Annotated in this window: 98 protein-coding genes, 1 tRNA gene and 1 riboswitch (2 of these 100 only partly in view); of the genes, 70 read left to right on the plus strand and 29 right to left on the minus strand. The window is 39.2% G+C overall.

Annotation, left to right across the window (positions count from 1 at the left end):
- From ybbA to P2E05_RS05700, 3 genes are all read left to right on the plus strand, one after another.
- A protein-coding gene (gene ybbA, locus P2E05_RS05690; protein ID WP_154623273.1) for a putative ABC transporter ATP-binding protein YbbA crosses the window boundary here: on the plus strand, positions 1-213 show its 3' portion. 474 nt of this gene lie to the left of the window's left edge; the window shows 213 of its 687 coding nt (coding positions 475-687); its start codon lies beyond the left edge, outside the window; the stop codon is at positions 211-213.
- Positions 210-2657, plus strand: coding sequence for a putative ABC transporter permease subunit YbbP (ybbP, locus tag P2E05_RS05695; protein WP_276123047.1), 2448 nt, complete (start codon positions 210-212; stop codon positions 2655-2657). Before ybbA ends, ybbP begins: the two co-directional genes overlap by 4 nt.
- A gap of 151 nt (positions 2658-2808) precedes the next feature.
- Positions 2809-4173 (plus strand): esterase-like activity of phytase family protein, encoded by a 1365-nt coding sequence (locus P2E05_RS05700; RefSeq protein WP_196713415.1) that lies wholly within the window; start codon positions 2809-2811, stop codon positions 4171-4173.
- An 87-nt stretch (positions 4174-4260) separates the two neighbouring features.
- Here the strand turns inward: P2E05_RS05700 and P2E05_RS05705 are convergent, their stop codons facing one another.
- From P2E05_RS05705 to ppiB, 5 genes are all read right to left on the minus strand, one after another.
- Entirely contained in the window at positions 4261-5514 is a 1254-nt protein-coding gene (locus P2E05_RS05705; RefSeq protein WP_154623276.1) for a CynX/NimT family MFS transporter, read from the minus strand.
- Between the two features lie 98 nt (positions 5515-5612).
- Positions 5613-6695: a 5-(carboxyamino)imidazole ribonucleotide synthase gene (gene purK / locus P2E05_RS05710; protein ID WP_163860846.1), complete on the minus strand. Its 1083-nt coding sequence runs from the start codon at positions 6693-6695 to the stop codon at positions 5613-5615.
- Entirely contained in the window at positions 6692-7198 is a 507-nt protein-coding gene (purE, locus tag P2E05_RS05715) for a 5-(carboxyamino)imidazole ribonucleotide mutase (protein ID WP_154623278.1), read from the minus strand. Before purE ends, purK begins: the two co-directional genes overlap by 4 nt.
- Positions 7199-7357: 159 nt before the next feature.
- Positions 7358-8080, minus strand: a complete 723-nt coding sequence (locus P2E05_RS05720; protein WP_154623279.1) for a UDP-2,3-diacylglucosamine diphosphatase — start codon at positions 8078-8080, stop codon at positions 7358-7360.
- A gap of 13 nt (positions 8081-8093) precedes the next feature.
- Positions 8094-8588, minus strand: a complete 495-nt coding sequence (gene ppiB, locus P2E05_RS05725; protein ID WP_154623280.1) for a peptidylprolyl isomerase B — start codon at positions 8586-8588, stop codon at positions 8094-8096.
- A 411-nt stretch (positions 8589-8999) separates the two neighbouring features.
- Between ppiB and cysS the strand changes: the two genes are divergently transcribed.
- The 9 genes from cysS (at position 9000) to P2E05_RS05770 (ending at position 18861) form a co-directional block, all read left to right on the plus strand.
- A complete protein-coding gene (gene cysS / locus P2E05_RS05730; RefSeq protein WP_154623281.1) occupies positions 9000-10388 on the plus strand; it encodes a cysteine--tRNA ligase in 1389 nt (462 codons plus the stop codon).
- A 670-nt stretch (positions 10389-11058) separates the two neighbouring features.
- Entirely contained in the window at positions 11059-11574 is a 516-nt protein-coding gene (locus P2E05_RS05735; RefSeq protein ID WP_230085842.1) for a fimbrial protein, read from the plus strand.
- Positions 11575-11643: 69 nt separating this feature from the next.
- Positions 11644-12369: a fimbrial biogenesis chaperone gene (locus tag P2E05_RS05740; RefSeq protein WP_163860850.1), complete on the plus strand. Its 726-nt coding sequence runs from the start codon at positions 11644-11646 to the stop codon at positions 12367-12369.
- Positions 12353-12904, plus strand: coding sequence for a fimbrial protein (locus tag P2E05_RS05745; RefSeq protein WP_272687360.1), 552 nt, complete (start codon positions 12353-12355; stop codon positions 12902-12904). The genes P2E05_RS05740 and P2E05_RS05745 overlap by 17 nt, the downstream gene beginning before the upstream one ends.
- A gap of 34 nt (positions 12905-12938) precedes the next feature.
- Positions 12939-13526, plus strand: a complete 588-nt coding sequence (locus tag P2E05_RS05750) for a fimbrial protein (RefSeq protein ID WP_269723771.1) — start codon at positions 12939-12941, stop codon at positions 13524-13526.
- A gap of 5 nt (positions 13527-13531) precedes the next feature.
- A complete protein-coding gene (locus P2E05_RS05755) occupies positions 13532-14260 on the plus strand; it encodes a fimbrial biogenesis chaperone (RefSeq protein ID WP_154623456.1) in 729 nt (242 codons plus the stop codon).
- Positions 14260-15012 (plus strand): fimbrial biogenesis chaperone, encoded by a 753-nt coding sequence (locus P2E05_RS05760; RefSeq protein WP_163860852.1) that lies wholly within the window; start codon positions 14260-14262, stop codon positions 15010-15012. Before P2E05_RS05755 ends, P2E05_RS05760 begins: the two co-directional genes overlap by 1 nt.
- A gap of 74 nt (positions 15013-15086) precedes the next feature.
- On the plus strand, positions 15087-17684 hold the full coding sequence (locus P2E05_RS05765; RefSeq protein ID WP_167520912.1) for a fimbria/pilus outer membrane usher protein: 2598 nt from the start codon (positions 15087-15089) through the stop codon (positions 17682-17684).
- Positions 17685-17712: 28 nt separating this feature from the next.
- Positions 17713-18861 carry a hypothetical protein gene (locus tag P2E05_RS05770; protein WP_154623453.1) on the plus strand — a complete coding sequence of 383 codons (1149 nt, stop codon included), beginning with the start codon at positions 17713-17715 and terminating at the stop codon, positions 18859-18861.
- Positions 18862-19124: 263 nt separating this feature from the next.
- Here P2E05_RS05770 and ybcJ read toward each other — a convergent pair whose 3' ends face one another.
- Both ybcJ and folD read right to left on the minus strand, forming a co-directional pair.
- Entirely contained in the window at positions 19125-19337 is a 213-nt protein-coding gene (ybcJ, locus tag P2E05_RS05775) for a ribosome-associated protein YbcJ (protein WP_154623452.1), read from the minus strand.
- 18 nt (positions 19338-19355) lie between these two features.
- Positions 19356-20213: a bifunctional methylenetetrahydrofolate dehydrogenase/methenyltetrahydrofolate cyclohydrolase FolD gene (gene folD / locus P2E05_RS05780; RefSeq protein ID WP_154623451.1), complete on the minus strand. Its 858-nt coding sequence runs from the start codon at positions 20211-20213 to the stop codon at positions 19356-19358.
- 187 nt (positions 20214-20400) lie between these two features.
- On the opposite strand from folD, the gene P2E05_RS05785 reads away from it, so the two are divergent.
- The 5 genes from P2E05_RS05785 (at position 20401) to P2E05_RS05805 (ending at position 26214) form a co-directional block, all read left to right on the plus strand.
- Positions 20401-20477, plus strand: a tRNA-Arg gene (locus tag P2E05_RS05785).
- Positions 20478-21009: 532 nt separating this feature from the next.
- Positions 21010-21765, plus strand: a complete 756-nt coding sequence (locus P2E05_RS05790) for a YnfC family lipoprotein (protein WP_154635574.1) — start codon at positions 21010-21012, stop codon at positions 21763-21765.
- Positions 21766-22179: 414 nt separating this feature from the next.
- Complete coding sequence (locus P2E05_RS05795; RefSeq protein WP_247047827.1) at positions 22180-22368, plus strand: hypothetical protein; 189 nt, start codon at positions 22180-22182, stop codon at positions 22366-22368.
- Positions 22369-23101: 733 nt separating this feature from the next.
- The gene (locus P2E05_RS05800) at positions 23102-23674 is read left to right on the plus strand and encodes a hypothetical protein (RefSeq protein WP_154622038.1); all 573 of its coding nucleotides are present in this window, start codon (positions 23102-23104) and stop codon (positions 23672-23674) included.
- Positions 23675-24798: 1124 nt separating this feature from the next.
- Positions 24799-26214 (plus strand): NAD(P)/FAD-dependent oxidoreductase, encoded by a 1416-nt coding sequence (locus P2E05_RS05805; protein WP_276123048.1) that lies wholly within the window; start codon positions 24799-24801, stop codon positions 26212-26214.
- Between the two features lie 196 nt (positions 26215-26410).
- Here the strand turns inward: P2E05_RS05805 and uidB are convergent, their stop codons facing one another.
- Together uidB and uidA are read right to left on the minus strand one after the other, a co-directional pair.
- Entirely contained in the window at positions 26411-27811 is a 1401-nt protein-coding gene (gene uidB / locus P2E05_RS05810; RefSeq protein ID WP_154622916.1) for a glucuronide transporter, read from the minus strand.
- Positions 27808-29619, minus strand: a complete 1812-nt coding sequence (gene uidA / locus P2E05_RS05815; RefSeq protein WP_272657932.1) for a beta-glucuronidase — start codon at positions 29617-29619, stop codon at positions 27808-27810. Before uidA ends, uidB begins: the two co-directional genes overlap by 4 nt.
- Positions 29620-31329: 1710 nt before the next feature.
- Between uidA and P2E05_RS05820 the strand changes: the two genes are divergently transcribed.
- A complete protein-coding gene (locus tag P2E05_RS05820) occupies positions 31330-31473 on the plus strand; it encodes a hypothetical protein (RefSeq protein WP_154635554.1) in 144 nt (47 codons plus the stop codon).
- A gap of 492 nt (positions 31474-31965) precedes the next feature.
- On the plus strand, positions 31966-33396 hold the full coding sequence (ascB, locus tag P2E05_RS05825) for a 6-phospho-beta-glucosidase (protein WP_251463798.1): 1431 nt from the start codon (positions 31966-31968) through the stop codon (positions 33394-33396).
- Between the two features lie 691 nt (positions 33397-34087).
- Here ascB and P2E05_RS05830 read toward each other — a convergent pair.
- From P2E05_RS05830 to nrfA, 7 genes are all read right to left on the minus strand, one after another.
- Complete coding sequence (locus tag P2E05_RS05830; RefSeq protein WP_163860855.1) at positions 34088-34516, minus strand: hypothetical protein; 429 nt, start codon at positions 34514-34516, stop codon at positions 34088-34090.
- A gap of 238 nt (positions 34517-34754) precedes the next feature.
- The gene (gene nrfF / locus P2E05_RS21915; protein ID WP_163860856.1) at positions 34755-35852 is read right to left on the minus strand and encodes a heme lyase NrfEFG subunit NrfF; all 1098 of its coding nucleotides are present in this window, start codon (positions 35850-35852) and stop codon (positions 34755-34757) included.
- Positions 35845-37722, minus strand: coding sequence for a heme lyase CcmF/NrfE family subunit (locus P2E05_RS05840; RefSeq protein ID WP_276123049.1), 1878 nt, complete (start codon positions 37720-37722; stop codon positions 35845-35847). The genes nrfF and P2E05_RS05840 overlap by 8 nt, the downstream gene beginning before the upstream one ends.
- Before the next feature lie 31 nt (positions 37723-37753).
- A complete protein-coding gene (gene nrfD / locus P2E05_RS05845) occupies positions 37754-38710 on the minus strand; it encodes a cytochrome c nitrite reductase subunit NrfD (RefSeq protein ID WP_154622024.1) in 957 nt (318 codons plus the stop codon).
- Complete coding sequence (gene nrfC, locus P2E05_RS05850; protein ID WP_154622025.1) at positions 38707-39378, minus strand: cytochrome c nitrite reductase Fe-S protein; 672 nt, start codon at positions 39376-39378, stop codon at positions 38707-38709. Before nrfC ends, nrfD begins: the two co-directional genes overlap by 4 nt.
- Positions 39375-39941, minus strand: a complete 567-nt coding sequence (gene nrfB / locus P2E05_RS05855; protein ID WP_154622026.1) for a cytochrome c nitrite reductase pentaheme subunit — start codon at positions 39939-39941, stop codon at positions 39375-39377. Before nrfB ends, nrfC begins: the two co-directional genes overlap by 4 nt.
- A 45-nt stretch (positions 39942-39986) precedes the next feature.
- Positions 39987-41423: an ammonia-forming nitrite reductase cytochrome c552 subunit gene (nrfA, locus tag P2E05_RS05860; protein WP_163860859.1), complete on the minus strand. Its 1437-nt coding sequence runs from the start codon at positions 41421-41423 to the stop codon at positions 39987-39989.
- Positions 41424-42175: 752 nt separating this feature from the next.
- On the opposite strand from nrfA, the gene napF reads away from it, so the two are divergent.
- The 20 genes from napF (at position 42176) to P2E05_RS05960 (ending at position 61935) form a co-directional block, all read left to right on the plus strand.
- Positions 42176-42667 (plus strand): ferredoxin-type protein NapF, encoded by a 492-nt coding sequence (napF, locus tag P2E05_RS05865; RefSeq protein WP_154623884.1) that lies wholly within the window; start codon positions 42176-42178, stop codon positions 42665-42667.
- The gene (gene napD, locus P2E05_RS05870) at positions 42657-42935 is read left to right on the plus strand and encodes a chaperone NapD (protein ID WP_195848175.1); all 279 of its coding nucleotides are present in this window, start codon (positions 42657-42659) and stop codon (positions 42933-42935) included. Before napF ends, napD begins: the two co-directional genes overlap by 11 nt.
- Positions 42916-45402, plus strand: a complete 2487-nt coding sequence (gene napA, locus P2E05_RS05875; RefSeq protein ID WP_247047581.1) for a nitrate reductase catalytic subunit NapA — start codon at positions 42916-42918, stop codon at positions 45400-45402. The genes napD and napA overlap by 20 nt, the downstream gene beginning before the upstream one ends.
- Before the next feature lie 6 nt (positions 45403-45408).
- Positions 45409-46104 (plus strand): ferredoxin-type protein NapG, encoded by a 696-nt coding sequence (gene napG / locus P2E05_RS05880; RefSeq protein WP_276123050.1) that lies wholly within the window; start codon positions 45409-45411, stop codon positions 46102-46104.
- Positions 46091-46954, plus strand: a complete 864-nt coding sequence (gene napH, locus P2E05_RS05885; RefSeq protein WP_247047579.1) for a quinol dehydrogenase ferredoxin subunit NapH — start codon at positions 46091-46093, stop codon at positions 46952-46954. The genes napG and napH overlap by 14 nt, the downstream gene beginning before the upstream one ends.
- Positions 46951-47400, plus strand: a complete 450-nt coding sequence (gene napB / locus P2E05_RS05890) for a nitrate reductase cytochrome c-type subunit (protein WP_154623888.1) — start codon at positions 46951-46953, stop codon at positions 47398-47400. Before napH ends, napB begins: the two co-directional genes overlap by 4 nt.
- A gap of 9 nt (positions 47401-47409) precedes the next feature.
- Complete coding sequence (gene napC / locus P2E05_RS05895; protein ID WP_154623889.1) at positions 47410-48012, plus strand: cytochrome c-type protein NapC; 603 nt, start codon at positions 47410-47412, stop codon at positions 48010-48012.
- A 192-nt stretch (positions 48013-48204) separates the two neighbouring features.
- Entirely contained in the window at positions 48205-48945 is a 741-nt protein-coding gene (locus P2E05_RS05900; protein ID WP_247047578.1) for a heme ABC transporter permease, read from the plus strand.
- Positions 48942-49154 (plus strand): heme exporter protein CcmD, encoded by a 213-nt coding sequence (gene ccmD, locus P2E05_RS05905; protein WP_154623891.1) that lies wholly within the window; start codon positions 48942-48944, stop codon positions 49152-49154. Before P2E05_RS05900 ends, ccmD begins: the two co-directional genes overlap by 4 nt.
- The gene (ccmE, locus tag P2E05_RS05910) at positions 49151-49630 is read left to right on the plus strand and encodes a cytochrome c maturation protein CcmE (RefSeq protein WP_163860862.1); all 480 of its coding nucleotides are present in this window, start codon (positions 49151-49153) and stop codon (positions 49628-49630) included. Before ccmD ends, ccmE begins: the two co-directional genes overlap by 4 nt.
- On the plus strand, positions 49627-51558 hold the full coding sequence (locus P2E05_RS05915; RefSeq protein ID WP_276123051.1) for a heme lyase CcmF/NrfE family subunit: 1932 nt from the start codon (positions 49627-49629) through the stop codon (positions 51556-51558). Before ccmE ends, P2E05_RS05915 begins: the two co-directional genes overlap by 4 nt.
- Positions 51555-52112 (plus strand): thiol:disulfide interchange protein DsbE, encoded by a 558-nt coding sequence (gene dsbE, locus P2E05_RS05920; protein WP_163860864.1) that lies wholly within the window; start codon positions 51555-51557, stop codon positions 52110-52112. The genes P2E05_RS05915 and dsbE overlap by 4 nt, the downstream gene beginning before the upstream one ends.
- Positions 52109-53179, plus strand: a complete 1071-nt coding sequence (locus P2E05_RS05925) for a cytochrome c-type biogenesis protein CcmH (protein WP_250000200.1) — start codon at positions 52109-52111, stop codon at positions 53177-53179. The genes dsbE and P2E05_RS05925 overlap by 4 nt, the downstream gene beginning before the upstream one ends.
- A 627-nt stretch (positions 53180-53806) precedes the next feature.
- Positions 53807-55027: a PfkB family carbohydrate kinase gene (locus tag P2E05_RS05930; protein WP_154635595.1), complete on the plus strand. Its 1221-nt coding sequence runs from the start codon at positions 53807-53809 to the stop codon at positions 55025-55027.
- 25 nt (positions 55028-55052) lie between these two features.
- Entirely contained in the window at positions 55053-55790 is a 738-nt protein-coding gene (locus P2E05_RS05935; protein ID WP_154623976.1) for a glutamine amidotransferase, read from the plus strand.
- A gap of 124 nt (positions 55791-55914) precedes the next feature.
- Positions 55915-56880, plus strand: a complete 966-nt coding sequence (locus tag P2E05_RS05940) for a DMT family transporter (protein ID WP_154622002.1) — start codon at positions 55915-55917, stop codon at positions 56878-56880.
- A 1-nt stretch (position 56881) separates the two neighbouring features.
- Complete coding sequence (locus tag P2E05_RS05945; RefSeq protein ID WP_154622001.1) at positions 56882-57913, plus strand: phosphotriesterase family protein; 1032 nt, start codon at positions 56882-56884, stop codon at positions 57911-57913.
- Positions 57914-58178: 265 nt separating this feature from the next.
- A complete protein-coding gene (locus P2E05_RS05950) occupies positions 58179-58553 on the plus strand; it encodes a DUF2946 domain-containing protein (protein ID WP_420794209.1) in 375 nt (124 codons plus the stop codon).
- Positions 58554-58684: 131 nt separating this feature from the next.
- Entirely contained in the window at positions 58685-60727 is a 2043-nt protein-coding gene (locus tag P2E05_RS05955) for a TonB-dependent copper receptor (RefSeq protein ID WP_154621999.1), read from the plus strand.
- A 461-nt stretch (positions 60728-61188) separates the two neighbouring features.
- The gene (locus P2E05_RS05960) at positions 61189-61935 is read left to right on the plus strand and encodes an SDR family oxidoreductase (protein ID WP_154621997.1); all 747 of its coding nucleotides are present in this window, start codon (positions 61189-61191) and stop codon (positions 61933-61935) included.
- A 217-nt stretch (positions 61936-62152) separates the two neighbouring features.
- On the opposite strand, the gene P2E05_RS05965 is transcribed toward P2E05_RS05960, so the two are convergent.
- The 4 genes from P2E05_RS05965 to glgC all read right to left on the minus strand — a co-directional run bounded on the left by P2E05_RS05965 (position 62153) and on the right by glgC (position 68993).
- Positions 62153-63532, minus strand: coding sequence for a sugar porter family MFS transporter (locus P2E05_RS05965; RefSeq protein ID WP_154621996.1), 1380 nt, complete (start codon positions 63530-63532; stop codon positions 62153-62155).
- A 612-nt stretch (positions 63533-64144) separates the two neighbouring features.
- Positions 64145-65032: a helix-turn-helix domain-containing protein gene (locus P2E05_RS05970; protein ID WP_154621995.1), complete on the minus strand. Its 888-nt coding sequence runs from the start codon at positions 65030-65032 to the stop codon at positions 64145-64147.
- Positions 65033-65241: 209 nt separating this feature from the next.
- Complete coding sequence (gene glgP, locus P2E05_RS05975; RefSeq protein WP_250000202.1) at positions 65242-67695, minus strand: glycogen/starch/alpha-glucan family phosphorylase; 2454 nt, start codon at positions 67693-67695, stop codon at positions 65242-65244.
- Between the two features lie 11 nt (positions 67696-67706).
- Positions 67707-68993 carry a glucose-1-phosphate adenylyltransferase gene (gene glgC, locus P2E05_RS05980; RefSeq protein ID WP_196713394.1) on the minus strand — a complete coding sequence of 429 codons (1287 nt, stop codon included), beginning with the start codon at positions 68991-68993 and terminating at the stop codon, positions 67707-67709.
- Between the two features lie 721 nt (positions 68994-69714).
- Here glgC and P2E05_RS05985 point away from each other — a divergent pair.
- Complete coding sequence (locus P2E05_RS05985; protein ID WP_154635594.1) at positions 69715-69969, plus strand: helix-turn-helix domain-containing protein; 255 nt, start codon at positions 69715-69717, stop codon at positions 69967-69969.
- A 262-nt stretch (positions 69970-70231) separates the two neighbouring features.
- On the opposite strand, the gene P2E05_RS05990 is transcribed toward P2E05_RS05985, so the two are convergent.
- Entirely contained in the window at positions 70232-71224 is a 993-nt protein-coding gene (locus P2E05_RS05990) for a hypothetical protein (protein WP_272578136.1), read from the minus strand.
- 400 nt (positions 71225-71624) lie between these two features.
- Complete coding sequence (locus P2E05_RS05995) at positions 71625-72461, minus strand: MurR/RpiR family transcriptional regulator (protein WP_196713392.1); 837 nt, start codon at positions 72459-72461, stop codon at positions 71625-71627.
- A 287-nt stretch (positions 72462-72748) separates the two neighbouring features.
- Here P2E05_RS05995 and P2E05_RS06000 point away from each other — a divergent pair, with 287 nt between their 5' ends.
- The 11 genes from P2E05_RS06000 to P2E05_RS06050 all read left to right on the plus strand — a co-directional run bounded on the left by P2E05_RS06000 (position 72749) and on the right by P2E05_RS06050 (position 88976).
- The gene (locus P2E05_RS06000; RefSeq protein ID WP_276123053.1) at positions 72749-74260 is read left to right on the plus strand and encodes a CoA-acylating methylmalonate-semialdehyde dehydrogenase; all 1512 of its coding nucleotides are present in this window, start codon (positions 72749-72751) and stop codon (positions 74258-74260) included.
- A 12-nt stretch (positions 74261-74272) separates the two neighbouring features.
- Entirely contained in the window at positions 74273-76210 is a 1938-nt protein-coding gene (iolD, locus tag P2E05_RS06005; protein ID WP_195848148.1) for a 3D-(3,5/4)-trihydroxycyclohexane-1,2-dione acylhydrolase (decyclizing), read from the plus strand.
- Positions 76211-76884: 674 nt separating this feature from the next.
- Positions 76885-77871, plus strand: coding sequence for an inositol 2-dehydrogenase (iolG, locus tag P2E05_RS06010; protein ID WP_154622711.1), 987 nt, complete (start codon positions 76885-76887; stop codon positions 77869-77871).
- A gap of 123 nt (positions 77872-77994) precedes the next feature.
- A complete protein-coding gene (locus tag P2E05_RS06015; protein WP_154622712.1) occupies positions 77995-79683 on the plus strand; it encodes a solute:sodium symporter family transporter in 1689 nt (562 codons plus the stop codon).
- Positions 79684-79699: 16 nt separating this feature from the next.
- A complete protein-coding gene (locus P2E05_RS06020) occupies positions 79700-81571 on the plus strand; it encodes a DUF294 nucleotidyltransferase-like domain-containing protein (protein ID WP_154622713.1) in 1872 nt (623 codons plus the stop codon).
- Positions 81568-82272 (plus strand): 3'-5' exonuclease, encoded by a 705-nt coding sequence (locus tag P2E05_RS06025; protein ID WP_272657590.1) that lies wholly within the window; start codon positions 81568-81570, stop codon positions 82270-82272. The genes P2E05_RS06020 and P2E05_RS06025 overlap by 4 nt, the downstream gene beginning before the upstream one ends.
- Positions 82273-82547: 275 nt before the next feature.
- Positions 82548-83681, plus strand: coding sequence for a Gfo/Idh/MocA family protein (locus tag P2E05_RS06030; protein ID WP_154622768.1), 1134 nt, complete (start codon positions 82548-82550; stop codon positions 83679-83681).
- Between the two features lie 20 nt (positions 83682-83701).
- Positions 83702-85606, plus strand: coding sequence for a bifunctional 5-dehydro-2-deoxygluconokinase/5-dehydro-2-deoxyphosphogluconate aldolase (locus P2E05_RS06035; protein ID WP_272657589.1), 1905 nt, complete (start codon positions 83702-83704; stop codon positions 85604-85606).
- Between the two features lie 32 nt (positions 85607-85638).
- Positions 85639-86532 carry a myo-inosose-2 dehydratase gene (gene iolE, locus P2E05_RS06040; RefSeq protein WP_154622770.1) on the plus strand — a complete coding sequence of 298 codons (894 nt, stop codon included), beginning with the start codon at positions 85639-85641 and terminating at the stop codon, positions 86530-86532.
- Positions 86533-86674: 142 nt separating this feature from the next.
- Positions 86675-87514 carry a 5-deoxy-glucuronate isomerase gene (iolB, locus tag P2E05_RS06045; RefSeq protein WP_154622771.1) on the plus strand — a complete coding sequence of 280 codons (840 nt, stop codon included), beginning with the start codon at positions 86675-86677 and terminating at the stop codon, positions 87512-87514.
- Positions 87515-87863: 349 nt separating this feature from the next.
- Positions 87864-88976, plus strand: a complete 1113-nt coding sequence (locus P2E05_RS06050) for a class II histone deacetylase (protein WP_154623866.1) — start codon at positions 87864-87866, stop codon at positions 88974-88976.
- Positions 88977-89025: 49 nt separating this feature from the next.
- Here P2E05_RS06050 and P2E05_RS06055 read toward each other — a convergent pair whose 3' ends face one another.
- Complete coding sequence (locus tag P2E05_RS06055; protein ID WP_269723778.1) at positions 89026-89667, minus strand: NAD(P)-dependent oxidoreductase; 642 nt, start codon at positions 89665-89667, stop codon at positions 89026-89028.
- 193 nt (positions 89668-89860) lie between these two features.
- Positions 89861-90829, minus strand: a complete 969-nt coding sequence (locus tag P2E05_RS06060) for an FUSC family protein (RefSeq protein ID WP_154623864.1) — start codon at positions 90827-90829, stop codon at positions 89861-89863.
- Positions 90830-91045: 216 nt separating this feature from the next.
- On the opposite strand from P2E05_RS06060, the gene P2E05_RS06065 reads away from it, so the two are divergent.
- The gene (locus P2E05_RS06065; RefSeq protein WP_163860874.1) at positions 91046-91663 is read left to right on the plus strand and encodes a malonate decarboxylase holo-ACP synthase; all 618 of its coding nucleotides are present in this window, start codon (positions 91046-91048) and stop codon (positions 91661-91663) included.
- 136 nt (positions 91664-91799) lie between these two features.
- Here P2E05_RS06065 and P2E05_RS06070 read toward each other — a convergent pair whose 3' ends face one another.
- A complete protein-coding gene (locus P2E05_RS06070; RefSeq protein ID WP_154635592.1) occupies positions 91800-92438 on the minus strand; it encodes a glutathione S-transferase family protein in 639 nt (212 codons plus the stop codon).
- A 396-nt stretch (positions 92439-92834) separates the two neighbouring features.
- Here P2E05_RS06070 and P2E05_RS06075 point away from each other — a divergent pair, with 396 nt between their 5' ends.
- From P2E05_RS06075 to tehB, 5 genes are all read left to right on the plus strand, one after another.
- A complete protein-coding gene (locus P2E05_RS06075; protein ID WP_154622051.1) occupies positions 92835-93392 on the plus strand; it encodes a cytochrome b in 558 nt (185 codons plus the stop codon).
- A gap of 14 nt (positions 93393-93406) precedes the next feature.
- The gene (locus P2E05_RS06080; RefSeq protein WP_154622050.1) at positions 93407-93985 is read left to right on the plus strand and encodes a YceI family protein; all 579 of its coding nucleotides are present in this window, start codon (positions 93407-93409) and stop codon (positions 93983-93985) included.
- A 202-nt stretch (positions 93986-94187) separates the two neighbouring features.
- A complete protein-coding gene (locus P2E05_RS06085; RefSeq protein ID WP_154624030.1) occupies positions 94188-94994 on the plus strand; it encodes a topoisomerase IV in 807 nt (268 codons plus the stop codon).
- Between the two features lie 354 nt (positions 94995-95348).
- On the plus strand, positions 95349-96428 hold the full coding sequence (locus tag P2E05_RS06090) for a linear amide C-N hydrolase (RefSeq protein ID WP_276123054.1): 1080 nt from the start codon (positions 95349-95351) through the stop codon (positions 96426-96428).
- A 114-nt stretch (positions 96429-96542) separates the two neighbouring features.
- Entirely contained in the window at positions 96543-97430 is an 888-nt protein-coding gene (tehB, locus tag P2E05_RS06095; RefSeq protein WP_154624032.1) for an SAM-dependent methyltransferase TehB, read from the plus strand.
- A 48-nt stretch (positions 97431-97478) separates the two neighbouring features.
- Here the strand turns inward: tehB and clcA are convergent, their stop codons facing one another.
- Positions 97479-98885 carry a H(+)/Cl(-) exchange transporter ClcA gene (clcA, locus tag P2E05_RS06100; RefSeq protein ID WP_272657588.1) on the minus strand — a complete coding sequence of 469 codons (1407 nt, stop codon included), beginning with the start codon at positions 98883-98885 and terminating at the stop codon, positions 97479-97481.
- A gap of 342 nt (positions 98886-99227) precedes the next feature.
- Here clcA and P2E05_RS06105 point away from each other — a divergent pair, with 342 nt between their 5' ends.
- Genes P2E05_RS06105 through P2E05_RS06125 form a run of 5 tightly spaced genes read left to right on the plus strand, consistent with a single transcriptional unit; the run spans position 99228 to position 103496 of the window.
- A complete protein-coding gene (locus tag P2E05_RS06105; protein ID WP_154624034.1) occupies positions 99228-100013 on the plus strand; it encodes a HisA/HisF-related TIM barrel protein in 786 nt (261 codons plus the stop codon).
- A gap of 11 nt (positions 100014-100024) precedes the next feature.
- The gene (locus tag P2E05_RS06110) at positions 100025-101119 is read left to right on the plus strand and encodes a phosphoribosyltransferase family protein (RefSeq protein ID WP_272657587.1); all 1095 of its coding nucleotides are present in this window, start codon (positions 100025-100027) and stop codon (positions 101117-101119) included.
- Between the two features lie 9 nt (positions 101120-101128).
- Positions 101129-101782, plus strand: coding sequence for an HAD family hydrolase (locus P2E05_RS06115; protein WP_154624036.1), 654 nt, complete (start codon positions 101129-101131; stop codon positions 101780-101782).
- 28 nt (positions 101783-101810) lie between these two features.
- Positions 101811-103058, plus strand: coding sequence for an adenylosuccinate synthetase (locus P2E05_RS06120; RefSeq protein WP_276123055.1), 1248 nt, complete (start codon positions 101811-101813; stop codon positions 103056-103058).
- Positions 103059-103073: 15 nt separating this feature from the next.
- The gene (locus P2E05_RS06125; RefSeq protein ID WP_250000220.1) at positions 103074-103496 is read left to right on the plus strand and encodes an NUDIX domain-containing protein; all 423 of its coding nucleotides are present in this window, start codon (positions 103074-103076) and stop codon (positions 103494-103496) included.
- A 65-nt stretch (positions 103497-103561) separates the two neighbouring features.
- Here P2E05_RS06125 and P2E05_RS06130 read toward each other — a convergent pair whose 3' ends face one another.
- Positions 103562-104659, minus strand: a complete 1098-nt coding sequence (locus tag P2E05_RS06130; RefSeq protein WP_154624038.1) for a porin — start codon at positions 104657-104659, stop codon at positions 103562-103564.
- Positions 104660-104977: 318 nt separating this feature from the next.
- Here P2E05_RS06130 and hcp point away from each other — a divergent pair, with 318 nt between their 5' ends.
- Positions 104978-106630, plus strand: coding sequence for a hydroxylamine reductase (gene hcp, locus P2E05_RS06135; protein ID WP_154624039.1), 1653 nt, complete (start codon positions 104978-104980; stop codon positions 106628-106630).
- A gap of 48 nt (positions 106631-106678) precedes the next feature.
- Positions 106679-107683, plus strand: a complete 1005-nt coding sequence (gene hcr, locus P2E05_RS06140) for an NADH oxidoreductase (RefSeq protein WP_154624040.1) — start codon at positions 106679-106681, stop codon at positions 107681-107683.
- A 147-nt stretch (positions 107684-107830) separates the two neighbouring features.
- Here the strand turns inward: hcr and P2E05_RS06145 are convergent, their stop codons facing one another.
- Positions 107831-108067, minus strand: a complete 237-nt coding sequence (locus P2E05_RS06145; protein WP_154635590.1) for a HEAT repeat domain-containing protein — start codon at positions 108065-108067, stop codon at positions 107831-107833.
- A gap of 613 nt (positions 108068-108680) precedes the next feature.
- Positions 108681-108854: riboswitch (M-box (ykoK) riboswitch) on the plus strand.
- Positions 108855-108928: 74 nt separating this feature from the next.
- Between P2E05_RS06145 and P2E05_RS06150 the strand changes: the two genes are divergently transcribed.
- Complete coding sequence (locus tag P2E05_RS06150) at positions 108929-109999, plus strand: magnesium transporter (protein WP_276123056.1); 1071 nt, start codon at positions 108929-108931, stop codon at positions 109997-109999.
- 29 nt (positions 110000-110028) lie between these two features.
- Here the strand turns inward: P2E05_RS06150 and P2E05_RS06155 are convergent, their stop codons facing one another.
- A complete protein-coding gene (locus P2E05_RS06155; RefSeq protein ID WP_154622146.1) occupies positions 110029-110562 on the minus strand; it encodes a SprT family zinc-dependent metalloprotease in 534 nt (177 codons plus the stop codon).
- A gap of 102 nt (positions 110563-110664) precedes the next feature.
- On the opposite strand from P2E05_RS06155, the gene P2E05_RS06160 reads away from it, so the two are divergent.
- The 5 genes from P2E05_RS06160 to P2E05_RS06180 form a co-directional block, all read left to right on the plus strand.
- On the plus strand, positions 110665-110991 hold the full coding sequence (locus P2E05_RS06160) for an ArsR/SmtB family transcription factor (protein WP_154623687.1): 327 nt from the start codon (positions 110665-110667) through the stop codon (positions 110989-110991).
- 2 nt (positions 110992-110993) lie between these two features.
- Entirely contained in the window at positions 110994-111431 is a 438-nt protein-coding gene (locus tag P2E05_RS06165; protein WP_154623688.1) for a YeeE/YedE family protein, read from the plus strand.
- Positions 111432-111435: 4 nt separating this feature from the next.
- The gene (locus P2E05_RS06170; protein WP_154623689.1) at positions 111436-111843 is read left to right on the plus strand and encodes a DUF6691 family protein; all 408 of its coding nucleotides are present in this window, start codon (positions 111436-111438) and stop codon (positions 111841-111843) included.
- Between the two features lie 610 nt (positions 111844-112453).
- The gene (locus P2E05_RS06175; protein ID WP_154635544.1) at positions 112454-114133 is read left to right on the plus strand and encodes a glycosyl hydrolase family 18 protein; all 1680 of its coding nucleotides are present in this window, start codon (positions 112454-112456) and stop codon (positions 114131-114133) included.
- A 311-nt stretch (positions 114134-114444) separates the two neighbouring features.
- Positions 114445-115343: the 5' portion of a LysR family transcriptional regulator gene (locus P2E05_RS06180; protein WP_154622999.1), read on the plus strand. Its footprint extends 16 nt past the window's final position; the window shows 899 of its 915 coding nt (coding positions 1-899); it begins with the start codon at positions 114445-114447; the stop codon falls past the right edge of the window.

The following is a 115343-nucleotide window of genomic DNA, read 5'->3' on the forward strand; positions in this document are numbered from 1 at the left end:
AGAGCATTTAATGGTCGCCCTAAAATTCTGTTTGCAGATGAACCGACTGGCAACCTTGATCGTCATACCGGCGATAAAATTGCAGACTTATTATTCTCAATGAACAAAGAATATGGCACGACGTTGATTTTAGTGACCCATGACAATGAATTGGCAGCTCGTTGCCAACGTCGTTTACGATTAGTGGATGGTGTATTGAGGGAAGAGGCATGATTTGGCGTTGGTTTTGGCGAGAATGGAAAACGCCATCACTTTTGATTGTCTGGCTTGCGCTAACATTGGCAGTGGCATGTGTTTTAGCGTTAGGACGCATTAGCGATCGTATTGAAAACAGCATGAGCTATCAAAGCCGTGAACTGTTGGCAGGCGATTTGGTGCTACGTTCATCTCATCCTAGTGATCCCTCTTGGTTACAACAAGCCAAAGATAACGGCTTAACGCTAAGCCAGCAAATGTCGTTTTCTACCATGGCATACTCAACGGTAGATGAAGCGTTACGCCCTCAACTAGTCCTAGTGAAAGCGGCGGATCAGGCATATCCATTGTATGGTGAGCTCATTACTGAGCCAGCAGGGCTGCGCCCAACGAAAGGGGAAATTTTAGTCACCCCTCGTTTATTGGAGTTACTGAATTTAAAGATTGGCGATGATATTGATATTGGCGATGCCACGTTAAAAATTTCAGGTAAATTAATTCAAGAGCCTGATAGTGGTTTTAACCCATTTCAAATTGCCCCTAGAGTGTTAATTGCATTGGACGATGCAGAATCGACAGGAGCAGTTCAGGTAGGGAGCCGCTTAACTTATCGCGATATGTTTGCGGGCGATAGTGCCGCTATTGATGCATTTGAGGCTCAGTTTGATAAGCAACTCAGAACTGACCAACGTTGGTATACCTTAAAAGAAAATAGCGGGGCAGTAGGGAAAACGTTCCAACGCGCTCAGCAATTTTTACTGCTGTCGGTATTGTTGACCTTGTTGTTAGCAATCGCGGCAGTGGTTGTCTCGATGACCCATTATTGTCGTAGTCGTCACCAACTAATTGCGGTATTGAAAACGTTGGGGGCTGGGTGTTCAGCATTACAAAAATGGGTTATTGGTCAGTGGTTAGTGATATTAATGGCGGCGGCGCTATTAGGGTCGCTGTTAGGATTAGCGTTCGAAGGTATTTTGATGCAAATACTGGGCGCAATGTTACCTAAAGCACTTCCTTCAGCGAGTTTATGGCCATGGGTTTGGGCTATTGGTACGCTATTTTTAATCGCCATAATTGTCGGGATCCGTCCTTATCGCCAATTGATGGCTACGCAACCATCACGAGTTTTACGGGAAGATGCTCCTTCACCTGTTTGGCCGCTGTATTATTATTTGCCAATCGTCAGCTTGATCGTTGTTGGGGGACTCTTTCTGTTTGCCGGAGTTAACCCTCTTTTATGGTCAATTTTGATTGGTATTGTGATCGTCGCGGTTTTATTGGCATTAATTGGGTGGCTTGGTTTGTGGCTATTGCGGCAATTGAAGTTTAAGCAATTGAGTTTACGTCTTTCAGTTAGCCGTTTATTGCGTCAACCGCTACAAACAATTACGCAAATGAGCGCATTTTCGCTCTCATTCATGTTACTGGCACTATTGATCTTAGTGAGGGGGGATTTATTGGATAAATGGCAGCAGCAACTGCCAGCAGACAGCCCCAATTATTTTCTAATTAATATGAATGAGTCACAGATAAAACCGGTGACAGAGCTGTTAGCGAAGCACCAAGTGAAGCCGACAGAGTTTTATCCGGTAGTATTAGCTCGTTTGTCTGAAATAAATAATACCTCTGCAATAGAGTGGGCTGATGAGAGAGACCCTAACAATAATACGGTGCGACGTGAATTAAGCCTCACATGGCAATCCTCTCTACCTGACGCCAATGTGGTGAATGAAGGAACGTGGCCGCCTAAAGAGGGAGAAGTTTCCATTGAACAAACTGTGGTGAAACAGCTAGGAATCAAAATAGGGGATAAACTGACGTTTAATGCGGGAGCTCAAGTCTTTAGTGCAACAGTCAGTAGCATTCGTACTGTTGACTGGGAAAGTTTGCGACCGAACTTTTTCTTTATCTTCTCAGAGGAGACTTTAAACGATATCCCCGCGACATGGATGAGCAGTTTTTACTATGATGGCAATGGCAAATTGTTAACGGATTTGAGCCGTAACTATCCTACTATCAATGTATTAGATACTGGTGCCTTGATCGCACAAATCCAGCAAATTTTACAACAAGTAAGTCAAGCGCTTGAAGTCATGGTAGTACTCGTGATTTTCTGTGGTTTACTACTTTTATTAGCGCAAATTCAAGTCGGAATGAGCCAAAGAGAACGCGAGTTAGTGGTCTATCGCACGTTAGGGGCAAGTAAAAAATTGATGCGTCGTACCTTATGGAGTGAATTTGCCTTACTTGGCTTAATGGCGGGACTTGCGGCGGCATTTGGTGCAGAGGTTGCTTTATGGTTATTACAAACCAAAGTGTTTGATTTTCCTTGGCAGCCAGAGTGGTCAATGTGGTTATTATTGCCATTATGTGCAGCGCTACTGCTATCGATTTGTGGTAGCTGGCTTGGCATTCGTTTGTTAGGCACTGGCAATCAACATCGTCGCATGCCAAATAGCTAATTTATTTTATGAATACGGCTTCTTATTTTTGACTAGTGCAGGAGTAAGAAGCCGTTCAAATAACTGTCTTAATTCCATCACTAAATTGTCATTTATCCTGCTTATGATTCCCGAGTCAATAAATGATTAACTATTTGATGGGAACATAATAATGCAGCCTCGCCGCACCATAAAATTACGTACATTATCGTTACTTGCAACATTGATTGCATTTTCCAACACAGGGTATGCTCAACAAGAAGTCTCTGCAACACTAGCAGGACACGCTATTTTATCGGTCAATTCTACAGTACCAGCGCCCACTGATGCACCACTAGATTTACAGGTTAGCGGAAAATATACGACAGGAAATCGTATTGACGAACTCGGTAAGGTTGAAGGGAAGTCTGCTGATCGTCCAACTGGGATGCATGTACCGATTAAAGGTCAACCTCGACAGGGACATTCCGGTATTAAACGTATGGCCGATGGCACCTATTGGGTACTGACCGACAATGGTTATGGCAATAAGGTTAATTCACCAGACTCGATGCTGTATTTAACTCAATACGACATTGATTTTAAAACCGGCCAAGCCAATCCACTCAATACTGTTTTCTTCCACGACCCGGATAAAATCATTCCATTTCATATCATGAATGAAAGTACAGATAAGCGTTATCTAACAGGGAGTGATTTTGATCCTGAAAGCTTTCAATTTGCGGATGGCGCATTATGGGTAGGGGATGAGTTTGGTCCTTATTTAATTAAGATGGACCTCAATGGCAAAGTTCTCGCATTATTTGAAACTCACGTTGATGGCAAAAAAGTGATTTCACCTGATCACTATCAAGTTACCACGCCTGCTAAACCTACGGATAAAATTCATTTTCAAGTCAACCGTTCAAAAGGTTTTGAAGGCATGGCCTCATCACCAGATGGCACTAAGCTATACCCCATGCTTGAAGGGGCTATTTGGGATGAAGAGAAACAAGATTATGAAAATGTCGATGGCAAGCGTGCCGCTCGTATCCTTGAATTTGATGTGAAAAAACAGCAATGGAGTGGACGTAGTTGGTTATATGTCTTTGAAGATAATCAAAATGCCATCGGCGATTTCAATATGATTGATGATACACACGGTTTGATTATTGAGCGTGATAATGGAGAAGGCACAGCCGATAAAGCCTGTCCTGAAAGTGCCACAGAGACGCAAAATTGTTTTAGTCAACTAGCGAAGTTTAAGCGTGTTTATCGTATTGAGTTTTCGGATACCAATCAAGGCAAACCGGTTGATAAACAAGCCTATATCGATTTAATGAATATAAAAGACCCGCAAGGAATGGCAAAGAAACCGTTGAATAATGGCGTATTCACTTTCCCATTCTTTACGATTGAAAATGTTGATGTTGTCGATAGTGAACATATTATTGTCGGTAATGATAATAACTATCCATTTTCATCGAGCCGTGACCCTAATCAAGCGGATGATAATGAATTTATCTTATTAAAGGTACCTGCGTTGTTAAATCCTTAATTTTCCTTGTCTATTTTGATTTTTTTGCTCGGGGTGTAGCCCGAGCTTTTTTATTTTATCACTCACGACATACAGTGATAAATGGCATCATTTTTTAGCGGATAAAACAGGCGGTTTCATCATTAACGTTAGCATGAGGATCACGACAACAGGGGCGGCGATAATAAGAAATGCAGGTGTAAAACTACTTGTATAATCCTTAATCGCACCCGCAATAAATGGCGCTAAACACGCCACAGTAGAAATTAAATTCACCACGGAAAATAACTCTAAATAGGGGCCACGACCAAAATAATTGGATAATAAAACGCTGGAGGCTAAGAAAGTCATGCCATAGCCGATACCGACACAGAGCACAAATAATATCAACCATAACCATGAGGTTGCGATACTTAATGAAATAACCCCAAATACCATAATGATCAGGCTAACAATTAACAGTTTTTTGGGCTCCAACCATTCTCCAACGGCACCACCAATAAATCTTGAAAATGCGTTAACAAAAGCCATTGTACTGAGTAATGAAACGGCAATAGTGATACCAAAGCCGCGCTCTTCAATATGGGCAACCGCGAAACTGTTAACCGTAATACCGCACCATAAAAATGAAGTATAGGTTGCTGCTATTAAATAAAACTGCCAAGTGCGCAAAGCACGACGTACTGTCCATACCTCTGTAGTGCGATAAATCGGTTTACTGCCGTCGCTAACCTGTTTTTGCATCACATGTTTAGCATGTTCTCGTTCTCGATTACCTTCACGCAATGCTAACAGGGTAATGAATGTCACAATACCAAGGTAAACAGCGCAGAGTACCCAATGCATACGCCACGAACCTAACTGATTTGATGCATAAAAATAGATCCAAGGCCCAGCGACACCACCCAATCCACCAATCGTAAAATATAAACCAAAGGCTAATGACTGCTTTTCAAATAGGCGAGAAAGCACATAGGTTCCAGGAACGGTCGCCAGTAAAGTGAAACCCACACCAATGAGTGCTGTGCCAAGAAAATAGCGGTTAATGGTTTCTGTTGAATATAAACTATAAAAACCGGCAATAAAGATCAGCGTACCGAGAAGGAGTGTCAGGCGAACGCCGATTTTTCGGATAAGCAAGGAGGGCAGGAAACTTGCAAGACCACAGGTTAACCCTAATAAGGTGAAACCAAACCCTGCTTCTGTCCAGCTCCATTTCAGCTCTTCGATCATACTGGGGAGGACAACACCCAATGACGTAAAGGTGGTTGCAGTGGCTAAAAAATAAACCATCCCTAAAAGAATGAGGATACTCCACTGATAGAGTGGGCTAAATAAGGATGGGGAATCTGTCGCGGCCATGTCAACTCCAGTAACTCTGCCTTTTCGTAAAAAAAAGCAGCCATATAAATGCAAAATGCCCGAAAATATCGGGCATCGTATGGCGCTATTTTCCCTATTTATTGGCTGTAGTACCAGTTTAATTTTTCTTTCGCCCAGTCAATGCCACTTTTGTACTCATTTGGTAACAGCTCTACTAGCGAATTTAGGCTGTCAGCAAGCTCAGTTGGGCAGCTGTGAGTCAGGTTTAAATGACCAACTTTACGAACAGGACGAACGTCTTTTTCATACCAGTGCAGATGAACTAACGGTAAACTTAACCATTGTTGATTGAGCTCAGTGCCAATTAAATTCACCATAACAGAAGGATTAAATACTGTCGGCGATGGCATTGGTAAATCTAAAATAGCGCGTAAATGCAATTCAAATTGGCTGATAGAGGCACCGTTCTGGGTCCAGTGACCACTGTTATGCACACGTGGAGCTAATTCATTGATAAGTAATTTATCACCAACGACAAAACACTCCATTGCCATAACACCAACATAATCTAGCTCATTCATGACAGCACTTAACATAGCCTGAGCTTGTTGCTGCTGTGAATGGTTCGCGTTGGGGAAAGCGACACTGGTGCGTAAGATACCTTCTTGATGTAGGTTATGGGTGATAGGATAAAATACACACTCCCCCGCACGATTACGCGCGCCAATAACGGATACTTCTGCATCAAAAGGGATACCTTGCTCGACAATACAGTTCCCATAGATTTCATCAGGTAGACTCGCTTCGTTGCCGGGTGAAACACGCCATTGACCACGGCCATCATAGCCACCCGTTCTACGTTTGACGATCAAGAAATCACCGAGGGTTGCAAAGAGTTCAGGCCATTGCGCTTTAGCGTCAAGAGAAGCCCAAGGTGCGGTGGCTAAACCCAGCGAATCAAAGAGGCTTTTTTGTGGGAATCTATCTGCTAAACGAGGAAAAATATCTCGGTTAATAAAGGCATTATGAAGTGCTAGCTCTTTAGTCAGTGGTGTTTCAGGCCAGCGCTCAATTTCTGCGGTGATAACACTTTGTTGATAGGGAACGGCTTCAGGTTCCGCATCTAACCCAACAGGAAATACTGCAATACCAAGCGGTTCACCTGCTTGACGCAACATGCGGCCTAATTGACCATTACCAAGGACACAGACGGGTTTCATTGTGCCTCCCGAGGATCAGGGTTGTTAAGCACATCATTCGTTTGCGCCTCACGCCAAGCGGCTAAGCGAGCAAATAGCGCCTTATCAGTATTCGCAAGAATTTGTGCGGCCAGTAGTGCCGCATTTGCAGCACCGGCCTTACCGATTGCCAGTGTACCTACAGGGATACCTTTAGGCATTTGTACAATAGAGTAGAGACTATCGACACCACTCAACGCAGCGCTTTGTACTGGAACACCTAACACAGGAACTAAGGTTTTTGCTGCAAGCATACCCGGTAAATGAGCGGCTCCGCCGGCTCCTGCAATAATCACCTCAAAGCCATTTTCTTTTGCTTGTTCCGCAAAGGAAAATAGTTTGTCGGGGGTACGATGTGCTGAGACAATTTCAACGTGGAAAGGCAGTTGCAGCTCGGTTAAGACATCGGCAGCGTGTTGCATGGTTGTCCAATCACTTTTAGAACCCATAACAATAGCGATTTTTGCCGCAGATTGAGCAGTCATTTTGTGTAATCCCTGTGGTTAATAAATTTTCACCGTGAGGTGGGAAAAATGAATTGCCCCGATCATATCATGGTAACTCGCTAAGGAAAACGTTTGCGTGGTTAAAATATCAGCAAACGAATGCGGGTTGAGCAATTTACTGAGTTACCGTATCAGAGATTAAAAAGGGAAAAAAATGAGCTCAATACCTTGTTCATTTATCACAAATGCTGAGCCTTCATGATGCCATGCACCTAAAACGCCGCGATAATAACGTTTATCAGCGACATCAATTTCATGAATAGCGGGGCGATGGGTATGACCATGTATCATCCAGTCCGCTTGATAGTGTTCTAACGCTGCAATAACGGCCTGCTGATTGACATCCATAATTGATTCGGCTTTCATACTGCTAGCATATTGACTATTTTTACGCATTTTTTCAGCAATACGTCGGCGGATAAATAGAGGTAAAGTTAAAAATACACGTTGGATCCATGGTGTGTGGACCTTTTGACGATAACGTTGATAAGCTTGGTCATCGGTACACAGTGTATCGCCATGCAAAATCAACACGCGTTGACCATAAAGTTCAAGCAATGTTTCTTGGTTAAGTATCGTCATGCCACATTGCTTGGCATAACGTTTGCCTAGTAAGAAGTCACGGTTTCCATGAATAAAGTAACAAGGGATACCACGGTCAGTAAGGCTTTTTAAGGCTTCAGCCACTTGTTGATGGAGCTGAGTCTTATCGTCATCACCAATCCAATAATTAAAAAAGTCGCCGAGGATATACAGGCTGTCGGCATCAATAGCTTGTTGGTGAATAAAATTCATAAAACCGGCGGTAATCGCCGGTTCATCTTCACTCAAATGCAGGTCTGCAATGATATAAGTGGACATATTATGCGTCGAATTATTCGCTAACAGTCACTTTTTCAATCACAACATCTTCGCGTGGAACGTCTTGGTGGAAACCACTACGACCTGTTGAAACCCCTTTGATTTTGTCAACAACGTCCATACCTTCAACAACTTCTGCAAATACACAGTAGCCCCAACCATCAGGGTGTTCTGAACGGAAGTTAAGGAAGTCGTTATCAACAACGTTAATGAAAAACTGTGCTGTAGCTGAGTGTGGATCGTTAGTACGAGCCATGGCTAAAGTACCACGATTATTTTTTAAGCCGTTATTAGCTTCGTTTTTGATCTGTGCTTTTGTTGCTTTTTGTTTCATGCCAGGTTCAAAACCGCCGCCTTGGATCATGAAACCATTAATGACACGGTGGAAAATGGTATTATTGTAGAAACCTTCACGGCAGTAATTCAAAAAGTTTTCGACGGTTACTGGAGCTTTATCGTCAAAAGTGTTAATAACAATGTCACCGTGATTGGTATGAAAAGTCACCATAATAGCTATCCTGAATAATTGTATTTATTGCGCCTTCTGTTGAAGGCGTGGTTGTCAGGAAGTTTATATCACAGATAAAACCCGACTTGAAGTCACTGTCTAGGTTATCAATGCGTTGAACGATAGCGATAGTATGACAAAGATCATGTGTATTTCTTGCATTCTGATAGTGTTCAGGGTTCAATATCATTCTATTTTGTAGGTAGATACCTTATATTTATTGAAATATCCCTTAATAGCTTGAACCAGCGATACTCCAAAGAGTTTGAGATGCGAATTCACGATAGGTCTATCGCGAGCAGCTTCCGAAATACTAGCATAGGATGAGCGAATGCTATCCGTCGCGCGGTAACTGGGAGTGAGTCGAGTATATGGGTGATAAACACGTACACATTTAACGGAATAGTCCAGATGCTACAGATTTTTAATACACTGAGTCGCCAAAAAGAAGAGTTTAAACCCATTCACCCAGGGAAAATAGGGATGTACGTGTGTGGTATCACCATTTACGATTTGTGTCATATTGGTCATGGTCGTACATTTGTGGCTTTTGATGCCATTAGCCGTTATTTACGCTATCTGGGTTATGACCTCACTTATGTACGTAACGTGACGGATATTGACGATAAAATTATCAAACGTGCTGCTGAAAATAATGAAACAGTTGATGCGTTAACGACTCGCATGCTGGCTGAAATGCACAAGGATTTTGATGCTCTCAATATCCTAAGACCTGATAGTGAACCTCGCGCAACACAGCATATTAAAGAAATTATCGAGCTCACTGACTTACTGATCAAACGTGGCCATGCATATGTGGCAGAAAACGGTGATGTGATGTTTGAGGTGAAAACAGATAAAGATTATGGGCAATTATCTCGTCAAGATCTAGAACAACTACAAGCAGGGGCGCGTGTTGAAGTTGCTGATGTTAAACGTAACCCAATGGATTTTGTACTATGGAAAATGTCAAAAGAAGGTGAGCCTAGCTGGGAATCACCATGGGGCTTAGGTCGCCCAGGCTGGCATATTGAGTGTTCCGCGATGAACAGCAAAGCATTGGGTAATCACTTTGATATCCATGGTGGGGGTTCTGATTTGATGTTCCCACATCATGAAAATGAAATCGCGCAATCTACCTGTGCTCATGATGGTCCTTATGTGAATTACTGGATGCATTCAGGGATGGTGATGGTTGATCGTGAAAAAATGTCTAAATCACTGAATAATTTCTTTACTATTCGTGATGTACTAGGATATTACGATCCTGAAACCGTGCGTTATTTCTTATTATCTGGCCATTATCGTAGCCAATTAAATTATACTGAAGAGAATCTAAAGCAAGCTCGTACGGCTTTAGAGCGTTTATACACCGCGCTTCGTGGTACAGATAAATCAGTGGCTCCTGCGGGTGGTGAAGTATTTAAGCACCGTTTTGAAGAAGCGATGAACGATGATTTTAATACACCAGAGGCTTATTCCGTCCTGTTTGACATGGCTCGCGAAATTAACCGCTTAAAAGCAGAAAACATGGTTGCTGCGAATGAATTGGCAGCGGAATTACGTCAATTAGCCAGTGTATTAGGATTACTTGAACAAGAGCCGGAAGCCTTTTTGCAAGGTAATGCACAAAGTGAAGGCGATGAAGAAGTTGCTAAAATTGAAGCACTGATTAAACAGCGTAATGACGCCCGTAAAAATAAGGAATGGGCTTTAGCCGATGCAGCCCGTGATGAATTAACGGCAATGGGAATTGTGCTAGAAGATGGTGCACAAGGAACAACTTGGCGCCGTAAATAACCTCTCATACGATTAGATTAACCCGTTAAAATATTTTTAACGGGTTTTTTTATTCCCTTTTTCTGCATTTAACATCCTACTTTATTTATGGATTAATAAATAAAGCTGGTATCGATTCAGCTAAAAAATTCCAATTAAGTCACTTAAAAGATATCGGCTTTTAAAATATTAATAGTATAAAAATTCAAATGTTATTAATAGTAACGCAACGGGCTTAATTAATTTTTTGAGCTATTTTGATAAATAATATTTCAAAAGTAGCAACATTATTTAATTATCTTGAGTGACTATAAACTCACAAAATTAAGTGTTAATACTTAATTAACACAAAAAACTACCAAGTTAATTAAATATAATTTTATATTTCAACTTTATAGTCTAAAACTGACTATTATGGATTTAGATTTCTTTATTTTTGCTTTGGTTGGCTCACTGATAGTATTTTAAATGAAAATTTAGATTTAAATAAATGTTAAAATAATATAATGAGGTTTAGTTTTATCATTATTAAAAAAGCAGGTGTTTACATAAATGTATTTTTATTTATTATTTTAATAGGTAGGGGTAAATATTATTTCTACTTACACTGATCTTTTATTTCTTATTTATTTTGAATTTATTATGAGGCTACTTAAGCTCTATTAATCACTACTTGTTCATGAGGAATATCATGGCTTTTAAAACTAAGTTAATTACAGCGATGTTATTTACTGGCGTCAGCTTTGGTGCTGCTGCTGGTGATAATAGCGATAATATTACACTGAATGGTGTAATTACCGCGGTAACTTGTAATGTCACTGCAAATGGTGGCAACTCAGTATTTAATGTTGGTACTTTTGCTCAAAATAGCTTTACACCCAATGTACAAAATGGTGATACGGCGCTTGTTGTATCATTAGAAAATTGTAGTGCGGATTCAGATAAAGGTGCTTTATATGTACAAGGCACAACCACGACGGCTAACACAGCAAAAAATATCTTTATCGGTAGCGACCCTACAGTTGGCTTTATGTTGCAAGAAGATGGCAAAACAGACCAAGTCGTTGCTAATAAAGCCATTCCTGTAACGGTATCTGCAACACAACCAACTAATTATTCTTTCAAGGTTGGTATGGGTTCGACTGATGCTGTGCCTGCTGTTGGTTCATATTCAGCGCCAATTATTATTGCTTATGCATCTGAGTAACTCGTAATACTTGAAGCGCAGATTTCTGCGCTTCATTTTAATGTGAAATAAATTATTAGGTGTAGGGATATGATAGTAAAAGTATTTGGCATGATTGGAACAATGTTATTATTACTGAGTTCAACCTCAGCAATAGCGGGGATCATATTGCATGGAACTCGCATTATTTATAATGAGAGTAGGGACAATGTAGGTGCGAACATTACTATCAAAAGCGAAGACAATTCGAATACGCCATATTTAATTCGTACACAAATTTATCGTGATGTACAAGGACAAGTCGCTCAAGATAAGTTTGTGACAACACCGTCTATGTTTCGCTTGGAACCTAATAATTTAAATCAGGTTAAAATTCTCAGAATTAAAAATGATTTACCAAAAGATCGTGAATCTATTTTTTATTTTAGAGCAATAGCATTACCAGCAACAGATAAGCTTGATGATAAAGCAAACCCTAACTTGGCAGGGACATTGCAAATTGCAACGGGAAATACGATCAAACTATTTTATCGACCTGTTAAGTTTTCTATTAGCCAAAAAGAGGCTATGGGGTTATTGAAATTCTCTCTGCACTCTAATGGATTAAAAGTGGCCAACCCGACACCTTATTACATCACGCTCAGTGAAATTAAAGTGGCTAATAAATTGGTTAAGCTTAATCCCAAATTAGGTAATACCATGATCGCCCCTTTTAGTGATGTGGTGTATCAAGATATTCACCAAAAAGGCAAGGTGCAGTGGAGCGCAATCAATGACTTTGGCGGAAGGGATCAATTCAATGGCTCGGTTCAATAAACTGTCATCGATATTTCTGGCATTGATGTTGGTAAATATCAGTCATGCTCATGCAGAGAGTACTGCAAAAGTCGATTTATCAGCGTCTTTAGTTGATGGTAGCTGCGCTATTGAGTTATCAGAAAAGTCACTGGATTTTAAGCCTTACAGTGTTACCGATTTTCCAACGGCAAAAACAACGGTTGAAATACAACCGATTACAGCAAAAGTTTCATGTGAAGGTGGGAATACAACACCGTTATTAAGTTTAAAAGGCATAACGCCGTATAGCGGTAATAATAAAGTTTTTTTAGACGGCGCTCCTAATGGAACAGGATTTATGATCCAGCGGAAGATAAAAACACGTGGATTAAATGATTTTTATAGTGATGACGCATTAGAAAATCAAGGTAAGCAGGTTGCCTTAACACCATTAAATTCATCGAATCAATTCTCAAGTACGGAGTATTTTGAAATTGGGCTTGTCAGCGTAGAGAACACGGTTACTCCTGATTTTTTAAAAGCCAATATTACATTTACCGTTCTTTTTCAGTGAGAAGTAAGGGGCAACTGTGCAGAATTTTTTCATCTTGCATAAACAATTACAGCGGATTATGAAATTTGCTTTGTTGGTCATTACATTAAACTATCTGGGGCATATAGCCTTAGTAAAAGCAGAGCCAATTCGCATTCATTTTTCAGCGGAGTATCTTCAAGGCACATGCGAAATTAGTGTCAGCCAGCCGATTATTGAATTTAATAACGGCGCAAGTATTTTGACCTCGAATGTGAAGAATGGAACAGCGGTACAAGAAAAATTTACCTTAGATTTTATTAATTGTGATAGTAAAAGCTTAACTCACTATACACCTAAAATTAAAGTATCAGGTGAAAGCTTAACACTTGGTGGTAGCCCTTTATATGTAAATTCAGCCAGCTCAACAGCGAAAGGATATGGTTTTTTACTCACTACAGAGGGAAACAGCTATTTCAAAGCAAATAATAATTTAGCTGAAACAGGGTGGATTAATGCGACTTGGACGGCTAATAGCCCATTATCGATATTAAATAAAACGAAAATACCGTTTACGACAACAATTTCATGTGGGAATTGTAGCGGTGAATTACAAGGTGGAAAACTCCATAGCACAGTAACATTTCAATTTTTTTATGACTGAAAATAATGATGAAACTTTTTTTAGTGTTATTAACTTTATTATTTAGTTGCATATTTAATATCGCTATTGCGGATGGCGGCGTATTGCTGAACCAAACACGTGTTATTTTTTTAGGGACGGCGAAGAGCACAAAGGCAACAATAGAAAATCGTAGCAATAATACCTATTTAGTTAAGGTTAATGCATTGATTTCACCTGACAGTCAAGAAAAAGCACCTTTTTTAGTGAATCCACCTTTATTTAGAATGGAATCACAAAGCCAAAATACAGTAGTGATTATGCCTAATCAAATAAAGCATCTACCTACTGATAGAGAATCTGTTTTTTATTTAAGTTTTTTAGCGATACCAAGCGTACCAAAGAATGAATTAACAGAAAGTAGCGAAAGTTATTCGCAAGTCTCTTTTGGCTTACAAATGGTTATTAAATTATTTTACCGACCCGAAAATATTATTAGTGGCGTAAATCAGGCACCATCACAGCTGACTTATCAGCAAAAAGGAAATGTCTTGATTGTGAATAATCCAACGGCTTATTTTCAGACATTCTCTTCACTAAAGGTAAATGGAAAGCAAATAGATAATCAAAGTGCAGGAATGATGGTTGCTCCTTTTTCAGACATAAAATACCAAATTAACCAAGAGGCTAAAGATATAACTTGGAGAGTGATGAATGATTTTGGTGGAGAAAGTCGAGAATACCATCAAGCCTTGAAAGGTGGAGAGAAAAAATAATGAAATTTTCATCATGGCGTGCTTTGTTATTTTTTCATTTTATATGGCTATTGCCTATCACATCAAACAGCCAAAACGCGCTTAAATATGATGGAATTGCAATGCAATCCACGAGAGTCATTTATCCTGAGTCTGCTCAAAAGGGCGTCGCGTTTAAAGTGACTAATTACAGCAATATGGCTTATTTATTGCAGTCTCAGGTAACAGAACCAAATGCCAGCGGGCAAAAGAAACCTGATTTTATTGTACTGCCACCATTAGAAAAAGTTAATGAAAAAGACTCAGTAGTCTTAATGATTAAAGCGATTAACCATAAAATGCCCAAAGATCGTGAGTCATTATTTACTCTTAATATAAGAGCAATACCGAATCAGAAAAAAGAAGAGGGTAATGCAGCAAGATCGCAAATTATTATTGCAACGCAAAACCATCTAAAACTGTTTTATCGACCAGATGGATTACCAAAATATAGTGATGATGAAATATCAAAGAAACTCGTTTTTTATCGAGATAAAGGTCGTTTAGTCGTAAAAAACCCAACACCTTATTATGTGACTTTCGATTCAATTAAGGTGGGAAATAACATTATAGACCCCTCATCTTTATTTGAAATGGTTCCACCAATGGGGCAACAACAATATCCATTACCTGAAAATACTACAGGTGAACTGATATGGACGTTAATTGATCGGGACGGTGGGGTAACACAGCAATATACGAGCGAATTGTCATTATTCAGTTCTCTTTATTGAAATGAAAACAAGTAAAAAAGAGCACTTACTGCTTTAGGCCTCATTTTGCTATTGATAAGTCAATGGATATAAATATGAATAGAAATAAGCACATATCACCTGTTTGCGTAAGTCCTACTAAATTTGTATGGCATCCTATTGCGTTGTGCTTGATGTTAAGCATTCACTCTGCGGTAGCAGAGGATTATTTTGATCCGGCATTTTTACAAGCGATGGGCGAAACGGATCAAGTTGACTTATCTGCCTATGCTAAAAAAGGCAGTATTGCACCGGGTGAATATCTCGTTTCTGTTTATATAAACCAAGTTGGGATTGGGCAACTGCCCGTTACATTCAAGGAAAATAATCAGGGAGTTGTATCACCTGTATTAACCCCCGCATTTTTAGAGAAATATGGGGTGAACATTAAACAATTACCAAAAACAAAAGACTTACCAGAAAATTATTCTATTGATAACTTATCGGCATTAATTCCAGATGCATCGACGCATTTTAATATCGCTATTTTGGAATTAGAAATTAGCATCCCTCAAGTCGCCATGAAAGCAAGTCATAACGAATCATTAGATCCTGATTTGCTGGATTATGGCGTACCTGCACTGATGGCTAATTATAGTTTCAGCTATGGACATACTGAAAATAAATCAAAACTGAGTTCAAATAGAAAAAGCGATAATTTTTTTGCAACGGTGAGAGCCGGTCTTAATGCCGGGGCATGGCGTTTACGTAGCACCATTACTCATAGCCAACAGAATACGGATGGTCAAGCGCAAAAGAAGGAACATCAACGTTATACGCGTTTTACCAATACTTATCTGTATCGTGAATTATTTGCATTACGTTCAGTTTTATTAGTGGGTGAAAATAACACTGGGGGGGATGTTTTTGATAGCGTTCCTTTTCGCGGTTTAAAATTAAGCTCCAGTGAAGAGATGCTACCCAGTCAATTACGTGGCTATGCACCTCCTATTGAAGGTGTTGCGAACAGTAATGCAAGGGTTACTGTACGTCAAAATGGTAATGTTATTTATGAAACCTATGTCGCGCCTGGCGCCTTTTATATTAATGATATTCAAGAAGCTGGGCTTTCAGGGGACTATGATGTCACCATCACTGAAGCGAATGGCACAGAGAGAAAATTTATTGTGCCTTATTCATCATTACCAGTGATGTTAAGGCCTGGTGGTTGGAAATATGAAATTACTGCTGGCCGCTACGATGGAAATGTGACTAATAGTTCTCGTGAGGCAGAGTTTTTATTAGGCACGGCGGTTTACGGATTACCGAATGATACAACGGTTTATGGTGGTGTATTAGCGGCTGAAGACTATCAAGCGGCCAACATAGGGGCGGGAATTTCATTAGGCAGTATAGGTGCTGTTTCACTTGATGTTACATCATCTATTGCAAAACTAAACGGTGATTCACGAAAAACGGGGCAATCTTATCGTCTTCGTTACTCGAAAAGTATGATGAGCACTGGGACTTCCATTGACCTTACTGCACTACGTTATTCAACACGCAATTATTATAATTTCAGTGAATTTAACTCTGAAGGCTATCAGCTTGAAGAGGGCGTTTACCCATGGGCAATGCAAAGACGGCGTAGTAGTTTTCAAACTCAAGTCAGTCAACGCATGGGAGATTGGGGAACCCTTTATGTGCGAGCAACTCGCGATGATTATTGGGGGAGTTCTAGAACGCAAACGGGTGGCTCGATTGGCTACAGTAATAATTATAAGGGGATAAGTTACGGTGCTAACTATAGTATCGATAGAATTAAAGATGATAATGGCAGTTGGCCTGAAAACAGGCAAATTTCCTTTAATATAAGTATCCCATTTAGCATATTTGGCCACTCGGAGTCTTTACAGTCTATTTATTCAACTAGCTACTATACTCGCGATAATAATGGACGATCGCAAATCCAAACAGGGATTAATGGCAGTTTAATGAGTGGTGATTTAACCTATAGCGCTTCCCAAAGTTGGGAAAACAAAGACGGTGTTAATAACAGCAATATTAACGTTGGTTACCAAGGAAGTAAGGGCAGCGTTACTGCTGGCTATAGTCATAGCAGTGAGACTCAAACATTTAATATGAACGCAAATGGCGGCTTATTACTCCATTCTGGTGGGCTGACATTAGCAAAAAATATGGGGGAATCGGTAGCTCTGGTTTACTTACCTGATGCACCGGATGTCAGCATTAATAATGGGTCTGCTCGTTCTGACTGGAGAGGTTATGGTATAGCGCCTTACCTTTCCGATTATAGAAGAAATAGCATTAGTATCGATCCAACGACATTGCCTGATGATGTCGATGTGGCGCAAACGAATATCAATATCTATCCAAGTAAAGGGGCTGTTGTCCCCGTTAATTTCACGACCAAAAAAGGCTACCAAGTATTAATGACGATTATTAAAAATAATAGTCCAGTTCCGTTTGGTGCCATAGCCAGTCTCCAACATACAACGGATAACTACAGCAGCATTGTGGGTGATGCAGGATTAGTTTATTTAACTGGATTACCGGAAAAAGGGAAACTTCTCGTTAAATGGGGGGAATCCGCAGAAAAACAATGCACGGTTAGCTTTGATTTAACGAATGTGACGTTAGACGTCGATCAACCAATACGCCAAGTAACTTACACATGTGCTCCGGTAAAATAACAAAACGCATTAAGGTATTTGACTGATTATGAAATATCATTATTTAAAATATAAAGCCGTTATGAGCTTAGTACTTCATAAATATGTTACTAGCGCAGTGATAGCATTTAGTTTTATGCCTTCTTCTGCATTGGCAGTCAATATTAACGCGACACCGGGTGAAAGTGTTATATCGCTTGGTAATGTAAATGCAGAAGTTACATTAACATCAATTAGTAGTGCATTCTCAGCTGCGGCAAATAGGGCCGATGGTTTTGCGGTGCATACATCCTCAACAGCATACAACTGTTTATCAAATTCGAATGAAGCTGTTGTCGGTAATATGAAAGGTTATAAAGTCGCGGAAGATATCATTATTGGTCTCCAAAGTACCAATGCAACAGGGGTAGCGTCAGTTGGCGCTGGAGCGCAACCCGCATCTGCAAATTATAAAGATATTACTGTAAAAGGCACATGGAGTAGTAACGGTAGTTATACTGTCACTCCAACACAAGTGCCATCTGCAATGTGGTGTGGCTCTGCTTGGCCAGAGCCAACGGATCACGTATGGAATCCACAGAAAAAAAATAATAAGGCTTCAATACAAGGTAAACTCTTTTTATATGTAGGGCCTAATGCAAAGCCTGGGTCTTATACATTACCGAATCTTTATCTCATAAAAGCGGCTACAAGTAACGGTGATTTAGTCAACCAACAAATTTTTGAAGGTGGAACACTAACCGTTAGTTATCCCCCTTGCTCTATATCTACGCCGACAGAAGTGACATTCGATACGACAAAAGGGCTGCCTGTTATTAATCCGACATCTTCAATCACGGTTAACTGTGGCATTAATAATGGCCGAGCTTTTCAAATTGGTATTTCTGGAACACCTGTCGCGCCATCAATGTTAGTGGGAACTCATGCAATTAGTTTGCATTATGGTGATGGCACAATAGGAGGATTAGTCCGCGGTTATATAGGTAGTAATGCAGCAACTGACGCTGTTGGTTGTTTGGATAGAGCGTCAAGCATTCCTTTTTCAGAAAAGAACCAAGGTTTAAATTTTATGCTATTGGGGGCGAATACGTCCGGAGCTTCACAGACGCAACCTCTCGTTTGGTCGTTATGCCCTAATGGCACTGAAAAACCAGGTAAAGCAACGGGAACCGCGGAGCTTGATGTTGTCTATAAATAAGTGTTTTAAAGCAATACGATAATCAGAGAAGTGCATAAAACTATTTTTACAAATATGATTTAAGTAAAGGGAAGGGGTGATCGAAACATACTCATTTTATGTAGGGGTTGGTTCTTCAGTGATTTGATTCATTATATGATAAATCGCTATTTTTATAATTGTATTACTTGGTTGTATCATTATGTATGATCGTGCTTAAAAATAGCACGTGAAATATAAAAGTAAGCCGAAATGGAAGATCAGCTTACTTTATTATTTTTTAACTAGTCTTGAATTTTGATTTTTTGATCGTCCATAGAGACGATTTTCCCAGCGGTGATTTTGCAACGTTTACGCGTTTCTACCACGCCATCAACTTGAACTAAACCTTCAGCGATCATCGCTTTAGCCATTGCGCCACTTTCCGCCCAGCCTTCTATTTTCAGCAAATCACACAATTCAATGTGTGGGTGACCTTCAAGTTTAAAAATATCCATGACAGCTCCCTGATTAAATTAAATATCGTGATACTCTTCGCACGCTTGTAACGTATTTTGGATTAATGTTGCGACTGTCATCGGCCCTACGCCGCCAGGAACGGGGGTGATCCAAGATGCATGTTTTGAAGCTTCATCAAAGTCAACATCTCCTGTCACTTTACCGCTTTCAAGGCGGTTAATACCGACATCAATCACGATGGCGCCAGGTTTGACCCATTCACCGGGAATAAAGTTAGGTTTACCGACAGCAACAACTAATAAATCCGCATTGCGGACGTGTTGTTCGAGATCTTTCGTAAAACGATGGGTTACTGTGGTTGTACAGCCAGCAAGCAGAAGTTCTAAGCTCATTGGGCGACCAACAATATTTGAAGCACCAATAATAACGGCATTTAGACCATAGGTATTAATACCACAACGATCTAATAGGGTAACAATCCCCCTTGGTGTGCAAGGACGCAGACGAGGTGCGCGCTGGCATAGACGACCAACATTATACGGATGGAACCCATCAACATCTTTATCTGGATGAATGCGCTCAATGACTTTTACGTTATCAATACCTGCTGGAAGCGGTAATTGAACTAAAATACCATCAATTTCAGGGTCTTGGTTTAAATCATCTATCAGTTTCAGGAGTTCTGCTTCTGTGGTTGTATCTGGTAAATCATAAGAACGAGATAGGAAACCAACTTCTTCACAAGCGCGACGTTTGCTACCAACATAAATTTGTGAAGCAGGGTTTGCACCGACTAAGATAACTGCAAGACCAGGGGCGCGTTTTCCTTGTTCTATGCGTTGTTGTACTTTTTGGGCAACTTCCTGCCGAATTGTCTGCGCAATCGTTTTCCCATCAATAATTTTTGCTAACATCTGTGACTTAATCCATAAATGAGACTTGGGGATACCTCTATTTTGTCAGAAGTTCGCGTTAATGTCAGTTCTATCTGTAACATAAAATGAGCAGATAGTTATTTTAGTAGAGAAAACTCATTGACTCAGCGCGTAGCAACCGTATAATCCCACGCTATCAGCCAGATAGGTTGAAGCATTTTTCGATGCGCCCTTAGCTCAGCTGGATAGAGCAACGGCCTTCTAAGCCGTAGGTCACAGGTTCGAACCCTGTAGGGCGTACCATTTCGATGTTCCCCGATTTTACTAACTCCCTTAAAAACTTAAAATAAATCAATGAATTAGTTTTATTACCCTATATTTAGGGTGACTTAGCCTATTGAAATCTACGTATGTGTGGGCATAATTAGAAAGAATGATTGATTAGCCACTGCGGTTTTTGCTCAAAAGAGTCTAATCGCTAAGACAGATAAAGTGTTCAAATTAAAGGGCAGCTGGCAATCTTTTCCTTCACAAGGGGAATTTTACCAATAAATAACTGCTTTTCTATTGAATTCTAAGCTTTTTATATACCGCAAGAATAACCTTCAAAGCTCTTATCGTTAATGATCTTTTTACAATAATTTGTTAAATTTATGAGTATAATAGCGTAATAAAAATACGTACTTTTAAATATATACATTGAAATCTTTTGCTCTAAGTAAATTTACCTATGTTATTTTCAGCCTATAAAAATCGACAATATTAACAATAAATCAACATGATTATAATTAAGAATGACTCACAGCATATTAGTAGATTAAAGGTGTAAAATTAAATGAATAATAAATATATAGCGTTAGTTGTACCGTTAACTTTTTTTATATCTTTTGAATCCTCAGCATTTGACAAACAAGAGTACAATCCTGTTGTGTTCAACATGGCAGAGTTATATGACTTCAATCCAGTCAAAGGTAATGTTAAAGAAATAAAATCAACGGTTTATAATGAAGATAAGACTATCAACTATGAATCAAAATTAAAAATTGGCCGTGATGGTTGTGTAGAGAGTTTTAGCTTAAATCAGAAAAAAGATGAGTACCTGAGTGGTCTTCATAATTACCTTTTTGTAGAAAGAGTAAAAAATAAGTTAATAGGTATGGATGCTAATGGGCCAGTAGAAATGACCATAGGTAATAACTGTGAGATAATATCAAGGAAGGACACTAATGGTGAATTGATATATCAATACAATAAAGATGGTTTTATTACCGGTTCAATACTGGCTGACACCAAAGAAAAATTTGGTGAAAATATTTACAATGAGTTTAAATTACCTATCGCAATAAAATATTACAAAGGTGATGATGTCATTTCTGAAACTAGAATCACCTATGGTAAAGATATGAGCAAAGCTTTTGACCATTTAATGGAAATCCGGGCTTTAGGTCAGACTATATTGCAAGTCGATTCTAAGTGTCATTATGATCATCAAAATATTCCATCTCAATGTAATTTTGTTCTAACGCTCGACTCGAATGGTAAGAAGATCCATCTGAAAAAAAACAGTACCACAAAGGTGACGTTCTATTGAGCTGCGGGTGATGACAAAGCCTATAAAATCTGGCGATATAATTAGCGGAGTGTTGATTAGATAGGCTTGTCAGCGATGTTAAAATATTAACCGCCTTTAAATGCGTGATGCGTGTTTGAAGTTCACAGCTCGTTTAGGCCGCTTTCTTGAATAATCGCTATTTTTCGTCAAAGACGTAGTCTAGTACTCTCGGAGATAGGGCTAGATTTTCATATCGGTACGCACAGTATGTTGCTGCAATTAGCTATTGGCATTCCCCGCTTAGATCAATACCAAAAATCAAATTAATTCGATGAATTGGCGTAATGGAAGTATGCGTGGTGGCGAAAATGTAGGACAAACACTGGTAGTTTAAATTTTTCAGATCCCAGTTTGTTATTCGATGCTGTTATTCAGTGGCTTGGTGTGGGCCTTATGAGTCAATTACCCGCCTACAAGGCATGTGCAATAGGACCGTTATTCCCTTTAACTGAACAGCGTATTATGGGAGCTAACTGGGCATGGTTAATTCATCAAGAAAGTGAAAATCATCTCCTAACAAAAGTATTTTTCCAGTGGATAACAACTCAATTGGCACTATGCGATAATGAATCTAATACTTGATGTCATCACTTGGAATAAGCAATAAGAGAATATACAGCAATGGAATAGCTGTTTATGAGCCGATTGCTCGAATCAATTTTATCAATAATAGTGTTAACTCAAATTCAGTTTGAGGGCTATTACTATTTGCTGTAAAAATAAGATATACTTCCTGATTATCAATGGTTTACCCAAAAAAGATAAAGTTATTTACCTTTTAGACATCTTTCTCTCTCTTAGCAAATAAAACAAAATGATGATTAAGATCGATGACAAGAATTATTGAAGTAGTACGCTATGTTAAAAATGATAGATAGTGACGGTTAGATTAAATCTAAGTTAATTAAGATATATCCGATAAATTTGTTTTCCTATGGTAATTAATAGATATAAATAAAGCCATCATTATATGTTTTATTCATCTTGCTCCTATGTCAAATTTTTATCAAATTTTTGTCTGGGTTTAATCTGTGAAATAAGAGCTAAGTCACTATAATGCTAGCTTTCTGTGAGAATCAATATCTAAATTAAAATTGATGACACTCGTTTTTTTTATACTGCGAATTAAATTGGAATTATTGGTTTTTATTCTAAATTTATTTCGTTATATAGCGCTTTGTTTTAGTTTAATCTTGGACAATGATAATCAGTATGTTTGCAGATTATATATTTACTATATACAATAAAAAATCTTTAAAGATATCATTAAGTACAATTTATTTGTGCAGTATTAATTATAACTTTTAGGATCAAAATGAAAAAACATATTCTACCAATTACTCTACTTAGCGCTGCTACACTGCTAGTTACAGGCTGTAGTTCAAATAAAGATATGTGGGGCGAATTCGCCAATATCTTGACTGATTCTAGCTCTATTGTTAAAGAATCAGAAGACTGGGAAGCGTATAGCATAAAAACAACCCAGCAAGGTGTTGTTTACAGTAAGGCGAATTCAGCGGATCAGCAATTTGTCAGTCATAAAATGGATGCTGAATATGCGGATGCGGTGAATCGTTTATCTTCGCCTTTTGCCAGAAGTGATAAAGCCAAAGATAAATTGGCTAAAGAAAACCAAGGCTATCGTTTTAAATATAATGAAATCATGGTGGTTAAGGATAAGAAATCATCAAACACACTTGGTTATTGTGTGAATTATGATTCTGATCGTATGGAGAATGGCCAAGTAAAAGCGGTCAAAGAAGAAGATAAGATCAGAAAGCAATTTATCTATGTTGCTAAAGATAAGCCTCTATCTGTCACGACAGTGAGTGGTGACTTTATTAAAGTCATGTGCGGTGAAAATTTTTATAAAAAATACCAGTCATAATTTTGCTGACAGGTTAAGGGTATTTAGAAAAATAATCTAAATATCCTTGTTCGTATCTAAAATGCGTTAGGCGGAAAAATTTCCCCTAACTCATAGAAATCGTTTTAAGTGATAAAAACCATATTCAGTATATGGTTTTTTTGATGTAGAGAACAATCAACGTAGGAGTAATAAGCGGCTTGTCGAGAATAGTCCGGTGGGCGTTCTGACAGGAATGTTATAGTGAAACAATATCGGTATTGAAATTACTATTGATATACGCCACTTGTGCTGGAAATCGAGTAATATCCCTTTAATAATTACGGTTATTTTAGTATCAATATTATTCTTAACATAAGGCATGGTACAAAGGATTTATTTTAAATAAGCAAATAGTTGATGATGGCCTGCCTTTATCTAAAGATTGATATTCCCTCTCTGTTTCAAACAATACCTTAAAACAATGCCTCAAAAAAACGCAAAAAGCTCAATAAATAAACGGTAGGCAAAAAGAGAATTGCTACCGTTTATTCGTGTATTTACTTAATGATGACTCTTATTCAACTTCCTCATGAACAATTTCATGAGAATATCCATGGTTATTCATTAAACAATCAGCATAAAATTAAAGCGTCCCAATAAAGGATTTAAGTATTTACCCCTATAGAAGGGAGGCGGATTGTATTTATGTGTTCAGTGATAGATATCGTCAATTTAATCAGCAAGAATGAGTGAACGCTTATTTCAAATCTACATAGCAGTGATCGTTTTATAAACATTATGCTATTAAAAATAATACCTATGTTATTTTTAAGGTTTATTTTGTTTGCTTATTTTTACATGTTTATGTGAATAAATATTTAATCATAGTGATTTATAATTTATTTGTTGTATCTCGTTAAGGTTATATTCCTCATAAACTCTTAATGCCTAATTTATCAGGCTTTAGTTTGGATAATTGCTCGGATTTTATTCGGAAATATCCTGTCGTTATATCAATTTCATTATTTGAATAAACATTCAATAAAATATTTTTTAACAAATAAATTTAATTTTATTTAAATTTGGAATACAATTGCATTACAAATATTATTAAGTGATGACTATATTTCGATATATAGTTTGTCTGTGGAAAGGATATTTAAATGGCAATAACGAGAAGAAAGTTTCTTATCGGCGGGGCTGTTGTCGCTGTAGCTGGCGGTGCAGGAATTTTAACGCCAATGTTAACGCGTGAAGGTCGATTTGTTCCAGGTACACCGAGACATGGTTTTGTTGAAGGAACTCCCGGAGCACTACCTAAGCAGGCAGATGTTGTCGTTATTGGTGCCGGTATTTTAGGCATTATGACGGCAATTAACCTTGTTGAAAGGGGATTGTCTGTTGTGATTGTAGAAAAAGGAAATATCGCGGGAGAACAATCTTCTAGGTTCTATGGCCAAGTTATCACTTATAAAATGCCTGACGAAACATTCCTCCTTCACCATATTGGTAAACAGCGCTGGAGAGAAATGAATGCAAAAGTCGGCGTTGATACCAGTTATCGTAGACAAGGAAGAGTGGAAGTACCTCTTGATGAAGAGGATTTAGAAAATGTTAAAAAATGGATTGATGCAAGAAGCAAAAATGTTGGTTCCGATATTCCTTTTAAAACCAGAATGATTGAAGGTGCTGAACTAAATCAACGTCTTCGCGGAGCTACATCGAATTGGACTATTGCTGGTTTTGAAGAGGATTCCGGTAGTTTAGACGCTGAAATTGCAACCTTTGTGATGGCTGATTACGCTAAAAAGATAGGCGTTAAAATCTACACAAATTGTGCGGCGAGAGGTTTAGAGACCCAAGCAGGCGTTATCTCTGATGTTGTGACAGAGAAAGGGGCAATAAAAACCTCACGAGTCGTTGTAGCAGGGGGGGTATGGTCTAGACTCTTTATGCAAAATCTTAATGTTGATGTTCCAACATTACCTGCTTACCAGTCTCAACAATTAATCAGTGGTTCACCTACTGCGCCAGGTGGAAATGTCGCTTTACCGGGCAATATTTTCTTCCGCGAGCAAGCAGATGGCACTTATGCCACTTCTCCGCGTGTTATTGTGGCTCCGGTTGTCAAAGAATCCTTTATTTATGGATATAAATATTTGCCATTACTGTCAATGCCTGACTTCCCTGTGCATATTTCACTAAACGAACAGTTAATTAACTCGTTTATGCAGTCAACACATTGGAATTTAGACGAGGTTTCGCCGTTCGAACAGTATCGAAATATGACTGCACTGCCAGATATCCCTGAGCTAAATGCTTCACTCGAGAAGCTGAAAACTGAATTCCCTGCATTTAAAGATTCTAAGCTTATTGATCAGTGGAGTGGTGCTATGGCGATAGCGCCGGATGAAAACCCAATCATTTCACAAGTTAATGAGTATCCAGGCCTCGTTATCAATACGGCGACAGGTTGGGGAATGACAGAAAGTCCAGTCTCTTCAGAAATTACCGCAGATCTTCTGCTTGGTAAAGAACCTGCATTAGATGTGAAACCATTCAGTCTTTATCGATTTTAGATAAAACTTATTTGATGATGGCCCTCTTTATGAGGGCTTTTCTACTCATACTCAATGATAATTTTATCTCTAGATGTTACTTTGGGCACCAATGCGTTTATTGATGTTTGATTGTGACAAGATGGATTTGCTATTTTAAGAATCGGATCAGTTAAATCGGGCGATATTTCAACCGATCCGTGAAATATAATAGTGACTATGTCGTTAATGACTCGCTTTTTACCGTCTCGACCTGCTCAAGTTTTTCTTTTTTTCGCAATTCAATTTTGGCAACAATTTCTGCATGCTTTTTATCCGTCAGCGGATAAAAGCAGATGATCACAAATGCGAGTAACATGAAAATACATGGTACAAGTGCAATTGACATACGTATGCCAAAAATAACATCTGGTGTTTGTATTTGATTGGCAATATAACCGCTGTATTCGAGAATAAAGGCAGGAATTGACCCTCCAATGGCTTGGCCACATTTGCGAGTGAAAGAGAATAAAGAATATGTTAGGCCCTCAATGCGAATACCTGTTTTATATTCTCCGTATTCGACAGTATCAGCCTCTATTGCCCATAATACGGTAACGACGATCCCCATCCCAATGGATGCTATTGTATATGAGGTAAGGGCAATCATTGGTGGATATATCGAGAGATAATAGAAGGTCAAATAACCGAGGATGGCTATCATCCCACCGATTAGAAATGTATTTTTTTTGCCAAAACGAGCAACGAGTATAGGCATGATTAAGGCTGAAGTGATTGCACCAAATATCCCTTGAACTAATGAAATAATAGGGAATAAGGTTACGTCATTGAGGACATATCGAACATAGAATAGAGATGAAGCACTGACGGTAAAACCTGAAATGAGCACACATATTGTGGCTGAACATAAGATCATTAATGCTTTATTTTGTTTTATCGTATTTAAGCTATTTTTTAGTGATGGTTGAACGTCAGTTCTAACAATAATTTCTTTGGTAGATTTAAAACAGACAAAATAGAGCCCTACACCAAAGAAAGCTAAGCCTAATGTCACGTAAAAATAGACCTTTTCCATCTCAATTGACGCTATATTAGCGCCAGCACTTGATACAAAAGGAGTAATTAAAAGTGTCAGGAAGATACCCGTAACGGCTCCCCCAATACTTCGGGCTGCACCTAATCTGGCACGGGATAATGGTTGTAGTGTCATCGCCGTAGCAAGGGAACCATAGGGAATATTGATTAGACTATAGCAAACACCTAAGGCCATATAAGTGACATAGGCATAAATGACCTTATCGCTATGAGCCCATTCGGTTGGAACACTAAAAACCAGCACGCTGAAGAACATTAATGGGGCAGAACCAAATAAGATGAAAGGCCTAAATTTCCCCCATCGTGTATGCGTTTTATCAATAATACGGCCAGCGGCAACGTCAGCAAAAGCATCAAAAACTCGAACAACCAGTAACATGGTACCTGCTGTTGCGGCACCAATACCGGCGACATCGGTATAATAACTGAGTAAAAACATTGCCCCCATAGCAAAGGCAAAGTTATTGGCAACATCTCCTAGGCCATAACCAATAATTGAACGCCAAGAGAGTTGTTGATTCATTGTTTTTCTCCTTGAAAAGGTTTTTGCCCATAATTCATTTCACTCCACCGTTTTTTTAATAAATAAGCTGCGCCTTTAGGTTTTCTGTCTCGAGTAAAAATCCCTTTTCGATTACCTCCGGCACGCCAAACACCTTGTGCGGTATGAAAGTCAGCAAAGTTCCATACCTGTTCGCCAGTAACCGCTTTAACGCGATCAAAAACGCGGTGGTACATTGCCAACCAAGCAGATTGGAACTCTTCGCTCCACATATCGGTATACATGGAATGCAGTCCGGGCAGGGTATCGACCCCATACTCCGTGATAATGATGGGGCGATGAAACTTCTCTTGCCATTGTAATAATTCAGTTTCTAGTGCTTTTTCGGCGCGTTCTAAATCGCCACTTTTTAGGTACCACCCGTAGTAACGGTTTAGGCAAATAACATCAAAAAGATCCATAATCATGTCGTTTTCAATGTCTCCAGACATGGCATTGACATAAGTAATGGGTCTAGTGGGATCAAGTTTGCGTGTGGCTTGCACTAATGGTTCAAAGTATGCTCTAGCGCCTTTGGCTTGGCAGTCTGGTTCGTTTGCTATACTCCACATGACGACGCTAGGATGGTTTTTATCGCGGTTGATGAGCTCTTGTATCGCTTGTAAATGGGCTTGCTGGGTTTCGCTATTGACGGTTTCATCACTGAATAATACGGGGGGTTTCTGACAAACATCGGAGCTAACACCAAGAGTTAAATTAAGTCCGACTGCTGCCACTTCATTGATGATGATAATGCCGTGTTCATCTGCCCAATCAAGCATTTCTTCGGCATAGGGGTAGTGGGAGGTACGATAAGAATTGGCGCCAATCCAATTCATCAATGCATGGTCATGTACCATAAACGTATAATCAAAGCCTTTTCCGCGAATATCCGCATCTTCATGTCGCCCAAACCCAGTAAAATAAAAAGGTTGATGATTAATTAAAAACTGCTCATCTTTTATGTTTAATGAGCGAATACCGATTTTTAGAGGGTATTCATCATAGTGATTTGCATCATTAACGAATATTTTCAAGGTATAGAGGTAGCCATAACCCGGCTGCCACAGATGAGGTGAGCTGAGTTGCAATACACCGTGTTTGCCATTCCCAAAAGCAACGCATTTTTTATCTTGATCGTATAACTCAATGGCGACTTCACCATTAGCGATGATTTCCCAATGAATTGAGGCTTGGCTTTTATCATCGGATAGCTCAGTGACGATAATGGCATCGTCGACAAATACTCTTGGCGTGCTATAGAGCATGACGCTACGATGGATTCCGGCATAGTTAAAAAAATCATGGAAATAAACTTGTGTTTTTTTGCCATTTTCGTCACGAGTCACTATGCCAGGAGGAATGGTTTGCCATGTAAGTTCATTACTGACACAAACGGTAATTCGTACTTTTTCATTTGTTGAAACTAAGTGGCTAATATCAGTTTCAAAGGGGGTATAACCTCCTTGATGTTGGATTAGGAAATGGTCATTTAGCCATACCATGGCATTATGTGTTACGGCATCAAATCGTAAGATGATTCTTTGATGTTCCCAACCTTTTGGAATGTAGACTTCGCGCTGATACCAAACATTTCCGACATAATTACGAATAGTGTTATCCGCAAATTGGTCGTTAAAACTCCCCGGTACGGCAATGGTTCGGTGGTCAGGCAGAGGAAATTTCCACCACTGTGCGGTAATACCGAGATCTGCTGTATCTAAACAAAATGACCAAAGGCCATCCAGTTTTTTGATCTCTCGGGTTGATGTTTCAATAGGGCGTAGCATTTTATTATTTCCTTTCGAATAGGATGGAATAAATTTGGTTTATCAATTTTGTTATTTGGTTTACCAATTTTTAGGTGTGCGCTATGAGGAATACAACTATGAAAAATGAAAAGAGGTAAAATTTGATGAGTGGATCATGTATTAAAAAAAAATCATTAATATTATGTGGAATAAATCACAAATAATTAAACTTTTATTTAAAGATGAAGTTTATTAATAAGTGGTTTTATTATTTAATTTCTCTATAAATTATCGTGATTTTAATAAATTTGATTGAATTCATTAAAGAGGTTTTTGTCTGTATCCATTTGATATTTAAATGTATTATTTTTTTGTTTTTGAAGCGGAAGATCATAAGAGTATGATGTTATGAGTTCTTTTTTAGTATTATGGTTTATTTGAGTGTTCACTTATAAAATATGACTAAATAGCTATGATTAAATTTAAATAGGCTGCTATTCTGATAGGGTTTATCGCTAAGTGTTTAATGTATAATTGGTTAACCAATTATATTCAGGGACTAGGTCAGGCATGATTCGTTGAGTGGGACAGTGCGCCCATGTCAATTTTTTAAGGAAACTTAAAGTAGGCGTGGTTTTAGTCTGTCACCGAGACTAGAGTGAACATCTATCCTTCTTATTCCTGTTAGTGCTATTAGTGACGGCTTATATTGGCTGTTTTTACTGATTACGTATTGTATTTTGTATTAGGATAAAGTGAATTAGGTGTTAATACGTAATAAGTTGCTAACTAATAACAAAAAATAAGTGCATGTGTGTTATCTGGCTAATCTTTAGTTTATCTTGTTCATTATAAACTTATATATTTCAGGTAGATATAAGGAAAAGCTAATGAATAAGAATGCAGCAATAAAATAGATATTAATGGCCTCCACTGTAACTGTAGTAAAGAGTGTTGCAACCGCGAGAATGGTGACAATAATACGCCGGCTATTTGCCGTCATTGCATTAGACAATTCACTAAAAAATGATTCAATAACTTTAAACATAACAATTCCTTTTTATAGTTCCGCGATGAGTGTATATGATTTAAATAAAATATTGAAGCTTTTATTAGCTATTCGTGCTATTTAATATTAAAATCACTTATCAGAATTGTTGTTTTTTAGCACATTTAACTCAAATGATGGGTAAAATGATTTATAATATTGATAATTACATTAAGGTATGGAACTTTAATTACACATTCTGTTTTATTACCTGATGCATAATTTATTTTAATCGATTGATTTGAAAAGAAATTGTTATTTGATGTAATTTTTTAGTGTGTTGCTGTGGCCTATTTTCATGAAAAAATACAAATCAAACAATTAAGTGTTACTACCTAGTGTGTTTTAACTATTTAGAAAGTGATTAATATCACAATTATTTTATTATGTTTAAATACTTTGTCTATTTAATATAAGTATTCTATTAATGACTGTTTAGAGAGGGGATTTTAAAACAGCATCGTTAATACATAGCTGCTTTATTTAAGATAAGTTATAATTTTATGCGGTTATTGGTGAGTCCACATTGAAAAGAAAAGATAATAGCTAAAAGTAAGCGTAAACGAAAAGGGTATTCACTTCGTTATAGCGAGTGATTTTTATGTGGTTTTAAAAGTACAGCACGGCATTTTAACACTATTCTGATTGATTATTACAATCAATGTTATTATTGTAATGTTTTCGATAACAAGGAACAGATTATGCCATCTATTGATATGACAGAACTATTAGGCTACTCCATTGCTTCTAGCATAAAAATGGTTTGTACGCCATTTGAGTTCTTTTATCAAACCAATATTATTGGTGATGTCAGTGCGTTGTTAACACTATTCTTCGTCTATTAATTTTGATGTTAGCTTAAGTATTATCATTGATGGTGAAATTTATTTATAAATTTTACCCAATCAATGACTATATTATGGTTTTTTGTGGTTTGTTTCTAATAAAATCAATTGTTTGTGTTTTTTCTTTCCTCTTTTCTCCGCCTTGTCAGCGTTGTAAGACTGTCATTTATTTTTAATATAAATTGATCTCTTGGCTATCTTATTAAATAAAGCATTTTGATATAGATTATTTTTGTGTGGAAAATCACAAAAAATAATTATTTCTCATTGTTGAGTTGTTTTCAATGACGATATATTGTTAGTTTTCTTGTAAGTGATTGTGGGCTTATAAATATATTAATATAAAATATTAATTATATTATCTTGGTTTATATTTTGATAATAATTTACTTTTGTGCTCCTATTAAAATCATTATTCCACAATTAGATGGAATAAATAGAATCTGCTATTTTTGAAAAAGATAGTTAACTTATTTAAATATGAGGGTAACCATGTCTGAAACGATATTTCCTCAAGGTTTTTTGTGGGGAGGAGCAATGGCAGCGAATCAAGCTGAAGGTGCTTATAGTGAAGGAGGGAAAGGCTTAAGTACCGCAGATGTTATTCCTTATGGAGAAAAAAGGTATCCCATAAAAATCGGTAGAGAAAAACGGTTTCAGTTACAAAGAGATGAATATTATCCTAGTCATGATGCCATTGATTTTTATCATCAATATAAAAGTGATATTGCTTTAATGGCAGAAATGGGGTTCTCGGTTTTTAGAACTTCAATTGCATGGAGTCGGTTATTTCCACGAGGTGATGAAACTACGCCAAACCCAGAAGGTATTGCTTATTATCAAGCCGTATTTAATGAATGCAAAAAATATCATATCGAGCCACTGGTTACCCTGTGTCATTTTGATGTGCCGATGCACTTGGTGATTGAATATGGCTCATGGCGTGAACGTAAGATGATTGATTTTTTCACAACTTATGCCAAGGCCTGCTTTGAAGCTTTTGATGGTTTAGTTAAATATTGGCTCACTTTTAATGAAATTAATTTATTACTTCATACCCCCTTTTCGTCTTCTGGATTATGGTTTGAAGCAGATGAAAATATTGAGCAAGTGAAATATCAGGCTGCCCATCATCAATTAATTGCAAGTGCATTAGCGACTAAGATTGCTCATGAAGTTAACGCCAAAAATCAAGTTGGCTGCATGTTAGCGGGCGGAGGTTATTATCCTTGGTCTCCTAAACCGGCTGATGTGTGGGCGGCAATGGAAAAGGATCGTGAAAACTTGTTTTTTATTGATGTACAGGTACGTGGTATTTATCCTGCTTATGCCCAACGTATTTTTCGTGAAAAGGGGGTTTCGCTGGAAATAGTGGAAGGAGATGAGCAGCTTCTTAAAAATACAGTGGACTTTGTGTCTTTCAGCTATTATGCCTCTCGTTGCGCTGCATCGGATATGGAAAGAGATGAAAATCAGTCAGTTAACGCTGAAAAATCATTGACCTCTCCCTATATTCAACATAGTGATTGGGGGTGGGGGATAGACCCTTTGGGATTACGGCTAACAGCGAATATGCTTTACGATCGCTATCAAAAACCGTTGTTTTTAGTTGAAAATGGTTTAGGGGCTTACGATAAGCTTGATGAAAACGGTGAAATTATTGATGACTACCGAATTGACTATCATCGAGCACATATCCAAGCATTAGCGGAAGCGATTGCGGATGGTATACCGGTTATGGGCTATATTTCATGGGGGTGTATTGATCTGGTTTCTGCCTCTACGGGGGAGATGAGTAAACGATATGGATTTGTGTATGTTGATAAAGATGATCATGGAAATGGCTCATTAGCCCGAATACGTAAAAAATCCTTTTGGTGGTACCAGAAAGTAATACAGACGCATGGTCGAGAGTTAGAGTAAATTACACTTTCTTATATTTTGTAGATAAAAAAAAGAGTCCCTTTAGGGACTCTAACTAAATGAAATCACTACTACATGATTTAATTTACAGCGGTATTATGGTTATTTTCTTCACTACTATATCATACATGATGTCAGATTTACTTATACTTGTAGCAACTTTAAAGTGCCAAGTGAGTGAATTCGATGTCTAGAGCGCTCATTTATCATGCGTTATCTTTTTCACTCTTTAATATACGCTTCTTGGTGAGAGGCTCGTGATTAACTTCATTGAATTATTGTTTGGCAATAATTTCGCTATTTTTTTACTTAGGCATTATTTTGCATAGCGTGTTTGTAAATTGGTTGTATCTTTATCTGCTATGATATAAGCATGCCATGTTATCAATATCATAATATTTCTGTGATTGAATGATCAGCTGTCATCACTCATCCCTTATCTGGATACTAATGTACAATATAATTTGGATGATAAAAATGTGATCTATGTATCAAAATACATTTCAAGTGTTAATATTATTAAGTTAACTTACACTGACTTATGCTAAATTTTCTTTTAAATTCAATTTGTTGATTTTTTATCTCTGTAATAAATCGACATGAATTGAAAGAAATCAACAATAACCAAGAGAATTCGAAGATAAGGGTAATGGTGTATAAACACAGAAAAAATTAAATATTGTTAATAATTTTATCTGTTATTGCTCCCTTCTTTATTAGGTCTTTCGTGACAGAATTGATTCCAGATAAAATTGAAATTTTCACTAGGAAAAATTTTATCTGAGCGATCAATTAAAGGGATAGAAACGACGTTTCTTCCATCTTTATGCATATACGTTTTGACAAGAAACCTTTTATAACTAAAAGAATTTTCACTTTTAAAGATAAGAACTTCACCACATACATACCCAAGGATACCATGATCAAGAGTTTCACGAATTTCATAGTAATTCACATTTTTATACTCAGCCGTTTCTGGAAAAGGGAGGAAGTCCTCTACAGCCTTTTGCGATTTTTTAACGATATCAAGATCTGGGGTATAATTAGCCATCATACCTCCAACAAATGATCCTCCAGCAATAAGAGCAATAATTAAATATGAAAATATATTCTTTTTCATGGCGTTACTCTTTCTATATTATTATAAATAATAGTTACTTATGAATTAGGCTATTTTAAGATAGCATAAGTAGAAGGGTATTTATATGAAGATGTAATAACAATGCTCAAATAAAGACAAAGAGTTACAATTTATAATAAATTGTTATGGTTAATTTAATTAAAATAATTAATTTTATTTACTGGTTTCTTATTTTAAAGTTAATGGGAATGCGAATAATAAATTAAAAGTAGGAAAATTAGCGATTGTTTTTCATTGTGTTAGCCATATTAATAGCTTCTATTAATTGTGAGCGATTAACTCTATCATTATTACTATCTAGTAATTGTTGCCATAAGCTAATTGCTTTTTCATAATTCGCATTCATAAATGCATCTGAAGCTAATAACATTAAGGCGGTAACTTCATTTTTATCAATTGATAATGACTTATCTATCATTTTTACGGTCATCTCCGTCATTTGTTGCCCTGATTGATAATAAAGGACTGTCGCAATAGCTGAATAAAGTTGTGCATTTTCTCCTGTATATTTCAGTGCTTGCCCATAGGCTATTAATGCATCTTCATAATTATTTTGATAGAGGTAGTATTCACCGAGAATGGCCCAAAGCTCCCCATTTTTAGGTGACTTACGGATATTATCTTGTAGACGTGCAAGATCACTTTGCTGTTGTTGTATTGGTGTCAATAAATACAATGGGTCAGCAGTGCGTTGATATTCTTTATAATTTTCACTAAAACGCGGCAATAAAAAATAACCCGAAACGGTGAAAAATAAGAGTAATAAGAGGGTGAAATTCAGCGAAATAGGCGATAACAACCATGAACCGCTATTTTGCGATACTTTGAATGGAAGTTCAGATGTCAGCTGTTTTGATAACTGACATTGCGGTGAGGCGGGTTGAGTAATGACGTCTTGATAATGTCTTTTAATCTTAGGGAGGCTGCTTTTATATCGATAATAAATTAGGATTATTATCAATATAAAAGCGATAAATGGCGATAGCCACAATACTAGCGTCCCTATGCGCAGGGGCGGATTGTAGAGAACGAAATCACCGTAGCGCTCAGTCATAAAAGCGAGAATTTCTGCTTCTGTTTTGCCTTCAGCAACCATTTTGTAAACTTGATGGCGCATGCTAACAGCGGTAGGGGCATTGGATTCGAGCAGATTTTGGTTTTGGCATTGTGGGCAACGTAATTGTGACGCTATTTGTAATGAAACAGATTGTTGCTCTTGGTGAGTAAATTGCCAAGTATCTACGATATCAGCTTTTGCAATATAGGTGACCATGAACAGTAGAATGAATAAAGGGGTGTAGTGTAATTTAAACATGCTTAGCTCTTCCTTTTATCCAACCCCAAAAAAGTCCAATGCACATGATCAAAGCGCCACCCCAAATCCATTGAACACCATCTTGCACATAAAAGCGTAGTGCATAACGGTTATTTCCTGTTTTTTCGCCTAAAACGGCATACCAGTTTCGTATCCATCCCCAATGCATACTTGGCTCAATCATGAGTTGTTTTCGGGCGGTATAAAATCGACGTTCAGGCATAAGCGTACTGATTAATTTATCTTTTTGAACAACAGTGATTAAGGCCTTTTCTGTTGTGTAATGAGATTGCGCCTCAAGTTGTAGCTGTTGAAACGTAAACTGATACCCTGATAGTGAAATAGAGTGCCCTAATGTCATATTTGCACTAACTTCTTGTTTACTCACTGTTGAGAAAGCAATACCTATAGCGAAGATAATGACACCTGAGTGTGAAATTAAGGAGGATAATTGGCGCTGTATATCTCGAAATGGTCGCAACCACAAAAGAAGCAGTAATGCAGCCATGATAGCCATCATACTGGAGAACAGCTTTCCTTCACGCCAAAAATACAGCGTAATGCCAATCGTACAGATAATAAGGAGAGATAAACGCCAGTAAAAAAATCGAGGAGATATTTTTGGGTAATGTAGCGCCCAAGCGCCAATAACTGCGAGCATTAATAGCCCAAAAGGAAATAAAGCGTGATTAAAGTAAGGTGAGCCAACAGATATTTTCCCCCAGCCAAACATGCTGTAGAGCATTGGATATAGGGTACCAAGGAGTACGATACATAAGACCACCACAAATAAAATCAAAGATAATTGTAAATAGATTTCTCTTGTCGTGAGTGTAGTTTTGGCCCGTGATGGTAAGGTTTGAGCTTTGCTACTGTAAATAAATAAGGCCACCATACTCATGATTATAAATAGCAAAAATAGCGGTAACGCACGAACATTATCAAGGGCAAAGGCATGTACTGAAACGAGTATGCCTGAACGGACGATCAGTGTACCAAGTAGTGATAAAATAAACGCCATAATTGCCAACATCATTGACCAGTGGCGGAAATTTCCTTGTTTTCGTGATGCAGATAAGCTGTGTAGTAGGGCGGTTGCTGCTAGCCATGGTAATAATGAGGCATTCTCGACAGGATCCCAAAACCACCAGCCACCCCATCCCAATTCACTGTAAGCCCACCATGAACCGAGTGTGATACCTAAAGTTAATATGCACCAGCTTGGTACGGCCCAGCGCCAGCAAAGCCATGCAATGGTTTGACTAAAATTACCCGCAACAAGAGCCGCTAAGACTAATGAGGTAACGACCATGAGACCACTATAACCAAGATAAAGTAGAGGAGGATGTAAGATCAGCCCCCAATGCTGCAACATGGGGTTGAGATCACGCCCCTCAATCGCAGGTGGAAAAATCCGCACAAAAGGATCGGAGTAAAAGACGATAAACCACAGCAATGCCGCGGTCATGGCTGACAGGAATATTAAGGCTAGCGCAAAAAATGGATGTTTTTGTTTACGATATCGCCAGGCAACAAGTAAGTTCCAAGCAGATAAGAATAACGCCCATAATAACAATGAACCCTCATGTCCGCCCCAAACCGCGGCTATTTTGATAGCCATTGGCGATAGACGATGGCTATGTTGAGCGACATAGACCACAGAAAAATGGCTTTCAATAAAGCTGATGGTAAGACAAAGAAAGGCGATAGCTAAAAAAATAAATTGTAAAGTGGACCAAAAGACGCCTAATTTTACGGAATTAGGCGTCTTTTTATCGTAACCAACCAACCCAAACAAGGTATGGAAACTGGCTATACACAGTGTTAGCAGTAAGCTAATAAAGCCAATTTCAGGGAGTATCAGTTCCAATGAAGCACCTTGTTTATGTTGATTGTAGTGATTAAGCGACCGTCAATTGTCCTGCATACAGTACGAAGAATCGCAGTAAAAAGACACCAATGAGACTAGCACTGCTGATTAAAATAACCCGAGATGCTGTTTGGCTTTTATTCACCCATTTTTTCAAACTCAAAGGGATAATAAAACCTATTCCTACGACACCAATCCAAAACCACCATGTCCAAAAACCACCACCCAATGCGGCAATTAGGGCGCGCATTTTGCCATCATCCCCAAGTGCTAAACCGATAAAAAATGCTGCCAGCAAAAAGATTTCTAACCAAACGACAAAGCTTTCAACGCGATGTAGAAAATGAGCTTCTTGGTTGTGGATATTTTTACGGTAGCGTAACGCTAAGGCTATCAGTGCAACAGCAATGCCGGATGAAATCCCTGAAAAGAGAAATAATGCAGGCAAAATAGGATTGTTTAAGAAAGGGTATGATTTTAAAGCTGAAAGTAAGAATCCCGTGTAGGCTCCTAACAATACTGCTAAGACGAGCATGGTGACTTCAATCACGCGCATGGCGGGTGTAAATAGGGGGAATAGCCGTTGGATAAAACCCAAACGGGGTAGCCATTTTTGTTGCAATTCAACTAGCTCAGATTGAAAAACGTTGGCTAACCACACGATGAGCACAACCATATACACTTGGAATAACATAACCCCCATCGACATCACAGAGGTTGGGCTATAGTGGAACATCAATTTCCAGAAAGTCCAAGGTCGGGTTAAGTGGAAAATCAAAATCAGTAAACCAAGAATGATGGTCGTTGGTGCAAGTAATAAAGTGGCTCGCATTAGCGTGCTGTTACTCGTCGCTTCGGAAGGGTAAAAGTGACGTAATAAAATGGCGAGTACCACTAACCCCGCTGAAATCCCAATTAAAAAGAGATAAACAGCGATTGGCCAATCCCAGACCAGCGATTCAAAATGGAAAGCAGAAGCGGTTGTCATTGGCTCACCTCCCCATACTTAAATGGAACTCGATAGACTTTGGGTCGAGTACCAAGTGCAATTTTATAGCGATAGGTTGTTTTTTGGCGGAGCATGATTGCAATATCACTGTTTGGGTCATCCAAATTACCAAAAATGAGCGCTTTTGTTGGACATGCTTCAACACAAGCCGGTTGTTGACCTTTTTTCAAATTGGTTTTACGGCAAAAGTCACATTTATCGGCAGTTTTATTAACAGGATGAATAAAACGTACTCGATAAGGGCATGCCGCAATGCAGTATTGGCAACCGACACACAAGTCTGGATTAACATCGACAATACCGGTTGTCTTATCGATAAATGAGGCCCCTGTCGGGCAGACATCGACGCAAGGGGCATGCTCACAATGTTGGCATGAATGCCTAAAGAAACGATATTTGATATCAGGAAAGTGGCCAATTGGTTCACTACGGATAATCGTTAATCTTGAAACACCTTCAGGCACGTGATTGACTTCTCGGCAAGCGTCCATACAAGCTGTACAGCCAATACATAAGGCTTCATCATGAATCATGCCATAGCGTAGCCCATTAATTTTCATTGTATTTGCTAGAGTATGGACCGTCGTCCCTCCAGACGCAGCTAACACTCCTGCATAGATAATAAATTGACGACGCGAACAACTCATGGCTGCTCCTTACGCAATTTTACCGCCGCTGGATTGAAATCAGGGTTGTTGCGTTGCTCTGAGTGGCAATCAACACAAATTGTTATGCGTCCTTTGTCATTGAGAACCTTCATCGTATCTTGTTTTGGATGAAGATCATGGCAACTTGCGCAGGCGACTTTGGTCACATGCACATCATGTGGCCAGAACGCTTTTTGTAGCTGTTCGGGTAAATGACATGATAGGCAAACACTATTTTGTTGCTCCACGCTATACATAGGGTGGTTGAAACGCATGACATCTTTCGCCCCTTCACGATGGTGAGGACCTGGATTGCCATGGCAGTTAGTACAGGTCACTGGAAGGTTATTGTTAGGATTGATGACGGATGCGTGAGTTCCATGCATACCCTCTTTGTCGGGTTTATGGCAATCCAAACAAGCAGCATCGGGATTACGTTGCTGAGTGACAACCCAGCGTTCACCATTCTCTGGTGTGGATGGTGTCGCTGCGGATGCGGCAATGCTCCATAACAAGCCTGACGCCAGCACCCCAGCAGTTAATAACGAACGTAGTACGCTCATATTGACTCCATTGTTATGCCGCCACTTTGCAGAGGCGGATTGCGGTTATTGGCTTAGCAGATTGTTTTTACGAGCTTGATCATCCCACTCCGGTACAATGGTTTTCAAAAACTCTTGTTTTTCAGCATTGATTTTTTGCATATCCAAACCAATTGCCTGTTGGGCTTTTTCTTTGGTTGAAATATCAGGAATAGCAATTTCATGGGTAACGCCTTTCGCACCTAACAAGCGCACCAATTTAGTCCGTGCATCGGCAGCTTTATTCATCGCTCCACCTAGCATACGTAGGCCTTCATCAGGCGCATGCATATGAATACCATGAGACGCAATCGCGAGGTCCCAACGCCATTGAGCATGGCGAATATCAGCTAAAATAGGTGCCATTTCTTTTTCTGTCGCACCGGCATCCCAAGCTGCTTTGGCTTCAAAGTGGGCATGCACGAGTTGATCTTCCACTTTGATTTTCATCTCTTGGATCGCTTGTTTACGCTCAGCGACAACAGCTTGTAGCGCTTGTTTGCTTTGGGTATGGCAATTACGGCAGGTTTGTTCAAAGTTATCGAAAGGGTTTCCTATTTTGTGGCTGGTATAGAGTTCACCTTTTTCATTTTGCAATTTAGGCATATGGCAGTCGATACAGGTGACGTTATTTTTTCCGTGAATACCTGCACTCCATGTTTCGAACTCAGGATGCTGTGCTTTTAGCATGGGGGCTTTTGACAGTGAGTTTGTCCAATCAGAAAAACCGATATTGTCATAATACACTTCCATGTCTTCTACTTTGGTACCGTTATCCCAAGGGAATTTGACGGATTTATTGTCTCCTGCAAAGTAATATTCGACATGGCATTGACCACACACCATAGATTGTTGTTCGAAACGGCTCGCGTGCTCAAAAGGCTTTCCAATGGTTTCCATAGCTCTTGCGGCATAGGGACGTGTGAGTGTAAGCGCAGGTTTACCTTGAGCAAATTCAGGTGAGTCAGTTTTGTGGCAGTCAGCACATCCTAATACATTAACGATTTCGGGACCGCCTTTTGCCCATTTACCATGGAAATAGTTATCTTCGCCTTGTTCTTGAATCAGTCTTGCAACATCAGGACTTTTGCAGCTCCAACATGCCATAGGAAGTGGGCCATCTTGTGCGTTTTTAGGTGCCCCAGTTCTTAGTGTCTCACGCACATCAATGAGTGCGTAAGCATGACCGCGAGGCTTGTTGTAATCACGAGAAAAAGGATAACCAGCCCAAAGGATCACTAAGCGTGGATCCTCAGCAAGAGCGTCTTCACGTTGTGCTTGCTCAGAGGTTGCACGCCATGAATGATATTGATCAGGATGTGACTGAGCAAAGGACTCATTTTTGGTATTAATGGTTGATGATGCTTCCTTTGATTCTGTTTGTGCGTGGATAGAGTTACTAAATAGAAATATTCCTGCAAGCAAACTCAGTAAGCACAGAATACTATTTCTTATCTTTGCCATAAGGGCCTCGAGTGATGTAAGCCAGCCATCCCATTGGCTGTAATATTATTATTTATAAGTGATGGCAAATAGATGATTGCCATCATGACATGCCTAGTTAATAGCTCTAGCAAATAACCACACTCAAAATATTGTTTTTGATCAAAGCTAAATTTATTAAAAGAAGTGTGATTAAGATAATGTGAGTAATATCTGATCATGGATGTAAATTAGGAAAGAAAACATGAAACAGTCTAAAATAAAAAGAGGTATTAAGCCGTTAAGATTCATTCTCATTATCAGCGATAATAATGAGGGCGATAATGCGTTGTAAATGACAGTGTTCAATGAGTCGCAAGGCTTTCGATTTATAGAATGAAAAATAAAATGTGCATTAGTTCTAATATTTTCGATATGAAAAGAATAAAGAGAACTGCTCTTGTACCTCTTTGGTGGTATTTCTATCTGTTATAGATATGAATATTTCATGAAGGTTTAGGTTTAATTTGGTTTACCCTATTTAAAAAATGTTAATAACTTTTTACTACTCTAAATAATATAAGGGTTAGTCAGCAAGTTACCTAATAAAATTCAAAATACTTTCCAAGTAAACTATTTTTTTTCAATTAATATAATAATTAATGTTACCTACTTAGTAGTATGTATTTTTATACCCTCAGTCGTTAATATTTGTCATTAATACACATATAAAATTTGCGGTTAATTTTCAATTTTTGCATTAATTTTGTTTGGGCAATGTTAAGGAAATCAACATGGTTGATATCACCCGTCGGGGAGTATTAACAGGTGCGTGGCGCAGTGCGACGCCTGTTGTTCGACCGCCATGGAGTGGTAGTGAAGATCGCTTTATTGAAAGTTGCATTCGTTGCAACGAATGCCTTACACATTGTGAAACTGCAATTCTCGTTTCCGGCCCTGGCGGTTATCCTGTCGTTGATTTTTTACAAGGGGAATGCACATTCTGCTATGCCTGTGCTACCGCGTGCCCTGAACCAATATTTCTGCCGCAAACGTCTCAGCCTTGGGATATTTCCATTTCTATTGCTCAAACCTGTCTGGCCTACCGTTCTATTGAATGTCGACGTTGCGAAGACAATTGTGAGCCGCAAGTGATCTCTTTTCGTCCATCACTGACTGGAATCTATCAGCCCAAGATTGATAAGCAGGGTTGTACAGGTTGTGGCGCCTGTGTTGCCAGTTGCCCTGTATCAGCCATTACTTTGGAGCATGAAAATGCACAATAGCTGGCAAGTATGTAGTTTGATTGTACAAGTAAAATATGAACAGGCTTGCACTGTGACGACGGCTTTGAATCAATTGCCTGGTTGCGAGGTGGCGATTAGCTCACCTGAAACAGGCAAATTGATTGTTGTTGTTGAGTCAGAACACAGTCGCACTCTGATTGATACTATTGATTCAGTACGCAATGTTGAAGGCGTGCTGTCTGTTTCGCTGGTTTACCACCAGCAGGATGAGCAATGTGAGGAAAATGATGAAACTCAGTCGTCGTAGCTTCATGAAAGCCAATGCTGTTGCGGCCGCTGCTGCGGCGGCAGGTATTGGTGCACCGAGTCTCGCTAAGGCAGTCGTCGGGCAACAAGAGGACATCAAATGGGATAAGGCGCCTTGCCGCTTTTGTGGTACAGGGTGCGGTGTACTTGTAGGAACCCAAAATGGCCGTATAGTGGCGAGCCAAGGCGATCCAGAAGCGCCGGTTAATCGGGGTTTAAACTGCATTAAAGGGTATTTCTTACCTAAAATTATGTACGGAAAAGACCGTTTGACTCAGCCATTGCTGCGTATGAAAGACGGTGAATATGACAAAAATGGTGAGTTTACCCCTGTAACTTGGGAAAAAGCCTTTGATGTCATGGAAGAAAAACTCAAAACGACATTAAAAGCGCGCGGCCCTGAAGGCGTGGGTATGTTTGGCTCCGGTCAGTGGACCGTGTGGGAAGGTTATGCAGCCTCTAAATTGTTCAAAGGGGGGTTCCGTTCTAATAATTTAGACCCGAATGCACGTCACTGCATGGCTTCTGCGGTTGTTGGCTTTATGCGTACTTTCGGTATGGATGAGCCTATGGGTTGCTATGATGATATCGAGCAAGCCGATGCATTTGTGCTTTGGGGCTCAAATATGGCAGAGATGCACCCTATTTTGTGGTCTCGGATCACCAATCGCCGCTTATCTGACCCAAATGTGCGTGTTGCGGTTCTTTCTACCTTTAAACACCGTAGTTTTGAATTGGCGGATAACGGCATTGTGTTTACGCCGCAATCTGACTTAGTGATCCTGAATTATATTGCTAACTATATTATTGAAAATAATGCGGTTAATCAGGAATTCTTTGATAAACACGTTAATTTACGCCGTGGTGCAACGGATATCGGTTATGGCTTACGACCCACTCATCCTTTAGAACAAAGTGCCAAAAACCCAGGTTCAGATGCTTCAGAACCAATGACATGGGATGAGTATAAGGCATTCGTTGCTGACTATACGCTAGACAAAACCGCCGAAATGACGGGAGTTCCTAAAGATCAGTTAGAAGCATTAGCTAAACTGTATGCTGATCCAAACATAAAAGTAGTCTCTTACTGGACGATGGGCTTTAATCAGCACACTCGTGGTGTTTGGGCAAATAACCTTTGTTATAACTTGCACTTATTGACCGGAAAAATCTCACAACCAGGTTGTGGTCCTTTCTCATTGACAGGACAGCCATCAGCATGTGGTACGGCTCGTGAGGTAGGCACTTTTGCACACCGCTTACCCGCAGACATGGTCGTAACCAATGAAAAACATCGTGAGAAAGTCGAACAAGTTTGGCAATTACCCGCTGGTACGATCCCAGAAAAAGTGGGGCTACATGCGGTAGCGCAAGATCGTGCATTAAAAGACGGTACACTCAACTTCTATTGGGTAATGTGCAACAACAACATGCAAGCTGGCCCAAATATTAACGAAGAACGCATGCCGGGTTGGCGTGATCCGCGCAATTTTATCGTCGTTTCAGACCCTTATCCGACCGTGAGTGCTATCTCTGCTGACTTGATCTTACCGACTGCAATGTGGGTTGAAAAAGAAGGTGCTTATGGTAACGCAGAGCGTCGGACACAATTTTGGCGTCAACAAGTTAAAGCGCCAGGCGAAGCAAAATCTGACCTGTGGCAGATGGTGCAATTTTCTCGTCGCTTTAAAACAGAAGAAGTGTGGCCTGAAGAGTTACTGGCTAAGAAACCTGAATACCGTGGTAAGACGCTTTATGATGTTCTGTTTGCAACCCAAGCCGTTACTCAGTTTCCGATTTCAGAGTTGGCAGAAGACCAATTAAATGATGAGTCGCGGGAACTCGGTTTCTACCTGCAAAAAGGCTTATTTGAAGAGTACGCAAGTTTTGGCCGAGGCCACGGTCACGACCTTGCACCATTCGATGACTACCACAAAGCACGTGGTATCCGTTGGCCTGTGGTTGATGGTAAAGAGACACAATGGCGTTATAGCGAAGGGCATGACCCGTATGTCAAAGCTGGCAGTGGCTACCAATTCTATGGCAAGCCCGATGGCAAGGCGGTCATTTTTGCTCTGCCATTTGAGCCAGCCGCAGAAATACCAGACAAAGAATATGACTTGTGGCTATCGACGGGTCGAGTATTAGAGCATTGGCATACAGGTAGTATGACGCGTCGTGTACCAGAGTTACATCGTGCATTTCCTGAGTCACAAGTATTTATGCATCCATTAGATGCGAAAGACAGAGGGTTGCGTCGTGGTGACAAAGTGAAAGTCGTTTCGCGTCGTGGTGAGGTGACGACTATCGTTGAAACACGCGGGCGCAATCGGCCACCGAAAGGACTGGTGTATATGGCCTTCTTTGATGCATCTCAGTTAGTGAATAACTTAACGCTAGATGCTACCGATCCGCTTTCAAAAGAGACGGATTACAAAAAATGTGCCGTTAAGCTAGAGAAGGTGTAATTGCTCATGTCCCAGAAACCGAAACTTCAAAATAGTCGCCGCCGTTTTTTGCGTGATACCGTTCGCGCGGCAGGTGGATTGGCCGCTATTGGTGTGGTACTGGGGTTACAACAGCAAACCTCCCGAGCGAGCGGAATTCGTCTTCGTCCGCCGGGAGCCATTAATGAAAATGCATTTGCAAGTGCTTGTGTTCGTTGTGGTCAATGCGTGCAAGCCTGTCCTTATGACATGTTAAAACTGGCCACACTAGCCTCGGGATTAGCGGCGGGAACGCCTTATTTCATTGCACGGGAAAAACCTTGTGAAATGTGTGAGGACATTCCTTGTGCCAAAGTGTGTCCAAGTGGTGCATTGGATAAAGAGATCGACTCCATCAACGACGCTCGAATGGGGCTGGCAGTGTTACTTGATCAGGAAAACTGCCTCAATTTTCAAGGACTACGCTGTGATGTCTGTTATCGCGTTTGTCCGTTAATTGATGAAGCAATTACCCTAGAAATAGAGCAAAACCACCGTACCGGCAAACATGCTCGCTTTTTACCTACAGTGCATAGCAGTGCTTGTACTGGATGTGGTAAATGCGAGCAAGCTTGTGTTTTAGAAGAGGCGGCAATCAAAGTGCTTCCATTAACGCTGGCTAAAGGGGAGTTAGGACATCACTACCGCTTTGGTTGGTTGGAGGGAAATGATGGCAAATCGTAAACGCGATGCTGGGCGTGAGGCACTGGCGAAAAAAGGGTGGTGGCAAAGTCACAAATGGTTGTGGATGCGTCGGGTCAGCCAATTTTTGGTGTTAGCGATGTTTTTGAGTGGGCCTTGGTTTGGGGTATGGATCTTACACGGTAACTATAGCAGTAGTTTATTGTTAGATACCGTGCCATTAACCGACCCACTGATTACATTAGAAAGCCTTGCAAGTGGCTATTTGCCAGCCATTTCAGCATTAATTGGCGCTGCCATTGTATTACTGGTTTATGCATTTTTAGGAAAACGCATTTTTTGCAGTTGGGTATGTCCGATTAATCCAGTGACAGATGCCGCGGCGTGGCTACGTCGTAAATTCGATTTTAATCAATCCGCGACGATACCGCGCTATATCCGTTATGTGTTGCTTATCGTGATTTTGATAGGCTCCGCGGTCACGGGAACTTTAGTGTGGGAATGGATTAACCCCGTTTCATTAATGGGCCGAAGTCTAATATTCGGTTTTGGCAGCGGAGCGTTGCTACTGCTCGCCTTATTTTTATTTGATTTACTCGTTGTGGAGCATGGCTGGTGCGGCCATCTATGTCCGCTCGGTGCGTTATATGGCATCGCGGGCTGTAAAGGGGCTATCACCGTTGCAGCGATGAACAAACAAAACTGTACCCGCTGTATGGATTGCTTCCACATTTGTCCGGAGCCGCAAGTACTGCGAGCGCCGGTTTTAGATAAACAAGCCCCAGTCATGATATCTGATAAGGATTGCATTACATGCGGTCGTTGTATTGATGTGTGTTCTGAGGATGTTTTTAAAATAACACTACGATGGAGTTCGGGAGCGAAATCATGAAAATCCATGCCCTGATTAAGACAGCGAGCCGTTGGATGGTTGGAATGGCCCTCATTGCGACGAGCCTGACTTGGGCTGCAAATGGCGTCGATCTTTCTAAGTCACCAGAAGTGTCTGGTACTCAAGAGGGGAGCATTCATATCCCTAAAGAGCAGGAAAGAATGGCATTAAACTATGTGAATCAACCTCCTATGATCCCACATAGTGTTGAAGGATATCAAATTACCACCAACACAAACCGTTGCTTGCAATGCCATGGTGTTGAAAACTATCGCACCACAGGGGCACCTCGCGTGAGTCCAACTCACTTTATGGATGCGACGGGTAAGGTGCTGGGCGGGGTAGCACCAAACCGTTATTTCTGTTTGCAGTGTCATGTACCACAGTCAGATACTTCACCCATTGTGGATAACACATTCACCCCATCCAAAGGCTTTGGTCAATAAGGGGCACTCATGGCTAAGAATAATGAAAAACCGGGTTTGATCCGTCGAGTATGGCAGTGGTGGCGACGTCCAAGCCGCTTGGCATTGGGAACGTTGTTACTGATTGGTTTTGTGAGTGGCGTCATTTTCTGGGGCGGATTCAACACGGGCATGGAAATGGCGAATACAGAAGAGTTTTGTATTAGTTGTCATGAAATGCGTGAGAATGTTTATGAAGAGTACATGGACACTATTCACTACACTAACCGTAGTGGTGTGAGAGCAACTTGCCCTGATTGCCATGTACCCCATGAATTTGTGCCTAAAATGGTCAGAAAGATCAAAGCGAGTAAAGAACTTTATGGTAAGGCATTTGGCATCATTGATACCCCACAAAAATTTGAAGAGCATCGTTTAGCGATGGCGCAAAATGAGTGGCGAAGGATGAAAGATAACGATTCACAGGAATGTCGTAATTGCCATAACTTTGAATATATGGATTTTACAGCCCAAAAAGGGGTCGCTGCTAAAATGCATGACCAAGCCATTATTGATGGAAAAACCTGTATTGATTGCCATAAAGGGATAGCGCATAAGTTACCTGATATGCGTGACGTTGAACCTGGTTTTTAAATGAAAAAAGCGGGTTCATGACGAGTGCTTGAATCCGCTTATGTCTGACAAGCACCGAGGCTATTGAACAGTTAATTGTTTGACTAGCCTCAAGTTATATTTGTGTTATATCAATAAACCCATCGTTAATACGTGTATGGTATATTGCAGCAGCATAACGTTTGCCAGCGATATGATCCGGAGCCCTTAAATATGTGGAAAAAGCTTCACCAACTTGCCATCCCTGTCAACCTCTATCAATTATGTGGACGATTGACACCTTGGTTTATTATTCTCAGTGTCATTTTTTTAGCACTAGGATGGGGGTGGGGATTCGGGTTTGCACCAACTGATTATCAGCAAAGTGACAGCTATCGCATCATGTACATCCATGTTCCTGCTGCAATGTGGTCCATGGGAATTTATGCCACGATGGCGATCATCGCATTTATTGGCTTAGTTTGGCAGATGAAAGTCGCTGAACTGGCGATTGCAGCCATGGCGCCAATTGGCGCTGTTTTTACCTTTATCGCTTTAGTCACTGGGGCGACATGGGGAAAACCGATGTGGGGTGCATGGTGGGTGTGGGATGCACGTTTAACTTCTGAGCTTATCCTCTTTTTCCTTTATGTCGGTATTATTGCTCTTTGGCATGCATTCGATGATCGTCGAACAGCCGGAAAAGCGGCTGCAATATTAGTGTTAATTGGTGTCATTAATTTACCGATTATTCACTATTCTGTTGAATGGTGGAATACACTGCATCAGCCGTCAACACGTATGCAGCAAAGTATTAATCCTGCGATGCGCACACCATTGCGCTTAGCGATTCTAGGTTACCTATTTTTATTTATTTCTCTGACGCTGGTGCGTTTACGTAATCAACTCTTACTACTGGAACGTAATCGCCCGTGGGTTCTTGATATTGTGAACAAGAAGGGGCGCAAATCATGAGTAGTGCATTTGCATCTTGGAGCGATTTTTTTGCGATGGGAGGCTATGCATTTTATGTATGGCTAGCCGTCGCCTTGACGATTACCCCATTGTTGTTGCTGTGTATTCACACGGTGTTACAACGAAAAATGATAATTAACTCAATTATTGCACAGCAAGCAAGAGAAGCGAGACAAAAAGCGGCACGAGCGCGTCGGGAGGTTGAGTGAATATTCGTCGTAAAAATAGATTATGGCTAGTCTGTGCAATCCTGATTGGTGTGGGGTTAACGGTAGCATTATTACTTTATGCACTTCGCTCCAGTATTGATCTGTTTTATACGCCCGGAGAGATTATTTATGGAAAACGGGAAACACAACAGATACCCGAAGTCGGACAACGCTTACGTGTTGGTGGAATGGTGATGCCGGGCACTGTGCAGCGTGATCCTGATTCACTCAAAGTCACTTTTACCGTGTATGACGCTGAAGGGGAAGTTGACGTCAGCTATGACGGTATCTTGCCTGATTTATTCCGTGAAGGTCAGGGCGTTGTTGTGCAGGGCGAGTTGGCTGAAAATCACCATGTTATTGCGAAAGAAGTACTCGCTAAACATGATGAAAATTATACGCCACCAGAAGTTGAGCAAGCGATGCAAGAAAATCACCGCAGACCCGCGGCTGCTTATAAGGATAACGCGTCATGATCCCTGAGGTTGGAAACCTATTATTATGTCTAGCATTGGGGATTGCAGTATTACTGTCTGTCTATCCATTATGGGGCGTATCGCGGCATGATGAACGACTGATGCGTTCATCTAGGCCTTTGGCTTGGCTACTATTTTTGTGTGTCACGGGCGCTTTTTTGGTCTTGGTCAATGCATTCGTTGTGAATGATTTTTCTGTTACTTACGTCGCTAATAATTCCAATACGCAATTGCCGATCTGGTACCGTGTGGCGGCAACATGGGGAGCTCACGAAGGTTCCTTGCTGTTATGGGTACTGTTGATGAGTGGTTGGACATTTGCGGTCGCCTTGTGTAGCTATCGTATGCCACTGGATATTGTGGCACGTGTTTTAGCCGTGATGGGAATGGTCAGTGTAGGTTTTCTATTATTCATTATTTTTACCTCTAACCCATTTTCACGCACATTACCGTCTTTCCCAATTGAAGGTCGTGACCTCAACCCACTTTTGCAAGACCCCGGTTTGATTTTTCATCCACCATTATTGTACATGGGCTATGTCGGATTCTCGGTGGCTTTTGCGTTCGCGATTGCAGCGCTATTAAGTGGTCGCTTAGATAGTTCGTTTACGCGCTTTGCTCGGCCATGGACGATGGCAGCTTGGTTTTTCTTAACATTAGGGATCATGCTAGGTTCAGCTTGGGCTTATTATGAGCTAGGCTGGGGAGGCTGGTGGTTCTGGGATCCTGTTGAAAATGCTTCATTTATGCCTTGGTTAGTCGGAACCGCGTTAATACATTCATTGGCAGTCACTGAGCAGAGAGCCACTTTTAAGGCTTGGTCACTATTGTTGTCTATTTTTACATTCTCACTCTGCTTACTTGGTACCTTCCTCGTTCGTTCTGGCGTATTGGTTTCTGTGCATGCTTTCGCTTCAGATCCTTCCAGAGGGTTATTTATTTTAGCCTTTATGGTGTTAGTGATTGGCGGTTCATTGCTGCTGTTCGCAGTGAGAGGGCACAAAGTGCGTTCACGCGTTAATAATGCGCTTTGGTCGAGAGAGTCGATGTTATTGGCTAATAACGTGATCTTAACAGCCGCCATGCTAGTGGTGTTATTAGGCACATTATTACCGCTGGTTCATAAACAAATCGGCCTTGGAAGTATTTCGATAGGCGAACCCTTCTTTAACACCATGTTTATTGCCTTGATGGTGCCATTCGCACTGTTATTAGGTATCGGGCCGCTGGTACGTTGGGGACGAGATCGCCCCGCATCAATTCGCAAATTATTACTGATTGCATTGTTAGTGACGTTGATTTTGTCATTTCTGTTACCGTGGCTCATGCAAGATAGATTTGAGGCGCTCACCATACTTGGCTTGATGATGGCTTGTTGGATAGCGATATTAGCCGTCGCTGAAATGCGAGTGCGTATTAGCAAAAAAATTAAGCTGACGCCGAGCTATTGGGGAATGGTATTTGCACATCTAGGTTTGGCGGTGACGATTGTTGGAATTGCCTTTAGCCAAAATTACAGCATTGAACGTGATGTTAAAATGAAACCGAACGAAAGTGTGGTTATCCGTGATTATACTTTTGTATTTAATGGGGTACATGAAGCAGATGGCCCTAACTATCAAGGTGTTATTGGTAATATTGATGTTAAAGAAAACGGCAAACTGCTGACAAAACTTCAGCCTGAAAAGCGTTTTTATAATACCAGTCGTGCAGTCATGACTGAAGCGGCTATTGATGGTGGTTTTACCCGAGACCTGTATGCGGCATTAGGTGAAGAAATCGGTCCAAATGTTTGGACGATGCGTCTTTACTATAAACCATTTGTACGTTGGATATGGTCTGGCGGCATCTTAATGGCTGTTGGTGCACTGTTCTGCCTGTTCGATCCACGTTATCGTCGCCGTAAACCTGTGCCGGAGGCTGTATGAGCCGCAAAGTATTTTTGATCCCATTGGTTATTTTTGCTGCAATTGCTGCGGTTTTATTATGGCAATTAATGCGGAATGCGGAAGGTGATGATCCACGCTTATTGGAGTCTGCTTTAGTCGGAAAACCTGTGCCTGTATTTCGTTTAGAGTCTTTGGAAAACCCTGGACAACATTACGAATCTAATGTCTTGATACAGGGTAAACCTATTTTATTAAATGTGTGGGCAACATGGTGCCCTACGTGTCGTGCAGAGCACAAGTACCTCAATGAACTTGCAGCTCAGGGGGTACGAGTGGTAGGCCTCAATTACAAAGATGATAGGCAAAAAGCCATTGTTTGGTTACGCGAGTTAGGTAATCCCTATGATTTAAGCCTATTTGATGGTGAAGGCATGTTAGGCCTTGATTTAGGCGTTTACGGAGCACCAGAAACTTTTTTGATTGATGGCAATGGTATTATTCGCTATCGCCATGCAGGAGCGATGGATGAGCAAGTCTGGAATAAGGAAATGAAGCCGCTGTGGGATAGATATAGCAAGGAGGCCAATCAATGAAATACCTTATTGGCTTTTTGATGTTTCTGCTGACCGCTACGCATACTTTTGCAGCGACAGAGGTTTTTACCTTCGATAATGAGCAACAGGAGCAGCAGTTTCGTAAATTAACCGAGGAGCTACGCTGCCCTAAATGTCAAAATAATAGTATCGCTGATTCAAATTCTATGATCGCGTTAGACTTACGCCAAAAAGTGTATGAGCTAATGAAAGAAGGCAAAAGCCGTGACGAAATTGTTGATTATATGGTGGCGCGGTACGGTTATTTTGTCACTTATAATCCGCCGTTGACGCCATTAACACTGTTGTTATGGGGCTTACCTTTTGCCGCTATTATTGTGGGGGGATGGATTATCTATGCACGTTCTAAAAAGCGAATACGTATAAAGAGTGTTGCTGAGCATGAGCCGCAACTGGTTGATGCACTAGAATCAACACGCGCAAGTGGTTGGGTATATGTTCCTGGGGTGATTATTGCGGTTGGTATTGGGATTACAGCTTATTATCAGGTAGGAAATTATAGCAAAGTTACTGATTGGAATTTGGCTTACCAGCAAGCTCCAGCTTTACTCGATAGGGCATTAGATCCGTCAGAGCCGCCATTAAATAATGAAGAAATGGAACGCCTTGCATTAGGACTACGTTCTCGGTTACAGGATGAACCTTTGAATGTGGATGCATGGGTGATGTTAGGTCGCATAGGCATGGTGTTAAATAACGCAACAATGGCGACAGATGCATATGAGCGTGCTTACCGTCTTAAACCCACAGATGATAACATTGCATTAGGCTATGCCGAGGTTTTAACCCGTTCTTCTGATCCGGAAGATAATCGGTTGGGGGGCGAGTTATTACGCAAATTGATCGCTGAAAATCGAATGAATGTGAAGGCGCTCAGTATGTTTGCCTTTAATGCATTTGAACAAGAACGTTACGCTGAAGCAATCTCGGCTTGGCAGATGATGCTGAAGCTATTGCCTGAAAACGATCAGCGTAGACGTGTTATTGAACGTAGTATTGAGCAAGCATTAATGATGATACATGAGAAAAAAGCGGCTCAGCAGTAGCGGGTTAAATTTTTCAACGAAATAAAAAAGGGGAGCTAAAGCTCCCTTTTTTTATTTTTCACGATAGATTTAATTTTAATGTCAATAGGTTACCTTTTACTGTGAGTTGTATTAGCCATCATTTTTCTGGTCAGGTAACGTGTGACAGGGTACTGATTGGAGTGGAACCGAATTTTTTAGTCTGCTGATGACATTTATAGGAAAAAATAAAATCAATGAAAATGCAAAAATTTGAATCGATTCAATTTTGAATTTAGCGGGTTAAAATTGAAAATTAAGTAATTTATTTATTTAAAACTCTTTATAATTAACTATTAGTGATAAGTTTATTTTTCTTTTTATAATTGATTGAAATAAATGTCTAATTTCATTTAATTTTGTTTTTTTATAATAAATCATATAGATGTTATTTTAATCTTAAATCAAATGATAATTAAATTAGCTAATGTTTTCTTATTTTATTTTGTATTTAAAATTAAATTTACCTTAACGTAATATGCTTTTGCTTTTTTTTGTTTTTATTTTTGTGTTTTTTGCTTTTTTTTGCTTTGTCTTGGGAACATATGATTATTATCACATTAAAATAACATTATCTGAATTAGAGTAAATGCCATGAGGTAAAATGGCATGAAAGCAGAACGACATAAAAAAATAATTAATTTTTTAAAAAATGCAGGCTCAGCAAAAGTTTCTGTTTTGTCGAAAGAACTGAATGTCACAAAAGAAACCATTAGAGCAGATTTAAATTCTTTGGCAAAAAAAGGAATTGTTAGCCGTTGCCACGGTGGCGCATTCATTGAATTTGAATCCCTAGATAAAGTTGCAAAAAAAGAAATTATACAATTTCTTGAATGTAACGATAGCCTTAATGAAATTACCAATAAGGATGATTCAGTGAACGGCAAAGTTTGTGTATTAGGTTCATTTAATGTTGATATGATAAGTTATTTGCCTCGATTACCAGAGGCTGGCGAGTCATTATTATCAAATAAATTTATATTTTCACCGGGTGGCAAAGGATGTAATCAGGCCTTAGCTGCAAGTTATTCAGACTCACAGGTACACTTTATTACTAAAATTGGTACTGACCAATTTAGTGATTATGCGGTGAATTTTATTTCATCATCAAAAATTAAGACATCAACTATTTATCAGACCGAAAAATTCCAAACAGGTACAGCATCAATTTTTGTTTCGGAAAATAGTGGCGAAAATATCATCTCAATTTATCCTGGCTCGAATATGGATATTAGTTCAGATGAAGTGAAAATCCAAAAAGATAAGATTATTAATTCTAATATTATCCTGTTGCAGCTTGAAACCAATATTGAGGCATTAAGGGAAATTATTTCAATAGGTAATGAATATAATATCCCAATTATTTTAAATCCAGCACCTTATAGTGACATTGCGATTGAGCTATTGGAAAAGGTCGATATTTTAACGCCAAATGAAACTGAAGCGAGTTTGCTCTCAGGTGTCAATGTTGTTGATATGGAATCTGCAAAAAAAGCGGCAGAAATTATTCATACCAAAGGTGTTAAGAAGGTTGTCATAACGCTGGGAAGTAAAGGTTCTATTGCTTATGATGGCAATAAATTCATTTACTCCCCCGCTTATACGGCTGTCGTTAAAAATACCGCAGGTGCAGGAGACGCGTTTAATGGTGCGTTGGCCGCATCATTAGCGAAAGGAAAACAGTTTTCTTATGCGTTGCGTTATGCCTCTGCATTTTCATCGCTTGCCGTAGAAACCAGTAATGCTTCAGAAATGCCTGAAGATATTAATGTGATGTATCGTATTAACCAAACAACCTACTCGCAGGTTGTTACTCAGTCCCCTGAATAATTCATATTCTGAAAGAGGAATAAAAATGAAAATTTTATTTATTGGTGAGTCATGGCACATTCATATGATTCATACTAAAGGCTACGACAGTTTTACTTCGAGTAAATATGAAGAGGGGGCGACATTTTTATTAAGCTGCCTAAGAAATAAAAATGTCGAAATTGATTATATGCCTGCTCATACCGTTCAAATGGCATTTCCTAAAACGGTGGAGGAATTGGAAAAATATGATGTTGTTGTCATCAGCGATATTGGTGCAAATACATTCCTATTACAGAATGATACTTTCTATAATATGAAAGTATTACCAAATGCACTGCAATTAATTAAGCAATACGTAATTAATGGTGGTGGGTTATTAATGATTGGTGGCTATTTGTCCTTTATGGGCATTGAAGCTAAAGCGAATTATAAAAATACGCTATTGGCGGATGTATTGCCAGTTGAAATGTTAGACGGTGATGACCGTGTTGAAACACCAGAAGGTATTTTTGCAACGCCAGTTAATTCTGCACACGATTCAGTTAAAGGTTTTGGCAATTGGCCAATGTTCTTAGGCTATAACAAAGTTAAAGCTAAAGATAATACTGAAACGGTTCTAAATATTGGCGAAGATCCATTATTAGTTTTCGGCGAATATGAAAAAGGTAAAACAGCCTGTTTTATGAGTGATTGCTCACCACATTGGGGAAGTAAAGAATTTATGGCTTGGGAACATTACTCTGATATGTGGGTAAATATTCTAAAACAGATCGCTCGCTAATTAAAATATCATCAAAAGTAAAATAGCAAAAAAATAAGAAATTAAGTGTGGGGAGTTCCCCCGCACTTTGTACTCCGATTACAAAAATAATGACTCATAGTCAAAAATCCAAAAGGAATATTTTATGAGTGCAAAAAGTTATTCTACACCTTTACTGATGATAGCAACGGTTTTAGCCGGTATGTTATCGCCAATGCAATCTGCTGTTAATGGGCAACTAGGGGATGTATTAAAAGACGGTAATGCCAGCGCTGTGATTTCTTTCGCCAGCGGTTTAGTTGTGATGTTTTTTATTATCATAGCTAAAAAACAGACCAGACAACAATTTGCTGCCATTCCCAGTTTAATTAAACAACGTAAAATTCCATTATGGAACTGGTTTGCAGGTTTATGTGGCGCAATGGTCGTCTTCTCTGAAGGGGCTTCTGCGAGTGCTCTGGGGATCGCAACATTCCAAACCGCATTGATTTCAGCACTATTATTATCAGGCTTACTGTGTGACCGTTTTGGGATCGGTATTGACGAGAAAAAACCGTTTACCACTTTCCGTGTATTAGGGGCTGTTTTTGCTGTTGTTGCCACCTTATTTGTTGTTTCACCGCAATGGCATTCGACGTCAGCGATTTACTTAGCCATTCTTCCATTCTTAGCTGGTCTCTTAGCTGGATGGCAGCCTGCGGGTAACTCGAAAGTTGCAGAAGCGACAGGGTCAATGATGGTCTCTATCACTTGGAACTTTATTGTTGGCTTCACCGTTTTAACCGTCGCGCTGGTGATTCGTATGGCGCTGGGTCACATCACCCTTGAATTACCAGGTGTGTGGTGGATGTATCTCGGTGGACCATTAGGACTTATGTCTATCGCATTAATGGCTATCTTGGTTCGTGGATTAGGATTGTTAATGTTGGGGGTGGCATCAACAGCAGGGCAATTACTCGGTTCTGTGCTGATTGATTTATTGCTGCCATCACTGGGAAATACTGTTTATCTAGTGACGATCATTGGAACTCTATTTGCACTCGTCGGTGCGATTATTACGACTATTCCTGAATTTAAAGAAGCAAAGGCTGCAAAAACAGCAGGAGTATAAAATGAAAGGTTATATTCAGACAGTAACTGGACCAGTTAAAAAAGAAGATATGGGTTTGACTCTTCCCCATGAACATCTGTTTAACGATTTATCAACGGTAGTCGATGAACCTTTTTATGATTTCTCACATGTCTTAGTCGATAAAAAAGTCAGTGCGGATATTCAGTGGGGGCTTAAACATGATCCATATTGCTGCTGTGACAATATGGATAAAAAACCCATCGATGATGTGATTTATGAAGTGAATAACTTCAAAGAGCTTGGAGGGAAAACCTTAGTTGATGCAACAGGCTCTGAAGCGATTGGTCGTGATGTCCGTCAATTACGTGAAGTGGCGATAAAAACAGGTATTCATGTTGTTGCTTCCTCGGGGCTATATATCGAGAAATTTGAAGGCGAGCGTCTGGTTAAAAGCATCGATGAGATGGCCAAAATGATCGATGATGAATTAAATATTGGTATTGATGGCACGGATATTCGAGCAGGTATGATTGGTGAGATTGGGGTGTCACCATTTTTTACTGAGGGCGAAAAAAATAGCCTTAGAGCAGCATCTGTAGCACAGCTAGCCAACGACCATGTTTCTATGAATATTCATATGCCAGGCTGGCAACGTCGTGGTGATGAGGTATTGGATATCTTAATTAAAGAAATGGGCGTTAACCCCGCTAAAATCTCATTGGCACATTCAGATCCCTCCGGAAAGGATATCGATTATCAACGCCGTATGTTGGACAGAGGCGTATGGCTTGAATTCGATATGATAGGTCTTGATATTTCCTTTCCAAAAGAAGGGGTTGCGCCAACCGTTACTGAAACGGTTGATGCAGTCTATAAACTGATCGAGTTGGGATACAGTAACCAGATTGTTTTAAGTCACGATGTTTTCTTAAAACAGATGTGGGCTAAAAATGGTGGAAATGGTTGGGGATTTGTTCCCAATGTTTTCTTATCGTTATTGGCGAAAAAAGGTGTTGATAAAGCAACGCTAGATCGTTTATGTATCGATAACCCAGCTAATTTACTCACTTAATCAGTCACCCTTTGTTATTCGTTTTTTATTTTGCGGCGATAGCGTAATAGCGATTGCCGCTTTTTATTGGATCTTTTGAAACGAAGCGTGAAGCACATTTTCTATCTTATGGGTAACATTATTGACAAAAAACGATAACAACCAGAAGGTAAATAGGATACACTTTTGCCCGTTAAAAAATAAAAACAGATATGACGGAAAAACGTTGCACCTGCAAGCTAAATATAGACAACTCGCCGCTTATCTTGCGCTTCTTGCTGTCGCAATGCTGTTTATTGCTCCATTGATATCAAAATCAATGATGCAGATGGCAGACTGCTCTCTTGTGGATAGTCAGGCACAACATGCGATGCACCATGCGCATCAAGGGATGCCATTGCCAGAAGAATGCCATGCAAGTGGTATGATGAATCACCTGCTTATGTCAGGCGTTGGGTTATCTCCAATGGAAGACATTGCTTGTGGCTATTGTCAGCTATTGATTCATTTCCCATTTATCATTTTGTTTATTGCAGTGGTTATTCGCCAACTGCTCACTTTAACGATTTACTTACCCTTAGAACCTTGTGTTCGCCTTTATCTATTTCAACCTTGGTCTCTACGCTTTGCACGAGCGCCGCCTACACACTTTTCTTCTTAATTATTGAAAAATATTAAATTTAATCTGTCACATTTGCCGTATTAAGTGCAAAGGGTGCGCTTTATCTTGAATTTGGCTTGGCCAATTCAGGCGGCATTGTTACGTCATAAAGAAAAGAACTAGGCAAAATAATGAAAAAAGAAAATTTGGTCATCGCACCTGTCGCAATATGGGTTGCTACTGCACTTATTGCAAATACAGCATTCGCTCATGAAGAAAATCAAAGTAAATTCTCAGACAGCGCGGTGATGATAGTGACAGCACCTGTTGATTCACCATTGCTGATAAGTACATCACCAAAAACACCACGGCAGCCAGTGCCTGCAAGTGATGGTTCTGATTATTTAAAAACCATCCCCGGTTTTTCGCAGATTCGTAATGGTGGAACCAATGGCGACCCAGTATTTCGAGGTATGTTTGGTTCTCGATTACGTATTTTAACCAACAACAGTGAAATGTTGGGGGCTTGTCCATCACGTATGGACGCTCCTACGTCTTATATATCACCAGAAAACTTTGACTTACTGACAATGATTAAAGGGCCACAGTCTGTTTTGTGGGGACCTGGAAACTCAGCGGGAACTATCCGTTTTGAGCGTGAAAAGCCAGTATTTGATAAAGCGGGCATTCAAGGAAATGCGAGTGCGTTAGTCGCATCAAATCAGCGTTGGGATACGAATGCGGATGTCAGTATGGGCAATGAAAAGGGTTACTTACGTTTGATTGGTAACAAATCGCGTTCGAATGACTATAAAGATGGGGATGGTAATAAGGTGCCATCAAAATGGGATAAATGGAATGCCGATGTAGCCCTTGGTTGGACCCCTGACGAGTATACGTTATTAGAACTTACCGCGGGGAAAGGGGATGGAGAAGCGCGTTATGCCGGCCGTGGAATGGATGGTTCGCAATTTAAGCGTGAAAGCTTAGGTATGCGTTTTGAAAAAACGAACATTAGTACTCATTTTGATAAGTTAGAAGCCAACCTGTATTACAACTACGCGGACCATATCATGGATAATTACTCATTGCGTGATACCAGTGGCTCTGCGGGAAGTGGCTCAGGTCATATGGGACATATGATGGGCGGTGGTCATGGCATGATGAACATGCCAATGAAGATGCGTGTTGATCGTAAAACCGTCGGTGGTAGGGTCATGGGAACTTGGCTGTGGAGTGATTATGAACTGCGCGCTGGTGCTGATATGCAAAGTAACACACATCGTAAAGAGAGCAATGATCACTGGAATAAAGATGCACAATTTCAAGATTACGGTATTTTTGGTGAGCTGACATGGGATGCCAACGAACATGGAAAAGTTGTTACAGGTGCCCGAGCAGATAGGGTCTTAGTGGATAATGATACTACGATTGGCTCATCTGGCCGTAATACCGTGATGCCGGCTGGTTTTGTGCGTTATGAACATTCGTTGTCGGATATGCCAGTCATGTTGTACGCGGGGGTGGGTTATACCGAGCGATTCCCTGATTATTGGGAGCTGTTTTCACCAACCTATGGCCCTGATGGTACAACGAATGTATTTGATCATTTAAAAACTGAAAAAACGACTCAGTTAGATATCGGTGCAAAATATCATCACGAAAAAACCAGTGCATGGGTTTCTGCTTATATTGGCCGTGTGGATGATTTCATTTTATTCCGTTATAACCCACATAATTCACGAGAAAGCCAAGTTGAAAACGTTAATGCCATGATTATGGGGGGAGAACTGGGTGTTGCCCATAAATTAACGGATGAATGGAAAGCGGATGTGAGTCTTGCCTATGCTTGGGGAGAGAATCGTAGTGATCGACAACCATTACCACAAATGCCTCCATTAGAGACGCGTTTCGGGTTATCTTGGGAGAAAAATGATTGGACTGCAACAGGGTTAATGCGTGTAGTTAGTAGCCAACATCGTGTTGCAATCAATGATGGTAATGTCGTGGGTAAAGATTTTGGTCGTAGTGCTGGTTTTACTATTTTTTCTCTTAATACCGCTTATCGTGTTAACGATCATATGAAGTTAAGTGCTGGTGTGGATAATCTGTTTGATAAAAACTATAGCGAACACCTCAATTTAGCAGGTAATAGTGGATTTGGTTATTCATCTAATGAACCTGTAAATGAGCCTGGTAGAACGTTTTGGGCTAAATTAAACTTAACTTTTTAATTAGATATTACGGATTGAAAGTAACATAGCCGATAGTGATATCGGGTATTTCAAACTACTGACAAAGCCCTCGTTTTTTGAGGGCTTTGATCTTATAAGGTCAGTATAAATAATGAGCTAACCGATTGGTTAAAAGAAGCATTCCCCCAACAATATCAGTTCGCAGCCCTTGCGGTGAATGAACTGATTTCTGAAGAGCGCCTTGTTAGAAAAATCGATATCGCGATGAGGCTTGAATTTATTTTGATGTCTTCGCAATACAGGGTGGCTTCCTCTCTTTCATTGCGGTCAGTGCTTTTTTGCGGACAGTGTCAGTGATTGTCCCGCCGAAAATAAAAACGCAGGCCTGATTGTCACACAATAAACCATGACTTTTGGGCAAAATAAAAAGCAATAACCAGAGTTTTTACACTTTCAAAGCACAGTATATTGAGCTCATCATCGTCAATGAGGTATCTAACATGCTACTTAAAGGTAAAACGGCAATTATTACTGGCGCATCTTCAGGCATTGGTCGCTCTATTGCCATCATGTTCGCACAGAACGGGGCTTCTGTTTGTTTGACTGGCCGGCGTGAAGAAGAGCTTCAGCGAGTGGTAAGTGAGATCCGTTCTGCGGGGGGAACGGCGATTTATTATGTTGGAGATGTGTGTTTAGAAAAAACGCATAAGGGAATATCAGACCTAATATCTCAAGAGTTTGGTCAGTTAGATATTGCGGTTAACAATGCCGGTATGGTCGGGCCAATAAAACCCGTTGCCGAGTTCGATCTCAATGAATGGAATCAAGTTCAGAATACAAACTCTACCGCTGCGTTCTTAGGGGTTAAACACCAGATACCCTTGATGGTTAAATCGGGTGGTGGCTCGATCATATTCACATCCAGTTTTGTTGGCAGTCGTGTTGGGCTTCCCGGAATGAGCAGTTATGGTACGGCAAAAGCGTCCTTGCTGGCATTAGCTAAAGGTATCGCTGCGGATTATTCCGATAAGAAAATACGGGCAAACGTTATTTTACCGGGTGGGGTTAACACGGACATGGCAGGAGATCAGCAACAGCGTGAATGGGCTGCCAATTTACATGCAATGAAGCGGTTAGCTGAACCGGAAGAAATTGCATCTTCAGCGTTGTTTCTGGCGAGCTCTATGTCGAGCTTTATGACTGGGACTTCACTGTATGTTGATGGTGGCGTTTCAGTGTGCAAATAAGTTTTCTTTCAGAGTAAAAAGCCCCTACAGTAGGGACAAAATACCATCGGGGTCGCATATGGGAGTCATGGTAGTTTTTCCCTTGGAACGAAATGACGTCAGTCGTTGAACGGCGAATAAACCCCATGCAAAAAGCATGAGGCTCGTCAGTGGTCTAAAATACCCGATAGTGATATCGGGTATTTTATAAAAGAACGATGGATAGCGCTAAATATGGTTAGCGGCCAATATCTCTTAGGGCATGACCTTTCATTAAATTTTCTTCAATATGCTCTAATGAAACATTCTTTGTTTCAGGCACAAAGTAGAGTGTGACAATAATAAATAGGGCGTTCAGTGCCGCGTAAACCCAAAATGTATTGGTGTCTCCTAATGTTGATAGCAATGTTAGGAAGGTTGCACTGACAATCATATTGGCTATCCAGTTTGATGTAGTGGAACAAGTGATACCAAAATCACGTCCTCTCAAAGGTTGAATTTCAGAACAGAGCACCCACATAACGGGTCCTGCACTCACAGCAAAGCCAATAATAAAGATTAATAAAAAGGCGATGCTAGTGTACTGTGATAATTGAGAGTGAGCATCGAATGACAATAAGTAGGCAAGAAAACCGATACTGATTGCCATGACACTAAAGCCAAAGGTTAATAATTTTTTCCGCCCGAAACGGTCAACAATCGAAATCGCAAAAATAGTGGCGATGACGTTGACGAGACCAATGAGAACGGTGCCATACATTTGCTGAACGGTACTTTCAAAACCAGCGAGCGAAAAAATTTTGGGCGCATAATACATAATGACATTAATACCGGTCAGTTGTTGCATAAATTGTAATGCAATCCCCAAAAAGACAGTGCGGCGGAAATTACTGTTGCTTTTGAATAATCCAAATCCAGTTTGTTTTACTTTTAAGCTGTTAAATATATCCTCTAATTCTTGTATTGCTTCAGTTTCTGATTTCCTTAATTTTAATAAAATAGCTTTGGCATCATTAGACCTATTTTTGCTGGCTAACCAACGAGGGCTTTCGGGTAAAAAAGTGACACCAATAAATAACAGAACAGCAGGAATAGCGGTTATTCCGAGCATCCAACGCCATGCATGATCATAACTAAAAGCAGTATCAGAAATAAAAGCCAGTAAAATACCAATAGTAATCATTAACTGATACATAGAGATCATCCCACCCCGGATCTTTTTAGGTGCAATTTCTGATAAATAAGCGGGGGTCGTGAATGATGAAATACCAATAGCGAGTCCTAATATGACTCTTGAAAAAATAAGTATATTGGCATTGGGTGAAAAAGCAGAACCTAACGCACCGATAATAAATAATATTGAGCTAATTAATAAACTTTTCTTTCTTCCCCCCAAAGAAGATAACCAGCCACTAATAATTGCACCGGCGGCTGCACCGAACATCATTGAGCTAACGACGAGTTCTTGTTGGGTTGAAGATATATCAAACTGCTGACTTATAAAGGGAAGGGCGCCAGAAATAACACCGGTATCTAAACCAAAAAAAAGGCCTGCTAGCGCGGCGAGTAAGCCGACAAAGATAACCATAAGACCCGTTGGTGTATTATTTTTAACCATGATCATTAGTCCCTTATCGTAAAGTTAGATTATTATTTATCTGTCCTTTCAAAAGATAAGACTCAGATTTATCCTAACGCGATATTTATCTATTTTCAATGGGAGATAGTTATATTAAATATTAACCTTATTTAAACAACATTCAAATAAATATGTGGAATGATACAATGTAGTCGTTATTGGAATATCATTTATTGATGTTTGTTTTGATAATGAAATTGATATTTATTAATGTTAATGATCATAAAAGTATTCAACGTTATTTATGTCAAAATAGCTGTATACAGAAGATGGGGAATTAACGATTAACTCACATGAACATTTTATTCTAAATCTAAAATGTCTTTTTGTATCATCAATATATTAAATTAAATAATAGACTACATTTGAATGACGATTTTATCGGTAATTGATAGAGCTTATGATGATGGTTGATAATGAGCCATCATTCTATTTGAGGAGCTTTTGAATTTATTATTGATGTATTTTTATTGCTTCAGTCCATATAAACGAATATGTATTATCGGCAATATTACTGCGGTTGTTTTGTTTTTTTATTAACGTTCAGGATGGGAGTCATAACCCCTCGCGTTGCGAAGGGCAATGATAGTGTCAGATAATGACGGGAATATAATAGTTTAGCTCTTTAAGGTAGGTACGAGGACTATTAAGAAATGATTGGTAATTAGGCTTAGTTTTTAAGACATAGTTTTCAATGTCACAGCCTTCTCCTCTCGCTATATCCATACTCGCGAGGACTTTCCCATAAACAGTGTAGATGATATCGTTGTAATCGATGCCATGAAGCTCATCGCAGGTAAACTTAATTTGTAAATAGTCACCATCAGGGAGAGTTATCGTTTTGGGATTAAAGGCGACAGTATCAAGGTCATCCTCATCCAATGCAGTGGTATAACAAAATTGTCCTTCCTGCGAGTCGATCGTATCAACGCCATGAATTGCATATAAATTAGTGGTAACGCATTGGGTTTCACTGAGGAATTCTCGCCAGTAATAGCGTCTGAGTTCTTCAGTTTTAAAATTCCACTCATTAATCCCTTTTGTATACCGGTGCTGTTTGCCGATAAGTGTGATGGGCTCTAACTTGGTTAGGCTAACCTCAACACTAAATTCTTTGCTTTCCCTTAATGGCAAACAAAAGCCTTCAATTTTCCAGCCTGTTCTTTTGCGATATTCAGAAGGTGTGACATTGAACTGTTTTTTAAAGGCTCGACAAAATGTTTGTTGCGAGTCAAATCGATAACGCAAAGAGATATCCATAATGCTATCGTTTGTGAGCCGAAGAGCCACTGCTGAACAAGATAAACGCCTAGCACGGATATAGGAACCTAAGGCAAGCCCTGTTTGATTTTTAAATAGGCGTTGGAAATGCCATTTAGTATATCCTGATTTTTCAGCAACAGTATCTAAAGATAGGCGAGACTCTAAATTTTTCTCGATCCAAAGAATAATTTCTCTGATAACACTTTCTTGAAGCATGATGACCCTTTTAAATCGGCTTTGTCCAAGATCTAAAATAAAGATAGAGTGAACATGATTTGGACTTTTTAGGCTATACCAAAATACATTCCAGTCGGCATCAGGATAGCATGCCGACTGAGAATTTTTTTAAATAGTTGTGAAGTTAAGTAAGTTTATGACTAAAATCAAACCTAACTTAAATTATTAGTCCAATCTAAATCATATACTCACAAAATGATAGGGTTAATTTGCCAAATTTGAGAAGCATAGTCTTTTATCGTTCTATCTGACGAAAAAAATCCCATATTGCAAATATTTTGTGCAACTTTGGCTTGCCAAGCTAATGGGTCTTGATATAGATGATCGACCTGTTCTTGCGTATTAATGTAGCTACGATAATCTGCAAAGAGTAAATATTGATCGCCGCCATCTAATAAGCTATGCGTTAAATCTTGATAAAAATTAGGGGTATCAGGTTTAAAATAGCCGTTCGCAATTTGGTCTATGACCTGTTTTAGTTCCGTATCATTTTCATAATACCAGCGTGGGTAATAGTAGTTTTGCTTGATTTGTTTCACTTGATCAATGGTATTCCCGAATATGAAAATATTATCAGGACCGACATGCTCACGAATTTCAACATTGGCGCCATCTAATGTGCCTATTGTTAACGCCCCATTTAGCGCAAATTTCATATTACCCGTTCCCGACGCTTCAGTACCTGCGAGAGATATTTGTTCAGAAAGATCGGTCGCAGGGATAATTTTTTGTGCCAAACTGACACTGTAATCAGGGATAAAAACGACTTTTAGCCGTGAATCAATGCGTTGGTCATTATTAATAACGGTAGCAACATCGTTGATGAGATGAATAATTTTTTTAGCCGCGCTATAGGATGAGGCCGCTTTACCTGAAAAAATCACCACACGAGGTACCCAATTTTTTTCAGGATTAGCTAATATTCGATTATAGCGAGTAATGACATGCAGTAAATTTAATAGTTGGCGCTTATATTCATGGATGCGTTTGATTTGTACATCAAATAAGGCTTCGGGATTGATAACAATTTGCTGAGTTTGTGCAATAAAGTGCGCCAATTTCATTTTGTTACTTTTTTTCACTTGGCTCAATTTGTCTAAGAACTGTGGGTAATCTATCCATTGTTTCAGTTCGCAGAGCTGCGGTAAGTCAACTAACCATTGTTGGCCAATATAACTTTCTATCATCGACGTGAGTTCAGGGTTCGCAATGGCTAACCAACGTCTAGGTGTAATGCCATTGGTGATATTGCAAAATTTATTGGGAAAAATTTTAGCAAAGTCAGCAAAGAGAGAGTCCGTCATTAGCTGGCTATGTAGCTTAGAGACACCATTCACTTTATGGCTGACGATAGCTGCTAGCCAAGCCATTCGAACGAGCTGTCCATGCTCTTCATTAATGATGGAAACACGTCGAGGAAGTTCATAATCATGTGGAAACTCTTGGCTAACATGCTGTAAAAATTCATCATTAATTTGATAAATGATTTGCAAATGGCGCGGTAGAATTTTACGGATCATTTCAACTGGCCAAGTTTCCAGCGCTTCACTCATTAAAGTATGGTTTGTATAAGAAAATACTCTTTTTGCCAGAGTCATTGCTTCTTGCCAACTCACTTGGTGTTTATCGACCAGTAGTCGAATAAGCTCCGGAATAGCAAGAACAGGATGCGTATCATTTAAATGAATGGCTACTTTGTCCGCTAAGTTATCCCAACGTTTATACACTAGCCAGTGTCGATAAAGTATGTCTTGAACTGAAGCAGAAACAAGAAAAAATTCTTGCTTTAAGCGTAGTTCTTTTCCTGAATAGGTAGAGTCGTTAGGGTAAAGAACGCGGGAAACATTCTCAGAGTCATTTTTTTTCTTTACCGCTGAATAATATTCGCCATCATTAAAAATTTGTAGGTCGAACTCATCGCTTGCTTTAGCACTCCATAGACGGAGCGTATTGGTTGCTTCAGTATTATAGCCGGGAATGATTTGATCATAAGCAATGGCGATAATATCGTTAGTTTTTACCCATTGATAACGACCTTCTTCTTCGACTACATGGCCTTCAAATTGTATTTGATAGCGACTTTCTGTTCGAGGAAACTCCCAAGGATTTCCATGAGCAAGCCAGTCGTCTGGACATTCAATTTGCTGGCCATTACGAATGGTTTGTTTAAACATGCCGTATTCATAACGAATGCCATAGCCGCCACCGGGTAGGTTCAGTGTGGCTAGAGAGTCTAAAAAGCAAGCTGCTAGCCTCCCTAAACCCCCATTACCTAGACCTGGATCTGTTTCTTGCTCTAACAACTGTTCGAAATCGAATCCGAGTTCAGTCACTACTTGAGTCAGGTCATCATACATATTCATTGAAATCAATGCATTGGATAATGAGCGCCCAAGTAAAAACTCCATCGATAAGTAGTAAACTTGCTTAACCTGCTGCGAATAGGTCGCTCGATTAGTTGTCATCCAACGGTTTACAACCCGATCGCGTATCGCCAATAAAATAGCCTCTAACCATTCCCTTTGCGTTGCAATATAAGGTTCTTTGCCAATCACAAATTTCAATTTATAGATAATCGAGCTTTTTAGTGCCTCTTGTGTCACTTGGGGAGAATGACATTCATAAACAAAATGGGTGCTCACAATTTCATTCCTTATTCATGATTCAAATTATCTAACATTTCTTTTGTGACAAGAACGATACCCTGTTCAGTTCGGTAGAAACGTTGACTATCTTCTTCAGGGTTTTCACCAATGACTGTATTTTCAGGAATAATACAGCCTCGATCGATAATACAACGCCGCAGACGTGATGAACGTCCAACATTGACGCCGGGGAGTAAAATAGAAGATTCAATATTGCAAAATGAGTTAACTCTTACACGAGGGAATAATACGGAATGGATAACAATAGAGCCTGAAATAATACAGCCGCCTGCAACCAGTGAGTTCATCGTCATTCCATGGCTTCCAGAACGATCTTGCACAAATTTTGCTGGCGGTAATGGTTCCATATAAGTTCGAATCGGCCAGTTTCGGTCATACATATCCAACTCAGGTGTCACAGATGCTAGATCAAGTGTCGCGGACCAATAAGCTTCTAAGGTGCCGACATCGCGCCAATAAGGGGGAACATTGCTATTACTTGTGACGCATGAATATTCAAAGGGATGTGCGAGAGCTTCTCGGCGAGCAACAATTTTGGGAATGATATCTTTTCCGAAATCATTACTCGAATTGGGGCAAATACTATCGTCCTCAAGCATTTTGTAGAGATAATCACTATTAAAAATGTAGATCCCCATGCTGGCTAAACATGAATCGGGAGACGCTTTTAATACAGGAGGATGCTGAGGTTTTTCATGGAATTGAGTGATCCAGCGGTTATCATCAATTTCCATTATACCGAATTGATGGGCTTCTTCTTTTTTTACTTTAATACAAGCAACGGTAAATTTTGCGTCGTTATTTACATGATCGAGCAACATGCGAGAGTAATCCATCTTATAGATGTGATCACCGGCAAGGATCACGACATACTCAGCATCATAATTACGAATAATATCCATGTTCTGATAGACGGCATCAGCGGTGCCTTTATACCAGTGATCTGTTATTTCTCGCTGTTGTGCCGGAAGTAAATCGACAAACTCATTCATCTCTTCATTGAAAAAAGACCATCCTCTTTGTATATGTTGGACTAATGAATGAGATTGATATTGGGTGATGACACCAATACGTCTAATTCCAGAATTTAGACAATTGGATAATGCGAAATCGATAATACGAAATTTTCCCCCAAAGTGAACGGCGGGTTTAGCGCGTTTGAGGGTTAAACCTTTAAGACGTGTACCTCTACCACCAGCAAGGATTAGGGCAACTGATTTTTGAGGTAAATGACGTGCTAACATCATCATATTATTCATATCATTATGAGACATACCTTAGAACTCTCCAAAATGAACAAATTGTTATTTAAAGATTCCCCAGTTGCTGCATATATTTTATATTTGTTCTTTTTAATTCAGTGACCTAACTATTGTGTTATTCACTGTTTACAATTGGTTATAACTTTCCAAATATAATATAAATCTTTGAAATCATTTTATGACGGTTATTTATCTAATAATGATGACTATTTTTGATTTTTATGCTTTTTATCATCAATAATATACTAGACTTTGAGAATTAAAATATGACTTTAAATGTTTTTTTATTAAAAAAATTAATAGTCTGAAATCAATAGACATAAAATGTCACAAAATTTAAAGGTAAACTTACTTAATTTGATTATAATATAGAACTAATCTTATAGTTACTTTTCGAAATGGAAATAAAATATTAATAATAAACATATTAAAAATATGTGTTATAGTCTTTTAAAGACATTCCCAAATTGAATAATACGAAATTAGGATACGTTTTTTTTGTGATTAGTGTCACAATACGTTTTCGGTAATAACATAGCTTGCTTTTGATTTTTTCTAATGTAATTCAAGTTGTTATTATTTTATCTCTAGTATTATTCTTTTGTGGATAATCGTAATTGGAAGGTTTTTTTAGCGTAATTGTTTAATTTAAATCAATTAAATTATAGGGATTGAATGTTAATTTACGCACCATAAAACTAACTGCACTTCGATTATATTTTAGGGGGTTATTATGCAAAAAGATAATATTGCAAAAATGCTAGGTATCAAAATTCGTAAACAAAGAGAAAGTCATAAAATGACGTTAAAGCAAACAGCGCGATTGATTGGTGTTTCAGAGGATCAAATGTGCCGTTTTGAAAGTGGCGAAAGTTGTATTGACGTCGATTCATTATTTCAGTTTGCCTGCTTATTTAATTTAGAGCCAACCACGTTTCTATATGGGGTTGTTAACGTTAACGTAGGTACTCGGTGCACTCTCCATTAAAGGGATAACATATCGCAAGGAAGGTATAAATATCTTGTGAGCACTATCAGTAAAACCACTAGGATTAAACATAGCGAGATACTATGAGAAAGTTAATCGGACCGGAAGAAATTACAGAGCGTCTGCGGTTACTCTGTTTCTTCCGGGCTTGATTGTTCAATATAGTAATATTACTTAATTAATCTAGATTTAATCAAAAAAAACAATCAATAAAGTTATAATTATTAATGTTATTAATTCGTATTGATTATGTTTTTAATCATTAAATAAATTTACTTAATTCAAGTTGTGTTAAAATAGACTTAGTCATTTGATTAACCAGTAATAACTGAGTAGTTACCCGTATTTTGTTTATTTTATGTAAACTTAATATGAAATAATCAAGTTGTTTTATCATCAATGAGTTTTCGTCAATAATTGAATTTTGATTATTGAACATTAGAAAATTCTCGAATTGAAGATCATGATGGTGTTGTTTTAACGACAATTTATCTGAAACATTACCTGTATTAAAAAACAGTTCAAATGAAACGAGAAAGCCATCATTATTTTTAAGGTTAATAATTAATACATCGCCGGCTTCAATATTAGATAGTGGACGAGAGTATTGAACAGATGAGGTATCGAATTTAAAGTCAGGAAGTGAATTGAGTAATAACGTCACTTTTTCTGCAATTAATGAGCGTAATTTAGCTTTAGAAAGCGGGTCATTTTGATCAATTTGCCTATGGGCTGATAAACGTAATAAGCCACTATCGGGTATACTTTTGTTCGATAATATTGCTTTAACTTTGTCGTATTGGTTAGAAAAGAGTAATACGTTACTTTGACAAATATTAGCATCGTTTTGTTTGGCTAATTTTAATAAATCGTTAAATTCATTAGTTCCATAATTTGGAACATTATTAAGTAATATATTTTTACCTGAATGAATAGTGGCCTGAATAATAAATTTTAATAATTCATCACTACAGACGGAGGTGACAATAACGGTATCAACAGCATCATTTTCTATCAGCTGTTCAATTTTTCTTTTTTGACAAATGAAGTAAGAAGCGGAAGGAAGGGGAGACTCAAGCACACAGACGGATTTAAGTTCACAATGGTGTTGGCTATGTAATATTGCCTGCGTATACCATTGGTTATGCCTAGGCGAGCCGATAAGGCCAATACCCGTCTTGTTTAACGAAACAAGCGCATGTTGCTGTTCAAGCAAGCGAAGGTGGCCAAAGAGATAGAGAAAGTGCGTATTCATGTGATCATTCCTCACCGAAAGATTAGTTTCAGGTGTTTACATTATTTCAACATAACAGCGTGGAATAATAATTCCATTATTATTTTTATTGAAATTGATGTTTTCTGATGGGTATCACAATTTTATTATCGCTGATAATAAATCCATATTGGATTAAATAAACTCTCTATATTCAATTGGTTATTAGATTTTTAATCTATAAATCTATTGTGTGTTTCGATATTTATCGGTCTTTCTGCTGTTAATAAGGATTAATAATCGTATTTTTTATTATATCTTATTGATATTTAAAAAATTAATTAATTTTATCATGTGGGGAGTAGAGAAAGGCGTTTAATATAACGTGAGTCTGTTGGGCTTAGTCACAACGGAGGTATTTGTGAGTAAAGCCCATTTTCGATTAAACCAGTTTACTGCCTTGTCGATAAGCCAGCGCAACCGTGAGCGATTGTACTAGACAAAGTGTTGCGGATTGTGAACGGAATGCATCAACCTGCGCTTCTTTGATAACAAAGCAAACATCACTAAAACTTGCGAGTGGGCTAATTTGGCTATCCGTGATCACGATTTGTTTGGCACCAGTCTGTGCTGCTTTTTCGCTGACCATAATGGTTTCTTCAGCATAAGGTGTAAAACTAATTGAAATGACAACGTCATTTTCACCAATTCGACTTATTTGCTCTTTGAACATACCACCAAGACCGTCAATTAATTGAGGGCGGCACTCTAAATGGCTAAGAGCATAACTTAAATAAGTGGCAACACTGAAGGAACGGCGTAAGCCAATGATATAAACATTATTTGCTTCAGATAAAAGCGTTACTGCCTTTTCTAAATCTTCTGCTGGCGTTCTGGCCGCCATTTGTTGCAATGCTTGCGCATTGGAGTGTGCAAATTCTTTTAAGATCTGAGCGGGATCATCGCTGAGTTCTTGGTCACTATCCATTTCACGAAATAAGCGAGCGCGATCAGTATAGCTTGCTGTCTCTTCAACTAAATTCATACGAAACAATTGTTTCATTTCATTAAATCCACTGAAATTAAATGCATTGGCAAAGCGGATTAAAGTTGAAGGTGGAACATTGGCTTCTTTAGCGATGACCGCCACAGTATCAAATGCCACGCTATTCGTGTTATCCAGCACATAGCGTGCTACTTGTTGCAGCCGTTTACTTAGTTCATCGTAACGGGAGCGAACTTGCTCCTGAAATTCATTCAAATTCGATGCAGTTGACATAAAACCTCCGTGACTAGGCTATTGATTGTAGTTATTTTCAGCCGTTAGTCGAATGTTTTTGAAAAACTAATCCGACCAAATGGAATAATCAATTCATATTGCCTTTCATACTGAGGGCTGATTAAAACGATTTTTAAAACATCTGTCTTTATCTTCAATCGACAATTTCATAAAAACTCAGTCTGGATCACATAAATTGAATGTTATTTCAGTTTTAGTTGAAAATGAAATGAATATTTCATATATCTTTAGCAACAAGGTAACTCTATCAGCTAAAGAGAGGCAACATGCAACAGATTCAGAATTTCATTGGCGGTGAACTTGTATCCAGCCAAAGTGGGCGTTTTGCACCCGTATTTAACCCTGCAACAGGTGAACAAATAGCTCAAGTTGTGTTGAGCTGTGCCGCTGAAACTAAACAGGCAATAGAGGTCGCCCACAAAGCTTTCCCTAAGTGGTCAAAACTGTCACCACTCAAACGTGCTCGTATCCTATTTAAATTTAAGGCACTACTTGAAGCCAATATGGATGATTTAGCGCGTTTAATTTCTCAAGAGCATGGTAAGGTTTTTTCCGATGCGGTTGGCGAGTTAACTCGTGGTCTAGAAGTTGTTGAATTTGCTTGTGGTATCCCACATTTACAAAAAGGTGAGCACTCAGCGAATGTTGCAACAGGTGTTGATAGCCACTCGTTAATGCAACCATTAGGTGTGTGTGCAGGTATTACACCTTTTAATTTCCCTGCCATGGTCCCCATGTGGATGTTCCCCGTTGCGTTGGCTACGGGAAATACGTTTGTACTTAAACCTTCTGAAAAAGATCCTTCTCTCGCTATTGCGCTAGCAAAATTGTTAAAAGAAGCAGGTTTACCAGATGGTGTCTTTAACGTTGTACAAGGTGATAAAGAATCGGTTGATGTACTCTTAAGAGCACCTGAAGTTCAAGCGGTTAGCTTTGTTGGTTCAACGCCAATTGCTGAGTATATCTATACAACGGCTTCAGAACATGGCAAACGTTGCCAAGCTCTCGGCGGTGCGAAAAACCATTGTATCTTGATGCCTGATGCGGATATGAATCTGGCGACAAATGCAATTATGGGCGCTGCATTTGGTGCGGCGGGTGAACGCTGTATGGCTCTATCTGTTGTGCTGGCTGTTGGCGATGAAACTGCGGACACATTGATTACTCATTTAGAAGCGCAAATCGCTAAAATGACTGTCGGCCCTGGCATTGTTGAAGGTAAAGAAAATGATATGGGGCCTGTGATTTCTGCACAGCATAAAGCGAAAATTTGTGATTACATTACCAGCGGTGAGAAACAAGGCGCTAAATTGTTGGTTGATGGCCGTGATTTTAAAGTCGCCGGCTTCGAAAACGGTTATTTTGTTGGACCGACCCTGTTTGATAATGTCACCCCTGAAATGGATATCTATAAAGATGAAATTTTTGGACCCGTACTTGCGATTGTTCGTGTTCCTGATTTCGAAACAGGGTTGAAATTAATTAACCAACATGAGTATGGCAACGGTACCGCTATTTTCACGCGCGATGGTGAAACTGCCCGTGAATTCCAAGAAAATGTCATGGCAGGCATGGTCGGTATCAATATCCCAATTCCAGTCCCAATGGCATTCCATAGCTTTGGTGGTTGGAAACGCTCTATCTTTGGACCTTTGAACGTTCATGGTAATGATGGTGTTCGCTTCTATACACGTATGAAAACGGTTACCAGCCGTTGGCCTGCAAGTGTACGTCTGGAGCATCATGAAAGTAGTTTCACAATGCCAACTATGGAATAAATGGAGCCCCATATGAATAAGCAGACAATGACCACAGCTCAAGCATTAGTTAAGTTTCTGAACCAACAATATGTTGAAGTTGATGGTGAGCAGTATCCGTTTATTCAGGGAGTATTTACCATCTTCGGCCATGGTAACGTGGTAGGTTTAGGACAGGCGCTGGAAGAGGCGCCTGGACACCTACAAGTTTATCAAGGATGCAACGAACAAGGGATGGCACACATCGCAACGGGTTTTGCAAAACAGAAAAAACGTAAGCAAATTTGTGCCGTCACATCTTCTGTTGGGCCGGGAGCGGCAAATATGGTGACAGCGGCCGCGACAGCGACCGCTAACCGTATCCCTCTGTTACTGCTGCCAGGTGATACTTTCGCAACCCGTCAGCCGGATCCTGTTTTACAGCAAGTGGAACAGTATGGTGATGGTACGATCAGCACGAATGATTGCTTTCGACCTGTTTCCCGCTATTGGGATCGCGTGTCTCGCCCTGAGCAATTAATGGCAGCGATGATCAATGCGATGCGCGTATTAACCGATCCGGCTGATACTGGCGCAGTGACAATTTGTTTACCGCAAGATGTTCAAGGTGAAGCGTGGGACTATCCTGATTATTTCTTTGCCAAGCGTGTTCATCGTATTGAACGCCGTCCTGCAACGACGGTGAGTTTAGCCGATGCTGTAAATTTAATTCGTAGTAAGAAAAAACCATTACTTATCTGTGGTGGTGGTGTTCGCTATTCCGAGGCGCATGAGGCATTTCGTACTTTTGCTGAACATTATGCGATCCCATTTGGAGAGACTCAGGCGGGTAAAAGTGCCATTGTGGCCGATCATCCGCTGAATGTCGGTGGTATTGGTACAACAGGCGGCTTGGCAGCTAACCTATTAGCGAAAGAAGCAGACTTAATCATTGGTGTCGGTACGCGTTTCACGGATTTTACGACGGCATCCAAATCCTTATTTAGTCACCCTGATGTCCAGTTTTTAAATATTAACGTTGCTGAGTTTGATGCTTGTAAATTAGATGCCTTAAAAATCATTGCTGACGCAAAAGAAGGCTTAACAGCGCTTGATGCCTTGCTACAAGATTGTGGCTATCAGGCTCAGTGGGGTGAGCGTATTCAGCAGGCCAAAAAACAATGGCAATCTGAGTTAGAAAGACTGTTTTCAATTCAGTATAACCCATTGAATTTTATTCCTGAAATTGCGGGGCATCTGGATGATAAGTTAGAAGAGTACCGTGAGGTTTTAGGCTCTGAACTGACCCAAACTCGTGTGCTGGGGCTAATGCAACAGTATATGGAGGATGACGCTATTGTTGTTGGTGCAGCAGGCTCGTTACCCGGTGATTTACAACGCATTTGGTTACCTAAACATCCTGATACTTATCATCTGGAATACGGGTATTCCTGTATGGGCTACGAAGTCGCCGCTGCGGTAGGGGCGAAAATTGCCGCACCAGATCAGCCTGTTTATGCGATGGTAGGAGATGGCTCATACCTGATGTTACACAGCGAGTTACAAACCGCCATCCAAGAAAACATAAAAATTACCATTCTGTTATTTGATAACGCAGGATTTGGCTGCATTAACAACCTGCAAATGAGTCAAGGAATGGGCAGTTTTGGCACAGAGAATCGTCACCGTAATCCTAAAACGGGGCAAATGGACGGTCCTTTAGTTAAAGTGGACTTTGCTAAAAATGCCGAGAGTTATGGATGTAAAAGCTATCGTGTTCATGATGAAGCACAATTAATTGCGGCTATCGAAGAGGCAAAATCACAGTCTGGTTGTGTCTTAATTGATATCAAAGTGCTACCTAAGACCATGACTAATGGTTATGAAGCTTGGTGGCGTACAGGAACCGCTCAGGTAGCGAAAAAACCAGAAGTTGTTGCAGCAGCAGATAAAATTAAGGATATGGTCGCAAATCGAGTACGGCAGTACTAGCGTATGGCTCTGTAGGGAGAGTCATGGGCTAAGGGCGGCTTGCCGCCCGATAGTCGCGCCTTAAATCATTCTTTGATGCATCGATAGCTGATTAAGGATGGGGGAATTGATACCCTTGTTAAGGGGATGTCGTCATCCTAGCCTTAAGCAGAGTCCAGTTTGCAATAACACGGGATTAGCTTGAATTGAGTTAAACAACGTAAGGTTATTTATCGGGAAGTTTGCATGGATGCATTGGCTGCAATTTGACGATTAAAGTGGTTGACGTCATTAAGTTATTTTTTGTTACCCAGCGAAAGCTGGGTTTTTTGTTTTTTGGCGGTTAGTTAACTTTTTATCTGTTGATAAGGGCAAAAAACAGAAAAATAAAAGAGAGTAACTGTAATAAAATCATCGTTAATGAAATATACATTTCAAAATAGCTGTTAAGTCTCATGTTGATGGCTTTAAGGCTTACTCTCATTGTGACTAATTACACTGCTGTTAGCCTAATTGCTTGAGTTTACATTGTTATTTTGTGATCGAAATAACACTAAAAATCCACTTAATTATAGCAATTGTTACCTAGCGCTCAAAAACATAATTTTCAATTAATTATAAATTGAAATGAATGTTTTATTTGTTATATTTCATCATATCCTAATAGTGGATTTATAGCCTCAAGGAGCATTTCAATGTTCAATATAGCACTATTTGGCGCAGGACGTATCGGACAGGTTCATGCTGTCAATATTGCCGGCCACAAAGAAACCTCACTTTATTCTGTGATTGATCCTTATCAGCCTAACGCCCTCGCATTGGCTGAAAAGTATCAAGCAAAAGTGCAATCAACAGAAGAAGCGATGCAAGATCCAAATGTTCATGGTGTTCTGATTGCTTCTGCAACGGATACTCATGCGGATTTAATCGAATTGGCAGCAAAAAACAACAAGGTTATTTTCTGTGAAAAACCCGTTCACTTAGATCTTGAACGAGTGAGACAGTGCCTCAAAAGCGTTAAAGAACACAATGTGCCTTTATTTATTGGTTTCAACCGCCGTTATGACCCACAGTTCCGCCACCTGAAAAATTTATTCGAACAAGGCGCGATTGGTAAAGCTGAATCTTTAATTATTACATCACGGGACCCATCACCTCCACCAGCGGAATACGTAAAAGTTTCCGGTGGTATGTTCAGAGATATGACGATTCATGACTTTGACATGGCGCGTTTTATGATCGGAGAAAATCCATGCTCTGTCTATGCGCAAGGCAGCAATGTTGTTGATCCAGCGATTGGACAAGCAGGGGATATCGATACCGCATTTATTATTTTGAAATTCCCTTCTGGTGCCATGGCAACAATTTCTAACAGTCGTCGTTCAGGTTATGGCTATGACCAGCGTATTGAATTACATGGCGAGAAAGGTCTCTTAACCGCAGGTAATATCAAAGAGAATAGCGTTGAGTTTTTAAGCGATGTCGGTTGCTTATCAGCGAAACCAGAGTTTTTCTTCTTACAGCGCTATCACGAAGCTTATAAAGCGGAGTGGAATCACTTTGTTGATATTCTTGCCGGTCGTGCTGAGTCAGAAACAACGGGTACCGATGGTGAGTTGGCACTGTATCTAGCAGATAAAGCGCTTGAGTCATTAAAAACAGGCAAAGAAGTTCAACTTTAACTTTTAATTACCTCTTATTTACCGATTACTAACTATAAAAAGCGGGAAATCATACTCCCGCTTCATCAGTCACCTTACATATATTTATGCGCTAATTATAAATAGAAAGGCTTGGGGGTACTAATGCTGGCTCTACTTTCATTTATCGGCTTTACCTTATTAGTTGCAGGGATTGCCTATTACAAAACACGAAATGCTCATTTAACCTCTTCTGCGGAAGGATATTTCTTAGGCGGTCGTTCTATGACAGGCCTATATATTGGTGGCTCAATGCTGCTAATGAACTTATCGACAGAGCATCTTGTTGGGCTTAACGGTTTATCTTTCCGAACCGGCTTTATTGTTATGGCTTGGGAAGTCATGGCGGCATTAACTATTGTGTTATTCGCCATTTATTTTTTACCGAAATATCTTAAATTAGGTATTTCTACGATTCCTGAATATTTAGAACGCCGCTTTGACAAAAACACCTTGTTAATTACATCCATTCTATTTTTAGCAATGTATGTTATTTCTTTGCTACCAATTGTTCTCTATACAGGTGCGATTGCCCTTGAAAGTTTATTCCAAGTTTCACATGTTTTTAATGTCGATAAAACGACAGCATTGTGGATTATGGTATGGGGTGTCGGTGGTTTAGGTGCTATTTATGCTATTTTTGGTGGTATTAAAGCAATCGCGATTGCAGATACCGTTAATGGTGCAGGGCTTATTATCGGGGGGCTATTAGTCACGATATTTGCATTATTGTATGTTGGTGATGGTAATGCGTGGGCGGGTCTAAGTGAAGTTTATCAAGCTCACCCAGATAAGTTTAACTCCATTGGTGACGAAGATTCACTGGTACCCTTTTCGACGCTATTTACTGGTTTGATCGTTTCCAATATGTTTTTCTGGTGTACCAACCAATCAATTGTACAAAAGTCGTTAGGAGCGAAGAACTTAGCTGAAGGGCAGAAAGGGGTGATGCTGTGCGCATTCTTTAAGTTAATTATCCCATCTATTATTATTCTGCCTGGTATCATTGCATTCCATATTCTTAGTGGTGAAATTGATAATCCTGATAATGCATACCCTGTATTAGTACACATGGTGCTGCCTGAGTTTTTAGTTGGCTTTTTCGCCGCGGTGGTTGTTGGTGCTGTATTCTCCACCTTCAGTGGTGGCTTGAACTCATCCGTCACTTTATTCACCGTGAATATCTATAAAGATCGCATCAATAAGAATGCTACTGAAGCTCAAACCGTGAAAGTCGGTAAATATTTAGGTATTGCTTTAGCGCTGGCGACAATGATTATTGCACCTTTAGTGGCTAATGCACCGGATGGGTTGTTTTATTTAATTCAGCAATTACAAGGTATCTTTAACGCACCTATTTTAAGTGTCGTGTTAGTTGGTTTAATGACTAAACGCGTGCCTGCTATTGCGGCAAAATTAGGGCTATTATTTGGAATGTCGGCCTATTTAATTTGCAACTTTGTCTTAGACCTGAATATTCACTTCTTCCATTTAGTCGGTATTCTGTTCGTTGCTAATATTATCTTTATGTTGACGATTGGCTATTTCTTCCCCGGTAAACCTTATGAAGAAGTGTATACAGAGCAAGTGGACATTTCACCATGGCGCTTTGCAACGCCTGTAGCTTGTCTAATCGTGTTGGGCGCAATTTCAATGTACGTCTATTTAGCTCAAGGTGCACCAAGCTACGTCATGGTTGGTTACTATATTTTCGCAGCCATCTTGTTAACGTTTATTATTTATAAATTTTCAAAAGCATGGCTAGCAGGCAAAACACAATCAGTGAATGCATAAAGGAGAGTAACAGATTATGGAGCCATCACTTATCCCGATGGTTAAGCAATTCATCTCGCAGCGTGACCCATTTGATCGCTTAGATGAAATGCAATTAAACCAGTTAGTCAATAGTGTTGAAATTAGCTATTTGACACAACGGGAGGTGTTAAAACCGCAACAAATTGCTGGCCAAGGTTTGTATCTGGTGAGAACTGGGGCGGTGGAACAGCGTTACGCTGATGGCTCTTTAAGAGCAAGGCTGGGGGCCGGTGATGTTTTTGGTTTCAGTGTGTTAAATAAAACAGCGGATTCCCCAGGCGAGTATCAAGTGATCGCGATAGAGAATACATTACTCTACTGTATTCCGAGGGTTTCTTTATTGTTAGCAATGGAGCAAAACCAAGCTGTTCGTCATCATTTTGCTTGTGAAGAAGGTGAACGGTTAGCATCACGCCCTAAGGTCGATAAACTGACAGAAGATAGTCTGTTGTATTTAAACCCAGTATCCTCGATAGAAAATGGCAATATCGTCGTCATTACTCCGGGAACGAGTGTTCAAGATGCCGCTCAAGAAATGGTACGTAAGCACCGTTCATCGGCATTAGTGATGGATGGGGAAATATTATTAGGCATTATTACTGACCGAGATCTCACAAAGCGTGTTGTTGCTTTGGGATTAGATATTAAAACGCCGGTCAGTAAGATTATGACAGAAAATCCAATTACAATTGCGGCGAACGCCCCCATCATAAATGCCATTGAGCTGATGATGCAACATAACATCCGTAGCCTACCAGTGATGACGAACCACCGTATTACGGGGGTTTTAACCGCAACAAGCTTAGTGCAAAAAAACAGCATGCAAGCGGTGTACTTAATTAGCCGAATTTATCGTCAAGATAGCTTAGATGATTTGAAGGCATTAGGCGTGCAACGGCAAGCGGTATTTGAATCTCTGATAGAGGCTGGGGTTCAATCGCACACGATTCAATTGATGATGACATTAATTGCTGATGCCTTTAATAAACAGCTTTTGAAACTGGCTGAGCGAGAACTCGGGAAGCCTCCTTGTGACTATTGCTGGTTTGCTGCTGGGTCACAAGCGCGACAAGAGATGCATTACCTTTCCGATCAAGATAATGGCATCATTTTAGCTCGTGAAGTGACTAAAGAAGAAGAGGGCTGGTTTAGGCAACTAGCAGAGTATGTTTGCTATGGCTTGGATGAGTGTGGATATTCTCTCTGCCCCGGTCATATTATGGCAACCAACCCGAAATGGTGTAAGCCTTTGACTCAGTGGCAAGCTTATTATCAGCAGTGGTTAAAAGAGCCTGAGCAGCTTGCTTTATTAAACATTTCTGTTTTTTTAGATATTCGTTTTCTTTATGGTAGCCAAGTACTTTTCAATTCATTGCTTCGTTCTGCGGAATCTCATTTAAAAGGTAATAAGCGATTACTGTCGATGCTAGTTGCCAACTCCACGCGAATCAATCCACCGTTGGGCATGTTTAGGCAGTTTGTGTTGGTCAAAAATGGCGAAAACCACAGTGTATTTAATATTAAAAAACAAGCGGTAAACCTATTAGTTGAATTGGCACGCGTATATTCATTAGAGGCGGGAGTGTTGACACCATCAACAATGACTCGCTTTGAAGTTGCCCGAGATTCAGGCATTATTAGCGCTGCTTCCTGCCAAGAATTAACTGAAGCATATTTATTTATCAATCAGGTTAGATTTGGCTGCCAGCGTAGGGCATTATTAGCTGGGGATGTACTCTCCAATTTAATCGTTCCTCAACGGCTCACCCAATTTGAGCGAAACCACTTAAAAGATGCGTTTCGTATCATCGCGAGGACTCAAGAAGCTGCGGAACAACGTTATCATGCTAAAGGGATAATGAAATGATAGGTTCATTGTTGTGCTATCATCAACCTTTGACCCGTTTAGCGCGTCGGCGAGCAAAATTATTACGTACTCGTCAGCTACCCACATTATTGCAGGAAATGCTGGAAGCACCTTTACCTACTGATGATAGCCCATTAAAAACACAAAAAATTCTTTCCATTGATTTAGAAACAACAGGGTTGGATCCCGCAAAAGATCGAATTTTGAGTATTGGGATGGTTACTATTGCAGAGAATAAAATTCTCCTCAAAAGTGCTCAACATTATTATGTGAATGATGTGGAACCTGTTAAAGCGGAAACTGCGGTAATTAACCATATAACGCCAGAGCAATTAAGTGGTGGCATCTCTTTATCTCATGCTGTCGCTTTTTTCTTACATGAAGCAAAAGATAAATGCATTTTGGCGCACGGTGGTGCCATAGAGCAAGCCTTTCTTTCTAACGCATTAAATATAAAAGAATTACCATTAATTTGGTTTGATACACTGAATATCGAAAAAAGCGTGTTAAGCCATAAAAATATTAATCGAAATGATTTCAGTTTATCGGCATTAAGAAACCATTATCAGTTGCCTGATTATGACGCACACAATGCGCTTTCAGATGCGATTGCCACCGCAGAATTATTTCTCGCCCAATCTAAAGTCATTTATCCCTCTCAACATCCTGTTATTAAACAACTTTATAAGCGTTCACTGTAGCGCTTATCTGTTTTTTTGAAATTTTCATTTCATTTTCAACGCTGTTTTATTTCATTTATATCATTCTTAACGAAGCGTTTTATTTTTATTTCTTTATAAATTAGATGATTACATAAAAAACTCAGGCTAGATCACATAATGAAATTAATATTTCTCGTTATGTTGAAAATGAAATAAATATTCCTTATAACATCAGTATTAAATAAAAACATCAGACACAGACATCAAACTAGCTTGCACTATAAATGATGAGCTGCATGAAGGGAGAATACAGAATGAAAGAAATCCGCATTGGTCTGATTGGTACTGGCTACATTGGCCGTGCCCATGCAATAGCTTATGCGCAAGCACCAACCGTATTTCCATTAAAAGGAAAACTCGTTCGCGAGATGGTGGCAGAGGTGACCCCTGAATTAGCTGAAGCGCGCGCAAAAGAGTTAGGTTTTAATCGTTCAACCGATGACTGGCGTAAACTGGTTGCCGACCCAAATATTGATGTTGTTGATATTTGCTCTCCTAACTTTTTACACAAAGAAATGGCAATGGAAGCGATTAAACATGGCAAACATGTTTATTGTGAAAAGCCTCTCGCATTAAATTCTCAAGATGCCAAAGAAATGGTTGCCGCGGCTGAAAAAGCAGGGGTGAAAACGTTAGTGGGCTTTAACTATATGAAGAACCCAACTGCACAGTTAGCTAAAGAAATTATTGCTAATGGTGAAATTGGGGAAGTGATTCATTTTTATGGCACACATAATGAAGATTACATGGCTGATCCAACCGCACCGATCCATTGGCACTGTTTTAAAGAAAAAGCCGGTTTGGGTGCTTTAGGGGATTTGTCTGCTCATATTGTCAATATGGCTCAATTCTTAGTGGGCGATATTGAAACAGTCTGTGGCGATATGGAAATAGTGATTAAAAAACGCCCAGAAAAAATAGGTTCTTCAGTGATGGTTGATGTTGAAAATGAAGACCAAGCACATGCCATGGTGCGTTTCGCTGGTGGTGCAATGGGCGTGATTGAAACATCGAGGATTGCGGCTGGGCGTAAGATGGGGCTGACTTATGTGGTAACAGGCACAAAAGGCACCTTATCCTTTACCCAAGAGCGTATGGCTGAACTGAAACTCTATCGTCACGATGAGCCTGCAAACCGTCAAGGGTTCAAAACGATTTTAGTTGGGCCAGAACATCCGGATTATGCGCCGTTTTGTAATGGTGCAGGGCACGGTATTGGATTTAATGACCAAAAAACAGTTGAAGTACGCGATTTAATTGATGGTGTTGCGACCGGTGAAAATATGTGGCCTGACTTTGAGGAAGGCTGGAAAGTGTCGCGTATTCTTGATGCTATCGCACGTTCTTATGAAGAACAACGCTGGGTTAAAGTCACTGAAATCAATTAATTCTGTTCAAGGGGTAATTAATGGATAAGCAGAAGAAGTTAGATGTTATCTGCATGGGGCGTATCGCCGTTGACCTTTACGGACAGCAAATCGGTGCGCGCTTAGAGGATATGAGTAGCTTTGCTAAGTATCTCGGAGGATCTTCTGGGAACGTTGCGTATGGTACGGCAATACAAGGTTTGAAATCATCGATGCTAGCCCGTGTTGGGGATGAGCACATGGGACGCTTCATTCGCGAAGAGTTACAACGTGTAGGCTGTGATACCAGCCACCTGATCACCGATAAAGATAGGCTAACAGGATTAGTGATCTTAGGGATTAAAGATGAAGATACTTTCCCTCTGATTTTTTACCGCGAAAACTGTGCCGACATGGCGATTACGCCAGATGACTTTAGTGAAGAGTATATTGCTTCAGCACGTTGCCTTGCTATCACAGGGACTCACTTATCCCATCCTAAAACCCGTGCAGCGGTCCTTAAAGCATTAGACTATGCAAAACGCAATGGCGTGAAAACCGCAATCGATATTGATTATCGCCCTGTACTTTGGGGATTGACTTCACTGGGTGACGGAGAGACACGTTTTATTGAGTCAGACAAAGTGACCGAGCAGCTGCAAGAAGTATTGTCGCTATTTGACTTGATTGTTGGCACCGAGGAAGAGTTTCACATTGCAGGCGGCTCGACCGATACCATCCAAGCATTAAAAAATATCCGAAAACTAACCAAGGCGGAATTAGTCTGTAAGCGTGGCGCATTGGGATGCTCAGTATTTACCGATGTGATCCCAGAAACCTTGGATGAAGGAATTACTGTAAAAGGTGTACGCGTTGAAGTCCTGAATGTATTAGGGGCTGGTGATGCCTTTATGTCGGGGTTATTGCGTGGTTATCTCAATGGTGAAGGTTGGGAAAAAGCCTGTACTTATGCGAATGCTTGTGGGGCGTTAGTCGTTTCTCGCCATGGTTGTGCACCAGCGATGCCAAGCAAAATTGAATTAGATAACTATCTTGAACGAGCCGCTGCTGTACCTCGACCAGACTTGGATCCGATGCTTAATCATTTACATCGTGTGACAACGCGAGCCACATACTGGGAAGAATTGTGCGTAATGGCTTTTGATCATCGCATTCAATTTGTCGATATGGCGCGTGCTGCTGGTGCTGATATTTCATGTATTCCATACCTGAAAAAATTGATTTTCCGTGCAAGCTGTGAAGTGGCGGAAGAGGCTAACTTGCAAGGCAAAGCAGGACTACTGTGTGACAGTACTTTTGGCCAAGATGTGCTGAATGATGTGACTGGTCGCGGTTGGTGGATAGGGCGTCCTATTGAACTACCCGCGTCAAGACCACTATGTTTAGAGCACGGTAATATTGGCTCACAGCTAGTTAGTTGGCCAAAAGAGCATATCGTGAAATGTTTAGTTTTCTTCCACCCAGAAGATAATCATCCATTACGCCTTGAGCAGGAAAAAACCGTTCAAGAGGTCTATAGCGCTTGCTGTCAATCAGGTCATGAATTACTACTTGAAGTCATTCTACCAGCCGATATGGAACGTAATGACGAACTTTATCTTAGAGCAATCAAACGCTTCTATAACTTAGGTATTAAACCTGACTGGTGGAAATTACCGCCATTGAAAGCTGAAAATTGGGATGAAGTGGATGCATTGATCCAAGAACGTGATCCGTATTGCCGTGGTGTTGTGCTATTGGGGCTAGATGCACCACAAGCTGAATTAGAAGCCGGCTTCAATGCTGCTGCGGGCAAATCGGTTGTAAAAGGGTTCGCAGTGGGTCGCACATTATTTGCTAAACCTTCTCTCGCATGGATGAAAGGTGAAATGGACGATGATGCGCTAGTACAGACGATTAAATCAAATTACCACAACCTGATCGCCCTATGGCGTCAGCGTAAATAATTTTACTTTTACCTATACACAGGAGCTTCATCATGGCAATCCAACTCGGAATTAACCCTTTGACATGGACCAATGATGATTTACCAACATTGGGCGCAGAAACGCCACTGGAAACATGTTTAACTGAAGGCCGTCAGGCAGGGTTTGCAGGTTTTGAATTGGGTAATAAATTTCCGCGTAAGGCTGAAATTCTGGGCCCAATTTTAGAAAAACATGACCTTAAATTGGTTTCAGGCTGGTATTCAGGTGAATTACTGACTCGCAGCGTGGAAGAAGAAATTGAAGCAGTACAAGGGCACTTAGCACTACTCCGTGATTTGGGGGCTAAAGTGATGGTCTTCGCAGAAGTGACTCATTGCATACACGGCGACCAAGACAAACCGGTACATATGCGCCCTTTATTCCCTGCGGACAAGTGGGAAGAATACGGTAAAAAATTGACTGAATTTGCAAAATATACCCTATCACAAGGGGTACAAATTGCTTACCACCATCACATGGGGACAGTGATTGAGTCAGCAGAAGATGTTGATAATCTAATGAAACACACCGGTGATGAAGTGGGATTACTGCTTGATACTGGACACTTAACTTTCGCTGGCGCTGATCCCGTTGAAGTTGCTAAGCGTTGGGCTAAGCGTATCAATCACGTTCACTGCAAAGACGTTCGTCCAGATGTACTTAAAGATGTGAAAAATCGTAAAACCAGTTTCTTGAATGCGGTATTAGCGGGTGTCTTTACTGTACCAGGAGATGGTTGCGTTGATTATCCAGCAGTATTTAAAGTATTGAAAAATAGTCAATATGAAAATGGTTGGTTAGTGGTTGAAGCGGAACAAGACCCAGCTATTGCTCATCCACTAACATATGCAACAATGGGTTATAACAACCTGCATAAATTTGCTAAAGATGCAGGACTGATCTAACGAATCATCATAGTGAAGCTCAATGACTTGAGTTACAGGTTATTGAAGAGTGAAGTTATCCCGATGAATCGATAATTTTCGAGGATTCGGGTAACTGAGCTTCCACAGCTTAAAGTTTGTTTTAGAGGCCGAGGTAAGCGATATGTCAAAATTATTATCAAAGTATCATTCTCCAGATGAAAACAAGCGTACTCAGCATATTACGCCTGAATCCGCTAACTGGGGATATGTGCACTTTGATGTGTATGAACTCAAACAAGGTGAATCTATTTCCTTGCCGGCATCTGAGAATGAAGTTTGTCTAGTGTTGGTTGCGGGTAAAGCAACGGTGAAAACACCAAAGCAGACATTCGAAAATATTGGCGACCGTATGGATCCTTTTGAGCGCAAAAAACCGTATGCGGTTTATGTGACAGCACAAGAGTCGGTTGAAGTAACCGCAGAAACGGCGCTAGAGCTAGCAGTATGCCAAGCTAAAGGGAAAGGAACTTATCCTACACGTTTGATTGGGCCTGATGACATTGGTGCAGAGCAACGTGGCCATGGCAATAACAAACGTTATGTTCATAACATCCTACCTGATAATAAATCTGCTGATAGCTTACTGGTGGTTGAAGTCTTTACCGATGAGGGATGTACAAGTTCGTATCCAAGTCATAAACATGATACCGATAATGAGCCAGCAGAAACGTATCTAGAAGAAACCTATTACCATCGTTTGAATCCGCCACAAGGGTTCTGTATGCAGCGAGTTTACACTGATGATCGTGAGTTAGATGAGTGTATGGCTGTTTACAACAAAGATGTCGTCATGGTGCCGAAAGGATATCACCCAATGGCCACAATGGCAGGTTACGACAACTATTATCTTAACGTTATGGCTGGTCCGACACGTAAATGGTTATTTACATGGGAAAAAGACCATAGCTGGGTTAATAGTGAAGAGTATGCTGCTAAACATCGTGATAAAAAGTCGTCGTGAAAACTCAGAGAGTTTAGCTTGTTTTGTTAATAGCCTCTCACAGGCACGGTATACCGTATATGTGGTCTACGAATTAGCGCGCTTTGATCGGTTATTTAGAGACAATGTGAATTTTTAGAGTATGTACCAAAACCAAAATCTGTTATCTACTATTTGCCGGTAATTTATTACCGGCTTTTTTATTTATTACCATATTAATAAATGATTTTTTCTTATTGAATCAGTTATAAAGCATGTCAATGGTTGAATCTGAACTGTAATGTCAATCACATTATTAATATATTAATCTGTTCGAATGTTTCCGTTGTGTTAATTTTGTGTAAACAAAAACACAATGAGTGAGGTGTGAATGAAGCGCAAAACAGGTTTTTTCTTTGATGAGCATTGTTTTTGGCATAGTACTGGTTTGCATGCAACCACATTGCCTGTTGGTGGTTGGGTTCAGCCTCCGTCAGGCGCTTCTCATGCTGAATCACCAGAAACCAAAAGGCGTCTAAAAAGCTTGATGGATGTCTCAGGGCTAAGCCGCTCTCTTATTTTGTCTTCTGCGGAGCCAGCGAGCGAAGAGACCCTACTCAAAATCCATCCTCAAGAATATTTAACGCGTTTCAAACAGGTGAGTGATAACGGCGGTGGCTTATTGGGTAAAGAGGCTCCATTAGGTCCAGGAAGCTATGAAATCGCTAAACTGTCAGTGGGGTTAGCCTGTGCAGCCGTTGAAGCTGTACTGAAAGGTGAGTTGGATAATGCTTATAGCCTTTCTCGTCCACCGGGGCATCATTGTCTACCTGATGAATCAATGGGCTTCTGTTTTCTTGCCAATATTCCCTTGGCAATTGAATATGCAAAAGAGCGTTTTAACATAGAACGCGTTGCTGTGATTGATTGGGATGTTCACCATGGTAATGGGACCCAGCATATTTTTTGGGATCGCGCCGATGTATTAGCGATTTCGCTACATCAAGATGGATGTTTCCCTCCGGGGTATAGCGGTGAAGATGATATTGGGGTCGGTGAAGGCGAAGGATTCAATTTGAATATCCCATTGTTAGCGGGGGCAGGCCACAATAGCTATATTTATGCAATGAAGCAGATCGTTATACCTGCTTTAGAACGCTTTAAGCCTGAACTGATCATTGTTGCCAGTGGTTATGATGCCAATGCAATGGACCCGTTAGCAAGAATGCAACTTCATAGTGAAAGCTTTCGAGAAATGACACAGCTTGTGATGGATGCCGCGGATAGGCTGTGTGATGGAAAATTGGTTATTGTTCATGAAGGCGGTTATTCAGAAGCTTACGTACCATTTTGTGGCTTAGCTGTCATAGAAGAGATGAGTGGCGTCCGTACTGAGGTGATTGACCCGCTATTAGATTTTATTGGTCTTCAGCAGCCAAGGGATGAATTTGAACGCTTTCAACAGCAACAATTAGATAAACTAAAAGAAAAATTTGGTTTGTAATCTTATTCGATAGGGGCTGTTTGCTAATGTGATGCAAAGCCCCTATTTATTAATAAGCGACGGTAAATTGTTTATGAATAAACTGTGGCTTTTCTGCTTCATCAAGAATAGCCACAGCCAGATCTTCAACGGAAATTTTGGCTGGAACATGACCATTCATGAGCAACTGGTTACCTGCAAGCCTAAATGTTTGAGTACGCTCTCCTGATTCTAATATGGCCGCGGGAGACACAAAGGTCCAATCCAGTTCCTGCGTATTCTGTAGTACCTGCTTAAATTCTCTTACAGCCTGCGCACCAGGTTTAATTTCCTCAGGAAAATCGGGAGAATCAATCAATTCTATACCGGGGGCTATCTCTAAACTGCCGGCACCGCCAACAACAATTAATCGCTTGACACCGGATAGCTTGACCGCTTGTAAAATAGCTTGATTACCTATCACGGTATCTTGGTATAGATTAGGATTTTGCCAGCCACCATTAAAAGCACTGATCACAATATCTTGTCCTTTCAGTCGGGCTGTTAGCCATGAAATATCAGTAATGTCACCTGAAGAGGTTATCAAATGGGCATGTTGTGGAAGTCTATTACTGTGACGTGAAATGGCAGTCACTTGGTGTTGGCGTAGCAGTGCTTCTTCAACCAATGGCTTACCAACAAAACCTGTTGCTCCAATAATTGATATTTTCATCTTTTGCCCCGCAATTGATTGACAATATGAGTTATAGTCATTTTATAACCATAATTGATACAGATTTTCTACGTAGCTTTCTTTGAGTATATCTCATTCTGTATGACTATAGTGGTATTCCCTTATCAATTTACTGAACATTACGAGCCGCTTTGCATCTCATTGCGTTGCAATCGGACCGCCTTGCAACGCATTATTTGGCATCTCGAAATAGTTTTAAGACGATACTCGTGATAATGGCGATGGCACCACCTAGCGCGGTTTCTAATACTCTATCAAAGAGCAGCACGTATGCAGGATGCCGCCAATAGATGACTTGTTCGAGAACCGAAAGAATTAAACTGGTTACAATAAAAGTCATAAAAGTATAGCCGTGATGGAAGCTCATCGGCATTAGAAATGCAAAAACAACGATGGAAATTAGGCCGATATAGGGCATTAGCGGTGTATTGAATAAAAAATAAAGTAAAATAACTGAAAGTAAACTTCCCGCTACACGCTGAAGTGTTATATGAATAATACTTTGTGATTTTGGATGTAAAACAAATACAAAGGTGAGTAACGTCCAATAGAAATGGCCCAGATCTAACATTCGTGGTATGGCTAACGAAAGCAATAAACCTATCGCGTAAGTCATTGATCTAGGAATGATATACTTACGTAGTGTGAATAGGTTTTGTTCAACAAGGCTGCCCGTTAGGATAGTGTGACGATGCATCTTTTGGCTTAAGAGATAACAAGTCATTAGAGTGACGCTACTACCGATTAAAAAACCAAGCGCAAGGCTTTTTGAAATATCAGGTAAAATAGTGCCGATGGTTGACATGATAATCATAAATTTCATGGTCAAATCCATCACAGGATCCGTGCCATACAACTGGTAATAAATAAATGAAAAAATGGCGAGATAAATATAAAAACCTGTGCCTAACCGTAATGTATCCCCGATAAAAATCGCAGCCATGATCATGGCAAGCCAAAAAGCGGTATAGAAATAGTTCTTGTACTCTTTCGCGGCATTAAAAAGGTTAAATGCATATAAGGTTGAGAAAGCGGCCCACATAGAAGCTTGCACATCCATAATAGCAAAAGCGACTGCTGCACTTAATAGCATACAGCCACTAAACATGAGACCGTCATGAATCGCTGGTATTTTTCTCATAAAAAGATGCTCACAATTTGCAGTGTAAGTTATTATTTATTAAGGTAATTTATACTAACACAGATCTTAGTTAAACGCTGTCTATCAATCAATCCATTTGAATTCACAGACAAAAGGCAAACTTCAGCCAAAATAAAGCTAACGGTATTTTTTGCATGCTAAAAAATGCATAATAACGGCAGAGCATGTCGTTATTATGAAAATAAGGAATAAGTGATGCAAGTGAATCCCCATGATTTTGTCTGGATCAGTAGCCTTGATGATTTGCCGAAGGAATCACTGCCTGAATGGGTTATTTCTCAATGGAATAAGCAACTACCATTGGTTGTGCGTAGAGAGGCAACGGCTCAAGAAAAACTTTCAGTGGGAATTCGAGGAATAAAGCCGGGTCAGCGCTTTATCACGCAAATTGATAAGTCAGCTATTACTCACATTATGAATGTAGAATCATTAGTTGCGAATTCCCGTGAATTGCAACGTTCTATGTTTATCGCATTACCGCCTGTACAAGTACTGTTATTACTTTCACAGCATAATTGGCCGTGGGCGTGGGCTGTGACCGGAAGCTGTGCTTATACATTAGTGACTGACATTCAAAGCATGCTTGCCGATTGTGATCTTGACGTATTAATCCGTTGTCCTACACGCCATAAAAAAGAAGATTTTGCTGAGTTCGCGATTAAAGCGAATACACCTTTATGTCGGATTGATATTCATATTGAAACGCCAAAAGGTGGCTTCTCATTAGCGGAATGGTTTAAAAATGAACAGGTGACACTCCATACACCGCGAGGAGCAGTCATAACGGCGGACCCATGGGATGATAATTTGTAATTGATGGCATAACAGACTGATTATGCTTGTTATTTGTTCGTGTTGCGCAAAAATTAATTTTGATGTTCGTACAGATGATTTTTTTCTAATCGATAGAAAGTCGTGAGTTGGGCTGTTTTCAGCCCAAACGCACGTATCATAGATGTTCTACAAAAGGTTCAGCTAATCCCGCTTGAAGCCACTCTTGCATCGCCGATAATGCGACCATACGGTCAACCCATTGCTGAGCAGCATTGCTGATCGGTAATTGATAACTGCGAATTCTAAACGCAACGGGGGCATAAAAGGCATCTACGGCAGTAAATTGATCTCCGGCTAGCCACGGCCCACCAAAGGTTGTGAGGCCTTCTTGCCATAATTGTTGGAGACGCTTTAGATCTGTTTGTAGTTCTCGGGAAATTTTTTCTAATGGGGCATGATGAGAGAGATTCATTGCGCATTCTTTACGAAGGGTGGTAAATCCAGAATGCATTTCCGCACTCGCACTGCGCGCCCATGCCCGCGCGTGTTTATCTTTAGGCCATACTTGTGGATACGCTTCATACACATATTCGCAAATCGCTAGGGAATCCCAAACTGTTTGTTTTCCATCAATAAGGCAGGGGACGAGGCCTGAGGGAGAGAATGCTTTAAATTTGTCATAGCTATTGTGACCGCTTCCAATGTCAAAATAGCAAAGGTTTTCTTCGAAAGGGATACCTAAAGTTTTGAGTAATACCCAGGGTCGGAGTGACCACGAAGAATAATTTTTATTAGCAATCCAAAGTTTATACATAATATACCTACCGGATGATCAGCGAAGAGTCATAGAAATTAAGAAGGCTCCTAAAATTAGCATGTTAAAAAATTTAAAGAAAGATAAATACAGTAGTCTTATATATTAAAAGTATATGCTATGAATTAAAATTATAATAAAAAAGTCACCTTAGATACGAGTAATTAAATAAATGGTTTCTATTATTTACATAAACTGAAGTTAATTTTATTTACATTAATTATTTAGGCTAGACAAAAAATGTTTTTTTAGAAAACAATGATTATGTTGATAGTATTTGAATATCTTCAACAAAATATTTGTTTAAGTTAGGGATAGGAATAATTTTTAAATCCCCTTATGATTACAGTAGGTTATTAAAAAGTGATCGCCTTTTAATTTGTAGGGTTATTAATTATGCAATGGAAAAATAGTACCACTCGCTATGGGCATTTATCGCTGCTCATACATTGGTTAGTTGCAATTGTTGTATATGGAATGTTTGCATTGGGTTTATGGATGGTGACTCTCGGTTATTATGATAGCTGGTATCATCAAGCACCTGAAATTCATAAAAGTATAGGTATTTTATTATTTATTGTTATGGCATTTCGTGTGGTTTGGCGTTTTATTTCTCCCCCACCTAAACCTCTTGAGAGTTATAGCCGTTTAACCAAAATAAGTTCTGCAACTGCTCAAATTTTGATTTATATCATCTTGTTTAGCATTTTGATAAGTGGATATTTAATTTCTACTGCGGATGGTCAACCAATAAGTGTGTTTGGTTGGTTTGATGTGCCGGCTTTATTTACTGGGGCGGCAACACAAGCCGATACCGCGGGTGAAATTCATCTATATTTAGCTTGGGCAGTTGTTTTGTTATCAGTTTTACATGCTTTTGCGGCATTTAAGCATCACTTTTTTGACCGTGATATTACTTTAAAAAGAATGTTGGGTTTTAATCCCGATAAATAAACGTGGAGATAATTATGTTGAAGAAAACGGTTCTTGGTCTGGCAACAGGTGCATTATTTTTAACAGCGGGTTCTGCATTAGCGGAAACCTATAAATTTGATAAGCAAGGTCAGCACGCATTTATCGAATTCCGTATCCAACATTTAGGCTATAGCTGGGTATATGGTAGCTTTAAGGATTTTGATGGTAGTTTTACTTATGATGCGAAAGACCCATCAAAAGATAAAGTCGAAGTAACAATTAAAACAGGCAGTATCGATACCAACCATGCAGAACGTGATAAACACTTACGTAGTGGTGATTTCTTGAATGCCTCTAAATACCCAGAAGCAAAATTTGTTTCTACTGAAGTGAAGAAAGAAGGTGATGTTTACAAGATCACAGGCGACTTCACATTAAATGGTGTTACGAAGCCCATTACATTAGATGCAAAATTGATGGGTGAAGGTAAAGACCCATGGGGTGGATATCGTGCAGGTTTTGAAGCACAAGGTAATATTAAGCTGAAAGACTTTAACATTAAATCTGATTTAGGACCTAAGTCCCAAGAAGCTGAACTACTGATTTCAGTAGAGGGCGTACAAGACAAGTAATTAATTTTTCAGCTAAAAAGCGCTCAGTGTCCTTTTGTCACTGGGCGCTTTTTTTTAGCTAGGTAATTTCCTTTTTTCCTATAGCTAATTCACTTTATAAAGGGGTAGAATGTATTAATAATTAATTGACTTAAAAAATAATATTTTAGATAAGTCAATTAAGGTTATTTATTTATAGGCACTGTTATAAAGGTAGGGGCCCTTGAAGACAAATAGTTCACGCAAAACAGCATTGATTGTTGTTATTATTTTTATTGCATTTGCGCTCGGTTTTTATTGGTTAGGTAAAGATAATAATACATTATCGACGCAAACGGATGCTGAAGCTCAGACAACTTCTTTAGAGGCACCATTAAGCGCTGTTCAAGTAGAGGCATTAGCTAAGCTTGAAAAACAAATGCCTGTCATTGGCACAATTAAAAAATTAAGCCCAGAAGCGTATTCAAGTTTTGAACAAATTGTTCGTGATTATGAGCCATCGAATGAATTACTGACTCGCCATATATTTGACCAGATCGTTGGCAGTGTCATGCAGTTAGTTATTGAGCGTATACCTTATGCTTCAGATAAATCAGTTATCAACTTTACGAGTAAAGTAAATGATTATTTGAATGTGTTGTTAGAAACTGACCCTTCAGGGAAAACATGTTTCTACTCTCTATTTCCATATTTACGGGATTCGGCAGCGATAATTCCCCCAGCAAAAAGTCACGCGGTATTGTTTAAACAGTTGGAAGCAACTAATGATTTATTACTTTCAACTGAATCAGGCATCAAACAGCCAATGGTCTCACGTGAAGAACAAGCTGCAATTTTGGACGGCATTCAGAAAAAGCTTGTTGCAAAATATGGCGATCAAACATTATTGCTTGAAAATTTAGATAAAGCGAAACAGCAGCCAGCAGTGACTTGTCGTATAACGATGAGTTTTTACGACCAAATTCTCGCTATACCTGACAATCAGAAAAAAGCTGCTTTTTTACGAGCGCTATTTTCAGCCGCTAATTAGTTGATTATGGATTGCAATATCCCATGAAAAAATGATGGGATATTGCGTTTTCAACCAATTTATCTTCTCTAGCATGCTTTTTTCTATCCGAAAATATTTCTCACTCATCATAATTAACTTCCGCGACTAAATAGCATGTAATTGTTATTGTGTGTTTCAAATGATGAATCAACCGTGTGATTACGCGGTAATTCTTCTATACTTTTAACGTCAGAGTGTCATTTTATATTCATTAAGTTTGTGAATATTGTTATTGAGTTCAGTTGATATATTTTATTTATTTGATCCATCAATTTTTTGGCTATGATATGTTTAAAATCTATCGGCGGTAAGTCTTTGTATCTAGGAGGAAAGATGTCATTTGTTAAGAAAAGCATGGTCGTCTTACTCACTGCGGCTGCGGTTTATGTTCCCTCAGTCGTGACTCAAGCTTGTACTCGAGTGGTTTATTTGGGTGAGGATCAGCAGACCATGACCGCTAGAACGATGGATTGGAAATATGATATTGGAACCAATTTATGGATCCTCCCACGAGGTATGGATAGGGATGGTATTGCCGGACCTAACTCCCTCAAATGGAAATCAAAGTATGGCAGCGTGATCGCGTCAGGTTATGATATTTCAACGACAGACGGGGTTAATGAAAAAGGTTTAGTGGCTAACTTATTATGGTTAGCTGAATCAAAATATCCGCAAGCAAATGATAAACAACCGGCATTATCGATCTCATTATGGGCTCAATATATGCTAGATAACTATGCTACGGTTGCTGAAGCAGTCGCTGCATTGGAAAAAACGCCATTATTAGTCATGACAGATAATGTACCAGGGCAGGATCGCTTGGCGACATTACATTTATCCTTGTCTGATGCAAGTGGTGATAGCGCGATTATTGAGTACATTGATGGTAAACAAGTTATTCATCATAGCCGTAATTACCAAGTTATGACCAACTCTCCTACCTATGAAAAACAGTTAGCTATGCAGGAATATTGGCAGGGCATTGGTGGTACGGTAATGCTACCCGGCACAAACCGTTCAGCAGATAGGTTTGCACGCGCACAGTTTTATGTGAATGCTATCCCACAACAAACCACGCCTAATAAGGCTGTAGCAAGCGTGTTTGGGGTGATCCGTAATGTGTCAGTTCCATATGGATTAACGACTGAAAACTCCCCTGAAATTTCATCGACACGCTGGAGAACGCTGGTTGACCATAAGCGTCAATTATATTTCTTTGAGTCAGCATTAACCCCAAATATATTCTGGACCGACCTTAAAAAAATTGATTTCTCAGCAGAAACTGGCAAGGTGAAAAAATTAAGTCTTGGCGTTGAGCAGAGCAATATTTTTTCAGGTGATGCGACCAATGAATATGTGGATAGCAAGCCTTTTGAATTTTTAGGGTTATCAGCGAAACAACTCGGCTATTAAATTTATCGCCATCAACCTTCTGGGAGTCCTGAAGGTTGATTTTGATCAAGCTATCTATTATCACCTTATGAAACCTTTGCAGGTAATCGAATAACATTATAAGATGTATTTAATATGCAACTTAAAGGTGATGATATGAGCGAGTTAGTTTGTTATAAAACCATGCCGGTATGGGATAAAGCTTCTCTGCCTCTCATGTTCCAAGAGCGCCACAACACAAAAGAAGAGACTTACGCGCAACTGAAAGTACTAAAAGGTTCTCTTGATTTTGTTATTTTTGCTGATGATGGGAGTGAGCAAAAATTCACATTTGATGTTGATAATCAACCTCCCGTAATTGAACCACAAGTTTGGCATCGAATTTCATCCTGTAGTGATGATATGCAATGCCAACTCTCTTTCTTGTGCCATCCTGACATTAAATTCTATAAAGAACACGGATTAACTATCCCACATTCTGAAGTCAGATTTTTATGTGAAAATAAACTATCTCAACCATGCAAAACATTAGACTTAGGTTCAGGAAGAGGTCGTAATAGTTTTTATCTTGCGCTGCAAGGTTATGATGTCACTGCGGTAGATATTAATCCACAGCATATTCAAGCTATTGATTTTGTGAAAAAACAAGCGGGTATAGAAAACATTAAAACCGCAATTTATGATATCAATAGCCACCAAATCAAAGGTGATTATGACTTAATTGTTTCAACCGTCGTTTTAATGTTTTTACAGCGTGAAAACATAGCCGATATCATTGCCGATATGCAAGCTCACACATTACCTGGCGGTATTAATGTCATTGTCTGTGCAGTAGAAACACCGAACGCACCTTTAGACTTAGTTCCATTTAAATGTTTTCTTAAAGCAGGGGAATTAAGCGGATATTATAAAGATTGGGAAATTCTAAAATATAATGAGGATCCAGGTCATCTTCATAGAACTGATGCACAAGGTCAGCGTATTAAACTCAATTTCGCTACCTTAATCGCGAAAAAGAAATAAGTGCTTATTGGTTAATGATGGCGGGATGTATACCATCCCGCCAATGAGTTAGGCTTGATTTACCGTTTTTGTTTGCTCTTCTGATTTTTCTGCTGCACTTCGTTGTAATGTTCTTTCTAATAAAACAGAATAAAGCGGTCTACCGCCGAGTAGTTGTGCGACCATAGTTGCACCTAAACAAGTAATAATCATCGGTAAAATCAGTTGATAATTACTGGTCATTTCAAGGACAAGAACTAGCCCTGTTAATGGTGCCCTAACGGTTGCTGCAAATAATGCTCCCATACCCGCAATAGCAAAAGTCCCTATTTCAATTTGATAATCAGGAAAAATTTCTAAAACACAGTAACCATAGATCCCACCAAAAAGTGTGCCTAATGCGAGTAAGGGTGAAAAAATGCCTCCTGGGGCTCCAGAACTAAAGCTGATCGTTGATGTTAGAAAGCGTAAAGCAAAAAATAGAATTAAAAGGGAGATTGTAAAGCTTCCCACCATCATCTGATGGATCATTGAAAAGCCTCCACCCACAATTTCAGGCGCGTAAACGCCAATAGCACCACAGCTACCACCAATTAACCCCCCCATTAATACAAAGCGGGATACTTTATTTTGATAGAAGGCGAGAAACTTAGTTTGCAGGTAGAGTAAAAAATTATTAAAACAAATACCCACGACACCAAACAACAGCCCTAAGACTAAATAAAGCCATAGCGTGTTTAGCGGGGCAGATGAAAATTGTCCGATGTTTAGAATCGCTGCTTGGCCACTGATTAACTGGTAGACAATCGTAGACGTGATTGAGCCAATAAAGACAGCTTTGATGGAGATCAGGCTGTATTTAAATTGTGGGCGCATTTCTTCAATGACAAATAAAATACCAGCAAGCGGTGCATTAAAGGCTGTTGATAAACCAGCTGCTGCGCCTGCGGCTAATAGGGTGTGACGTGACTCATTATTTTTAACGCGAAAAATATCATAAAACATTTGGCTTATATTAGCCCCCAGTTGTACGGTAGGGCCTTCACGGCCCAGTACCATTCCGGAACCTAAAGCCCCTAGTCCACCAAAAAATTTAACGGGGATCACTCTCCACCAACGGACTGGGCGTAAATCTTGCAAAGCCCCTTCGATTTCTGGGATACCTGAGCCTCCAGACTCCGGAGATATTTTTTTCACTAAATAGTATCCCACCATCGCTAATATGGCAGATACAGCAAACATGGCTGGAATTATTAGCCATTTATCAGTGACCAGTTCACCAACAGTGCTACTTCTGTAGTTGCTTACCCAAGTTGTACCTAATTCAAACAAAGAACCAATAAGGCCCACAAATGCGCCAATGACTGCGGCTAAAAGTAAAATCGTCACTGGTGTCTTATTAGACTCTTTCAATCGTCTGAGTATTCCAAAACGATATTTCATTGCAGATTGGCTAATGGGACTTTGTTCGGACATCTTTTTATGACTCTCTATATTGGTAATGAGTAACAAATAGTGATTATTTTAGCACAACAGTAAGTTCGCTAAACCATACCATAAATTTATTGTTAGGTATTTTATTTAAAAGATAACGTAAACCAAACGAAATTTTTCTAATTTAAACTATTGGATAATGATGAGTTATGAATGATTAAGGAAAAGATTATGAAGATTAATAGCTAATTATTTATAGAGGGTGCTTTAAGCTATTTAAGCGTAATAATAATAAGTAATGCTCTAATTTTTATTGAGATTGTGACTTAAATAATCAGTAAGCTAATATTTAGCTCCGTTAGTGACGAATAATTAGGTTTAACGATGCTTAAATTTTTAGATATTTATCCTTCAATCGATATTGTATCTGGCTATGCAATGGTTTCTCAGACTGCAATTAAAATAACGCAGGGTAAACACTATAATAAAGCACAAGTTGATAACAAGATCCTTGGAACCCCAGTTGAAGTCGTTAATCGCTGGCAAAATGCTGGCGCCAAATACGTTCATATGGTTGATTTGGATGCGGCTGCTGGTAAAGGTGACAATTATCAATCCATTAAGGAAGCCGTTGTTAAAGCGAATGCGCAAGTGCAAATTTGTGGGGGGATACGTGACGATGAAACATTATCTCGAGCACTTAATTTAGGTTGCCAAAGAGTGAATATCGGTACGGCAGCGCTGGAAAATGTAGCTTGGTGCGAAAAGGTGCTTATGGAATATGGCGACAAGATCGCAATAGCATTGGATGTTAAACAAATAGAAGGACAATATTATCTTACAAGCCGAGGGTGGAATATCATCAATAAAATGCTATGGCCCGTTTTAGAAAGGCTGAACAAAATAGGCTGTCAACGTTATGTTGTAACCGACGTTGACAGAGGTGGGATGCTTTCCTCTCCTAATTTTGATTTATTACAGCAAGTTTGTAATAAAACGGCTTCTCCGATTATCGCTGGTGGTGGTGTGGCTTCACTTGATGATATTAAAAAATTATCGACTATGCGTAGGCAAGGTATTGAAGGAGTCATCCTTGGTCAAGCGCTTCATATAGGCTTAATAGATTTACCTAATGCATTATTGGCTACCAAGAGTCACGATATTGAATAGAGAGCTTATTTATGAGTCAGTTATTTTCTGTTAGTGCGGAAAATATTAGCTTATTAGGCAGTTTGATTTCTCCTGTAACTAATGCTCGCTTTTATAAAGCATATCGATATTTACCAAAGTTATTTTATTATGAAAATGGTGTCATTAATAGCCGAGGAGAAGTTTATTATCAAAAATTGAATTGTAATCAAATTATTTATCAATTAATGGAATTGAAAAATCAATATTTAATGGTCCCAGATATTGAATCTGAGAAGGTCATAAAGTATGTCATTGCTGACCATATGTTTTCTAAATTGCTAAGAATGTTAGACTTTATTATTGGTAATAATGATGAGGATAGGGATGTTATTAACGGATATATAAAAGCAATTGATTGGTGTGCGACAGTGATTATAAATTTCATCATGGGAACTGATTTACCTAAATATCTAGGTGAAATGGAGAGTCTCAGTATAAATTCAAATTTAGGGTTAAAGTATCCAAGAGAACAAATAGAGGGAGATAATCATTTTATTTCATTAACATCTGCATTATGGTTAACTGAACAATATGATTATATCGTTGGTATTGCATTAGGGGGAGTAGGGTGCTCTGCGCTCATATCTTGCTATTTAAAAAAGCCTTTAGGAATAATTAAGCTATCTCATTATGATGAGGTTAATATAAACAAGAAAATACCCTTTTATCGTAGTTGGGAAGGGGCAGGTAAGATACTCTTAGTGGATGATAATTGTGGAAGTGGGCGAACCCTGAGTCATGCTAAAAAATATCTCAAACAAGTCACGATGAATGATATTTCAACTTTCGCAACAGAGTTACATTGGGAAAAATTTTTTAGAAAAAAAGTCTATCAGCATCCAGAGAATATCTTTAATCCTAAAACGCTAACTGAGCTTTCGCCTTGGTGTTTTCGACATTTTGAATTAATAAATTTGTTAAGGAAAAAAGAAAAATATCATACGGAAACGGCACGTATCACAACAGCCGACTGGATAGATTATTCGCTGACGATTATTTCGCTATTAGAAAAAATACTTCCAGAAGAAAAATATTTATTAAACCTGAAAAGTAAGTTTGAACTTTTCATGATCAATAACCAATAAAGGACAATTATGGGGAAGTCACATGTAATATGGGATTGGAATGGTACGCTTTTAGACGATGTTCATATCTCTCTTCTTGCAGCAAATAAAGTATTTAATCAGTTAGGCTTTAAAGAGTTAAGCTTACATGAATATCGAGAGAACTACTCTGTTCCGGTGAACATTTTTTATCATAATGTGATGGGGAGAGAACCGACTAAATCGGAATGGCAAACAATAGGTGATGTATTTAACCAATATTATAAACCCAATGTTAGAACGGCCTATTTATCTAGAGGGGCTATTGAAGCATTACAATATAGAAATAAAAATAAGTTCACTCAATCAGTTTGTTCTTTAATGGAACAAGACGAACTTAACCAAAGTATTTTTGATACACAGGTATCTTCATATTTTAATTTAGTGGAAGGGCGGACATTACCTTTATTAAAAAAGGGAAAATCCGAACAACTTTCATTGCATATAAAAAAATTAAATATTTTACCATCACGGTGTGTTGTGGTTGGTGATGCCGCAGATGATGCATTATCTGCTTTTGAAGTAGGAGCTAAAGCGATTCTTTATACTGGTGGGACTCATTGCGCTGAGAATTTAGCTAAGACAGGAGCCTATCTTGTTGATTCGCTTTTAGGAGCTGCAATGTTAGCAGAAGATATTGTTTAAATAGATAGGAGGATAAATGTTGTATTCAGTGGTTGGGTTACAGTTTGGGGATGAAGGCAAAGGCAAGTTTGTTGATTATCTTGCGGGAAAAATAAAACATATCGCAAGGTTTAATGGCGGCGCCAATGCTGGTCATTGTGTACAAGTAAAAAATCAACGACAGTCATTTTCACAGCTACCCGCTACCTTATATCAAGGAAATATGTATATTTGCCAAGGGGCATTAATCAGTCTTGAAATTTTAATTAGCGAAATAGAGCGTCTTAAGCAAATTAGACAAGATATCTCCATTTATATTGATTATCGATGTCATATTGTATTACCGATTCATGCTTCATTGAATCAAGCATCCGAAAAATTCAAAGGAAGTCGCAAGATTGGTTCTGTGGGGCTTGGGATCGGTGCATGCTTTGAAGATAAAGCCAATCGGCATGGCATTCGTCTCTATGATGCGCTTGATAAAATAAAACTTCGTGAAAAATTAGCTTTCCTGTGGGATTTAAGGGAAAAACAGATCACATATGTATTTAATGACACATTAACGCTAGAGTTTGAAGATGTTGTAGAACGCTTATATGAACAATGTCAGTATATTAAACCTTACCTTGCTTTTACGGATAAAAAAATACGTCAATTGCTTGGAGATAATAAGGATGTTTTGCTTGAAACATCTCAAGCGACCTTTTTGGATAATGCATTTGGTTCCTATCCTTATACCGTTGCTTATCAAACATTGGTGCAAAGTTGCTTTTCTATTATCGGTATACCTGCTTCACCGATTCATGTTTTAGGAGTAATGAAAGCTTATATGATCAGAGTTGGTAATGGCCCATTCCCAACCGAATTACATGATGATGCGGCAATTAATATTCGTGAACGTGGAAATGAGTATGGTACGGTTTCAGGGAGGCCAAGGCGTTGCGGATGGTTAGATCTGAATTTAATCAAACAGGCTATTGAGCTTAATGGTGTAACAGAATTAGCGATAACAAATGTGGATGTATTAGCAAATGTAGATGAAATTAAAATTGCTATAAATTATATGAAAAAAGATAAGCCTATTACTTGTGAAGCGGCTTTATTAAATTTATCAGAGGTGACACCAATATATTATACATTTCGTGGTTGGCCTCAATTAAAGGGGAACTATCATAGCCGATTAGAATTGCCTGTAGAATTACGTTTATTTTTATCATTTATTGAAGAGCATACAAATAAAAAAATTCGTTACATTTCGTATGGGGCCGATAGAGATAAAACAATTATTTGTCATTAAGTTAAGAAGAAAATTATGATAAATTATGTAACTGGTTTTATGTATTCACCAGATGCAACTCAGGTTGTGCTGATAAAAAAACGTCAACCAGAATGGCAAAAAGGGAAGTTTAATGGTGTAGGCGGAAAAATACATCAAGGAGAAACCCCTGAGGAGGCTATGAGGCGCGAATTTTTGGAAGAAACAGGGGTAATGACAGCCGTATCCGATTGGCGATGTTTTTTAATTCTTACAAATCCTGATAAATATCGTATATATATGTTTTCTACTTATAGTGAACAATTTACTCAGGTTAAGACAGTTGAGAAGGAAGAAGTCAGTGTTCATCACACAGCGTCATTACCAAAAAACAAAATTGCTAATTTAGCTTGGTTAATTCCATTATCTCAGGACCAAAAAATTATTTTGGATACACCATTAACAATAGATTGTCGTTAATAAAAATCCGAAGTCTTGTGAATTCACCCCATAATGATTATCAAAATGGGGGTGAATTATTTAATTTAAAACTGGTAGATGAGACCTAAGCCAAGTACATTATCAGTATTGATCTCATAATCACGAGTAAATTCTTTATCTTTTAATAGATTGATTTTGTAATCAATAACAGCGGTCATATTTTTGTTGAAATCATAAGCAGCACCAACTGCAATATATTTCACCAAATCTTGACTACCGTAGGTGCCGAGATTTTTACCTTTAGATTGGTTGTAACCAAGAGAAGGGGTTAAACCGAAATCGAATGAATACAATGCAACAACTTCTAAGTTCTCTGTTTTATTTGCGATAGATTCAGAATCATCACCACCAAAGCGAGTTGTATTTAGGGTTTGACCATACATTGCAGCTAAATAGAGTTCATCAAGCTCTAATTTACTACCAATATTCCATGCTTCAGCACGTTTACCCGTTGCCCCGACAGAACCATTTTTTTGACTTGGCGTACGTGATGAGTTCGAATAACCCCCACCGATAGATATACCCCAACCTAGTTCATAGGCTGTAGAAAAACCGTAACCATCACCATTATTATCTAATGAGCTGTCGCCAGTTGATTTGTTTTGGTCACCATTTTTACCTTGATATTGCAGAGCAAAACTCAGACCATCAATATAACCAAATGCATTATTATTGCGATAAGTTAATAAATTACGGTTACGACTCATCATATATGTGTCTTCTTGGTCCATAGTGTCTGCTCCCCACAGAGGTAATACATCGGTCCAAGCATTCGTATCATAGATCACACCATAATTGCGGCCATAGTCCACTGAACCAAAGTCGGCAAATTTCAATCCTGCATAGGCCAATCGATTCTGGTTTTCGTTATCCGATTCCGCTTTATGAGTTGTTGTTTCCCATTCGAAACGGCCAAAACCAATGAGTTGGTCAGTAATTTGAGTATCACCTTTAAAGCCTAAACGAACGCGTGAATCATCCCCATCTTCACCACTTTTAGCATCTGCAAAATAGTGTCGAACGTCAATTTGACCATACACATCAAGCTTATTGCCATCTTTATTATAGACTTCAGCGGCATTAGCAACACCAGCAGCGAATAACGCTGGGATCGCTATCGTAATAATATTATTTTTTTTCATGACTAATCCTTTAACCCAATAACTATATAAGTGAAATTTTGCCTATCTAACAAGTTAAGCGAGGGTATTATCAAGTGAATAAATCAAATCTTGCAAGCACTAATTAGACTAAAAATGACACTATATACATTAAGTACACTGCAATAAGGCTAATTTTCCCTATTTTATTAGGTAGATAGATGTAAATAGTTCTCATTCAATGAAAACATTAATATAGATCAATAAACCTTCAGATAAGCTTCAAATCCCTCTTCCTTATTATCGAAAAAGGTTTAATCTTAATGTTGTATATAAAATGCAACTTATGAGGCAATGAACATGTACTGTGTGCAATGTGAACAAACAATTAGAACTCCAGCTGGAAATGGCTGTGCATACGCACAGGGTATGTGCGGTAAAACAGCAGAAACGTCAGATCTACAAGACTTATTAGTTGCGGTGTTACAAAGTCTCTCTGCTAGCGCTGTAACAGCACGTGAATTAGGTATTATTGATCACGACGTAGATAGTTTCGCGCCTAGAGCGTTTTTCTCAACATTGACAAATGTTAATTTCGATTCAGAACGTATTATTGGTTATGCTCGAGAAGCTATTTATTTAAGAGATAAATTAATCAAGCAATGCCAAGCAAAAAATAGTGCTATTGTATTTAACCATCCTTTAATTAATATTCAGCTTAAAGGTAATGATATTATTGCATTGCAAAAACAGGCTGAAGATTTTGCACTTGATATTGATAAAGCACAAGTTGGTGATGATATTCATGGTTTACGCATGCTTTGTTTATATGGTTTAAAAGGTGCAGCGGCTTATATGGAGCATGCGCATGTATTAGGCCAATATGATAATGATATCTATCGCCAATATCATGAAATTATGGCGTGGTTAGGTACGTTACCCGCAAATATGAATGAGTTGCTTGATAATGCGATGGCTATTGGCATGATGAATTTTAAGGTAATGGAAATTCTCGATGCTGGAGAAACTGGAGAATTTGGTCATCCAGTGCCAACAGAAGTGAATGTTCGCCCAGTTGCGGGGAAATGTATTCTTATTTCAGGGCATGATCTAAAAGATTTGAAAATGCTATTAGAGCAAACCGAAGGTACAGGTATTAATATCTATACCCATGGTGAAATGTTACCTGCACATGGCTATCCGGAACTGAAGAAATATTCACACCTTGTCGGTAATTATGGTAGTGGCTGGCAAAATCAGCAAACCGAGTTTGCTAAATTTCCAGGTCCTGTTCTGATGACCTCAAACTGCATTATTGACCCAGATGTTGGGCAATATAAAGACCGTATTTGGACTCGTAGTATTGTGGGTTGGCCTGGAGCCAAACATTTAACCGGTGATGATTTCTCTGAAATGATCAACCAAGCTTTAGCCATGAATGGTTTTCCATACACAGAAATTGAGCACAAAATTACGGTTGGATTTGGGCGTCAAACATTATTGAGTGCAGCTGATACAGTGATTGATCTTGTTTCTCAGAAAAAACTACGTCACGTATTTTTGGTTGGGGGATGTGATGGTAGCCGTGGTGAGCGTAGCTACTACACTGATTTTGCGCGTAGTGTACCTGAAGACTGCTTAATTCTCACATTGGCGTGCGGTAAATATCGTTTTAATAAATTAGATTTTGGAACTTTAGAAGGCTTACCTCGTTTATTAGATGTTGGACAATGTAATGATGCATATTCCGCAATCATGCTTGCTGTAAACTTAGCAGAAAAATTAGGTTGTGGCGTTAATGACTTACCGTTGAGTTTAATCCTATCTTGGTTTGAGCAAAAAGCGATTGTTATTTTATTAACGCTATTATCGCTCGGTGTTAAAAATATCTATACCGGCCCAACAGCACCAGGATTCTTAACTGAAAACCTATTAAACATACTGAATGAAAAATTTGGAATGCGTAGTATTACGACTGTTGAACAAGATCTAGCTGAAATTCTGCCTGCATAATATTAAGTGTGATAGGGGAAATTTATTTCCCCTAATTGGAGTGATATCATGACAATGCCGAGTAGTTTATGTCCAAATAGAATGCAGATACATTCTATCCATCAAGAAACTTCCGATGTATGGACGATTAATTTAATTAATCACGACTTTTATACCTATTCTCCGGGACAATACGCTCTTGTTAGTATTAAAAATAGCGATGAAATCATGCGTGCTTATACGATTTCATCGACCCCTGGACAAAGTCGTTTTATTACTATTACGGTCAGACGATTAGAGCAAGGAACGGGGTCATGTTGGTTAACGAGCTCGGTGAAGCCAGGTGATTATCTATGGCTTTCAGATGCGCAGGGTGAGTTTACTTGTGCTGAATTAAATAGTGATCAATATTTGATGTTAGCTGCTGGCTGTGGTGTAACGCCAATTATGTCGATGGTACGTTGGTTAATGGCATACCGCTCTCAAGCTAACGTAAAAGTTTTATTTAATGTGCGAGATGAGCAGCAAATTATTTTTGCGGATGAGTGGCAACAATTAATTGCACAATATCCATCACGGTTACAGTTATGTATTATGCCGGAATCTCCTGATCATGGAGGGGTTGCGGAAGGGCGTTTAACCCTTGAAAAATTATCTGCATTAGTGCCAGATATTTGTTCTCGCATCGTCATGACGTGTGGGCCCACACCTTATATGAAAAATGCCCAGCAATTTGCAAAAACGTTAGGTGTGCCACCTGAACACTTCTTCATGGAACGCTTCTCGCTAGAACCGGAACCGATTGCCAGTGAAGAGACCATTACCTTAAAAATTCGTCAACGTTTGGTTGATTTTAAGGTTCCGGTGGGAACGTCTTTGTTATCGGCTTTAGAACAAAATAAACAACCAGTGATTGCTGCTTGTCGCGCTGGTGTTTGTGGGAGTTGTAAAACAAAAGTATTATCAGGAAATTATACAACGACCAGTACGATGACATTAACAGAGGAAGAGATTGCCGCAGGGTATGTTTTGGCTTGTAGTTGTCAATTACAAGGCGATACAGAGATTGCGTAAATAAAACAATTAAATGAACTGTCTCATTATATATCCCACTAATAATGAGACAGTGACTTATAGACAAGTTATTAAATAACTATACATACGTAGTTATAAGTTATTATATAAAAATCACTATGTAATTTTTATTAGCGTTAAATTTGTTTACTTTAAAACGGGTCCTTCAGGCATAAAATAAACCGATAATTTACTTAATGCATTTATAGCTGAGACGGCTATCTCTTTATTTGGGTCTTGGCAAAGATTGATAATACGAACAATCGCTTCTTGGTATTCAATCGTTGCTTTATAATCTCCCAAAGCTGCTATTGCAGCGATTTTTATCTCATCATTAACGCGAAATGTTAGATTCGTCAGCATACCGACAATAGTTCTGTCCATAATTAAAACTTCACTCTTTAATTAACTTGAAGATATTTTAAATTAAAATTATATATATTAACTTCCAAATTGATCGTTTATTTAATGTTTTTATTTTGAAAACATCAAAAATGAGACTTTTTTTCGAGTTAAATAATGCATTAAGTGCATTCTCTTATTTTTTTATTTTCTTTGATTGAGTTAGTTAATTAAAGTAAGTAAATTTATCGTTGAATAAATTTACCTGTATTATGGATTTTATTGTTATTTATTTTCGTTCAATAAATTCTAATGAGCTAAATTAATATGTTCAGTTTTATTCGTTTAGCGAACATCTCATAATAATATAAAACAGCGAAGAAATTTTTTTTTGCCTTTATTCTTATGGGGTTATGAAGATAACTATTCAAGTGCTATTTCTATTGGTTATTATGAACAATAGCAGTAAATAGCGTATTATTTACTAGGAGAAAAAATAAAAAAACATCAATGGTTACACTTTGTAACACCAAGAATTGTTGTTATACATAAACCTAAACAAAACTTAAACAAGGCTATGGTCATCGGAAATTAACCGTATTTTCGGGGTGGTAATTAATCATCTTATGGTTATAATTCGCGTCGCATCAAAAGTGCAGTATCTCGTTAGGCGAGGCTCCTATACAAACACAGGTTACTGATCTGACGACGTCGAGAGACGCCCAAGATCAGGACAGGATATATCGACCGAAGGTATATCCCCATGTAACTTCCAATATATGTGTTGGATACGTTGTATAGTGCTAAAACCGAGACGTAGAGATAGCCATCGCATTCTCTCATCTGGTTTCGCCCCTATGTGAGTACTGTTTGAGTAAACAACAGTAACTAGGGACTAATAAAATGACATTCACTACCCAGAACAAAGCGGGATCTGTAGCAATCGCTCAGTCCGCAATGAAAGGCGCACGCCTGAATACCAACAACACTCAGCAACCAAAAATTGACGACGCAACTGTCAGTGCATATATGAGCCAATCTTATTTGCCTGTTTCTATTGCAGATTCAGTTGATTGCGTGAAAAAAAATCTGATCGAACATTTAGAGGGTGAGCAAATTCCTACGTATTTGTTCGTTGTGGATCAGGAAAATTATTTAAATGGTATCCTTTCCGTTAAATCATTATTAGCAGCTGAAGAAAATTTGCTTGTGTCTGATATTATGCGTCACAACTACTTTTCAGTTTCTCCTGAGCAATCACGTCATGATGTTTATGATTTGATTAATCATAGTGGTTTAGACATGATACCGGTTGTACAATTTGGCAAATTGATGGGGGTTTTAAGACCTCAAGATATCGCTGAATTGATAGAAGATGAGAATACGTTAGATGCACAACTTCAAGGTGCGACAACACCACTTGAAGAGCCTTATTTAGCAACAAGCCCAGTGACATTATGGCGTAAACGTGTTGTATGGCTATTGATGCTATTTGTTGCAGAGGCTTATACAGGCACAGTGTTAAAAGCTTTTGAAGAGCAATTAGAATCCGCAATCTCTCTTGCTTTCTTTATTCCATTACTGATTGGAACAGGGGGAAATAGCGGAACACAAATCACTTCTACGCTTGTCAGAGCGATGGCATTAGGTGAGGTTAGCTTACGTAATCTAGGTGCAGTCCTGAAAAAAGAAGTATCAACATCGTTTTTAGTGGCAATAACTATCGGTGCCGCTGCTTTAATTAGGGCCTGGATTTTAGGCGTTGGGGCTGAAGTCACTATTGTTGTGAGTTTAACGATTGTTGCAATTACTATGTGGAGTGCGATTGTTTCTTCTATTATCCCAATGGTATTGAAGAAATTAAAAGTGGATCCGGCTGTTGTATCAGCGCCATTTATTGCGACTTTTATTGATGGAACAGGTTTAATTATTTACTTTGAAATTGCCAAATTGGTGATGACGGAGTTCGCCTAAAGACACACCATCGATATGATGCGGCAGTGTTATTTAACATCTGCCGCAACCAACGAAATAGTCTGTTTTAAGACTTCACCGCATTTTCGACACAAATACTGATTCTCCCCTCTAACAACTTTATTATGCCTTCTGATCGTTAATTCATGTGATGTCGTACAAGCACAATAATAAGTAAAAGTTCGGCTTTTCACTGAAGAAACTGCAAAATGATGAGTTCGATTCGCTGGAACTTCCAAAATCTGTTCCATCATCCATTTCCATTCATGGCCATGAGGTGCAATACCTTGTCGGCCAAACATGCGATAGACTAATAAGTGCGCTAATTCATGGGGAATGACTTGCTCAATAAAGAGATCACCATTTTCAATCAGTAGGATTGAGTTTAAGCGGATTTCCCATTCTTTTAAGTATGCGCTGCCAGCCGTTGTGCCTCGTTGTTTATAGTTAACTGTTGGTTCTGGAAATGTTTTTTCCAGTTTTTGTTGTGCTAAGTGAAGCTTTTCACGCAGTGTATGCATGACTTTCTGTTGAAGATAGATAGGGACGCGTACTGTTTTCATGATGGCAAGAATAATATAACCCGACCTAGAGAAACAAGTCTTATTGACTATCATTATATTAAATAATATATTGTTTAATTATATAATATATAGAGGTATATCATGAGCGATAATTCTTCAGAACTCGTGCTCTCTGCAATGAAGCAGGCCGCAATGCAAACATCGTCGTTGTTGAAAACATTAGGTAACCCTGATCGGCTGTTGCTGCTGTGTCAGTTAACGCAGGGAGAGGCCTGTGTGAGCGAGTTAGAAGCCTCATTAGGTATACAACAACCCACGCTTTCTCAACAATTGACGGTATTACGTCATGAAGGCCTTGTGGTAACACGCCGTGAGGGGAAACGTATTTATTACGCTATTGCGGATGAAAAGCTTTTTACACTGCTAAATACACTCTATCAACTTTATTGTCCTGTACAGGAGAAATAACAATGTCTATTGATTGGGCTAATTTCACTCCGTGGTCAGCCGCCGCAGGAGGAGTATTGATCGGCGCCGCGGTCTCACTATTACTTCTTTTAAATGGCAGGATTGCCGGTATCAGTGGCATTTTAAGTGGAGTATTGAAACCTATCGCCGGTGATACGGCTTGGAAAGTTGCATTTATATTAGGCATTATGATTGCTCCATCTTTATTTATTCTCTTCTTTTTTTCACCTGAAGTCACTATTACCACAAGCACACCCATTATTATTCTTGCAGGATTACTGGTTGGGTTTGGTACAAGAATGGGCAGTGGATGTACAAGTGGCCATGGTATTTGTGGCATGGCAAGGTTTTCTCGTCGCTCTATTGTTGCGGTGGTGACTTTTATGGTGGTGGCATTTGCGACAGTGGCACTGATAAATTTCTTTGATTTAAGAGGATAAAGGTATGCCTATCGTTATCGCCTTAATCTCAGGTTTATTATTTGGCTTGGGATTATTATTAGCGGGTATGGGAAATCCAGCAAAAATTCTGGGATTTTTAGATATTACAGGAAATTGGGATCCATCGTTGTTAGTGACAATGGCTGTTGCAATGGGAATGAGTGCGATTGCCTTCGCTGTCGCGAAAAAACGCCAAGTTAGTTTATTAGCGTGTCCAATGCAGATCCCAACAAATCAAAAAATTGATAAGCCACTCATTATAGGTAGTGTGTTATTTGGATTGGGGTGGGGGCTAGCGGGTATTTGTCCTGGACCAGCACTATTATTAACGGGAATGGGGATAACTCAAGGCATCGTTTTCACGTTAGCAATGATAGCGGGAATGTCTATTTTTCAAATAACCAAAAAATAAATATAAGCCCCATGACAAGCGGGGCTTATGCCTTTATTCGTAAATTAAAAATATCTATTAACTTTTGATCCCCTTCTTTTTTATCATATGAAAATAAATATAAGCTTATTTAAAAATATACTTATCATGATAAATATTTCACTTTTCCTATTGAACTTTTCATAAAACACCCTTGTTAAACACACAATAATATAAATGAACAGCGCTTTCATAAATGAATGAACTGTTCAAAAAAATCTATTTAAGTGAATATCAGAGGTGGGTTATGAAAAAGCAATTTCAGCAAGTCCTTTCCTTAAACTGTTTATGTTCATTATTACTGATAGCTTCTCAATCTGTTTTCGCTCATGGTTATCCCACTGTTTTACCATGCCGAGTCTATTGACTTCAGCTCATCACACAACGGAGCTAAAAAGTACAAATTGTGGCGCGTAAGTATCCGATGACTGCACTGAGTATTGCGTCATTCTTGCCGTATGGAATGTTTATGATTCTGCAAATGCTTTTTGTGAATCAGTCAGTGATGTCATATCTGCCATTAATGTAGGAATAAACGCGATACCAACAGGCATTAATAGTTGGTATTTCCGGCTAAATTGAGGAGTTAGATATGCTTAAACTATATAAAGTACTTCTTACCATGCTTGTAAGTCATTTTGCTAGCCAATTTTCGTATGCTGCTCTTCCGGGTAAACCCTCTATTCAGTGGGGAGAGAGCGTTTACAGTCTAGTCACAGTTTCTAGTGATGCGACCGCTTATGAAAAGTTGGTGACAAGAAAAACTGCCGTTGATGTTGAAGTGAGCTGGGCTCTATGGAATGGTGATTATGGAACGACAGCTAAGGTTTATTTAGATAGTAAAGAAGTATGGAGTGGTGCATCCACAGGTGCATCAGGTAAAGCTACGATCTCAATTTCTAAGGGGGGTAAATATCAATTACAAGTTGCGTTATGTAATGGAGATGAATGCAATCTAAGTGATGCAAAAGAAATTATCGTTAAAGACACCGATGGAAGCCATCTTGATCCGCTTAAGCCGCAGTTATTAGAAAATAATAAAGCTTATACACAAAATTCAGGCAAAGTTATTGCCGCCTATTTTGTTGAGTGGGGCGTTTACGGGCGGAAATTTCCAGTTGATAAGATACCCGTACAAAATCTAACCCATATTTTATATGCTTTTATTCCTATGTGTGGTGGTAATGGAATTAATGATAGCTTAAAAGAAATTGAAGGTAGCTTTGAGTCGTTACAAAGATCATGTTCTGGTCGAGAGGATTACAAGGTTAGTATTCATGACCCATGGGCAGCCCTTCAATTAGGGCAAACTGGTACTGTTGATCCATATAAAGGGAATTTTGGTCAACTCATGGCAATCAAACGTGCTTATCCAGATTTAAAAATATTACCTTCGGTGGGTGGATGGACATTGTCAGATCCATTTTATGCGTTAAAAGATAAAACGAAACGGGATACTTTTGTCAGTTCAGTAAAAGAGTTTCTACAAACATGGAAGTTTTTTGATGGCGTTGATATTGACTGGGAATATCCCGGTGCAAATGGAGCCAGTGTGACATTAGCGTCAGATAAGGATGGTGAAACCTATTTATTACTGATGCAAGAACTCCGTGCTATGTTGGATGAATTAGAAAAAGAAACCGGACGCCAATATCAATTAACTTCCGCAATCAGTGCGGCCAAAGTGAAAATTGATAAAGTTAATTTTGGGTTGGTACAAAAATCAGTCGATCATTTCTTTATGATGAGCTATGACTTTTACGGTGCTTTTGATTTAAATACACTGGGTTATCAAACCGCTCTTAATGCATCAAGCTGGCGGCCTGATACTGAATATACAACAGTCAATGGTGTGAATGCATTATTAGCACAAGGTGTTGATCCAGGGAAAATTGTGGTAGGTGCAGCGATGTATGGCCGAGGTTGGACTGGCGTAAATGGCTATACTGCGGGTAACCCTTTCACGGGCAAAGCGACAGGCCCAATAGCGGGAACGTGGGAAAATGGGGTTGTTGATTATCGCCAAATAAAAAATCAGTATATGAGTGGAGAATGGGTATATAGCTATGATGCTGTAGCGGAGGCTCCATATGTATTTAAAGCATCAACAGGCGATTTAATTACGTTTGATGATGAACGCTCAGTACAAGCGAAAGGAAAATATGTTTTAGATAAAAAACTCGGCGGATTATTTGCATGGGAAATTGATGCAGATAATGGTGATATTTTGAATAATATGAATTCTAGCTTAGGTAATAGTCTCTCTAAATAAGTGATTGTATGATTTAATATAGAGGGAGAATATTTCCCTCTATATTGGTGATTGTTTGAATGTTAGTTTTTTCATTGATAATAAATATATATTTTGGGATTTTTTAATTGTTTTATCTAATCAATATTTTTTGTTGTGTTTTTATTTATTAATTATATATCAAGTAAAAAGGTTGGTTGTTATTAAATAAATAGATTAGGATATTTCTTGATTGTTTATTATCGACATTATGATAGTTCTATATCTGAATTAATTTAATATTCATGCGCTGAAATCATTGTATTAGCTATTTTAAATTAATAGGAGCTTATATGAGTAGATTATCCGTGGATGCAATTAATATAATAAGTACTATCAAAAAAACAGGATCCTTTTCAACGGCCGCAGATGTATTACATAAAACACCTTCAGCAATTTCATATCAAGTATTGAATATAGAAAGCCGTTTGAATGTGAAGCTTTTTCACCGTAATGGGCCTATAGTGCGTTTGACTAAAGAAGGGGAGTTTTTATTGCAAGAAGGCGCATGGATCTTAAATGCAATGCAAGATCTTGAAAATAGAGTAAGGAACATCCCCACGCTTGATAATCAAATCCGTATTGTGGTGGAAAAATTTTTACCACTCGATATCTTTGTGCAAGATATTCGAGATTATATTAATACGAACGGAGATGTTCATATTTCTATTCAAAGGGAGGCAATGACGGGGGCATGGGATGCATTAAAAGAGAATAGAGCCGATTTTATCATTGCTCTAGGCTATATCCCTGAAAATATAAAAGCCAGTACTCAACTCCTTGGCAAAATTAGTTTTTCACTTTGTGTCTCTCCTTCACATCCTTTTGCATCACAAAGGAAAATAATTACTAGAAAACAATTACTCAATGATATTTATGTGGAAATTGCGGATAGTAGCCATGAGTTATCAATTAATAAAGAAAAAGAAATGACATTGGAGCGACAAATACTGGTTTGTGATTTAGAAAGTAAATTAATATTACTGAAACGCGGGATTGGTTATGGTTTCATTTGTCCCTTACATATAAAGAACGAGTTAAAAAATCAAGAACTCGTTATTGTGCCTGTAGAAATACCTAAAGATGATCAATTTATTTGGTTAGCTTGGCATCCCTCAAGTAAGGGGGGCAATTTCTCTTGGTGGAAAGAGCGATTAATCAAAAAAATAGATACATCAAGTTTTGTCGAAAA

Source organism: Providencia stuartii (assembly GCF_029277985.1).
Classification (GTDB): Bacteria; Pseudomonadota; Gammaproteobacteria; order Enterobacterales; family Enterobacteriaceae; genus Providencia; species Providencia zhejiangensis.

Bases quoted from the DNA above. Each gene is read 5' to 3' on its own strand.
- ybbP (WP_276123047.1), top strand. From the start codon at position 210: ATGATTTGGCGTTGGTTTTGGCGAGAATGGAAAACGCCATCACTTTTG.
- P2E05_RS05700 (WP_196713415.1), top strand. From the start codon at position 2,809: ATGCAGCCTCGCCGCACCATAAAATTACGTACATTATCGTTACTTGCA.
- P2E05_RS05705 (WP_154623276.1), bottom strand. From the start codon at position 5,514: ATGGCCGCGACAGATTCCCCATCCTTATTTAGCCCACTCTATCAGTGG.
- purK (WP_163860846.1), bottom strand. From the start codon at position 6,695: ATGAAACCCGTCTGTGTCCTTGGTAATGGTCAATTAGGCCGCATGTTG.
- purE (WP_154623278.1), bottom strand. From the start codon at position 7,198: ATGACTGCTCAATCTGCGGCAAAAATCGCTATTGTTATGGGTTCTAAA.
- P2E05_RS05720 (WP_154623279.1), bottom strand. From the start codon at position 8,080: ATGTCCACTTATATCATTGCAGACCTGCATTTGAGTGAAGATGAACCG.
- ppiB (WP_154623280.1), bottom strand. From the start codon at position 8,588: ATGGTGACTTTTCATACCAATCACGGTGACATTGTTATTAACACTTTT.
- cysS (WP_154623281.1), top strand. From the start codon at position 9,000: ATGCTACAGATTTTTAATACACTGAGTCGCCAAAAAGAAGAGTTTAAA.
- P2E05_RS05735 (WP_230085842.1), top strand. From the start codon at position 11,059: ATGGCTTTTAAAACTAAGTTAATTACAGCGATGTTATTTACTGGCGTC.
- P2E05_RS05740 (WP_163860850.1), top strand. From the start codon at position 11,644: ATGATAGTAAAAGTATTTGGCATGATTGGAACAATGTTATTATTACTG.
- P2E05_RS05745 (WP_272687360.1), top strand. From the start codon at position 12,353: ATGGCTCGGTTCAATAAACTGTCATCGATATTTCTGGCATTGATGTTG.
- P2E05_RS05755 (WP_154623456.1), top strand. From the start codon at position 13,532: ATGATGAAACTTTTTTTAGTGTTATTAACTTTATTATTTAGTTGCATA.
- P2E05_RS05760 (WP_163860852.1), top strand. From the start codon at position 14,260: ATGAAATTTTCATCATGGCGTGCTTTGTTATTTTTTCATTTTATATGG.
- P2E05_RS05765 (WP_167520912.1), top strand. From the start codon at position 15,087: ATGAATAGAAATAAGCACATATCACCTGTTTGCGTAAGTCCTACTAAA.
- P2E05_RS05770 (WP_154623453.1), top strand. From the start codon at position 17,713: ATGAAATATCATTATTTAAAATATAAAGCCGTTATGAGCTTAGTACTT.
- ybcJ (WP_154623452.1), bottom strand. From the start codon at position 19,337: ATGGATATTTTTAAACTTGAAGGTCACCCACACATTGAATTGTGTGAT.
- folD (WP_154623451.1), bottom strand. From the start codon at position 20,213: ATGTTAGCAAAAATTATTGATGGGAAAACGATTGCGCAGACAATTCGG.
- P2E05_RS05790 (WP_154635574.1), top strand. From the start codon at position 21,010: ATGAATAATAAATATATAGCGTTAGTTGTACCGTTAACTTTTTTTATA.
- P2E05_RS05795 (WP_247047827.1), top strand. From the start codon at position 22,180: ATGAGTCAATTACCCGCCTACAAGGCATGTGCAATAGGACCGTTATTC.
- P2E05_RS05800 (WP_154622038.1), top strand. From the start codon at position 23,102: ATGAAAAAACATATTCTACCAATTACTCTACTTAGCGCTGCTACACTG.
- P2E05_RS05805 (WP_276123048.1), top strand. From the start codon at position 24,799: ATGGCAATAACGAGAAGAAAGTTTCTTATCGGCGGGGCTGTTGTCGCT.
- uidB (WP_154622916.1), bottom strand. From the start codon at position 27,811: ATGAATCAACAACTCTCTTGGCGTTCAATTATTGGTTATGGCCTAGGA.
- uidA (WP_272657932.1), bottom strand. From the start codon at position 29,619: ATGCTACGCCCTATTGAAACATCAACCCGAGAGATCAAAAAACTGGAT.
- P2E05_RS05820 (WP_154635554.1), top strand. From the start codon at position 31,330: ATGCCATCTATTGATATGACAGAACTATTAGGCTACTCCATTGCTTCT.
- ascB (WP_251463798.1), top strand. From the start codon at position 31,966: ATGTCTGAAACGATATTTCCTCAAGGTTTTTTGTGGGGAGGAGCAATG.
- P2E05_RS05830 (WP_163860855.1), bottom strand. From the start codon at position 34,516: ATGAAAAAGAATATATTTTCATATTTAATTATTGCTCTTATTGCTGGA.
- nrfF (WP_163860856.1), bottom strand. From the start codon at position 35,852: ATGTTTAAATTACACTACACCCCTTTATTCATTCTACTGTTCATGGTC.
- nrfD (WP_154622024.1), bottom strand. From the start codon at position 38,710: ATGACAACCGCTTCTGCTTTCCATTTTGAATCGCTGGTCTGGGATTGG.
- nrfC (WP_154622025.1), bottom strand. From the start codon at position 39,378: ATGAGTTGTTCGCGTCGTCAATTTATTATCTATGCAGGAGTGTTAGCT.
- nrfB (WP_154622026.1), bottom strand. From the start codon at position 39,941: ATGAGCGTACTACGTTCGTTATTAACTGCTGGGGTGCTGGCGTCAGGC.
- nrfA (WP_163860859.1), bottom strand. From the start codon at position 41,423: ATGGCAAAGATAAGAAATAGTATTCTGTGCTTACTGAGTTTGCTTGCA.
- napF (WP_154623884.1), top strand. From the start codon at position 42,176: ATGGTTGATATCACCCGTCGGGGAGTATTAACAGGTGCGTGGCGCAGT.
- napD (WP_195848175.1), top strand. From the start codon at position 42,657: ATGCACAATAGCTGGCAAGTATGTAGTTTGATTGTACAAGTAAAATAT.
- napA (WP_247047581.1), top strand. From the start codon at position 42,916: ATGAAACTCAGTCGTCGTAGCTTCATGAAAGCCAATGCTGTTGCGGCC.
- napG (WP_276123050.1), top strand. From the start codon at position 45,409: ATGTCCCAGAAACCGAAACTTCAAAATAGTCGCCGCCGTTTTTTGCGT.
- napH (WP_247047579.1), top strand. From the start codon at position 46,091: ATGGCAAATCGTAAACGCGATGCTGGGCGTGAGGCACTGGCGAAAAAA.
- napB (WP_154623888.1), top strand. From the start codon at position 46,951: ATGAAAATCCATGCCCTGATTAAGACAGCGAGCCGTTGGATGGTTGGA.
- napC (WP_154623889.1), top strand. From the start codon at position 47,410: ATGGCTAAGAATAATGAAAAACCGGGTTTGATCCGTCGAGTATGGCAG.
- P2E05_RS05900 (WP_247047578.1), top strand. From the start codon at position 48,205: ATGTGGAAAAAGCTTCACCAACTTGCCATCCCTGTCAACCTCTATCAA.
- ccmD (WP_154623891.1), top strand. From the start codon at position 48,942: ATGAGTAGTGCATTTGCATCTTGGAGCGATTTTTTTGCGATGGGAGGC.
- P2E05_RS05915 (WP_276123051.1), top strand. From the start codon at position 49,627: ATGATCCCTGAGGTTGGAAACCTATTATTATGTCTAGCATTGGGGATT.
- dsbE (WP_163860864.1), top strand. From the start codon at position 51,555: ATGAGCCGCAAAGTATTTTTGATCCCATTGGTTATTTTTGCTGCAATT.
- P2E05_RS05925 (WP_250000200.1), top strand. From the start codon at position 52,109: ATGAAATACCTTATTGGCTTTTTGATGTTTCTGCTGACCGCTACGCAT.
- P2E05_RS05930 (WP_154635595.1), top strand. From the start codon at position 53,807: ATGAAAGCAGAACGACATAAAAAAATAATTAATTTTTTAAAAAATGCA.
- P2E05_RS05935 (WP_154623976.1), top strand. From the start codon at position 55,053: ATGAAAATTTTATTTATTGGTGAGTCATGGCACATTCATATGATTCAT.
- P2E05_RS05940 (WP_154622002.1), top strand. From the start codon at position 55,915: ATGAGTGCAAAAAGTTATTCTACACCTTTACTGATGATAGCAACGGTT.
- P2E05_RS05945 (WP_154622001.1), top strand. From the start codon at position 56,882: ATGAAAGGTTATATTCAGACAGTAACTGGACCAGTTAAAAAAGAAGAT.
- P2E05_RS05950 (WP_420794209.1), top strand. From the start codon at position 58,179: ATGCTGTTTATTGCTCCATTGATATCAAAATCAATGATGCAGATGGCA.
- P2E05_RS05955 (WP_154621999.1), top strand. From the start codon at position 58,685: ATGAAAAAAGAAAATTTGGTCATCGCACCTGTCGCAATATGGGTTGCT.
- P2E05_RS05960 (WP_154621997.1), top strand. From the start codon at position 61,189: ATGCTACTTAAAGGTAAAACGGCAATTATTACTGGCGCATCTTCAGGC.
- P2E05_RS05965 (WP_154621996.1), bottom strand. From the start codon at position 63,532: ATGGTTAAAAATAATACACCAACGGGTCTTATGGTTATCTTTGTCGGC.
- P2E05_RS05970 (WP_154621995.1), bottom strand. From the start codon at position 65,032: ATGCTTCAAGAAAGTGTTATCAGAGAAATTATTCTTTGGATCGAGAAA.
- glgC (WP_196713394.1), bottom strand. From the start codon at position 68,993: ATGTCTCATAATGATATGAATAATATGATGATGTTAGCACGTCATTTA.
- P2E05_RS05985 (WP_154635594.1), top strand. From the start codon at position 69,715: ATGCAAAAAGATAATATTGCAAAAATGCTAGGTATCAAAATTCGTAAA.
- P2E05_RS05990 (WP_272578136.1), bottom strand. From the start codon at position 71,224: ATGAATACGCACTTTCTCTATCTCTTTGGCCACCTTCGCTTGCTTGAA.
- P2E05_RS05995 (WP_196713392.1), bottom strand. From the start codon at position 72,461: ATGTCAACTGCATCGAATTTGAATGAATTTCAGGAGCAAGTTCGCTCC.
- P2E05_RS06000 (WP_276123053.1), top strand. From the start codon at position 72,749: ATGCAACAGATTCAGAATTTCATTGGCGGTGAACTTGTATCCAGCCAA.
- iolD (WP_195848148.1), top strand. From the start codon at position 74,273: ATGAATAAGCAGACAATGACCACAGCTCAAGCATTAGTTAAGTTTCTG.
- iolG (WP_154622711.1), top strand. From the start codon at position 76,885: ATGTTCAATATAGCACTATTTGGCGCAGGACGTATCGGACAGGTTCAT.
- P2E05_RS06015 (WP_154622712.1), top strand. From the start codon at position 77,995: ATGCTGGCTCTACTTTCATTTATCGGCTTTACCTTATTAGTTGCAGGG.
- P2E05_RS06020 (WP_154622713.1), top strand. From the start codon at position 79,700: ATGGAGCCATCACTTATCCCGATGGTTAAGCAATTCATCTCGCAGCGT.
- P2E05_RS06025 (WP_272657590.1), top strand. From the start codon at position 81,568: ATGATAGGTTCATTGTTGTGCTATCATCAACCTTTGACCCGTTTAGCG.
- P2E05_RS06030 (WP_154622768.1), top strand. From the start codon at position 82,548: ATGAAAGAAATCCGCATTGGTCTGATTGGTACTGGCTACATTGGCCGT.
- P2E05_RS06035 (WP_272657589.1), top strand. From the start codon at position 83,702: ATGGATAAGCAGAAGAAGTTAGATGTTATCTGCATGGGGCGTATCGCC.
- iolE (WP_154622770.1), top strand. From the start codon at position 85,639: ATGGCAATCCAACTCGGAATTAACCCTTTGACATGGACCAATGATGAT.
- iolB (WP_154622771.1), top strand. From the start codon at position 86,675: ATGTCAAAATTATTATCAAAGTATCATTCTCCAGATGAAAACAAGCGT.
- P2E05_RS06050 (WP_154623866.1), top strand. From the start codon at position 87,864: ATGAAGCGCAAAACAGGTTTTTTCTTTGATGAGCATTGTTTTTGGCAT.
- P2E05_RS06055 (WP_269723778.1), bottom strand. From the start codon at position 89,667: ATGAAAATATCAATTATTGGAGCAACAGGTTTTGTTGGTAAGCCATTG.
- P2E05_RS06060 (WP_154623864.1), bottom strand. From the start codon at position 90,829: ATGAGAAAAATACCAGCGATTCATGACGGTCTCATGTTTAGTGGCTGT.
- P2E05_RS06065 (WP_163860874.1), top strand. From the start codon at position 91,046: ATGCAAGTGAATCCCCATGATTTTGTCTGGATCAGTAGCCTTGATGAT.
- P2E05_RS06070 (WP_154635592.1), bottom strand. From the start codon at position 92,438: ATGTATAAACTTTGGATTGCTAATAAAAATTATTCTTCGTGGTCACTC.
- P2E05_RS06075 (WP_154622051.1), top strand. From the start codon at position 92,835: ATGCAATGGAAAAATAGTACCACTCGCTATGGGCATTTATCGCTGCTC.
- P2E05_RS06080 (WP_154622050.1), top strand. From the start codon at position 93,407: ATGTTGAAGAAAACGGTTCTTGGTCTGGCAACAGGTGCATTATTTTTA.
- P2E05_RS06090 (WP_276123054.1), top strand. From the start codon at position 95,349: ATGTCATTTGTTAAGAAAAGCATGGTCGTCTTACTCACTGCGGCTGCG.
- tehB (WP_154624032.1), top strand. From the start codon at position 96,543: ATGCAACTTAAAGGTGATGATATGAGCGAGTTAGTTTGTTATAAAACC.
- clcA (WP_272657588.1), bottom strand. From the start codon at position 98,885: ATGTCCGAACAAAGTCCCATTAGCCAATCTGCAATGAAATATCGTTTT.
- P2E05_RS06105 (WP_154624034.1), top strand. From the start codon at position 99,228: ATGCTTAAATTTTTAGATATTTATCCTTCAATCGATATTGTATCTGGC.
- P2E05_RS06110 (WP_272657587.1), top strand. From the start codon at position 100,025: ATGAGTCAGTTATTTTCTGTTAGTGCGGAAAATATTAGCTTATTAGGC.
- P2E05_RS06115 (WP_154624036.1), top strand. From the start codon at position 101,129: ATGGGGAAGTCACATGTAATATGGGATTGGAATGGTACGCTTTTAGAC.
- P2E05_RS06125 (WP_250000220.1), top strand. From the start codon at position 103,074: ATGATAAATTATGTAACTGGTTTTATGTATTCACCAGATGCAACTCAG.
- P2E05_RS06130 (WP_154624038.1), bottom strand. From the start codon at position 104,659: ATGAAAAAAAATAATATTATTACGATAGCGATCCCAGCGTTATTCGCT.
- hcp (WP_154624039.1), top strand. From the start codon at position 104,978: ATGTACTGTGTGCAATGTGAACAAACAATTAGAACTCCAGCTGGAAAT.
- hcr (WP_154624040.1), top strand. From the start codon at position 106,679: ATGACAATGCCGAGTAGTTTATGTCCAAATAGAATGCAGATACATTCT.
- P2E05_RS06145 (WP_154635590.1), bottom strand. From the start codon at position 108,067: ATGGACAGAACTATTGTCGGTATGCTGACGAATCTAACATTTCGCGTT.
- P2E05_RS06150 (WP_276123056.1), top strand. From the start codon at position 108,929: ATGACATTCACTACCCAGAACAAAGCGGGATCTGTAGCAATCGCTCAG.
- P2E05_RS06155 (WP_154622146.1), bottom strand. From the start codon at position 110,562: ATGAAAACAGTACGCGTCCCTATCTATCTTCAACAGAAAGTCATGCAT.
- P2E05_RS06160 (WP_154623687.1), top strand. From the start codon at position 110,665: ATGAGCGATAATTCTTCAGAACTCGTGCTCTCTGCAATGAAGCAGGCC.
- P2E05_RS06165 (WP_154623688.1), top strand. From the start codon at position 110,994: ATGTCTATTGATTGGGCTAATTTCACTCCGTGGTCAGCCGCCGCAGGA.
- P2E05_RS06170 (WP_154623689.1), top strand. From the start codon at position 111,436: ATGCCTATCGTTATCGCCTTAATCTCAGGTTTATTATTTGGCTTGGGA.
- P2E05_RS06175 (WP_154635544.1), top strand. From the start codon at position 112,454: ATGCTTAAACTATATAAAGTACTTCTTACCATGCTTGTAAGTCATTTT.